91 protein-coding genes and 1 pseudogene (2 of these 92 cut by a window edge) are annotated in these 115,343 nt (G+C 60.9%); 58 read left to right on the top strand and 34 right to left on the bottom strand.

The genetic code is table 11. From position 1 onward, the window contains the following. Nucleotides 1–113, top strand: the 3' end of a protein-coding gene (locus GVL04_RS06315) for a metal ABC transporter ATP-binding protein (RefSeq protein ID WP_159701199.1). It extends 622 nt beyond the left edge of the window; 113 of the gene's 735 nt are visible here — the last part of the coding sequence; its start codon lies beyond the left edge, outside the window; it ends in the stop codon at nt 111–113. Nucleotides 114–116: 3 nt separating this feature from the next. Then, on the top strand, nt 117–980 hold the full coding sequence (locus GVL04_RS06310; RefSeq protein ID WP_159701197.1) for a metal ABC transporter permease: 864 nt from the start codon (nt 117–119) through the stop codon (nt 978–980). 5 nt (nt 981–985) lie between these two features. On the opposite strand, the gene GVL04_RS06305 is transcribed toward GVL04_RS06310, so the two are convergent. Next, the gene (locus GVL04_RS06305) at nt 986–1,843 is read right to left on the bottom strand and encodes a DUF4097 family beta strand repeat-containing protein (RefSeq protein WP_159701194.1); all 858 of its coding nucleotides are present in this window, start codon (nt 1,841–1,843) and stop codon (nt 986–988) included. Then, nucleotides 1,843–2,343 (bottom strand): histidine kinase, encoded by a 501-nt coding sequence (locus GVL04_RS06300; protein WP_159701191.1) that lies wholly within the window; start codon nt 2,341–2,343, stop codon nt 1,843–1,845. The genes GVL04_RS06305 and GVL04_RS06300 overlap by 1 nt, the downstream gene beginning before the upstream one ends. Nucleotides 2,344–2,544: 201 nt before the next feature. Between GVL04_RS06300 and GVL04_RS06295 the strand changes: the two genes are divergently transcribed. From GVL04_RS06295 to paaZ, 14 genes and pseudogenes are all read left to right on the top strand, one after another. Then, nucleotides 2,545–4,206: an ABC-F family ATP-binding cassette domain-containing protein gene (locus tag GVL04_RS06295; protein WP_159701188.1), complete on the top strand. Its 1,662-nt coding sequence runs from the start codon at nt 2,545–2,547 to the stop codon at nt 4,204–4,206. Nucleotides 4,207–4,346: 140 nt separating this feature from the next. Then, nucleotides 4,347–4,694: a molybdopterin oxidoreductase gene (locus tag GVL04_RS06290; RefSeq protein ID WP_159701185.1), complete on the top strand. Its 348-nt coding sequence runs from the start codon at nt 4,347–4,349 to the stop codon at nt 4,692–4,694. After that, nucleotides 4,694–5,671: pseudogene (locus GVL04_RS06285) on the top strand (NAD(P)/FAD-dependent oxidoreductase); the annotation flags it as partial. The gene GVL04_RS06290 and the pseudogene GVL04_RS06285, both read left to right, overlap by 1 nt. A 275-nt stretch (nt 5,672–5,946) precedes the next feature. Next, on the top strand, nt 5,947–7,410 hold the full coding sequence (locus tag GVL04_RS06280; protein WP_159701182.1) for an amino acid permease: 1,464 nt from the start codon (nt 5,947–5,949) through the stop codon (nt 7,408–7,410). 95 nt (nt 7,411–7,505) lie between these two features. Then, on the top strand, nt 7,506–7,964 hold the full coding sequence (locus GVL04_RS06275) for an SRPBCC family protein (protein ID WP_159701179.1): 459 nt from the start codon (nt 7,506–7,508) through the stop codon (nt 7,962–7,964). After that, nucleotides 7,964–8,620 (top strand): pentapeptide repeat-containing protein, encoded by a 657-nt coding sequence (locus GVL04_RS06270; protein ID WP_159701176.1) that lies wholly within the window; start codon nt 7,964–7,966, stop codon nt 8,618–8,620. The genes GVL04_RS06275 and GVL04_RS06270 overlap by 1 nt, the downstream gene beginning before the upstream one ends. Nucleotides 8,621–8,752: 132 nt before the next feature. Further along, nucleotides 8,753–9,979, top strand: coding sequence for an acetyl-CoA C-acyltransferase (locus tag GVL04_RS06265; RefSeq protein ID WP_159701173.1), 1,227 nt, complete (start codon nt 8,753–8,755; stop codon nt 9,977–9,979). Then, nucleotides 9,979–10,782, top strand: coding sequence for an enoyl-CoA hydratase/isomerase family protein (locus tag GVL04_RS06260; RefSeq protein WP_159701170.1), 804 nt, complete (start codon nt 9,979–9,981; stop codon nt 10,780–10,782). Before GVL04_RS06265 ends, GVL04_RS06260 begins: the two co-directional genes overlap by 1 nt. Further along, the gene (locus GVL04_RS06255; RefSeq protein ID WP_159701167.1) at nt 10,779–11,642 is read left to right on the top strand and encodes a 3-hydroxyacyl-CoA dehydrogenase family protein; all 864 of its coding nucleotides are present in this window, start codon (nt 10,779–10,781) and stop codon (nt 11,640–11,642) included. Before GVL04_RS06260 ends, GVL04_RS06255 begins: the two co-directional genes overlap by 4 nt. A gap of 26 nt (nt 11,643–11,668) precedes the next feature. Then, on the top strand, nt 11,669–12,274 hold the full coding sequence (locus GVL04_RS06250) for a GNAT family N-acetyltransferase (RefSeq protein ID WP_159701164.1): 606 nt from the start codon (nt 11,669–11,671) through the stop codon (nt 12,272–12,274). Between the two features lie 91 nt (nt 12,275–12,365). Continuing rightward, a complete protein-coding gene (locus GVL04_RS06245) occupies nt 12,366–13,106 on the top strand; it encodes a tyrosine-protein phosphatase (RefSeq protein ID WP_159701161.1) in 741 nt (246 codons plus the stop codon). Nucleotides 13,107–13,135: 29 nt separating this feature from the next. Then, nucleotides 13,136–14,119 (top strand): glycosyltransferase family A protein, encoded by a 984-nt coding sequence (locus tag GVL04_RS06240; RefSeq protein ID WP_159701158.1) that lies wholly within the window; start codon nt 13,136–13,138, stop codon nt 14,117–14,119. Nucleotides 14,120–14,246: 127 nt separating this feature from the next. After that, entirely contained in the window at nt 14,247–16,436 is a 2,190-nt protein-coding gene (locus GVL04_RS06235) for a collagen binding domain-containing protein (protein WP_159701155.1), read from the top strand. A gap of 198 nt (nt 16,437–16,634) precedes the next feature. Next, a complete protein-coding gene (paaZ, locus tag GVL04_RS06230) occupies nt 16,635–18,734 on the top strand; it encodes a phenylacetic acid degradation bifunctional protein PaaZ (protein ID WP_159701152.1) in 2,100 nt (699 codons plus the stop codon). 283 nt (nt 18,735–19,017) lie between these two features. On the opposite strand, the gene GVL04_RS06225 is transcribed toward paaZ, so the two are convergent. Genes GVL04_RS06225 through GVL04_RS06215 form a run of 3 tightly spaced genes read right to left on the bottom strand, consistent with a single transcriptional unit; the run spans nt 19,018 to nt 21,478 of the window. Continuing rightward, nucleotides 19,018–19,620 (bottom strand): TetR/AcrR family transcriptional regulator, encoded by a 603-nt coding sequence (locus GVL04_RS06225; RefSeq protein ID WP_159701149.1) that lies wholly within the window; start codon nt 19,618–19,620, stop codon nt 19,018–19,020. Between the two features lie 36 nt (nt 19,621–19,656). Then, nucleotides 19,657–21,006 (bottom strand): phenylacetate--CoA ligase PaaK, encoded by a 1,350-nt coding sequence (gene paaK, locus GVL04_RS06220; RefSeq protein ID WP_159701146.1) that lies wholly within the window; start codon nt 21,004–21,006, stop codon nt 19,657–19,659. 7 nt (nt 21,007–21,013) lie between these two features. After that, nucleotides 21,014–21,478 carry a hotdog fold thioesterase gene (locus GVL04_RS06215; protein WP_159701143.1) on the bottom strand — a complete coding sequence of 155 codons (465 nt, stop codon included), beginning with the start codon at nt 21,476–21,478 and terminating at the stop codon, nt 21,014–21,016. Between the two features lie 108 nt (nt 21,479–21,586). Between GVL04_RS06215 and GVL04_RS06210 the strand changes: the two genes are divergently transcribed. Beyond that, a complete protein-coding gene (locus tag GVL04_RS06210; RefSeq protein ID WP_159701140.1) occupies nt 21,587–22,165 on the top strand; it encodes a GNAT family N-acetyltransferase in 579 nt (192 codons plus the stop codon). Here GVL04_RS06210 and GVL04_RS06205 read toward each other — a convergent pair. Further along, nucleotides 22,158–23,711, bottom strand: a complete 1,554-nt coding sequence (locus GVL04_RS06205) for a bifunctional diguanylate cyclase/phosphodiesterase (protein ID WP_159701137.1) — start codon at nt 23,709–23,711, stop codon at nt 22,158–22,160. The two genes, GVL04_RS06210 and GVL04_RS06205, sit on opposite strands and share 8 nt — an antisense overlap. Nucleotides 23,712–23,713: 2 nt before the next feature. After that, nucleotides 23,714–24,766 (bottom strand): hypothetical protein, encoded by a 1,053-nt coding sequence (locus GVL04_RS06200; RefSeq protein ID WP_159701134.1) that lies wholly within the window; start codon nt 24,764–24,766, stop codon nt 23,714–23,716. Between the two features lie 107 nt (nt 24,767–24,873). On the opposite strand from GVL04_RS06200, the gene GVL04_RS24495 reads away from it, so the two are divergent. After that, nucleotides 24,874–25,044 carry a hypothetical protein gene (locus GVL04_RS24495; RefSeq protein WP_200846764.1) on the top strand — a complete coding sequence of 57 codons (171 nt, stop codon included), beginning with the start codon at nt 24,874–24,876 and terminating at the stop codon, nt 25,042–25,044. A gap of 527 nt (nt 25,045–25,571) precedes the next feature. Here GVL04_RS24495 and GVL04_RS06195 read toward each other — a convergent pair. Further along, nucleotides 25,572–27,209 carry an ATP-binding protein gene (locus GVL04_RS06195; protein ID WP_159701132.1) on the bottom strand — a complete coding sequence of 546 codons (1,638 nt, stop codon included), beginning with the start codon at nt 27,207–27,209 and terminating at the stop codon, nt 25,572–25,574. A 217-nt stretch (nt 27,210–27,426) separates the two neighbouring features. Here GVL04_RS06195 and GVL04_RS06190 point away from each other — a divergent pair, with 217 nt between their 5' ends. Further along, nucleotides 27,427–27,810 (top strand): STAS/SEC14 domain-containing protein, encoded by a 384-nt coding sequence (locus GVL04_RS06190; RefSeq protein ID WP_159701129.1) that lies wholly within the window; start codon nt 27,427–27,429, stop codon nt 27,808–27,810. A gap of 19 nt (nt 27,811–27,829) precedes the next feature. Continuing rightward, on the top strand, nt 27,830–28,639 hold the full coding sequence (locus GVL04_RS06185; protein WP_159701126.1) for a class I SAM-dependent methyltransferase: 810 nt from the start codon (nt 27,830–27,832) through the stop codon (nt 28,637–28,639). Nucleotides 28,640–28,646: 7 nt separating this feature from the next. Here the strand turns inward: GVL04_RS06185 and GVL04_RS06180 are convergent, their stop codons facing one another. Beyond that, entirely contained in the window at nt 28,647–30,866 is a 2,220-nt protein-coding gene (locus GVL04_RS06180) for a S9 family peptidase (protein ID WP_159701123.1), read from the bottom strand. Between the two features lie 268 nt (nt 30,867–31,134). On the opposite strand from GVL04_RS06180, the gene GVL04_RS06175 reads away from it, so the two are divergent. From GVL04_RS06175 to GVL04_RS06145, 7 genes are all read left to right on the top strand, one after another. Beyond that, nucleotides 31,135–31,857 carry a glycosyltransferase gene (locus tag GVL04_RS06175; protein ID WP_235036193.1) on the top strand — a complete coding sequence of 241 codons (723 nt, stop codon included), beginning with the start codon at nt 31,135–31,137 and terminating at the stop codon, nt 31,855–31,857. Next, complete coding sequence (locus GVL04_RS06170) at nt 31,854–33,296, top strand: glycosyltransferase family 4 protein (RefSeq protein ID WP_159701117.1); 1,443 nt, start codon at nt 31,854–31,856, stop codon at nt 33,294–33,296. The genes GVL04_RS06175 and GVL04_RS06170 overlap by 4 nt, the downstream gene beginning before the upstream one ends. Further along, nucleotides 33,259–34,827, top strand: coding sequence for an oligosaccharide flippase family protein (locus GVL04_RS06165; protein ID WP_327785612.1), 1,569 nt, complete (start codon nt 33,259–33,261; stop codon nt 34,825–34,827). Before GVL04_RS06170 ends, GVL04_RS06165 begins: the two co-directional genes overlap by 38 nt. A gap of 59 nt (nt 34,828–34,886) precedes the next feature. Beyond that, a complete protein-coding gene (locus GVL04_RS06160) occupies nt 34,887–35,969 on the top strand; it encodes a glycosyltransferase family 4 protein (RefSeq protein WP_235036192.1) in 1,083 nt (360 codons plus the stop codon). Further along, on the top strand, nt 35,970–36,782 hold the full coding sequence (locus tag GVL04_RS06155) for a PIG-L deacetylase family protein (RefSeq protein ID WP_200846763.1): 813 nt from the start codon (nt 35,970–35,972) through the stop codon (nt 36,780–36,782). It abuts the gene before it with no gap. Next, the gene (locus GVL04_RS06150) at nt 36,779–38,359 is read left to right on the top strand and encodes a glycosyltransferase family 39 protein (RefSeq protein ID WP_235036191.1); all 1,581 of its coding nucleotides are present in this window, start codon (nt 36,779–36,781) and stop codon (nt 38,357–38,359) included. Before GVL04_RS06155 ends, GVL04_RS06150 begins: the two co-directional genes overlap by 4 nt. Nucleotides 38,360–38,448: 89 nt before the next feature. Continuing rightward, entirely contained in the window at nt 38,449–39,690 is a 1,242-nt protein-coding gene (locus GVL04_RS06145) for a hypothetical protein (protein ID WP_159701108.1), read from the top strand. On the opposite strand, the gene GVL04_RS06140 is transcribed toward GVL04_RS06145, so the two are convergent. From GVL04_RS06140 to GVL04_RS06130, 3 genes are all read right to left on the bottom strand, one after another. Then, on the bottom strand, nt 39,682–40,596 hold the full coding sequence (locus GVL04_RS06140) for a diguanylate cyclase (protein ID WP_159701105.1): 915 nt from the start codon (nt 40,594–40,596) through the stop codon (nt 39,682–39,684). The two genes, GVL04_RS06145 and GVL04_RS06140, sit on opposite strands and share 9 nt — an antisense overlap. Beyond that, complete coding sequence (locus tag GVL04_RS06135) at nt 40,593–43,967, bottom strand: PAS domain-containing hybrid sensor histidine kinase/response regulator (protein ID WP_235036190.1); 3,375 nt, start codon at nt 43,965–43,967, stop codon at nt 40,593–40,595. The genes GVL04_RS06140 and GVL04_RS06135 overlap by 4 nt, the downstream gene beginning before the upstream one ends. Nucleotides 43,968–44,184: 217 nt before the next feature. Beyond that, a complete protein-coding gene (locus GVL04_RS06130) occupies nt 44,185–45,864 on the bottom strand; it encodes an alkaline phosphatase (protein WP_159701099.1) in 1,680 nt (559 codons plus the stop codon). Between the two features lie 125 nt (nt 45,865–45,989). On the opposite strand from GVL04_RS06130, the gene paaA reads away from it, so the two are divergent. From paaA to GVL04_RS06100, 6 genes are read left to right on the top strand one after another with little or no spacing between them, the layout of a single operon-like run. After that, nucleotides 45,990–46,985: a 1,2-phenylacetyl-CoA epoxidase subunit PaaA gene (paaA, locus tag GVL04_RS06125; RefSeq protein ID WP_159701096.1), complete on the top strand. Its 996-nt coding sequence runs from the start codon at nt 45,990–45,992 to the stop codon at nt 46,983–46,985. Further along, complete coding sequence (gene paaB, locus GVL04_RS06120; RefSeq protein WP_159701093.1) at nt 46,982–47,359, top strand: 1,2-phenylacetyl-CoA epoxidase subunit PaaB; 378 nt, start codon at nt 46,982–46,984, stop codon at nt 47,357–47,359. Before paaA ends, paaB begins: the two co-directional genes overlap by 4 nt. Next, nucleotides 47,356–48,273, top strand: coding sequence for a 1,2-phenylacetyl-CoA epoxidase subunit PaaC (gene paaC / locus GVL04_RS06115; RefSeq protein WP_159701090.1), 918 nt, complete (start codon nt 47,356–47,358; stop codon nt 48,271–48,273). The genes paaB and paaC overlap by 4 nt, the downstream gene beginning before the upstream one ends. 5 nt (nt 48,274–48,278) lie before the next feature. Then, nucleotides 48,279–48,836, top strand: coding sequence for a 1,2-phenylacetyl-CoA epoxidase subunit PaaD (paaD, locus tag GVL04_RS06110; RefSeq protein WP_200846762.1), 558 nt, complete (start codon nt 48,279–48,281; stop codon nt 48,834–48,836). An 8-nt stretch (nt 48,837–48,844) separates the two neighbouring features. After that, nucleotides 48,845–50,050 (top strand): 1,2-phenylacetyl-CoA epoxidase subunit PaaE, encoded by a 1,206-nt coding sequence (paaE, locus tag GVL04_RS06105; RefSeq protein WP_159701084.1) that lies wholly within the window; start codon nt 48,845–48,847, stop codon nt 50,048–50,050. A gap of 8 nt (nt 50,051–50,058) precedes the next feature. After that, nucleotides 50,059–50,838, top strand: a complete 780-nt coding sequence (locus GVL04_RS06100; RefSeq protein ID WP_159701081.1) for an enoyl-CoA hydratase/isomerase family protein — start codon at nt 50,059–50,061, stop codon at nt 50,836–50,838. Nucleotides 50,839–50,882: 44 nt separating this feature from the next. On the opposite strand, the gene GVL04_RS06095 is transcribed toward GVL04_RS06100, so the two are convergent. Both GVL04_RS06095 and GVL04_RS06090 read right to left on the bottom strand, forming a co-directional pair. Next, nucleotides 50,883–52,421: a hypothetical protein gene (locus tag GVL04_RS06095; protein ID WP_159701078.1), complete on the bottom strand. Its 1,539-nt coding sequence runs from the start codon at nt 52,419–52,421 to the stop codon at nt 50,883–50,885. A 118-nt stretch (nt 52,422–52,539) separates the two neighbouring features. Then, a complete protein-coding gene (locus tag GVL04_RS06090; RefSeq protein WP_159701075.1) occupies nt 52,540–54,105 on the bottom strand; it encodes a chitinase in 1,566 nt (521 codons plus the stop codon). Between the two features lie 219 nt (nt 54,106–54,324). Here GVL04_RS06090 and GVL04_RS06085 point away from each other — a divergent pair, with 219 nt between their 5' ends. Beyond that, on the top strand, nt 54,325–56,664 hold the full coding sequence (locus GVL04_RS06085; protein WP_235036189.1) for a glycosyltransferase family 2 protein: 2,340 nt from the start codon (nt 54,325–54,327) through the stop codon (nt 56,662–56,664). A gap of 51 nt (nt 56,665–56,715) precedes the next feature. Continuing rightward, nucleotides 56,716–58,179, top strand: coding sequence for a YdiU family protein (locus GVL04_RS06080; protein ID WP_159701072.1), 1,464 nt, complete (start codon nt 56,716–56,718; stop codon nt 58,177–58,179). A gap of 37 nt (nt 58,180–58,216) precedes the next feature. On the opposite strand, the gene GVL04_RS06075 is transcribed toward GVL04_RS06080, so the two are convergent. From GVL04_RS06075 to GVL04_RS06065, 3 genes are all read right to left on the bottom strand, one after another. Then, nucleotides 58,217–58,627 (bottom strand): MarR family winged helix-turn-helix transcriptional regulator, encoded by a 411-nt coding sequence (locus GVL04_RS06075; RefSeq protein ID WP_159701069.1) that lies wholly within the window; start codon nt 58,625–58,627, stop codon nt 58,217–58,219. A gap of 108 nt (nt 58,628–58,735) precedes the next feature. Continuing rightward, nucleotides 58,736–59,317 (bottom strand): DUF1349 domain-containing protein, encoded by a 582-nt coding sequence (locus GVL04_RS06070; RefSeq protein WP_159701066.1) that lies wholly within the window; start codon nt 59,315–59,317, stop codon nt 58,736–58,738. A gap of 9 nt (nt 59,318–59,326) precedes the next feature. After that, nucleotides 59,327–59,992, bottom strand: a complete 666-nt coding sequence (locus GVL04_RS06065) for a TetR/AcrR family transcriptional regulator (RefSeq protein WP_159701063.1) — start codon at nt 59,990–59,992, stop codon at nt 59,327–59,329. Nucleotides 59,993–60,050: 58 nt separating this feature from the next. Between GVL04_RS06065 and GVL04_RS06060 the strand changes: the two genes are divergently transcribed. Next, entirely contained in the window at nt 60,051–60,887 is an 837-nt protein-coding gene (locus GVL04_RS06060) for an alpha/beta fold hydrolase (RefSeq protein WP_159701060.1), read from the top strand. Nucleotides 60,888–60,907: 20 nt separating this feature from the next. On the opposite strand, the gene GVL04_RS06055 is transcribed toward GVL04_RS06060, so the two are convergent. Continuing rightward, nucleotides 60,908–61,573, bottom strand: a complete 666-nt coding sequence (locus GVL04_RS06055) for a response regulator transcription factor (protein WP_159701057.1) — start codon at nt 61,571–61,573, stop codon at nt 60,908–60,910. Further along, nucleotides 61,570–62,754 (bottom strand): sensor histidine kinase, encoded by a 1,185-nt coding sequence (locus tag GVL04_RS06050; RefSeq protein WP_235036188.1) that lies wholly within the window; start codon nt 62,752–62,754, stop codon nt 61,570–61,572. Before GVL04_RS06050 ends, GVL04_RS06055 begins: the two co-directional genes overlap by 4 nt. 138 nt (nt 62,755–62,892) lie before the next feature. Here GVL04_RS06050 and GVL04_RS06045 point away from each other — a divergent pair, with 138 nt between their 5' ends. Further along, nucleotides 62,893–63,825 (top strand): alpha/beta fold hydrolase, encoded by a 933-nt coding sequence (locus tag GVL04_RS06045; protein WP_235036187.1) that lies wholly within the window; start codon nt 62,893–62,895, stop codon nt 63,823–63,825. 151 nt (nt 63,826–63,976) lie between these two features. Then, on the top strand, nt 63,977–64,474 hold the full coding sequence (locus GVL04_RS06040) for a TM2 domain-containing protein (protein ID WP_200846761.1): 498 nt from the start codon (nt 63,977–63,979) through the stop codon (nt 64,472–64,474). 177 nt (nt 64,475–64,651) lie between these two features. Here the strand turns inward: GVL04_RS06040 and GVL04_RS06035 are convergent, their stop codons facing one another. Then, complete coding sequence (locus GVL04_RS06035; protein WP_159701051.1) at nt 64,652–66,166, bottom strand: S-layer homology domain-containing protein; 1,515 nt, start codon at nt 66,164–66,166, stop codon at nt 64,652–64,654. 86 nt (nt 66,167–66,252) lie between these two features. On the opposite strand from GVL04_RS06035, the gene GVL04_RS06030 reads away from it, so the two are divergent. Next, nucleotides 66,253–67,104, top strand: a complete 852-nt coding sequence (locus GVL04_RS06030) for an alpha/beta fold hydrolase (RefSeq protein ID WP_235036186.1) — start codon at nt 66,253–66,255, stop codon at nt 67,102–67,104. A 48-nt stretch (nt 67,105–67,152) separates the two neighbouring features. Here GVL04_RS06030 and GVL04_RS06025 read toward each other — a convergent pair whose 3' ends face one another. Further along, nucleotides 67,153–69,060 carry an FG-GAP-like repeat-containing protein gene (locus GVL04_RS06025; RefSeq protein WP_159701048.1) on the bottom strand — a complete coding sequence of 636 codons (1,908 nt, stop codon included), beginning with the start codon at nt 69,058–69,060 and terminating at the stop codon, nt 67,153–67,155. A 125-nt stretch (nt 69,061–69,185) separates the two neighbouring features. Then, the gene (locus tag GVL04_RS06020) at nt 69,186–71,057 is read right to left on the bottom strand and encodes an FG-GAP-like repeat-containing protein (RefSeq protein ID WP_159701045.1); all 1,872 of its coding nucleotides are present in this window, start codon (nt 71,055–71,057) and stop codon (nt 69,186–69,188) included. Nucleotides 71,058–71,140: 83 nt separating this feature from the next. Between GVL04_RS06020 and GVL04_RS06015 the strand changes: the two genes are divergently transcribed. Together GVL04_RS06015 and GVL04_RS06010 are read left to right on the top strand one after the other, a co-directional pair. Then, nucleotides 71,141–72,649, top strand: coding sequence for a choice-of-anchor P family protein (locus GVL04_RS06015; RefSeq protein WP_159701042.1), 1,509 nt, complete (start codon nt 71,141–71,143; stop codon nt 72,647–72,649). A gap of 255 nt (nt 72,650–72,904) precedes the next feature. Continuing rightward, nucleotides 72,905–73,273, top strand: coding sequence for a lipoprotein (locus GVL04_RS06010; RefSeq protein WP_159701039.1), 369 nt, complete (start codon nt 72,905–72,907; stop codon nt 73,271–73,273). 438 nt (nt 73,274–73,711) lie between these two features. On the opposite strand, the gene GVL04_RS06005 is transcribed toward GVL04_RS06010, so the two are convergent. Both GVL04_RS06005 and GVL04_RS06000 read right to left on the bottom strand, forming a co-directional pair. Further along, nucleotides 73,712–74,788 carry an LCP family protein gene (locus tag GVL04_RS06005; RefSeq protein WP_159701036.1) on the bottom strand — a complete coding sequence of 359 codons (1,077 nt, stop codon included), beginning with the start codon at nt 74,786–74,788 and terminating at the stop codon, nt 73,712–73,714. A gap of 37 nt (nt 74,789–74,825) precedes the next feature. Beyond that, nucleotides 74,826–76,571 (bottom strand): hypothetical protein, encoded by a 1,746-nt coding sequence (locus GVL04_RS06000; RefSeq protein ID WP_159701033.1) that lies wholly within the window; start codon nt 76,569–76,571, stop codon nt 74,826–74,828. 858 nt (nt 76,572–77,429) lie between these two features. Here GVL04_RS06000 and GVL04_RS05995 point away from each other — a divergent pair. From GVL04_RS05995 to GVL04_RS05960, 8 genes are all read left to right on the top strand, one after another. Then, the gene (locus GVL04_RS05995; RefSeq protein ID WP_159701030.1) at nt 77,430–78,707 is read left to right on the top strand and encodes a glycosyltransferase family 4 protein; all 1,278 of its coding nucleotides are present in this window, start codon (nt 77,430–77,432) and stop codon (nt 78,705–78,707) included. Further along, complete coding sequence (locus GVL04_RS05990) at nt 78,704–80,437, top strand: glycosyltransferase family 4 protein (RefSeq protein WP_159701027.1); 1,734 nt, start codon at nt 78,704–78,706, stop codon at nt 80,435–80,437. The genes GVL04_RS05995 and GVL04_RS05990 overlap by 4 nt, the downstream gene beginning before the upstream one ends. A gap of 118 nt (nt 80,438–80,555) precedes the next feature. Further along, complete coding sequence (locus GVL04_RS05985; RefSeq protein ID WP_235036185.1) at nt 80,556–81,443, top strand: ABC transporter permease; 888 nt, start codon at nt 80,556–80,558, stop codon at nt 81,441–81,443. Then, complete coding sequence (locus GVL04_RS05980) at nt 81,430–82,323, top strand: ABC transporter ATP-binding protein (RefSeq protein WP_159701024.1); 894 nt, start codon at nt 81,430–81,432, stop codon at nt 82,321–82,323. The genes GVL04_RS05985 and GVL04_RS05980 overlap by 14 nt, the downstream gene beginning before the upstream one ends. Before the next feature lies 1 nt (nt 82,324). Next, entirely contained in the window at nt 82,325–84,229 is a 1,905-nt protein-coding gene (locus GVL04_RS05975; protein ID WP_159701021.1) for a glycosyltransferase, read from the top strand. Nucleotides 84,230–84,246: 17 nt separating this feature from the next. After that, nucleotides 84,247–85,545 (top strand): UDP-N-acetyl-D-mannosamine dehydrogenase, encoded by a 1,299-nt coding sequence (gene wecC, locus GVL04_RS05970; RefSeq protein ID WP_159701018.1) that lies wholly within the window; start codon nt 84,247–84,249, stop codon nt 85,543–85,545. Nucleotides 85,546–85,583: 38 nt separating this feature from the next. After that, the gene (locus GVL04_RS05965) at nt 85,584–85,964 is read left to right on the top strand and encodes a hypothetical protein (RefSeq protein WP_159701015.1); all 381 of its coding nucleotides are present in this window, start codon (nt 85,584–85,586) and stop codon (nt 85,962–85,964) included. Next, the gene (locus GVL04_RS05960) at nt 85,964–88,627 is read left to right on the top strand and encodes a glycosyltransferase (RefSeq protein WP_159701012.1); all 2,664 of its coding nucleotides are present in this window, start codon (nt 85,964–85,966) and stop codon (nt 88,625–88,627) included. The genes GVL04_RS05965 and GVL04_RS05960 overlap by 1 nt, the downstream gene beginning before the upstream one ends. Nucleotides 88,628–88,672: 45 nt before the next feature. On the opposite strand, the gene GVL04_RS24925 is transcribed toward GVL04_RS05960, so the two are convergent. The 10 genes from GVL04_RS24925 to GVL04_RS05910 all read right to left on the bottom strand — a co-directional run bounded on the left by GVL04_RS24925 (nt 88,673) and on the right by GVL04_RS05910 (nt 103,382). Further along, nucleotides 88,673–88,789, bottom strand: coding sequence for a hypothetical protein (locus GVL04_RS24925; protein WP_159701009.1), 117 nt, complete (start codon nt 88,787–88,789; stop codon nt 88,673–88,675). 474 nt (nt 88,790–89,263) lie between these two features. After that, complete coding sequence (locus GVL04_RS05950; protein ID WP_159701006.1) at nt 89,264–89,746, bottom strand: hypothetical protein; 483 nt, start codon at nt 89,744–89,746, stop codon at nt 89,264–89,266. Between the two features lie 244 nt (nt 89,747–89,990). Next, on the bottom strand, nt 89,991–91,316 hold the full coding sequence (locus GVL04_RS05945; RefSeq protein ID WP_159701003.1) for a D-glucuronyl C5-epimerase family protein: 1,326 nt from the start codon (nt 91,314–91,316) through the stop codon (nt 89,991–89,993). Between the two features lie 328 nt (nt 91,317–91,644). Continuing rightward, the gene (locus tag GVL04_RS05940) at nt 91,645–93,393 is read right to left on the bottom strand and encodes a heparinase II/III family protein (protein ID WP_159701000.1); all 1,749 of its coding nucleotides are present in this window, start codon (nt 93,391–93,393) and stop codon (nt 91,645–91,647) included. After that, complete coding sequence (locus tag GVL04_RS05935) at nt 93,377–95,404, bottom strand: glycosyltransferase (RefSeq protein ID WP_159700997.1); 2,028 nt, start codon at nt 95,402–95,404, stop codon at nt 93,377–93,379. The genes GVL04_RS05940 and GVL04_RS05935 overlap by 17 nt, the downstream gene beginning before the upstream one ends. Before the next feature lie 133 nt (nt 95,405–95,537). After that, entirely contained in the window at nt 95,538–98,429 is a 2,892-nt protein-coding gene (locus GVL04_RS05930) for a heparinase II/III family protein (RefSeq protein ID WP_235036196.1), read from the bottom strand. Nucleotides 98,430–98,679: 250 nt separating this feature from the next. Further along, nucleotides 98,680–99,822, bottom strand: a complete 1,143-nt coding sequence (gene wecB, locus GVL04_RS05925; RefSeq protein ID WP_159700991.1) for a non-hydrolyzing UDP-N-acetylglucosamine 2-epimerase — start codon at nt 99,820–99,822, stop codon at nt 98,680–98,682. 606 nt (nt 99,823–100,428) lie between these two features. After that, nucleotides 100,429–102,075 carry a hypothetical protein gene (locus GVL04_RS05920; RefSeq protein WP_159700988.1) on the bottom strand — a complete coding sequence of 549 codons (1,647 nt, stop codon included), beginning with the start codon at nt 102,073–102,075 and terminating at the stop codon, nt 100,429–100,431. 209 nt (nt 102,076–102,284) lie between these two features. Then, nucleotides 102,285–102,797 carry a YdcF family protein gene (locus GVL04_RS05915; protein ID WP_235036184.1) on the bottom strand — a complete coding sequence of 171 codons (513 nt, stop codon included), beginning with the start codon at nt 102,795–102,797 and terminating at the stop codon, nt 102,285–102,287. A gap of 120 nt (nt 102,798–102,917) precedes the next feature. Then, the gene (locus GVL04_RS05910) at nt 102,918–103,382 is read right to left on the bottom strand and encodes an Lrp/AsnC family transcriptional regulator (RefSeq protein ID WP_159700985.1); all 465 of its coding nucleotides are present in this window, start codon (nt 103,380–103,382) and stop codon (nt 102,918–102,920) included. A 170-nt stretch (nt 103,383–103,552) separates the two neighbouring features. Between GVL04_RS05910 and pdhA the strand changes: the two genes are divergently transcribed. From pdhA to GVL04_RS05850, 9 genes are all read left to right on the top strand, one after another. Then, nucleotides 103,553–104,788, top strand: coding sequence for a pyruvate dehydrogenase (acetyl-transferring) E1 component subunit alpha (gene pdhA / locus GVL04_RS05905; RefSeq protein WP_159700982.1), 1,236 nt, complete (start codon nt 103,553–103,555; stop codon nt 104,786–104,788). Further along, entirely contained in the window at nt 104,785–105,873 is a 1,089-nt protein-coding gene (locus GVL04_RS05900) for an alpha-ketoacid dehydrogenase subunit beta (RefSeq protein ID WP_159700979.1), read from the top strand. The genes pdhA and GVL04_RS05900 overlap by 4 nt, the downstream gene beginning before the upstream one ends. 2 nt (nt 105,874–105,875) lie before the next feature. Next, complete coding sequence (locus GVL04_RS05895) at nt 105,876–107,333, top strand: dihydrolipoamide acetyltransferase family protein (protein ID WP_235036183.1); 1,458 nt, start codon at nt 105,876–105,878, stop codon at nt 107,331–107,333. A gap of 196 nt (nt 107,334–107,529) precedes the next feature. Then, entirely contained in the window at nt 107,530–109,083 is a 1,554-nt protein-coding gene (locus GVL04_RS05890; protein ID WP_235036182.1) for a polysaccharide pyruvyl transferase family protein, read from the top strand. Between the two features lie 87 nt (nt 109,084–109,170). Continuing rightward, nucleotides 109,171–110,043, top strand: coding sequence for an MBL fold metallo-hydrolase (locus GVL04_RS05885; RefSeq protein WP_235036181.1), 873 nt, complete (start codon nt 109,171–109,173; stop codon nt 110,041–110,043). Nucleotides 110,044–110,156: 113 nt separating this feature from the next. Beyond that, the gene (locus GVL04_RS05880; RefSeq protein WP_159700973.1) at nt 110,157–111,272 is read left to right on the top strand and encodes a hypothetical protein; all 1,116 of its coding nucleotides are present in this window, start codon (nt 110,157–110,159) and stop codon (nt 111,270–111,272) included. A 98-nt stretch (nt 111,273–111,370) separates the two neighbouring features. Further along, nucleotides 111,371–113,056, top strand: coding sequence for a cell wall anchor protein (locus GVL04_RS24490; protein WP_200846760.1), 1,686 nt, complete (start codon nt 111,371–111,373; stop codon nt 113,054–113,056). A gap of 150 nt (nt 113,057–113,206) precedes the next feature. After that, on the top strand, nt 113,207–114,424 hold the full coding sequence (locus GVL04_RS05855; protein WP_159700961.1) for an MFS transporter: 1,218 nt from the start codon (nt 113,207–113,209) through the stop codon (nt 114,422–114,424). 58 nt (nt 114,425–114,482) lie between these two features. Beyond that, nucleotides 114,483–115,343 carry the 5' portion of a hypothetical protein gene (locus tag GVL04_RS05850; RefSeq protein ID WP_159700958.1) on the top strand. The gene runs 63 nt beyond the window's last position, so 861 of the gene's 924 nt are visible here — the first part of the coding sequence; it begins with the start codon at nt 114,483–114,485; the stop codon falls past the right edge of the window.

Here is a 115,343-nt window from a genome sequence, read left to right as displayed (position 1 = left end):
ACGAAGCAGTGTTGTTGATGCGCAAGGTGCTCATGCATGGAAGCCCGGACACTGTGCTTCAGCCGGAGAACCTGGCCATGGCTTTCGGCCTCGACGTCATGAACAGGGGCTAAGCCATGGAATTCCTGCTGGAACCCCTGACGTACGACTTCATGGTCCGGGCCCTCGCCACCACGGCCATCGCCGCGGTGGTCTGTGCTGTGCTGAGCTGCTGGCTCGTCCTGATCGGCTGGTCCCTCATGGGCGACGCCGTCTCGCACGCGGTGCTTCCCGGCGTCGTCCTGGCCTATATCGTGGGTGCGCCGTTCGCGCTCGGCGCGCTGGTGTTCGCGCTCATCGCGGTGACGTTGATTGGGGTGGTCCGCAATACCAGCAGGGTGAAGGAAGATGCTGCGATCGGCATTGTGTTCACCTCGTTGTTCGCGCTGGGCTTGGTGCTGATCTCCGTGACCCCGAGCCAGACCGACCTGAACCACATCATCTTCGGCAACCTGCTGGGCGTCAGCATCCCGGACCTCATCCAGGTGGTGGTCCTGGGCGTGGTCGCCTTCGCCATCCTGATCCTCAAACGCCGCGACCTCACCCTCTACGCCTTCGACCCCACGCACGCCCATGCCATCGGGCTGTCCCCCAAAAGGCTCGGCGCCCTGCTCCTGGGCTTGCTCGCATTGACCTCCGTGGTGGCGTTGCAGACTGTGGGTGTGGTGCTGGTGGTGGCCATGCTGATCATCCCGGGCGCCACGGCCTACCTGCTGACCGACCGCTTCTCCCGGATGCTGGTTATAGCGCCCGTCATCTCCGTAGTGTGTTCCGTGGCCGGTATCTACCTCAGCTACTACCTGGACACCGCGTCCGGGGCCATGGTGGTCCTCACCCAAGGTGTGGTGTTCGCCGGCGTGTACTTGTTCAGTCCGCGGCAGGGACTGATCGGCACACGGCTGGCGAAGGCACGGCGGAAGCGGTCTGTGGCTACGGTGTAGCGGTCCTAGCGGACGGGGGAACGCGTTACCGTGATGTCTCCATAGGCGCTGCGAGCCCGGATCTCGACCCGATCCGGGGTGTCGCCGGGGCCATTGATGGCATCGAGCGAGTTGCGTACCCGTCCGTACTTGGTGTTGAGGTCCAGCCAGGCGGCGGTGCCCTCGCGGACGCCGATGGCGAGTTTGCCCGCCGCGGTCTGGACAGTGAGGCTACCGGCGGCCACTTCGCCCACGGTGATGTCACCGCTGGAGGTTTTGACGGTAGTGGACAGGCCGGCCCGCTTGAGGGAGACGTCGCCATTGGCTGCGCTGACGCTGAGCTCACCGGCAGCGTGCGAGATGTAGGTGCTGCCGTTGCCGTTCTTTATCGTCGCAACTCCGTCGATGTCCCGAATACGGATCTTGCCTGAGCCGGTTTTGATCCTTGACCTGCCTGAGGCGCGCTCCACGGTGACGTCGCCCATGTCCGTATGGGCCCGGAGCTCGCCGCAGTGGTCAATACGGATCTGGCCCAAGTCGGTCTTCAGGTCGGCAGAGCTGAACTCGCCGTCGCAGCGGAGATCTCCCATGGCTGACTTCAGCTCCAGGCTGCTGCCTGTGGGCACCTCCACGGTGATCTCCACGGCCCCGCCGTCGCTGAACCAGGTGTGCCGGATCGCGGGCCGAAGCCTGACCTGCAAAGTCCCATCGGAGTAGTCCGCGGTGGTCTGCTCGGCCATCTTGACGTCCAGGCCCCGGCCCGGCTTGCGGGGTTGGACGTTGACCACGGTGTCCATCCTGTCGCTGGCGACGAGCCAGATATCGGCGCGGACGGATACATCAACCACGACGGCGATTGGCTGGGGAGTCTGGAAGGTTGCCATCAGCGTGCCCATCCTGTGAAGTTTTGCTCGCCGCGTTCACGGTTTGTTGCCCGGGGCGTGGAGTGGCGGCCGTTGAGGGCGTCGGCAACCGCCCGGACCAGCCATGAGTTCACGGACAGGCCGTCTTTGCCCGCGGCGTCCTCAACCTGCTGCTTCAGGTGATCGGGTAGTCGGAGCGTCGTCCGCGAGGTGCTGGCTCCGTCGAGGTCTTCCGGCGCCATAGGCTGCCCTTCGTTGACTGCCTCGAAGTCCCCGCCGTGCGGGTTGTTCACCACAAATTCCGGGTCGCGGTCGCGAAGCCTGACATCCACGGAACCCGGCGCGAGCTCAAGCGTGATCTCGCTGGCGGCATCTGAGAGGGCCTCCAGGAGGACCAACCGGACCGTGGATTCGAGGCCCGCGGTGAGGCGTTCGCTCAGTGCCCGAGCTTCCGGCCCACCGGCTTCGGCGGCGGTGTCCAGCTGTTGCTGGACGGCTGTGACGTAGTGATTCAGCTGCATGACACCATTATGACGCCACAATGGTGTCAACGCAAGGTCATGCGGCGCAAATGGTGACATCCGTGGTGTCTCGGTTGACGGTGACCCCTTGTGCCGGGCAGGCTGGAGCAATGAAGTCTTGAGCGCAGCCCCTTCCTGCGGCTGCATCCCCAGTACCCACACGGCTTTCTGCCATCCACTGCGGACTTGCGAGGACACCTCTTGACTGACCACCTTCACCTTTCCGGCGTTTCCCACGGCTACGGGGACCGCGAACTCCTGCACAATGTCGACCTCGTCATCCACCACGGTGAACACGTGGCAATCGTCGGCGAAAACGGCGCGGGTAAATCCACATTGCTCCGGCTCATGGCCGGCGTCGAAACGCCCGACGACGGCACTGCGGGTCTGTCCGGGAACGCCGGCTACCGCGTCGGTTACCTGGCGCAAACCCACGGGCTCTCCGAGTCATTGGCGGTGGGGGACGCCATTGACTCCTCCCTGGCATCCCTGCGTTCCCTGGAGGCGCGCATCCTGGACCTCGAATCAGGCCTGGCGGATGCCGACACCGAAGAACTCGAGCTCTACGGCAGCCTGCAGACGGAGTACCAACTCCGCGAGGGCTACGCTGCCGAATCCCGGGTGGAAGCGGCGCTCGACAAGCTGGGGCTGGGTGGCTTGGACCGGCGTCGAACGCTTGGGTCTTTGTCCGGCGGCGAGCAGGAGCGTGTGGCGCTCGCATGCTTGTTGGCCGATCCGGCCGAAGCGCTGCTCCTGGACGAGCCCACCAACCACCTCGACGCGAATGGCACCGCGTGGCTCGAGTCCCGCTTGGCGGCGCATCGCGGCACCGTCGTGGTGGTCTCGCACGACCGTGTCCTGCTGCGTAAGGTAGCCACCACCATCATCGAAGTGGACGCTGACCGGCGATCCGTGAACCGCTACGGGAATGGCTATGAGGGCTACCTCCGGGAGAAAGCTGCCGAACGCGCCCGATGGATCCAGCAGTACGACGAATGGCTCGACGCCATGGCTGCCGAACGCCTCCAAGCCGCCACGGTGGCCGACCGCATGGGTTACGGGCGCAAGCGCGACAACGACAAGATGGCTTTCGGGTTCAAGACCGGAACATGGCAGAGTGCGGCATCCAGCAAAGTCCGCAACGCCCAAGAGCGGCTTCGCAGGCTCGAAGAAAATCCCGTTGACCGGCCACCAGTGCCGCTGAAGCTGGCGGCGCCGCTGGGTTCCGTTGCTGAAACGGACTCCGAACCCGCCCTGGAAGCCCACGGAGTCAGTGTGCCGGGACGGCTCCACACCACCGACCTCAGGGTGGAAACCGGACAAAAGGTGCTCATCACGGGCCCCAACGGTGCCGGCAAGTCAACCCTGTTGTCTGTGCTGACGGGCAACCTGGAACCCGCGGCGGGATCCGTGATCGTCAACGGCAGAGTTGGCTACCTGCAGCAGGAGTTGGAGGTCCCGTCCCGCCCAGCTCTCCGGCTGCTCCCTGCGTTCGCCGCCGGATTGGGTGGAAACATTGACGAACATGCCGAAGGCTTGCTCCGCCTGGGTCTTTTCCGGCCGGCTGAATTCCACGTCCCCGTGGGTGGCCTCTCCGCGGGTCAGCAACGACGGCTCGCCCTCGCACGACTCCTATTGGGTGGCTGTGAAACCATGATCGTGGACGAACCCACCAACCATCTGGCACCCGTGCTGGTGGAACAGTTGGAGGCCGCGCTGGCGTCGTTTGCCGGGACGCTGGTGATCGTGAGCCACGACCGTGCCCTGGGGGAGTGGTTCGATCAGTGTGCCTCCGGCCCTGGCCGGGAGGCGTCTACGGGGACGTGGGTCCGGTATGGGATGCAGGACGGCGAAATGCTGTAGTCCTCACTCGGTTTCCACCCTGGTGAGCTGTTCGCAAAGCGATCGTTACGCCCTGTCCCGCAGGCGGAAACACGGCATCGCGCGTACGGAAACAACGGCAGAGCACCATGGGAAGGGAACCGGCCGAAAGGACTTGTCCCGTGATCATCCAGAATCTCTTCCTGCAGGGCATCTACCACTTCGAGGGCACCGGGCTGGATAAACCGGTTCCCATCCATGCCGAGCTCTCGCACTTCGTCCCGGACGGCGTCGTGAACCAGACGCTGTACTTCCGCGGCGGCAATTCGAGCCCGGAACTGATCACCGTTGTCCTCATGCGGGACCGAATTCCCATGCGCTATTTCCCTATCGGTGCCAAGGGCGATGTCCACATCCCGCTGAGGGTAGTGGAAGACACCGATGGCGGGTCGGTGATCGAGCTGTTCCTGGTGGCGCCCGCGGGGGTTCGGGGATCAGTGGTGGTGGATCTCGGCATGGTGGAGCACTGATGAAGAGGCGGCTGGTGGTGATTGGCAACGGTATGGCCGGTGCCCGGGCTGTGGAGGAGATCCTGGCCCGGGGTGGCGGCGACCTCTTCGACATCACCATGTTCGGTGACGAGCCCTACGGAAACTACAACCGGATCATGCTCAGCCATGTCCTCTCGGGCGAGGAAAGCGATGCGGACATCTTCCTCAACGCCCTCCCCTGGTACCACGAGAACAACATCACGCTCCACGCCGGGGTCCGGGTGGACCGCATCGACAAGTTCAGCCGGCACGTCTTCGCCTCCGACGGCCGCGTGGCCCAGTACGACCAGCTGATTATCGCCACCGGCAGCCGCTCCTTCCTGCCACCGATGGACGGGCTCCATACGCCCAGTGGAACTGTCCGGCACGGCGTCTTCACGTTCAGGACCATGGACGATACGCGGAAGATGATCGAGTTCGCCCAGCACGAGCACCACAGGCGGGCCGTGGTGATTGGCGGCGGATTGCTCGGGTTGGAGGCCGCCCGGGGGTTGCAGGCCTACGGCCTGGACGTCGCGGTGGTCCACTCGGGCGGGCACCTGATGAGCGCCCAAATGGGGCCCGACGGCAGTGCAATACTGCGGCGGAGCGTCGAGGGGCTGGGCATCGAAGTGCACACCGGAAGCCGGACCACGGCGATCCTGGGATCGGACCGTATCACCGGGGTGGGCCTCCGCGACCAACCCGACCTGGACTGCGACATGGTAGTAGTGACCGCAGGCATCAGGCCCAACGTGGATGTCGCCGTCGTGAGTGGTTTGGCAGTGGAGCGCGGCATCGTGGTGGACGACCACCTCCGGGTGATGGACGAAGAGGAGATCTACGCCGTAGGGGAGTGTGTCCAGCACCGCGGCGAGGTGTACGAGCTGGTGGCACCCTTGTGGGAGCAGGCCGCCGTATTGGCCGATCACGTCACGGGAGTGGACCGCAACTCGATGTATTTGGGGTCCAGGAGCATTCCTCAAAGCAACGCGGGGTCACTTATGGCCCCTTCCGGCGGCAAATAAGGGCCGTAAGTGACCCCGCGTTGTTCTGCGCTGTTGCCTGCGTCACGGGCATTGGGGTTAATCCCGTAAGATAGACGGGTTGCGCGAAGCTTCGGCGTTCTGCGTTCTTTGTCACACTTCGGGTCCTCCAAAGAGGAAAAGCTCGAATTTTGTGTGCCAAAGCCGCCCGTGTTCCGGCACTGGCGTAACACCTACAGCAAGACCCCAACCCACAAGGAACAGCTGTGCCGCAAAGTACTCCCACAGATCTCCAGAGCTCCAAGGCCTCATCTGCAGCCTCGGACTCCAACCTCAGCGCCGAGGGATATCAGAAGACCCTGAGCCGCCGCCACGTCACCATGATCGCCATGGGTGGCGCCATCGGCGTCGGCCTCTTCATGGGTGCCGGCGGCCGCCTGGCCTCCACGGGCCCGGCCCTGATCTTCTCCTACGCCATCGCCGGCGTCATCGCTTACCTGCTGATGCGCGCGCTCGGTGAACTCATCATGTACCGCCAGACGTCCGGCTCCTTCGTGAGCTACGCCGGCGAAATGTTCGGCAAGAAGGGCGCGTTCCTTTCCGGCTGGATGTACTTCATCAACTGGGCCATGACGGGTATCGCCGAACTGATCGCGATCGGCCTGTACTTCCAGTTCTTCTTCCCGAACGTGCCCATTGAACTGTCCGCCATCGCCGCGCTGGTGCTGCTGGTGGCCGTGAACCTGTTCAGCGTCAAGGCATTCGGCGAGTTCGAATTCTGGGCCTCCTGCCTCAAAGTTGCGGCGATCGTCATCTTCCTGGCCGTTGGCACATTCATGGTTGTCACCAACGCCAAGGTGGGCGAAGGCAATGCGTCCGTCGCCAACCTCTTCCACGAAGACGGCGGCATGTTCCCCAAGGGCGGCCTGGTGATGATCCTGGTCCTCAACGCCGTGATCTTCGCCTACAACGCCATCGAACTCGTCGGCATTACCGCTGGTGAGATGGAGAACCCGGAACGCGAAGTTCCCAAGGCGATCCGCGCCGTCGTGATCCGTATTGTTGTCTTCTACGTTGGTTCGGTGACGCTGCTGGCAATGCTGCTGCCGTCCGACCAGTACGTGGCCGGCACCTCGCCGTTCGTTACCGTGTTCGGCCAGATGGGCCTCGGCTGGATGGGCGACGTCATGAACATGATCGTCATCACCGCCGCGCTGTCCTCCTGCAACTCGGGCCTGTACTCGATCGGCCGCATCTTCCGCACTATGGCCAACAACGGCCACGCACCGCAGTGGCTCACCAAGATGTCCACCCGTCACGTGCCGTACGCGGCCATCCTGGCGATCGGTGGTGTCTACCTCGTGGGCATTCTCCTGAACATCTGGCTGGGTGGCTCGCACGCATTCGACCTCGCGCTGAACACGGCCTCCATCGGCGTCATCTTCACGTGGGGGTCCATCTTCGCGAGCCAGATTGCCCTGCGGAAGAAGCGAGGCAACGTCTCCAGCCTGCCGATGCCCGGTTCGCCGTGGACCAGCTGGCTGGGCCTCATCGCTCTGCTGGCCATCACTGTGCTCATCGGCTTCGACACGATGACGGACAAGGCAACCGGCGAGGTCTTCCTGCTGGGCCTGTGGACCTTGGCCACCATTCCGTTCTTCGCCCTGGTCCTGTGGCTCGGGTGGCAGAAGGTCAAGAACAACGAACCCAAGAGCGAGCTGTTCAGCTAGCTCTCCGGTCCTTAGCGCTCGACGGCGGGTGCCTCCTTGTGGAGGCATCCGCCGTTCGCGTTGGGACTGTCAGGGGTCGGGTCTAGGCTCGATGTATGGAACACACCACCACCCTCACGCAGCACATTAAGGCCAGTCCGGACAAGGTCTGGGCCGTCATCTCGGACATTCCAGGCTCGGCTGGCACGCTCTCGGGCATCAACGCCATCCAGATGCTCAGCGAGGGCCCCTACGGCGAGGGCACCCGCTGGAAAGAGACCCGCACCATGATGGGCAGGCAGGAAACGGTCGAGATGTGGGTCTCCCATACCGACCCGCCCCGCAGTACCACCATCAAGGCGCTCCAAGGGGGCGCGGACTACACCACCCGCTTCAGCCTGAACGAGCGCGACGGCGGCACGGACCTGTCGCTCACCTTCGGCGCTGAGGTCATCAACCCGACGCTGCTCAGCAAGATCACCATGGCGCTGTTCGGGAAGATCGGAATGAGCATGACGCGCAAGGCCCTCGCCAAGGACCTGACGGAGATCGCAGCGAAGGCGGAATCCCTCTGATGGCGGCTGCGAAGGTTGCGGCCCCTAAGATCTCACCGGTCCGTTTGGAAGAACTGCGCGACGACGACGCCCCGGACTTCCAGCGTGGCGAACGGTACGACGGCCTCAGGTTCACCAAGGTCTCCGCTGATGGGGAGGAGCTGAGCGGCTCCGACTTTATCGAATGCGAGTTGAACGGTGTCTCCTTCAACGAGGCCCAATTGCGAGGCGCCACGTTCCGCGAGTGCATCCTCGCCGAGCCGTATGCGCCGGTCTTCACTGCTGCGCGAAGTTCCTGGCAGGACGTGGAAATCAGCAATCCGCGGTGGGGCTCGGCAGAACTGTATGAGGGAAATTGGCGTTCCGTTCGAATCGATGGCGGCAAGCTGGACTACGTGAATCTGCGCGGCTCCAAGCTCATGGATGTCCAGATCTCCGACTGCATCATCAACGAGCTCGATCTCGGCGGTTGCGCCGGGACCAGGATCGCCTTGAAGAACTGCACCATCGGCACGCTGGACGTCACGGGAGCGAAGCTGAAGGACGTGGATCTGCGAACCTCCGAGTTCCGCGGCATCAACGGTTTGGCCGGGCTGGCGGGCGTGATCATCGATGACTATCAGCTGAGCCTCATGGCGCCGCTGCTGGCCGGTCACTTGGGGATCCGGGTAGTGTGATGCGGCGGTTGGGCCGGCTTAACGGAAGGCTTCTCCTGTTGACCGGCCCGCCGGGCCGTGTAATCTTTATAGAACGAACGGTCGGTATATTATTCCAAGGCCGGTCCCTTTCACTTCGCGAAGGATGTTCTCATGGTCGAGGCTTTTCTTGTTGGCGGCGCACGTACGCCTGTAGGTCGCTACGGTGGGGCACTGTCCTCCGTCCGCCCGGACGATCTCGCAGCGTTGGTGGTCAGGGAAGCGGTGGCGCGTGCCGGCGTCGACCCTGACTCAATTGACGAGGTGATCCTCGGCAACGCCAACGGGGCAGGCGAGGAGAACCGCAACGTCGCACGCATGGCCACCATTCTGGCGGGACTTCCCCTCCACATCCCTGGCATCACGGTGAACCGCCTGTGCGCCTCGGGCCTCAGCGCGATCATCATGGCCAGCCACATGATCAAGTCCGGTGCTGCGGACATCGTGGTGGCCGGCGGCGTCGAGTCCATGAGCCGCGCTCCGTGGGTCCAGGAGAAGCCGGCCACGGCGTTCGCCAAGCCGGGCCAGATCTTCGACACGTCCATCGGCTGGCGCTTTGCCAACCCGCTCTTCACCAAAGGCGAGCTCTCCCGCGACGGCAAGATGACCTACTCGATGCCGGAAACGGCCGAGGAAGTGGGCCGTGTGGATAACATCTCCCGCGAGGATGCTGACGCCTTCGCTGTTCGCTCGCACGAGCGCGCCCTGGCAGCCATTGCCGGCGGTCGCTTCAAGGACGAAATCGTTCCTGTGACGGTCAAGACACGTAAATCCGAGACCGTGGTGGACACCGATGAAGGTCCCCGCGAGGGCACCACCATGGACGTCCTGGCCAAGCTGCGGCCTGTTGTCCCCGGCGGATCCGTGGTGACGGCAGGCAACTCTTCCACCCTGAACGATGGCGCGTCGGCCATCATCGTCGCGTCGGAAGCAGCCATTAAGAAGTTCGGCCTCATCCCACGTGCCCGCATCATCGACGGTGCTTCGGCGGGTTGTGAGCCGGAAATCATGGGCATCGGTCCTGTTCCGGCCACTCAGAAAATCCTTGCGCGTACGGGCCTCAGCGCGGATCAGCTTGGCGCCGTGGAGCTCAACGAGGCTTTCGCCACTCAGTCACTCGCGAGCATGCGTCGCCTTGGTTTGAACCCTGACATTGTGAACAACGACGGCGGGGCCATCAGCTTGGGGCACCCGCTCGGTTCCAGCGGCTCGCGTATCGCGATTACGCTGCTGGGCCGGATGGAGCGCGAACTCGCCTCCTCGAATGGACCCAAGCTTGGTTTGGCGACGATGTGCATCGGCGTCGGGCAAGGCACCGCGATGCTGCTGGAAGGCGTGTAATGGCACTGAACCCGGAAGACTTCAGCACGCTCCTCATCGAGGAGCGCGAAGACCGCCTCACCGTTCTCCTGAACCGCCCCGAGGTCCGCAATGCGATTGACCAGAAAATGGTGGACGAGCTCCACCTGGTCTGCGCTGAACTGGAGCGGAGCCCCAAGGTACTCATCATCGCCGGAACGGAGGGGGTGTTTGCCTCCGGTGCCGATATCGGCCAGTTGCGGGAACGCCGTCGGGATGACGCATTGCAGGGGATTAACTCCACCATCTTCGTCCGTATCGCCAAGCTGCCTATGCCCGTCATCGCGGCCTTGGATGGTTACTGCCTGGGCGGGGGTGCTGAACTGGCATATGCAGCCGACTTCCGTATCGGCACGCCAAGTGTCCGGATCGGCAACCCGGAAACCGGCTTGGGGATCCTGGCCGCGGCGGGTGCCAGCTGGCGACTCAAGGAGCTTGTGGGCGAGCCGAAGGCCAAGGAGATTCTCTTGGCCGGCGCTGTGCTGTGGGCTGAGGAAGCACTGCGGATCAGCCTCATCACGGAAATCCATGAGGCCCCGGAATTGATGGATGCCGCCCACAAGCTGGCGGACCGGATCGGACGTCAGGACCCGTTGGCGGTCCGCATCACCAAGTCGGTGTTCCACGCCCCGGCTGAAGCCCACCCGCTGATTGACACACTTGCCCAGGGAATTCTGTTTGAATCCCAGGCCAAGTTTGATCGCATGCAGGCTTTCCTCGATAAGAAATCGGCTAAAGCTTCGCGAGACACTGACGCTCCCACGCATGACAGGACCCAGAAATGACAGCAGTTCCCGCCATCCCGCACGTCGTCGGAGTCTTGGGCGGTGGCCGGATGGGTGCCGGCATCGCACACGCCTTCCTCACCAAGGGTGCCACCGTGATCGTGGTGGAGCGCGACCACGAGGCAGCCGCCGGAGCGCAAGGCCGCGTGGCCGAGGCGGTTGCCAAGTCCGCAGCCCGTGGAACCTTGAGCGAGACCCCCGAAGAGGCCATGTCCCGCTTCAGCACCTCCACTGACTACGAATCGTTCATCCACTGCGGCCTTGTGGTGGAGGCTGTGCCAGAGGACTATGCCCTGAAGGTCACCGCCCTCAAGGCTGTGGAGGAGCACTTGTCCGCTGACGCTTTCCTGGCGTCGAACACGTCATCGCTCTCGGTCACCGGACTCGCCAACGAACTTCGCCGGCCCGCCAACTTTGTGGGTCTGCACTTCTTCAACCCGGTGCCTGCCTCTACCCTGATTGAGGTGGTGCTGGCTGAGGAAACGTCTCCCGAACTCGCTGCCGCGGCGAAAAGCTGGACCGAGGCACTTGGCAAGACCGCCGTCGTCGTCAATGACGCGCCCGGGTTCGCGTCCTCCCGCCTGGGTGTGGCGATTGCCCTCGAGGCCATGCGCATGGTGGAGGAAGGTGTGGCGTCCGCAGAAGACATCGATGCCGCCATGGTTCTCGGCTACAAGCACCCTACTGGCCCGCTGAAGACCACCGACATTGTTGGCTTGGATGTCCGGCTGGGCATCGCCGAATACCTGCACTCCACGCTGGGCGACCGTTTCGCTCCGCCGCAGATCCTGCGGGACAAAGTGGCGCGCGGCGAGCTCGGACGCAAGACAGGCAAGGGCTTCTTCGACTGGAACGACTGACGCCCACGGGCGGTTAGGCTAACCGGGTGACTTCAATCGAACCCATCACCCTGACCGGAAAATTCGTGACGCTGGAACCGTTGAGCCAGGAACACCATGACGGCCTCGTGGATGCAGCGCGCGACGGCGACCTCTGGAAGCTTTGGTACACCTCGGTCCCTACGCCCGAGGGCATGGCCGCTGAGATCGACAGGCGCTTGGACCTGCAAGCCAAGGGTTCCATGCTGCCGTTTGCCACGCGGTCCACGGCGACGGGCAAGCTCATCGGCATGACCACGTACATGAATATCGACGCCGTAACGCCGCGGGTGGAGATCGGTTCGACGTGGAATGCTGCTTCGGCGCACGGCAGTGGAACCAACCCGGATTCCAAGCTGTTGCTCCTGCAGCACGCCTTCGAAACACTGGGTTGCCCGGCCGTGGAATTCCGCACGCACTGGTTGAACCAGCAGTCCCGTGACGCGATTGCCCGGCTCGGCGCGAAGCAGGACGGCGTGCTCCGGAATCACTCGCGCAGCGCGGACGGTGCCCTCCGCGACACCGTGGTGTTCTCCATCCTGGAGCACGAATGGCCGGCTGTCCGGAACGGCCTCGAGTTCCGGCTGGCGAAGTACCAGCCCGCCGAGGGGTGAGTTTTCGGCAGTAAGCCTGCGTGATTGTCCCGAGAGCTAACCCCCGGTGACAAGCTCTCACCGCCACGCTCAATGTGCTTAGCTGGCTCCTATGGATGGGACAACTTCACCTGACCAAGCTGTTCGATGGGAAGGCGCCGTCAACGCCTGGCAAATTGCGGGAGACGTTTACCGGATGGGTCGGCACGAATGGGTTACCGGGACCGGTTGGCAGCAGATGTACGACGACGGCGTCCGCACCGTGATCGATCTTCGCGCCTCCCGCGAGCGTCGCCAACGCGATACCGATCCCGAGGTGCCGGACCACGTTAAGGCGCGTATCGACGTCGTCCATTGCCCAACGGAGGATCCGGACCATAGCGATTTCAGCGAGCTGTTCGGCCCCTATCTGAAGGACCCGGCGCAGTACGGTGATTATTTGCAGCTTTTCGGGGAGAAGATTGCCGCCGTGTTCACAGCCATTGCGGCGTCCCCGGGGAAAGTAGTGGTTCATTGCTCGGCGGGCAGGGACCGCAGCGGGGTGATCGCCCTGATCCTCCAGCGGCTGGCAGGCATCGGCGAAGAGGAGATCGTTCGTGGGTATGAGCTCGCTGCCCGCGGGATCAACGAGCGGCACCGGACACATGGGGCGCCTCACGCCCATGATCCGTACCTTTCCGGCGACGACCTTGAAGCAATGCTGGTGCAGCGGCGGGCGAGCCTACGGGACTTCCTTGGTTCGATTGACGCGGTCGCTTTCCTGACGAGCAACGGCGTCACTGAGGTTGAGATCGCGGCGGTTCGGGCAAAGCTGGGCTCCGGGCTTCCGGGCGCTGCTAACATGCAGGATTGATCACACTTCCCGAACGGAATGGACCAGCCATGAATGCCGGTGCCCGCGTCACCATTGTGACCCGTACCAAGAACCGCCCGATTTTCCTGGCCCGGGCCCTGGACGACATTTTCGCGCAGACTTTCCGGGACTTCGAGTTGGTGATCGTGAACGACGGCGGCGACCCGGCCGACGTCGATCGCCTCACCTCCCAGCGGCCTGAAGCCGAGCGGGAACGCATCATCACGCTCCACCATGGTGAATCCGTGGGAATGGAGGCCGCCTCCAACGCAGGGATCAAAGCCGGCTCAGGCGACTTCATCGTGATCCACGACGACGATGACTTTTGGGCGCCGAACTTCCTGGAGAGCACTGTCGCCTACCTGGATGATCCTGCCCACGGAGCCGAGAGCGGCGTCATGGTCCGCACCGAGATCGTCATCGAAGAGCTCGTGGCGGACCGGATTGAACCGATCCGGCGCGAGATCTTTTGGGCGGACATGCAGCAGATCACCCTTGCCGACATGCTGAAGATCAACAGGGCTGTCCCTATTTCCTTCCTGTACCGTCGCAGCCTCCACGATGCCGTGGGCTACTACAACGAGGACCTCCCTGTGGTGGGCGACTGGGAGTTCCACCTGCGGGTCCTCAGCCACTCACGCGTTGGATTCCTCGACGGCGAACCCCTCGCCTTCTGGTCGCAGCGGCCTGAGTCCGAGGGCCATGACGGCAACAGCATCTTCGCCAAGGCCGCCGACCACGCCCGCTACGATGCCCTGGTCCGCGATGAACACCTCCGGGAGGGCGTTGCACAGGGCGGGCTCGGCGGCATGTTGTACCTGACGCAAGTCCTGGCCGAGCAGGAGGAGCTGATCCGTGCCCAGCAGCGTCGCCTCGACGAAGCCGCCGCCAAGCTCGACCACGTGCTGGAGCGGCTCGACGCCCTAAACCAGACCATTGTTGTCCGGACCAGCGTAGGGGAGTTCCTCAAAAAGCCGCTCCTGTTGGTGAAGAAGCTCGGTGGTCGGGGCTAAGACCTCACCGAAGTGCTCTATCACTTCATAAAAATCCGGCGTTTCGAATAACCCTTTTTCATGCACTAGGATCGCGACGGGTCGCCAACCCAGCGACCCCTTCATTCGCATGAAAATTGGGGGACCCATGAGGGGTATTTCTCGCGGCCGTTTTCGGCTCGCTCTCACACTGTTAGCAGCACTTATTCTGGGCGCACTGCCCGCTGGGTTTGCGTCCCCGGCGTTTGCAGCGGCCACGGGAAGTATTTCAGGAACGGTCACTGTTCCCGCGGGCTTTGACGTAACGAAAATTACGGTACAAACCTTCAGCCCGTCGTACAGTTATGCCCAAGTGCAAGCCAACGGCACCTTCGCTCTCACCGGGCTCGAAGCCGGGCAGTACAAAGTCAGCTTTAGTACCTTTGCCGAGCCCGGACTCACCTCCACTTGGTATGGAGGTTATAAGGAAAGCCAAGCGACGGTCGTTCCCGTTGCGGCCGGTGCGGCGGTGACCGGGATCAACCAGACTTTGACCATCGGCGGCAAAATCTCAGGAAAGGTCACCGTACCTGCCGGCGTGGACGTGACCAAGGTCAGCGTTAACGCCAATGCTGGATTGCCCGCCAATCCAGCAGCAGACGGCACATACACAGTGATCGGGTTGCCTACCGGCGCACATGAAGTGGGCTTCAGCTACTCTCCTGAGCCCTCGCCCGTGTTGCGCGCCTCTTATTCGACGTCTCCGGGCGGGGCGGCGACACCGGTGAAAGTTACAGAGGGTGCCACCACCAGCGGCATCGATCAAACGCTGAAACCGGCCGCAATGATCTCTGGAAAGCTCTCGGTTCCGGCTGGTGCTGTTGCCTACAACGGCCAGGTCATGGTGGAGGCCGGCCCGGACTTCGCCCTGAACGATTTCGCAGGATCAGCCTTCCTCAGCTCGGACAACTTGGGAAACTTCACGATTGGTGGTCTCAAGGCTGGCACGTACAAGCTCCATTACCGCGCCTTTAACGACACGTGGGCCAACATGTGGCACAAGGGGGTTGCTGACCCTGCCAAGTCGCCCTGGATCACCGTGACCGACGGTCAAAAGCTCACTGGAATCCAAGACTCCGCAGTTGCCGCTGCCACTATCTCTGGTTCCGTCGCCGGGTCACCCGCGCCGGGCCCGTCGATGAGTGGCCCGGGGATGGGCATAACAGCGGTGACTGCGAACGGTACAGTGGCTTCTTCCACAGTCATGGAAACGTCGCAGACCACCTACTCCCTAAAGAACCTGCTGCCCGGTTCCTACAAGGTCGAGTTCAACCGCACCAAGGGGTACTGGACCACCTACGAGGGCCAGCTGTACAAGGACCTTCCTGAATCCGGGGGCGCAGCCAATGCCACGCCCGTGGCGGTTGCTGCCGGACAGACCGCCTCGAACATCAATGCAACCGTTCGCGTGGGCGGAACCCTTACGGGCAAGGTCCTCGGTGCTAATGGAGCTCCGTTGAGCGAGGTGCCGATCCGTGTCTACACCAAGGATGGGTCCTTCACTACTCGTCCGGGAAGGACAGCAGCTGATGGGACGTTCAAGGTTACCGGCCTGACCTCGGGGTTCTACTTCGTAGTTGCTGAGCCCGAGGGACAGGGGGGCCCGATTTTCTCGGGGAACGTCCTTGCTGAGGCCAATGCCAGGTCGGTTGCTACCGCGGTGGGCAGGAACACGGATATTGGGACGTTGAGTTATGCCACGGCGAGCCAGGGTACTCGTGGTTTTGATGACGTTCCGTTGGGGGCGCAGTTCCAGGATGAGATCCAGTGGTTGGCGGATAAGGGTATTTCCACGGGGTGGGAGGCGAATGGGTCCCGGACGTATCAGCCGTTGTCTCCGGTGAATCGTGATGCGATGGCTGCGTTCATGTATCGGTTGGCGGGCAAGCCTGCTTTTACGGCTCCTGTGGTGACTCCGTTCAAGGATCTTCCTGTTGGTACGCAGTTCTACAAGGAGATCACGTGGCTGGCGGATAAGGGTGTTTCCACGGGGTGGGTTGAGGCTGATAAGTCCACGACGTATCGGCCGTTGCAGCCGGTGAACCGTGATGCGATGGCTGCGTTCATGTACCGGTTGGCGGGGGAGCCGGAGTTCACGGCGCCTAAGGTTTCGCCGTTTGTTGATGTTCCGGTGGGTGCGCAGTTCTATAAGGAGATCACCTGGCTTGCTGCGCAGGGGATTTCCACGGGCTGGGCTGAGGCGGGAAACACTAAGTCGTTCCGTCCGTTGCAGCCGGTGAATCGTGACGCGATGGCAGCGTTCATGTTCCGCTACAACACCAAATTCGGCGCCATCTAGCTTCGGCGTCCAAACAAGCGAAACGAAGGGTCGGCTCCCCACAAAGGGGCCGGCCCTTCGGCGTCCCTGGAAATTACTGCTGTACTCCTCCGGGCATTCATGTACCCTGTATATATTACCGAACGGCCGGTCAGTAATGTTGGCTCCAGTCAGCATTGACCGTGCCGATTTCACGTGCCTTGGAAGGACCCGTCGACGATGACCACTACCGCAGTCGCCCCGGAAACCACAGCCGTTGCAACCGTCCCCAGTTACGTTCAGGATGCCTGGTGGACCCCGGCGCCAGACGCCAAGAAGGTCCTGGTTCGCGATGCCAGCACCGGAGAAGTCCTGGCCAACGTGAGCACCGACGGACTGGACCTTGCCGCCGTCGTAAATTACGCCCGCACCACAGGCCAGGCTGAACTCGGGAGGCTGACGTTCCATCAGCGCGCCCTCAAGCTCAAGGAGCTTGCCCAGTACCTCAACGGCCGGCGCGAGGAGCTGTACGAGTCTTCTTCGCAGAGCGGTGCCACCAAGATCGACAACATGATCGACATCGACGGCGGTATCGGCGTGCTGTTCACCTTCGGCTCCAAAGGACGCCGCGAGCTGCCCAATTCGCAGGTCGTGGTGGACGGTCCCATGGAGGTGCTGTCCAAGGATGGCTCCTTCGCCGGTGAGCACATCTACACCCGCATTCCCGGCGTCGCGGTGCAGATCAACGCCTTCAACTTCCCGGTCTGGGGCATGTTGGAGAAGTTTGCTCCCGCATTCCTGGCCGGCGTTCCCACCATCGTGAAACCCGCTACGCCCACGGGCTACGTCGCTGCCGCGGCCGTCAAGGCAATCGTTGAGTCGGGCATCCTCCCGGCCGGGTCGCTGCAGCTCATCTCCGGTTCGGCCCGGACCATCCTGGACGAGCTCGACTACCGCGACCTCGTATCCTTCACGGGCTCGGCATCCACCGCCAACTCGTTGAAGAGCCACAGCAATGTTGTTCAGGGCGGGGTCCGCTTCACGTCTGAAACCGACTCCCTGAACGCGGCAATCCTCGGCCCTGACGCCGTTCCTGGCACGCCCGAGTTCGACGCCTTCGTCAAGGCAGTGGTCACCGAGATGACCGTCAAAGCCGGCCAGAAGTGCACCGCCATCCGCCGCATCATCGTGCCGCAGCAGCTCACCGCTGAGGTTGCTGCCGCCGTCGGCGCCCGCATCAAAGAGCGCGTCGTCGTCGGTGACCCCCGCGCAGAGGGCGTCACCATGGGCGCCTTGGCGTCGCTGGAACAGCTCGCCGACGTCCGCGCGGCTGTTCAATCAATGCTCGACGCCGGCGGTGAGCTTGCGTACGGATCTCTCGATACGCCGTCGGTCACCTCTGTTGGCGGCACCGTGGGTGTGGTGGAGGACGGCGCTTTCATGTCCCCGGTCCTCCTGAGCTGGGCTGACGCCGAAACCGAAGAAGTCCACTCGCTTGAAGCGTTCGGACCCGTATCTTCCGTCATCGGCTATTCGGACCTTGCTGACGCCATCCGACTGGCGGCCCGTGGCTCCGGTTCCCTGGTAGCTTCCGTGTGCACCAACGATCCCGCCGTGGCCCGCGAACTCGTCACCGGTATCGCTGCCCACCACGGCCGCGTCCATATGCTCAACCGGGAAGACGCCCGCTCGTCCACCGGTCACGGCTCGCCAGTCCCGCACCTGGTCCACGGCGGTCCCGGCCGCGCTGGCGGTGGCGAGGAACTGGGTGGCATCCGCTCCGTCATGCACCACATGCAGCGCACGGCCATCCAGGGCTCCCCAAATATGCTCACTGCTGTTACCGGCCAGTGGCACACAGGAGCCGACCGCAACTTCACGGTGGAAACCGAGGGGGAGCACCCGTTCCGGAAGCACCTCTCAACCTTGCGCATCGGCGACGCCGTCCGCTCGGAACTCCGTGAGGTCAAGCTCGAGGACATCACTGCCTTCGCGAACTCCACGGGCGACACCTTCTACGCGCACACCAACCAGGAAGCCGCCGAAGCCAACCCGTTCTTCCCCGGCATCGTGGCCCATGGCTACCTGCTGTTGAGCTGGGCTGCCGGGCTGTTTGTCGAGCCTGCACCGGGTCCGGTCCTGGCCAACTACGGCCTGGAGAACCTGCGCTTCATCACGCCCGTTGCGGCCGGCGACTCCATCCGTGTCACCCTGACGGCCAAGAAGATCACCCCGCGCGAGACTGATGAATACGGTGAGGTGGCCTGGGACGCCGTCCTGACCAACCAGAACGACGAAATCGTAGCCACCTACGACGTTCTGACCCTTGTGGAGAAGTAACCCTCTCTCACCTAATTGGGTGTTTGGGCGGATGCTCTCTCACCTAATTGGGTGTTTGGGGCGGATGCTCTCTCACTAACGCCGAAGCGCTTCCCTACTCCAGTGGGGAAGCGCTTCGGCGTTACGGCTTATGACGGCGGCAACTGGCTACCACAAAGGGTGAGAGAGGCTCGCCAAAAGGTCGACGAGAGGTGAGAGAGGGATCCGCCCAAGGGCGTGGATGGTGAGAGAGGGTCGCCAAAAAGCCGACGGGAGGTGAGCGGGCGTTGGGCCGCGGAGGTGGTCAGGCGGCCGTGTGGAGCCCGTCGAAGGCCATGGTGATAACGTCGTCCGCGAGCTTCTCCGGGGACAGCGAGCCGCCTGGCTTGTACCACTCCACGATCGAGTTGATGGTGCCGAACAGCAGGCGGGTAACGGTGCGGGGATCGATATCCTGGCGCAGCGAACCGTCCTCGCGGGCTGCGGAAATCAGGGCAGCAACTTTATGGTCGAACGCGCGGCGGCGTTCCAGTGCGTCCCGTTCAATCTCTGTGTTGCCACGCAAACGCAGGAGCAGGGTCACGAAGGGCAGCCTGTCCACCAGCACGGCAATGGTCTGCCGAAGTACGAACTCAAGCCTGGCGTCGGCCGGCCCGCTGGTCGCAGACGGCTCCTCGAGGATTGCCTCCAAACCACCCAACGCGTGGTCCAGGGCGAGCTTCAGGAGATCGCCCTTGGACGGCACGTGATGGTAGATGGCTGACTTCGAGATCCCAAGGTTCTCGGCCAGGATGCCCATGGACGTAGCATCGTACCCGTGGCGGTTGAAGACGTCGACGGCGATGCGGAGCACCGACTGCTGGTCATAACCGGGCCGTCCGCGCTTGGTGGTGGTCTCAGTAGGCATGCTGGCATTTTCTCACGATCTCAACGGGGCGGGCGTTCAGCCCTTCGGACGCATGTCGTAGATCCGACGAAGCTTGCCGTTGGAGCGCTCGAGCGAACCTGGCTCCACAACATCAACCACGCAAGATGACCCCACGTGAATCTTGATCTGCTCGCGCAAGGTGTGTGCCGCCGTCGTGCCTGCCTCTGACGGAACGTTCTCACGGCGCTCGATCTTGACCGTCAGCGAATCCATGCGCTTGCCTTCGGGGCGGGTGATCTCGAGCTGGAAGTGCGGGCTGAGCTCGGGAATGCGGAGGGCGATTTCCTCGATCTGCGAAGGGAACAGGTTTACGCCGCGGAGGATGATCATGTCGTCGCTGCGGCCGGTGATGCGTCCCATGCGGCGGTGCGCGGGCCGGGCTGTGCCGGGCAGCAGACGCGTGAGGTCCTTGGTGCGGTAGCGGATGATGGGCAACGCTTCCTTGGTCAAGGATGTGAAGACGAGTTCGCCGGGTTCGCCGTCTGCCAGGACCGTGGAGTGGTCAAAGGGGTCGATGATTTCCGGGCGGAAGTGGTCTTCCCAGATGTGGCAGCCGTCCTGCGTCTCAACTGCTTCGCCGGCGACGCCCGGGCCCATGACTTCAGAGAGTCCGTAGATGTCCGAGGCCTTGATGTTCATGGTGACTTCGAGTTCGTGACGCATCTCTTCGGTCCACGGCTCTGCGCCGAGCACTGCGTACTTCAGCGAGGTCGACGTGGGGTCGATGCCCTGGTGTGCCATGGCGTCCGCGATGGTCAGCAGGTACGTGGGCGTGGCCAGGATGGCGTCCGGCTTGAAGTCCTGGATGAGCTGGATCTGGCGTTCGGTCTGGCCGCCGGAGATGGGGATGACCGTGCAGCCGAGCGCTTCAGCGCCCGCGTGTGCGCCCAGACCACCTGTGAACAGGCCGTAGCCGTAGGCGTTGTGGACTTTCATTCCGGGGCGGACGCCGGAGGCGCGGAAGGAGCGCGCGACGAGGGTTGCCCAATTGGCGAGGTCGTTCTTGGTGTAACCCACCACTGTGGGGCGCCCGGTGGTGCCTGAGCTGGCGTGGATGCGCGCTACCTGGTCCTGCGGCACGGCGAACATCCCGAACGGGTACTCCAGGCGGAGGTCCTCTTTGGTGGTGTAGGGGAACTTTCCGAGGTCGCTGAGTTCTTTGAGGTCCGACGGGTGCACGCCGGTTTCGTCGAACTTGCGCTTGTATAGCGGCACGCGATCGTAGGCATAGGCGACCGTGTGCTGGAGGCGGGTGAGCTGCAGGGCCTCGAGTTCGTCGCGGGAGATTGTTTCTTCGCGGTCCAGCACAGGGGCACTGGCCTTGGAGGTGGTAGCGGCAGGTGCGGCCACGGTGTTCTGGGTCATCGGTTTCCTACTTCTTGGAGATGGTGCGGCTGCGGCCACGGAACTCAGCGATGAGTTCGCCGGGCTCGGTGTCGGGGGCGGCGTTGTCGTCAGGGGTAGCGGCGTAGATCTGGATGTCGTACAGGCCGCTTCGGCCGGTACTCGCGCGGCGGTTTGCGACGGCGGTGATCACCTGGCCCTGGAACGCCGGCTTGATGAAGTTGATGTCGACGCCGGACGCCACCGTGATGTTGGCGGCTTGCTTGGGCGTGGGGTTGGCCGGGTTGCAGGCCAGCGCGAAGGCTGTGTCACCGAAGGCGAAGATCATTCCGCCGTGGGCCATGCCGAATCCGTTGAGCATCTCCTGGCGGAGGTGCATCCGGATGGTGGCGTGGCCGTCGTCGAGCTTGAGGACCTCAATGCCCATCCATTCGGACGCGTAGTCGTTCGTCAGGATGTGGTGCGATGCACCGGAGAGGGTTGTTTCAACCATGCGTCATTGCCTCCAGCTTTATTTACCGAATGTTCATTAGGTAATCCCAGATCGCGTCACGTGTCAAGACTGGACCAGTATTCGCCTGCACCTAGTAGCCTCGGACACATGCCCGAAATTGAGCTTCCCATCATCACTGACCGACTCATCCTGCGGCGCTTCGAGGCTGAAGACCTCGAACGTTTCCACGGTTACCAGTCACTTCCTGAAACTGCCCGGTTCCTGCTGCGCAACGAGCTGACCAAGACCAAGTCCATGGAAGTCCTGGGCCGGTACGCAAACTTCGAATTCAACCAGGAGGGAGACTGGATCTGCCTTGCCATCGAGCGTAAGGACCAGCCTGGCTTGATGGGCGAGGTGGTCCTGAAATGGCTGGAAGGCACCGGACAAGGGGAGCTGGGCTGGATACTGCATCCCGAGGCGCGAGGCCATGGGATTGCCACGGAGGCGGCAGAGGCTGTCATGAAGCTGGCCTTCGAGAAACTGGCTTTCCACCGGATAGACGCAAAGCTGGACGCGCTCAACACCGGTTCGGCAGGCATCTGCAAGCGTCTGGGCATGCGGCTGGAAGCAACGTTGGTGGACAACTGGCACTACAAGGGCCAATGGGCCACTGAAAATATCTACGCGATCCTGGACTCGGAGTGGCGCACGCGGCACCATCCCTGGACGCGGACCATCAGCTGACTGGCCAGGTCTTGTGGTGCTTCAACTGGTCGGTCAACTGCGCTTCAGGCAACGGCCTGCTGAAGTAGTAGCCCTGGCCACTGGTGCAACCGATGCTCAGGAGGTAATCGGCCTGATCGGCGGTTTCCACGCCCTCCCACACGGCAGCCAATCCGCAGGCACGGATCAGTTGCAGCACTGCCGCAAGGAGGGCCGGTTGCGACGGGTCGCTGCCCAGGGCTGACAGCAGGGTCCGGTCCACTTTGACCGTGTCCACAGGCAGCTGGCGAAGGTAGCTGATGGAGGAATAACCGGTGCCGAAGTCGTCGATTTCCAGCCCCACTCCCAAACGGCGCAGGCTGTTGAGCGTGTAGCGGTCCAGGTCGTTGCCCTGAATGACTGCGCTCTCGGTCAGCTCCAGGACCAGGAGCGAGGGGTCCAACTCCGCCGAGGCTAAAGCCTCCCGGACGTCCTCGATGAACTCCAGCCGTTGCAGGTCGGCCGCCGAAACGTTGATGCGCATGCTGAAGTCGTGGCCCGACGTGAGGGGGTCGGTGCGCCATTGCTTCAGTTGTTCGACGGCGGTGCGGAGCACCCAGCCACCCAGGTCTGAGATCATCCCGGTTTCCTCGGCAATGGGAATGAACTCGTCCGGCATGATGAGGCCGCGGGTGGGATGGTTCCAGCGGACCAAGGCCTCCGCCCCTTCGATTTCGCGGGTATCCAGCCTGATGATCGGCTGGTAGTAGAGCACCAGCTGCGAACCAGCGATTGCCTCTTTGAGTTCGCCCACCAATTGGTTCCGCATCTGGCGGGCATGCAGCATTGCCGGCTCAAAGACCTTGAGCTTGCCACGTCCATCAGCCTTGGACTCGTACATGGCGATGTCCGCTTCCATCATCAGTTCCTCCGCGCGATGGCCGGGGTCAGCCATCCGAAGGCCCATGCTGGCACCGCAGCGGAGGTGATGGCCCTCAATCTCCATGGGGCTCACAACCGCAGCGAGAATCCGGTTGCCGATGGAGGCGGATATCGCAGGGGTCACGTCGGGAATCAGCACCGCGAATTCGTCGCCGCCCATGCGGGCAACCATGTCCTGGTCGCGGACGGCACCTGTGATCCTATTGGCCACCGTTTCCAGGACCTTGTCCCCAATGGTGTGTCCCAGGGAGTCGTTGATTGCTTTGAACCCGTCCATGTCCAGCAGGAGGATGGCTGCCCTTCGGCCGCTTTCGGCCCCGCTGGCCTGGGCTTCGCTGAGGGCGGTGGCAAAAGCTGAGCGGTTGTTCAGCCCTGTCAGGGGGTCGGTCATGGCCATGTGCTGCATTGCCAGATGGGCCTCGTTGAGCTGCTGCGTCCGGGCCTGCACCCTTTGCTCCAGTTCTTCATAAACGATCTGGAGGTCTTCAGCAAGGAGGTTGGTACCCATGATCACGGCATCGATTTCATCGCGCGCGTCCGAGACTTCGATCCTGGTGTTGAGGTCCCCGGCGGCCAGCCTGACGATGCCTTCCAGAAGCAGTCCCAAACGAGGGTCGTTGCCGGAGTACATTTTTCCTTCGGACATGCTCACCCCTTGTGTGGCTCGCCTCGTTGCTCATCGCTATGGCGAAGATACTCCCTGACCGCAGCGCTGCGTTCGGGCAACGCTGCTTGTTCGAACAGTGCTGCGGCCTCATCGAACATAGTCAGGGCATCTTCACGCATACCGGATTCCAGAAAGGTCCGGGCCAAGAGGAAATGAGCCTCGGCGGAGGTTTGCGTGGCCAGAATGGATGATCGGGCGCAAAGCGGCACAAGGATTGCCGTGGCTTGGTGCAAATCGCCGCTGAGGAAATACCAGTGGGCGCGCACCAGGGACATTTCCAAGTGGTCCCGTTCGGAGCCGCCAACAATGTCTGTGGCCAGCTCAGCCCTTTCAATGCAACGCAGGGTTGCTGCGTCACTGAGCTTTGCCTGAAGCCGCATTTCCGCCGAAGCCCTGTTGAAACGGGCCCACAAGTCAACGTCCTTTGACGGTGATAGCCGTTCGGCCGCAAGATCGTGATAGCGCCCGCCATCAGCAACGCGGTCGGCAAGGAAAGCGACGTTGCCGATAACCCAATAACCCTTTCCGGCGGTGTCTTCGTCCACGTCGTCGGTCAGTAGTGTTTCCAGCACCAAGCATTCCCGCCAGGCATCGTCCAACAAGCGGCTTTCCGCCAAAGCAGCGATCAATGCGCGCTGGGCAAGGATCTGGACGTACACCAATTCGGCGTCCCCGGCTGCCAGTTTGGCCGCATCGGCGGCCATGGCCGCGGCTTCGGGAAGCCGGCCCAAACCTTGGAATGCCACGGCAACCATGGTGCCTGCCTTGGCACCGAGTTCCGGTGAAGCCGAGGTCAGGTTGTGGCCATTGAGTTCCATGGCCATGGTGAGGAATTCCTCAATGCGCCCTTGGTCCCGGAGGCACTCGGCCTGAAGGTACCGCATGTCCCACCAGGATTCGTCATCTCCGGCGATGATGGAGAGTCCGGCAGCGTCGCCTGCCAGCCGATAGGCCTCATCGAAGTCCCGTTCCTTCCACTTGGCGCGTGCCGTTAGACCGGCAACGAGGTGGGAGGCGAGGTGCGGACTTTGCATGTGCCCATTATCCATGTCATTGCGGAAGAAAAGCTCGTATAGTTTGCACCGTGACTTTATTCAAGTCACAGACAACAAATTCGCATCAGTACGAAAGGGCATAGCGGATGAAAAAATTTGCGGCAACCCTGCTCATGGCGGCGGTTCTGGCAGTAACGGGATTCGCTGCCCCGGCTAATGCCGAGCCTACGCAGGACAGCACGGCAATCGGCTGGTGGCCTAACAGCATCACCACGCCTAAGACGAACACCACCAGCATCGGTTGGTGGCCGAACTAAACATTGGGGGAGCGCCTCTCAAGGCCATATGACATAAATTGATGCCCTGGGCTGCTGCCCGGGGCATCAGTTTTTGTTTCGCAGTATGTCGAGCATTAGTGACCATCGGGCGCATGTTCGAAGCCCACGTTGACACGGCTGTCACATCGGGATTCGGACGGACCACTGTTCCTGACCAAGTGCGCAGATCCGGAATGAGGGGCGTAGGGCTAGTGTTGGCGCATGAACGAAGCGAAGCCAGAGCCTCCTCAGGTCTGTGTGGCCTGTACAGCGGATTCAATGTTCGGTCCGCTGTATCTGTACCCGGAGACGGGCATGGGAAAAGGCGAGGTCTTGGTGGCTACGGCGGAGTCTGCCCGAGTATTCGGAAAGGTCCGGGCCGTGTCGCTCAGAGTATTCGTGTGCCGGCACTGCGGTCACCTTCAGCTCATCGCTGCAGACCCCGAAGCCCTGTATCAACACTGGTCAGCCGAGCAGGGCGGGGAGTAGTCGCTACCGTCCCAAGGTGAATTGGGGCGGAAGATCCACTAAGGCCCACCAACCGGCAACTCCACGGACACCGTGGTCCCGGAGCCCAGAGTGGAATCCAGGAGGAGGCGTCCCATATGGCGGCTGATGATGTCGTGGGCGATTGCCAAACCGAGCCCGCTGCCTGGGACAGCCGCGGACGTGGCGTTGGAGGCCCGGTAGAAGCGGGTGAAGATGTGCGGGAGATCGTGTTCCGGGATGCCCAAACCGTTGTCTGCGATCCGGACCAGCGCGAGTCCGCCGTTCTCGGAAGTCGAGACTGAACTGGTGATGCCCACCCGGCCACCCTCGGGAGTGAACTTGATGGCGTTGGCCACGATGTTGGTGAACACCTGTTCCAGCTTTGCTTCGTCGGCCGTGACTTCGATGTCCTCAGTCCCTTCGGTAAAGGACACTGAGACGTGCCGGGACTCTGCCAGGGGCCGCAGCGTTGCCACCACGACTTGGAGGAGCTTTGCGATATCCACCGGTTTGAGGTCCAGGTTGCTGCCGTCCTGCATGGACACCGTGAGCATGTCCTCGATGAGCCTGCGGAGGCGGTTGGAGTTCCGGGCAATGACATCCAGCATCTTGCTGATGCCTTCAGGAACAGGCCCGCCGGTCCCGTCCTGGATCATGTCCAGATATGCGGTGATGGAGGTCAGGGGTGTCCGGAGCTCGTGGTTTACTGTGGCCAGGAAATCGGTCTTGGCCTTATCCAACTGCCTCAGCTGGTGGAGGACGCGTTGCTGGGCGCTGATGAGATGGCCCTGGATGAGGCCGTGGGCCACATTTCCAGCCACATGCTGCATCAACGCAATCTCGGGTCGGGTCCAATCGTGCCGTTCCTCCACGGTGGACAGCAGGATGATACCCATTGCAGAGGCGCCTTCACCCACTGGGAGAAGGACAGTGGACACGGGGTTGAGGTCACCGGACCATTCCCGCAGCGCCTTGGCAATCTTTGAGTCGGGGTCCTCCCGGTGGTCCGTGACGGCGAGGACGTCCGCCTCCGCCCAAAGCTTGTTGGCCGTCTCGATAATGGCGTTCTCGCTGTCGCCCAGCCGGGCGGGCAGCAACGGAAGGCCGGGACGGTTCCACTGCGCCCGGATGCTGGGGACGCGTTCGTCCCGGAACGTAGCGAACCAGACGTGGTCGACTCCCAGCGCCTCGCCGAAGCCGCGGACCACGTGGTCTGCGATCAGTTGGGGATCGTTGGTCTCCCGTATTGCCGAGGAGACATTGCGGAGGCTTTCCCGCAGCGCTTCGATTTCGCCGCGGGAGCGTGAGCGTTCGGTGGCCCGGCCGATCAGGGTTTCAACCCGGTGGACAACTTCCCCTGCCCGCACCGGGCTGATGACGTAGTCCGCTACCCGCCAGGACTCCACTTCCTCAAGGTCCACAATTTCCTGTGCGGCGACGATCAGCAGCATCGGAACTCCGGGGTTGCGCAATCCATGCGCAAGGGCGCTCTGGGCCACGACCACCGAGGGGTTGTGCTTCTGGATTTGCGAGGCCAAAGACTCAGCATCCGGGGCAGGGAAGACCGTGAAACCCGCTGAGGAAAGTGCGGCCGTGGTCGCGGCCAAACGGTCACTTTCTGAATCCGCCACTACGGCAGACCGGGCATGCTGTACGTCGGCAACGGTCTCGCCCACTGAGCCCCTTCCGTTCCAACGTTTCACTCACGGTATTTCATGATTTGGCAACACCCTATCAGCGGCCTTGAGGACAAAGGTGGCCGTGCGTCAAATGGGCGGGATGAGTCGCAGGCCACATCTTTACTTTGTCTCCCGGATTCGTCAGCCTTGAGGGTGTCAGCTCGGGAGCCACGTCCGCCTCCCCTGCAGCACCACCAATCGCGCAAGGAGCACTGTGGACCACCCAGCAACACCGCAGGATCATCAACAGGTGTCGTTTCAATTGGAGCTCGAGGAACAGGGCATCCTTCGCTTGACCTGGCCGCGCGGGGCCAGGATCCAGGAAGCGGACGCCCAACGGGCCATGGACCGGGTCAATGAGCTCTGCGGCCAGGAGCGCCACCCGATGATTGTGGACATGGCAACCACGGACGATGTCACCCGCGGTGCCCGCTCTGTGTTTGCCAAGCCTTGCCAGGCCAACCGCATCGCGCTCTGGGGCTCGTCACCGGTGGACAGGGTCATTGCCAATTTTTTCCTGGGCATCATGAAACCCCCGTGCCCTACCAAGTTCTTCACATCCGAAACAGAGGCGTTGGAGTGGCTGGTGGAGGCCTAGCGCCACTTATATTTGGAGAATGTTCTCCGCCCTCAGGAAGTACCTGCTGATTCCACGCCTCATCAGGCTCTCTTCCGCCGCACCCAAGGACGCCCGAACGGCCTGGGACCAGTTCTGGGGTGACATCCGCTCAACCGGCGCCACTGGCGATGTGCTGTGGGACTCGGGCAGCGACCACGAACTCCTGGGCTACCTCCCCAAGTTGGCGGAGTTGGACCCGGCATTGCCTGTGGTGGACGTTGGCTGCGGCAATGGCAGCTTCACCCGGCTGCTGGCGCAGCACTTCCCGCACGCGCTGGGGCTCGACTACTCCGCAAATGCCGTCGACCGCGCACGGCTGGAGTCAGCGGGGATAACGACGGCGTCATTTGCCGTGTGCGACATGACGGCACCTGACGCTGCGCATACAGTCGCAACGGCACTTGAAGCAGTGGGCTGGACCGGGGACGCCAATGTCTTCATTCGCGGCGTCCTGCACGTACTGGACCGGAACGGCCGGTCAGAGTTGGCGGCGAACCTGTTGCCCGTCGTCGGGACCCGCGGAGGAGTGTTCCTGGCCGAAACCAATTTTCCCGGAACGCCGGTGGACTACGTCAGCCACCTCGGCGCCACCCGCGATTCCATCCCGGCGCCTCTTGAGTGGGCCATTCGCGGGCTGCCGATGCCGGGCCGCTTCGGGGCCGCGCAACGCGCGAAGGCCTTCCCGACGGCGGACTGGAACCTTGTGGAGGAAGGCTCGGCGAGCATCGAGACGCGCCCGCTCAGCAACCCGTCTGCCCCGGACGTGATCCCGGGTTACTTCGCACTGCTGCGGGCGCGCCGGAACTGACCAACTCCTACTTCAGACCGGCTCCGGGCAGCAACTTGGTGGCGCCCACGGAGTCGGCAACAAATGCGTAGTCCCATGCGCGCTCACGCCACTGGACATACCTGCCCGATGCGCCGCCGTGCCCACCGTCCATCTCGATCTTCATGACGATTGGCTCGGAACCTGTGGAAACGGAGCGCAGCGCCTGAACCCACTTGGCTGGTTCGACGTACAGCACACGGGTGTCGTTGAAAGACGTTACCGCGGCGATTTTGGGGTAGGCCACCGCCCCCACATTCTCGTAGGGAGTGTAGGACTTCATGTAGGCGTAGGCCTCGGGGTCCGTGATCGGGTTGCCCCATTCCTCCCATTCCAGGGCGGACAATGGAAGCTCCGGATCCAAGATGGTGGTCAATGCGTCCACGAATGGCACCTGGGCCACCACGGCAACATACTTTTCCGGGGCCATGTTGGCGATGGCACCCATGAGCAAGCCGCCGGCGGATCCGCCCATGGCAGCGATGCGCGCAGGGTCCGCCCAGCCCGACCCTGCCAGCCAGTCGGTGGCCGCGATGAAGTCAGTGAAAGTGTTCTTCTTGGTGAGCTTCTTGCCATCCTCGTACCACTGCCGGCCGAGTTCACCGCCGCCCCGGATATGGGCAATCACCATGACGATTCCGCGGTCCAGAAGCGACAAGCGGGCTATGCCGAAGCCGGGATCCATGCTCATCTCGTACGAGCCGTAGCCGTACACCAGTCCAGCGGCCGTGCCGTCCTGCTGAACCGAAGCGTGACGAAGCACTGACAACGGGACGCGTGTGCCGTCGTCGGCCGTTGCCCATTCACGGGTGGCGACGTAATCCTGCGCGGAGTAACCGCCCAGGACCGGGCTCTCCTTGCGGAGCAGCAGCTGGCCGGCCGGAAGATCGGCAGTGGGCAACACGAAGTCGTAGACGCGCGACGGCGTGAAATAGGAGGTGTAGCCCATGCGGATGACGGGAGCGTCGTAGTCGGACCCTGAGACCCCGGCGGTGTAGAGCTCTTCATCAAAGGCAGGCTCAACCGGTGCGCCCTGGGTCGCGGTGCCAAGGCCGGCCAGGGGGAGCACCTGAACGCGCTCGATGGTGTCCTTGCGGACGGACAACACCAAATGCGTGGACGTGACGCCCGCGCCGTTCACGCGTACGTCGTCCGAATGTTCGACGACGGTACGCCAGTTCTGCTCTGCCAGCGGCCTGGCGAGTTCGGCCGGGTCCACCAGGCTCACCATCGAGTTGATGGCGTCCTTGTTATGGGTCAGGAGCAGGGTCTCTTTGCCGTCCAGGAGGAAGGGCTCGGCCTCGTAAAGAAGGTGGTGGTCGCGGGAGATGACGGTGCTCAGGCCGTCAGCGTACTGGTCGAAGCGGAGGAGTTGGGTCTCGCTGAACTCGGAACAGCCGATGCTGAGCACCAGATGGCGGCGGTCGGAGGAAAGATCGAAGCCAAGCCACATGGCGACGTCGTCCTCCTGGTAGAGAACCTCATCCTCGCTGACCGGAGTGCCCAGGACGTGTGCCTTTACCTGGTAGGGGCGCCACGAATCATCCACCACGGTGTAGAACAGGCGGCTGCCATCGGGGGAAAAGGCCACCCCGTAGAAAATGTCCTCGATGACGTCCGGGAGGAGTTCGCCGGTGCGCAGATCCTTGATCCGGAGGGTGAACCGTTCGTCGCCTGAGTTGTCCACGGCGTAGGCGTAGAGCTTCCCGTCCACCGTGACGGCAGCGCCGCCGACGCTGAAGAACGGTTGGCCCTCGGCTTCAATGTTGCCGTCCAGAAGCACCTGCTCACCGTCGATTTCGACGCCGGGCTCCACCGACGGAGGAGTCCAATCGGCTACTGGATCCCCGGTATTCGACGCCAGGACGCGGCACTGGATGCTGTACTCCTTGCCCTCCACCGATCGGCTGTAGTACCACCAGCCGTCCTTGCGGCTGGGTACGGACAGGTCCGTCTCCTGGGTACGGCCCTTGATCTCCTGGAACATCGCCTCGCGCAACGGTTCCTGGTGCGCCGTGACCGCTTCCTGGTATGTGTTCTCGGCCTTCAAATGGTCCACGACTTCGGCGGACTCCTTTTCCCTGAGCCACTCGTAGTTGTCCACGAAGATGTCGCCGTGGTGTTCGCGGCGGGTGGGGATGCGCTTTGCGACAGGGGGCGCGACCGCTGTTTCCGGGGCGCTGGCAGGGACCGAAGATACGTGGCTCATGTGGCCACTCTATAGACGGGCTCCGACATGGAACCAGCAATTTCGCTCAGAGCGCCGGGAGGCTGTCCACGGTACTGATAGGGAGCCATGACTTGGGCCACAACGTGGGATTCGCGTCATGACTTGCCGGGTTCCGCCACTCCATATATTGCGGGCACGTTTTCGTCCCGTTCCCGGATATTTGGAGGCTCAGATGGTACTGCTGCAACCCCACAGTGTGCACATTGGCAGGAGAGGGGGACTTCAGGCGCGCCGACATTCAGACTCCTTGCGCCGCTCCCAGGTTGATCTTGAGGTCATCATCCCGGCCTATAACGAGGCTTCCAGAATCCCCAGCACTTTGAACCAGACAGTGGATTTCCTGGCCAAGCAGCCGTGGTCCTCGCGCATTGTGGTGGTGGACAACGGCAGTGTTGACGAAACAGCCGCAGTTGTCCGCCGGATCTCGCGGGAAAAGGGAGATGTGGTTCCCATTTCGGTGGTGGGCTGCTCCAGGAAGGGGAAAGGAGCGGCAGTCCGCCGCGGCCTGCTCAGCGGAACGTCCAGGTTCACGGGCTTCTTTGACGCTGACCTGGCCACTCCTCTGGACACCCTCACCGAAGCCATGTCCCATCTGTCCGGTGGCGCATCAGCTGTCATCGCATCCCGGCATGCCCCTGGTTCAACTTTCGTCCGACCCCAACACATCGGGAGAAGAGTGGGCGGAACGGCTTTTAGGGTCCTGACAAGGTCCAAGGTCAAAGGCATCCAGGACACGCAATGCGGTTTCAAGTTTTTTGAACGGGACGCACTCACTGCAGCCATGGTGCAGTGTCGCAGCACGGGTTTCGCCTTCGACGTTGAGCTTCTGCTTCGGCTCCAGGACAACAACGCCAGCATTATCGAACTGCCTGTGGCCTGGACTGACGGAGCAGAGTCAACGTTCCGCCCCTTCCAGGACGGGGTCGCCAGCTTCGCCTCGGTGATCCAACTTCAGAAAGCTACCCCATGACGTATGCCCTGCCTGACTTGAACTCCCCAACCCGACTCGCAGGAAAGCACGTGCTGGTGCTCAACTGGCGCGACGTAAGGCACTCACAGGCCGGCGGCGCCGAGCAGTATATGCACGAAATTTCCAAGAGATGGGTGCAGAACGGAGTTCAGGTCACATGGTTCACAGGGCGCGATGCCGGCCAGGCTGCAGAGGATGTCATTGACGGCATCCGCATTCTGCGCGGCGGCGGAGCCTTGTCCATCTATGGACACGCGGCCCTTCGCCTTCTGCGGAGCAATGGCCAGTTCGATGCCGTGGTGGATTGCCAAAATGGGATTCCGTTCTTTTCCCCTTTGTTCTTGTCACGGGACATTCCGATAGTCCAACTGATCCACCACGTCCACCAGGAGCAGTTCCGGACCAGGTTCTCGCCGCCCATGGCCGCTGTGGGCCGATTCCTGGAAAGCTCGGGAGCCAAAACGGTCTACGGGCAGCGGTCCATTGTGGCGGTGTCACCCTCAACACGCCTGGAACTTCGAAAGCTGGGTTTCGCGGGTCCTGTCCACGTGGTGCCAAACGGCACCATCGACATTCCTCAGGTTGTTGCCGCTCGTGCTCTCAACCCAACCATCGCCGTCGTGAGCCGCCTGGTGCCCCATAAACGACTGGACCTGCTCCTGGGGCAGTTCGCCGTGGCGGCGCGCAGTGTTCCGAAACTAAGGATGGACATCATTGGGGACGGGCCGGAGCGGGCGCGACTCCAGCAGTTGGCCATGGATCTGGGCCTGGACCACGCTGTAACGTTCCACGGCTACCAGCCCAACAAGGTCCGTGACGAGCTGCTGAGCCGTGCCTGGCTCACGGCATCCACCTCGGCTTCCGAAGGCTGGGGCTGCTCGGTGATCGAGGCCGCGGCGTGGGGCGTCCCCTGCCTGGCCCTGCGTGTACCCGGTATCCGCGACTCCGTCGTGGATGGCAGAACAGGTTGGCTGGTGGACACCCCCAAGGAATTCGGGACCGCCATGGTTGAGGCTCTCACAGCCATGAGTGAACCGGACGCGGCCAAGGACGTCTCAGCGGATTGCCGGGAATGGGCCAGCTGCTTCACTTGGGATCGCAGCACCAAGCTGCTCACTGGTGTGCTTTTGGAAGAGGAAAAGATGCGCCGAGAGGGCGGGGACCCGCGCTCATGCCACTCTGACCTGTCCACACTGGTGCGCTTCGAACTGCCGGAAGGCGCCGATTTCCGCTCCATCCTGCGGCCCACCGACGAAGTTACCTTGATGGACGATGGACATGTCTCGGTCCTGATGAAGGGCCGCGACGAATTCGAGGCATTCGCGGCCATGCAGAAGATTGGCGTGCCCGCGGCGGAGCTCCGTCACGCCGGCCGCAATACGTTGCTTGCTGGCCCCGGGAATGCTTTCGCTCCGGCTGATGCCTTTGACGGTCAGTAGCGGTAGTTGGCCCGTGGATGTATCCGACTCGACCATGACCACAGCAATGAGCTTGAGGCCCAGAGCCGAAAGCAAGGAAAGGACTCCAGATCAAGATGTCAACATAGCCCAAAACAGTGGCTTCCTGGCCGTGTCCGCAGGAGTAGTAGGCGTGGTGAGCTATGCCTGCACGCTGCTCATGGCCAACATGCTGGGAACAGCGGACTACACACAATTCGCCGCTGCCGCGATGATTCTTGGGGTTGTGGGAATCGTAGCCAACGCGCTGGTTCCGCTTCCCTTGTCACATGTTGTTGCAGTGCACCCGGAAGGATCCGAAGAGCGTCGGAACGGTGTGGCTTTCTCGGTCTTCGTATCATGCCTGGCGGGAATCGCTGCGGCGGTCGTCACCGGCAGCGTGACTGTCGCGCTGGCTACTCCGGCCTTGGCGATGGTGGTGGCGTTGGCGGCCTTTGTCATCTTCATCGTTAATGCGCCCGCAGGATGGTTGCAGGGAGAGCTCCGCTTCACCTGGTACGCAGTGTCCACCATCGGAGAAGTAGTCCTCAGGTTGATCTTCAGCCTGCTGGTGATTGCCATGGCGTGGGGGGCCGGGGGCGCCGTGCTGGGCTTCGTTGCGGGGTGCATGGCGCCGTTGTTTGTCCCATGGTCGTTCTACCGGGATCTTCGCTGGCGTCCGCGGGTTTTGCTGGAGAAATGGCGTTGGGCAGAAACCAGCGATATCGCGTCGGTTCTGTGTGTGGTTTCCGTGCTGGTGGGCATCGACGTCGTGTTGGTCGGCTTCCTTGATAACGGCTCGGCCGCCGCGGCAGGATTCCAGGCGCTGGCCACGATTGCCAAGGGACCGGTGTACGTGGCAGCCGGAACTGCGTTGGTGGCATTTCCCCTGCTTCGCACCCCCGGCGTAAAGGTCGGCGAGGTGCTTAGCGCTTCCTTTGCTTCCTTCGGCCAGCTAGTGGTGGTGGCTTTCGCCATTATCGCTACCGCGCCGCCCATGATGTCCGGCCTGATTGTTCCACCGAAGTACCACGGTTCCCTGGATCTCCTGCCGTGGTTGGCAGCCTCGGGTCTCGGCTATGCCGTCCTGATGGTGCTTTCCACTGTCCTTCTCGCCATGCGCGCTTACCGTCGCTGCCAAATCGGCCTCGCCTGTGCATGCCTTCTGGTGGTTGGCGGGCTTTGGACGGGTTGGCAGCTGAACGCTGTCGCGGGCATGGCTGTGGGTTCCGCGTTCGGGGCACTGACGGCTGGGTTGGTCCTGGCAGTCCTGGCGCGGCCGGTCCTGATGGCAGCCCGCCCGGGAAGGGGAGCCGGGAGGTTCCTCATTGTTGCGTTCGCCTTGATCGTGGTCCTCGCAATCGCCGCGCTGCTTCAGCCCGTGGTCTGGTTGGTTATCGCCACCATCAGCGGCATCACCGTTCTTGCCCACCAGCGCGGCCTGCTGCCGTACAGGAACGACTTCAGGATCTCCCGACGACGCCGGGCCCGCCGAAGTGTGACCTCCAGAGATATTGAGACGGAGAGAAAGTGATGAGAGTTTTGCATTTGGGTTTTGAAGATCCGCGTATGCCTGGGGCAGGCGGTGGATCTGTGAGGACTCATGAAATCAACCGCCGTTTAGCAGCAAAGGGCTTTCGCATCACCGTGCTAACCACCCGGTATCCGGGCTGGCAGGAACGTGTGGAGGACGGTGTGCACTACGTGCCGATCGGCTTCGGAACTGGCAGTAACAGCCTGACCAGGCTGGTGGCCTATGTTGCCCGGCTGCCTTTCGAGGTCCGCAAACGCCGGTCAGCGGCAGATCTGGTGGTGGAGGATTTCTTCGCCCCGTTCTCCACTATGGCCGCACCGCTCTGGACCAAGCGCCCCACCGTCGGTGTAGTGCAGTGGCTGCATGCCGAGGATAAGGCGCGCCAATACAAACTGCCCCTTCACTGGATGGAGCGGTTTGGTGTCCGCAAGCATCGCCGGCTGATCTCTGTCTCGCAGGGCATCGCGGACCGGCTGACCGGCATGAATCCAGGCATCCACGTGGACGTGATCGGAAACGGCGTTGATCCCGAGGGCTGGACACCGCAACCCCACCTCGGCAAGGACGTTCTCTTTATCGGACGGCTGGAATACGGCCATAAAGGCCTGGACCTGCTGGTGGAAGCTTGGGCACGGTGCTGCAGCCGGATTGACGGCAACCTGCTCATCGCCGGCACCGGAACGGACGAAGCAAGGTTACGCGCCGCCATCCGTGCAGCCGGACTTTCTGAGCGCGTGAAAATGCTCGGATGGCTCTCCGGAGCGGAGAAGTTCCAGGCGTTGAGCAACGCCCGGCTGGTGGTGGTTCCATCCCGACACGAAACCTTTGGCTTGGTAGCGATCGATGCTTTGGCAACGGGAACCCCGGTGATTACGTTCAACATTCCCTGCCTCAGGGAGATCGTCCCACCGGGTGCAGGCTGGATGGTTGAAGCCTTTGACGTGGATGCTCTGGCAGATGAGGTGGCCCGCAGATACGTCCAGCCCGGTTTGGAAGCGGCGGGCGCCCTCGGCCGGAAATTCGCCGCAGCCTACAACTGGGATGCGCTCGCCGATCTGCAGGCTGCGTCCTACCAGGAATCACTCACCGCACTGAGTGGTACCAGAACCCTGCTGCAGGCCAGCTACCTGGAAAGGTCTTGAATGCCGCACCAATCACGAATCGAACGTTCCCTGGCCGGCGACGCTCCGTGGCTGTTCTTGTCACCCCACCTTGACGACGCCGTACTGTCCTGTGGTGGTCTGATGGAAGCACAAGCCACAGGGCGCGAGATTTTCGTCGCCACCCTGTTCACGGAGGCAATGCCGCCGCCCCACACGCGCGCAGCGCGATCTTTCATGCGCCAATGCACCATTGCGGACGCAGGAGAACTCTTTGAGGCAAGGCAGTCGGAGGACCGTGTTGTGCTGCAAGACATGGGAGTTCAGACAATTCACCTGGGAGAAGTGGACGCGCTTTTTCGATGCCGGCGCAGGCCCCCAGTGCTGGGTAGCAGTGCCTGGGACAGGCTACTCCCGGAGCTCACGCATCGGTACCCCACCTATCGGTTCGACATCGCACTGGGCAGGATTTCCAAGGGTGATCAGGAGCTTATCCGCAAACTCCGGAGCGATATTGCCGGGCTTATGTCTCAGACCAAAGCCGAGCTCCTCTTCTGCCCCGCGGGAGTGGGAAAACATGTGGACCACCTCATTACCCGCGAGGTAGGCAAGGGCCATCCGGAAAACCTGGTGATGTACTCAGACTTTCCTTACGACCTAGTGGCTGGACCGGATGAAATACACATGTCAAGGTTGGGATTTGTTCCGTGGACCTGGGACGCGGGACTGGACGCCAAGCGTGGGCGGATCAGACAGTACGCTTCGCAAGCTGACGCGCTTTTCCCTACAGGAGTGATTCCCCAGCAACCTGAAACTTACTTTGTGCCCGGATCCTTCGGGGGTGGCGAATCATGACTTCGCTTTACCGTGATGTATCTCTGCCAGGGGGGCGAGCGCGGAGGGCTGCCCGCAGGCCCCAAGCGGCGATGCGGGGATACCTGTGGGTTGCAGCGATGGTTGGACTGCTGGCCGCGGCATTTCGAGTGTTCGGTGTTCAACGGGCTAATGACGTCTTTATCGACGAAGTGACCTACGCGGACATTGCCAGGCAAATAGCAGATGGTCACATGCCGACAATTCTTGGTACCCCTTTTTTCCTGCATCCTCCAGGGTCATACGCCCTCAACGCAGTGGTTATTCGGGTGCTGGGTCTGGGAGGGCACTCCACGGATCTCGCATTGCAGCTGCGCTGGGTCAACAGTGTCCTCGGAACGGTAACAGTCGTGGTTTGCTTTCTGTTGGTTCGCCGATTGGTAGGTGTAGTACCTGCCGCGGTGGCGGGCGTCATACTCGCAAGTGATCCGTTTGTCCTCCGCATGGATGGGCGCCTGATGATGGAGACTCCAGCGGGGCTGGCGGTTTTGTCGGGATGGCTGTTGTTCCTGCTTGTACTGGAGCGTAACCAAGGACGCTCGCGCTTGTGGTTGGAAATCAGCACCGGGTTGGTCTTCGGATTGGCCATTGCCATGAAGGATATGACCGCCGTCTTCACCGTTGTCCCACTACTGGCCGCAGTGGTCTGGCGGAGAACTGTTCCACTGCAAACAGCTCTGCGTATCCTCGCCTGTTCAATCGTTCCGTATCTGATCTATCTGGGCTTGATTGCGGCCAGCGGGCTGTTTCCGGAATTCATGAACCAAAAGTCGGTGGGCGTCCTAAGAATGGTGGGGGCCGTTCAGATGACCGGGTTTAATTCAGTCCACAGCGTGAGCCTTACCGACCGGCTCATCGACCTGGCCGGTCGGTTCGGCACCAGCTATCTGCTTCTGGGACTGTCCGTCGTGGCCGGTGTTGTGGCCGCGATGTCTCCGCTGGTGGAACGGCGGGTCATGGGTTTGTTCTCGATCCTTACCGGTTTCGTTGGGGTCTACTCCGTTTTCTTCGGGGCCGCAGAAGAACAGTTTGGCTATTGCGTCGTGCTGGCCGCAGTGGTTTCAACGCCCGTAGCCGCTGTGATGGTGGTGAAATGGCGGCCCCGTCTTCGTGGGGTGGTGGGAGCTTTCGCGGCAGTCATGGCCGTCCTTAGCCTGTTTCTTGGTATTCAGGCAAGGTCAGTGGTGGATGACGGGCTTGTGCGTGCCCGTGATTGGATGACCGCCGAGCTGCCTCCGTCCTCGAAGGTGGCTTTGACGTCCGTAACGGGAGAATTCGCCTTGCAGCCACATGAGGGCTGGGCAGTCCTGCCCTCGCTACAGTCCCTGCGGGATGGAGGCGCCGAATACGTCCTGACTCAGGGCAGGCCGTTGAGTGAGGGGTACGGTTTTGCTTCGCCTGAATTCTTGGGCTGGCTGCAGGAGAACGCTCAGCCGGTTTTCACTTTCACTGGACCAACGTCAGGTGACACCGTTGTGTGGATGTTGGACCGCGCAAAGTTGGAGGCGGCTGTTGACGGAGGGCTGGTACTGCCTCCTGTAACGGGCGGGTACCCATGAGACGCCTGCTTCCTGCACTCTTGCTTTCCATCGTCTTGATCTCTGTGAGCGTCGGATGCAGCGTGAAAACCGAGGGCGCGCCTGAGCGTATGACTTTCGGAGTATTGGGGTCCACCTGTACTCCAGAACGTCTGGCAGCGCTCCATGAGGCTGGCGTTTCCGTGGTGGAACTGCCGATTGCCTGGGATCGGTACCAGCCTGAAGCAGGACAGGTGGATCGTGACTACGTTGCGGAAGTGCGGGAGCGGCTGAATAATTGCCGCCAAGCCGACATGGGAATGGTCCTGTCCCCAGGCCTGCACTACCCGCCCGACTGGGTCAGGGACCTCCCCGACGGGCAACTGAGAGGAAACGCCGGGGGCGTGCCACGAAACGCCGGAGCCGAACTGATATTCAGCGCCGACGTCCGCAACGCCGCCCAAAAATACCTGGCCCGCGTCGTGTCTGATCTCGGGTTCGAGGGCATCACAGCGATACGCGTGGGAACGAACGCCAGCGGCGAACTCGGGTACCCCGGGCCCGGCGACGGCGGAAACGAACGAGAGTTCTGGGCGTTTGGTGACGCTCCCCAGTACGGCATCGGATTACCTGAGGGCGTAGCACCCTCGCCCATGCCCGGATGGGTTCCTGGCACCCGTTCCTGGAACGGCAAACCCGTCACCGACGAACAAGTCCAACGCTGGTGGGACTGGTACACCGGATCCGCCGTGGACGCAGTGACGTGGCAGATCAGCGAGCTACGGACACTCGGGTACCAGGGCAGCGTGCACGTCCCAGTAGCGGGCCGCGGAGTCCTGCCAACCGACAAATCAGAAGCCATCAAAGGGCGCCTGGACGGGCGGGCTAACCCGGACGGCGCCCAGGAACGCGGCCTGGACTACAGCGAACAATTCACCGCCCTGGCAACCATGCCAGGAGTGGACGTGGACTTCACCGGCCTGGACGACGTATCGGACGTCAAAGCACGGGCCGCCGAACCGCGCCAGGACCAATGCCTCTCCACCGACGACGAGAACGTACTGCAACAAGACGTCTCGGCATGGTCCTCCCACAGGTACACGACCGCCTTGGCTCGACGCGCCGGACTCGGGCTGGTCGGTGAAAACCCCGGCCCACCCGACGCACCATTCACCGGCGGCTCACCCCTCTCACACAACCTCGCGGAACAACTGCAAACAGCACCCAGATACGCCAAAGAATGTGGCATGACAATGTTCCTGTTCGGCTTCGAAGAGAACCTCTTTGAAGAAAAGGGCCGTACCGGCAAAGGCGCCACCGTTGAGGACTACAAAGAAGTCATCCGGCAGCTCCAAGCGGCAACGTCATTCTGAGCGGAGGGCGCTGGCCAGGGTCACCCGGTTACGGCCGGAGGCCTTCGCCGCGTACAGGGCGAGGTCGGCTTCGCGCAGAAGTTGCTCGCTGCCCGCCCGGTGCCCTTCGGTGAAGGCCGAGACGCCGGCGCTGATGGTCAGGACGCCGTCGGGGTCCCCGGAATGCTCGATGCGCAGGTCATGCACCGCGGACCGGACGCGTTCCATGACGGTCCGTGCACCCGAGACCGATTCGTCGCGGAGGACCAGCAGGAACTCTTCGCCACCAAAGCGATACACGGCGTCGGCCTTCCGTACTTCGCGGGCGAGGGTTGTTGCGATCGCCAGCAGCGCGGCATCCCCGGCCTGGTGACCGTAGATGTCGTTGTAGCTCTTGAAGTTATCCACATCCACCATGGCCAGGCAGTAGTCGTGGTCTTCGTGGCTGTGCAACTGGCCCAGGTCTTCCGTGAGCTTCAGCCGGTTGTGCAGCTTCGTCAGCGGATCCGTGCGCGCTTGCTCAGTCAGCGCGGTGCGGTAGCGGGCCAGGTCTGCGTGCAGCGACGTGATGCGTTGGGCAGCGAGGAGGCGGATATGCAGGCTGAAGGGGTCCAGCGGCTTGGTGACGTAGTCGTCAGCACCGGCTTCCATGCCGGCCAGGACGTCTTTCCGGGATCCGTGGGACGTCACAAGAATGATGTAGGTGTAGCTGTCCTGCTCGGAGGCACGAATGGCCCGGCAAAGGTCCAGTCCGTTGAGGCCGGGCATCATCAGGTCCGTCACCACAGCTTCCGGGCTGTGGTCCTGGTACATCTGCCATGCCGAGTCACCGTCCACTGCCACGATGCATTCGTGGCCTGACTGCTCGACGGCGGCCTTGGTGATCATCCGGGAGATCTGGTCGTCGTCGGCGATCAGGACTTTCATGAAGCTCCTTGGAGAGTGCGTTCGAGGGCAAGGTCCACGCGCGCGAGTTCCGCCTGCAACTGCGCCAGCACCGGTGTGCCTTGGGCTGCCAGGTCCGGGCCTGCTTCACGGCCGGACCGTTCCAAATCCTTACACAGGACGGCCGCGCCGTTCGCTCCGATGTTGGACGCCGCGCCGGCGAGTTTATGGGCGGCCGCTTCCACGGACGCTGCTTGCCCGGCGTCCAGCGCAGACCGCAGGGCTTCCAAGGTCGCCTCTGCATCCTGCCGGAAAGCCCTGATCGCCTCGGGGAGCAGGCCCAAACCGTCAGCGGGACCCAGTTCGCGCAGGATCTGCAGCCGCCCGGCATCCAGGACACCGCTATCCGGAACAACAGCGCTCGACGCCGGTGCTTCCGCCGGCTCTTGCACGACGCCCACCGCAGCCTGCGCTGCCGACCCGCCAACCGCCGTCGACGTTTCATCAACCTCCGGGACCCAACGGGTGAGAACTTCCCCGAGTTTGGCCAGGTCCACGGGCTTGCTGATGTAGTCGTCCATGCCGGCAGCGAAGCAGCGCTCGCGGTCCTCGTTCAGTGCCCCTGCCGTCATGGCGATGATGGGAATCCGGGCCGAGTGCCCGTTGCGGGCCCGGATGGCCCGGGTCGCGTCGAAGCCGTCCATGACGGGCATGTGGCAGTCCATGAGCACCGCTGCGTATGTCCCGGACAGCGCTGCTGTAACGGCCTTGGCGCCGTCATCCACAATGTCCACGTCGTAGCCCAGCCTGTTTGCCATGCCACGGGCTACCAACTGGTTGACCTCGTTGTCTTCGGCAACCAGCAGTTTTCCCAGCCGCCGTACGGGTTCGGCCGTCGCAAATATCTCCGAGGAAGCAGTCGGGGCAGCGGAGCCCACCGTCCTGGTGGCCATGAGGCGCAGGAGACGGTTGTAGAACTCTGAGCTTCGGACGGGTTTGGTGAGGTATTCCCGGATGCCTGCGCTGACGAGGTCGCCCCTTTCAACCTGCATTGTGGAGGTCAGCAGGATGATCCCAGGCGTCCCGGAACCTTCGTTTTCACTCTTGATTTGGCGCGCCAGTTCAAGACCGTCGGTATCGGGCATGCACATGTCCACCACGGCGATGTCGTAGGGGTGGCTTGTCAGCACGGCTGTGCGGTATTCATCCATTGCTGAGGCGGCGTCGGCAACGGCCACTGGCTGCATGCCCCAACTGGCCAGTTGCTTTTCCAGCACCAATCGGTTGGTTGCATTGTCGTCCACCACCAGCACCCTGCGGCCGGCGAGCGTGGCAGGCAAGGTGCCTGAGTCGGACGCTGCCGGGCCAACGGGAAGTTCCAGGACGAACCAGAATTTGCTGCCGGTTCCCGGCTCGCTCTCAAGTCCGATCCTGCCGCCCATGACTTCGGTGAGGCGGCGTGAGATGGCCAAACCCAGGCCCGTGCCGCCATACCGCCGCGTTGTGGAAGCATCGGCCTGGGCGAAGGATTCGAACAACCGGTGATGGTCTTCGGCGCTGATGCCGATGCCTGTGTCCCGGACTTCAAATCGCAGTGCGGCGTTCTCTGTGTCCCTACTGACCACGGAGACCTGGATTTCGACTTCGCCGGCCGGGGTGAACTTCACTGCGTTGGAGGAAAGGTTCAGAAGGATCTGGCGGATTCGTCCGGAATCGCCCATCAGGCGTTCCGGAACGTCGGGGTGGCAGTAGGAGATGAGTTCCAGGTTTTTGCCCTGCGCGGCTTCTGCAACCAGCCCGGCCACCTCATCCACCAAGGCCCGGGGATCGAAGGAGTTTACGTCCAGGTCCACTTTGCCGGCTTCCAGTTTGGAGAAGTCCAGGATGTCGTTGATCAGCGTCAATAGAACCTCGCCGGCGCCCTTGACGCCTTGGGCGTATTGCCGCTGGCCCTCGCTCAGGGGAGTGTCCATCATGAGCGACGTCAGGCCGATTACCGCGTTGAGCGGAGTCCGGATTTCGTGGCTCATGGTGGCCAGGAATTCGGATTTGAGCCTGCTCGCTTCCAACGCTGCTTCACGTGCGGCGAGGAGTTCCTTCTCGGCCGCCCTGCGTTCGGTAATGTCCCGGGAGATGGTGGCGACGCCGCGGATGCCGGATTCGCCCCGGACGGGGGACAGCGTCACTGACACCGGAATAACGTCACCGTCTCCGCGCTTACGCAGTGTCTCGTAATTCTGAACATCACCACTTTGGGCAGTGGCTTCCAACGCTCCTCGTTCCTTCTCCATCAACTCGGCGGGGACGAAGAAGTCGCCCTTCCTGCCGATTGCCTCCGCCGCCGGGTACCCGAAGATGCGCTCCGCCCCTGGGTTCCAACTGGTGATCACGCCGTTGGGTGTTTCGCCGATGATGGCGTCGCCGGAGGAGTTGACTATTGCCCCGAGCCCCTCCAGCTCGGCAGTGCGTTCGGCCACTTTGGACTCGAGGTCGCGGGTCAGCGTCACATTCTCGACGACGATCAACACCTGCCGGACGATGACGAAGACAATCACCACCAGTCCGGTGACCAGCAGGATGCGGTCCTCCCCGATGGGACGGCTGCGCGAGAAGAACACGGCGCTGAACACAGGGAGGTAAGGGAGCAGTTCAAGGGCGGCAGCGTAGGCCCGTCCATCATTGCGCGTGCTGTCCGCTTCCGGGAGCAACGGGCTGAGTCCCACCAGCAGGAAGGCGAACACCCACCCCAGCGCCAGCGGGGAGCCCGTGACACCCGTGATGCCCTGGAGCGTGAAGCTCATATAGGCCAGGTCTGTAATGGCAAGGACCCAGAAGCCAATTCCCAGGCTCAGCCAGGGAAGCCGGCGGCCGCGGGCCGCGCGCATTGTCAGGACGATCACCACGGAGACCATGAACACATCAGCAATGGGATAGGCCATCTGCGTTGCCTGGGCAAAAGCGTCTTGGTCGGTGGTTGCTGCCAAGGATCCGAGGACGGAGCTCCATGCGATGAAGAACATGGAGCTTGCCACCACGCCGGCGTCCAGTATGGTGCGGCGCAGTGAAATGCGCAGCCCCTGGCCCCTCAACAGCAGCAGCAGGCCAATGGAAGTGGGCAGCGCGTACCAAACAAAGCCGATGTCCGCGAAGGAAGGGAACGGGTACTGATGGTCAAGCGTGATGCCGTTGATGGTCCACACGGTTTGCCCGGCGCACCATACGGCCAAGCCTGCCACGATGAACCATCGGCCGGCCGTGTTGTCCTGTCGTTTCCGGGCAGCGAGGGTGTGGGTGGTCAGCGCGGTGAGTGCAGCGAGAAGGATCGCCAAGTCACCGGCGAGTTGCGCCGTCGTCGTTCCTGTTCCGCTTGCCAGCCCGAAGACCAGCAAGACCAGACAAACCCCAACAGGCACTAAAAAGATCGGCCATCCATGTCGTGCCGACAAGCGCACTGGAAGAACCTCGTGCTTCACTCCTGCCACTGAACCCCTGCCTTCAAAAGTGGCCCCACCAAAAGCGAACAACGCGTCGTGCCTGCGCTGAGGAGAGCATACGCCGAAATCCCCGCCTGAGTAGCAGATCAGGGCCGTTTTGACGATTCATAACGGCCTGATCTGCTACTTAGTTGGGTCAGAGCTCAGGAATGAGGGCCTTTGAGTAAATCACGGAGCCCAAAGCGTTGCGCAGGCTCACCGTAAACACGCCGTCGGAGGCAAGGTCCACGTGCCCGAAGTACTGGTTTTCACCATCGCGCGGTGACTCACCCGCGAAACGCCCCGCCTTGGCGAACAGAACCTCGGGGCCGAACGTCCCATCCATCTCGCTGGGCCCGAAGGAACCCGCGTTGATGGGCCCGGCCACGAACTCCCAGAAGGGGTCGAAGTCGGTGAAGGTGGCGCGTTCGGGGGAGTAGTGGTGCGCGGCGCAGTAGTGGACATCGGCAGTCAGCCACACCGTGTTCTTCACACCAAATTTCTTGAACGCGCTCAGCACGCCCGCGATCTCCAGTTCGCGGCCCAAAGGAGCTCCGTGGTCCCGGTTGGCCAGGCTTTCCTGGTTAACGGCGCCGTCAGGAACGATGATGCCGAGTGGCAGGTCGGCAGCGATCACCTTCCATGTCGCTTTGGACTTCCGGACTTCCTTGATCAACCAGTCCACTTGCTCCTGGCCAAGGATGTTGGTGGCGTACGGTTCCTTGCCGTCGGTGTTCGGCGACTTGAACGTCCGCATGTCCAGGCAGAAGATGTCCAGTTGGGGGCCGCGCGAAATCTTCCGGTAGATGCGCGCCGGCTGATACTGACCGGCGTCGTACGATCCCGGGCGCCACAGCGCCGCGGCGTCGGCAATCGGCATGTTTTCCTGCCACGCCTGTCGTCCGCGGGCTGCCAGGACGTTGACGTTCCGTTCGGTATAGCGGGGGTCGTCCAGGATTTCGCCGGGGTACCAGTTGTTGGTGGTCTCGTGGTCATCCCACTGCGCGATGACAGGGACGTCGGCGAACATGGCCCGCATGTTGGCGTCCAGCGAGTTGTAACGGTGCCGGCCCCGGTACTCCTTGAGGGTTTCGGCCACTTTGGAGACTTCCTCGGTGACGATGTTCCGCCACACCTGGCCGTCTTTTTCGGTCACAGTGGCGGCGATGGGGCCGTCGGCGTAGATGGTGTCGCCGGAGTGGATGAAGAAGTCCGGCTTGGTGGCATGCATGGCCTTGTAGCCGCGCATGCCGCCCAGGTCCTCGTTGATGCCCCAGCCCTGGCCGGCGGTATCGCCGGTCCAGACGAAGGACTGGGAGTACGACGACGACCTGCCGCCTCCGCGCGGGTCTTCAGTGCCGCCGTCGTGCTCTCCCTTGGAAGAGCCGGGTGCCGTGCGGAAGGTGCCGTGAACTGCTTCGCCATGGCCGTTCTCGTCCTCGAAGTTCAGTTCCATTGCGAAGCGGGTGCCGGCGGGGAGGCCTTTGGCCTGGATCTTGGCGGTGAAGTCGCTCGCTTCGTTGGCCAAAGGGCCGCGGATGGTGCGGCTGAAACCGTAGCGGCCGCGCAGGATTTCGCCCGAGTCGTCCACTGCCTGCAACAAAGCCGTGAGCCGGCCGGGCCCGGAAGCGCGGGACCAAAGGACGGCGGAGTCGGTGGTGACGTCGCCGGTTGCGATCCCGGTGGGAAGCGTAAGCCGCTTGCGGACCAGGGGGATGGCGGACGGGGCCGCGGATCCAGAGGTTGCGGAGGCGGGGGCTGCGCTGGTGGCGAGGCCGGTCAGGGCCAGGCCTGCGAGGGACGTCTTGACGAGGGTGCGGCGCGTGAGGTCGGTCATGTCGTCCACTGTTGCGAGCGCCCATGAACGGAAAGTGAGGCTGAGGTAAAGGAACCCGGACCTTGACTGAAAACACCCCCTCCGCATATTCTGAACGAACGGTCGGTAATTTATTAGGAGCAACCATGGCATCGCAGAATCTGCAGTCAGTGCCCGCTGAGCTGTCCCCGGAGGAGCAGGAGCGGGAGGCAGCCGGTCAGGCGTATTTTGATCGCATCATTTCGGAGGACTCGCGCATCGAACCGCGCGACTGGATGCCCGCGGCTTACCGCAAGACTTTGCTGCGCCAGATCTCGCAGCACGCGCACTCGGAAATCATCGGCATGCAGCCGGAAGCCAACTGGATCACCAGGGCGCCGAGCCTGAAGCGCAAGTCCATCCTCATGGCCAAGGTCCAGGATGAGGCCGGCCATGGTCTCTACCTGTACTCGGCAGCCGAGACCCTGGGCCAGTCCCGGGACCAGATGATGGAAGACCTGATTGCCGGCAAGGCCCGGTATTCGTCCATCTTCAACTACCCCACGATTTCCTGGGCAGACATGGGAGCCATTGGCTGGCTTGTTGATGGCGCCGCCATCTGCAACCAAGTGCCCCTGTGCCGTGCCTCGTACGGTCCCTACGGTCGCGCAATGGTGCGCATCTGCAAGGAAGAATCGTTCCACCAGCGCCAGGGCTTTGAGATCCTGCTGGAACTTGCCAACGGGACGCCTGCGCAGAAGCAGATGGCCCAGGACGCAGTGAACCGCTGGTACGCGCCGTCGCTGATGATGTTCGGCCCGCCGGATGACGATTCACCCAACTCCAAGCAGTCCATGGCCTGGAACATCAAGCGCTTCAGCAACGACGAGCTGCGCAGCCGGTTCGTCGGAATGATGGTGGAGCAGGTCCGGGTCCTCGGCTTGACCCTGCCTGACAAAGACGTCCGTTTCAACGAAGAAACCAAGAAATGGGAGCACGGACCCCTGGACTGGAACGAGTTCAAGGAAGTCCTTGCCGGCCGCGGTCCCTGCAACTCGCAGCGCGTTGAGCGCCGCCGTGAGGCACACGAAAACGGTGCCTGGGTTCGCGAAGCCGCAGTGGCCTACGCCCGTAAGCAAGCACAGAAGGAACACGCAGCATGAGCCCTCACGGTAACCCGGAAGCACCGGGCAGCGCCGCCAGCGAAATCAACCGCGAAGCACCCAAGGTTGCGGCCACCACGGAAGAGCACCAGGAATCCCCATGGTCCCTGTGGGAGGTCTTCGTGCGCTCCAGCCGAGGCCTGTCCCACGTGCACGCCGGTTCTTTGCACGCACCGGACGCCGCCATGGCCCTCCGGAACGCCCGCGACCTCTACACCCGCCGCAACGAGGGCGTTTCCATCTGGGTTGTCCCGGCCGAGGCGATTTCCTCCAGCGATCCCGACTCCAAGGGTTCCTTCTTTGAGTCCCCGCAGGGCAAGGATTACCGCCACGCAACGTACTACACCAAGAGCGAAGGCGTGAAGCACCTGTGACTACCAAAGACACTGACTTCGCCATCGAAGGCCACGGGGACATTTCCGTGGGCGTCCACGGAGCCGGCGCTTCGGGCGACGGTTCCGCCAGCGCCACCCGCATCACGCCGGGCAACGCGCTGCGGCCCGAAGACATCGCCCTCGAAATCAGCCGCGGGCAGGTCAAGCCCAGCGAGGATGTTGCAGAGTTTGCGCTGCGCATCGGCGACGACGGACTGATCCTCGCCCAGCGCCTGGGCCACTGGATTTCCCGTGCGCCCGAGCTGGAGGAAGACATCGCGCTGGGCAACATTGCCCTGGACCAGTTGGGCCACGCAAGGTCGTTCCTGACCTACGCCGGCGCCGCTTGGGGCAAGTCGGAGGACGACCTGGCCTACTTCCGCCGCGAGCACGAGTTCCGTTCCGCGCACCTCTTTGAGCAGCCCAACGGCGACTTCGCAGTCACCATTGCCCGGCAGTTCATCGTGAGCTTCTACCAGTACGAGCTCTACACAAAGCTCATGGAGTCCACCGACGCCACCCTCGCTGCCATCTCCGCGAAGGCCGTCAAGGAAGTGGATTACCACCGCGACCACAGCGCCCAGTGGGTACTTCGCCTGGCCGGCGGCACGGAGGAGTCCCGCGAGCGCATCATCCAGGGCTTCAAGCTTGTGTGGCCGTATGTGGACGAACTCTTCGAAGACGACGAGCTCACCACCCGCCTGGCGGAGGCCAGCGTCGCGGTGCAGCCCTCCAGCCTGCGTGCTGAGTTCGACCGACTCACCGGCGAGATCATGGCCGAGGCCGAGCTGGAAATCCCCGGCGTCCCGCAGTCCCTGGGCGGTGGCCGCCGTGGCAAGCACTCCGAATTCCTGGGCTACATCCTCGCTGAAATGCAGGTACTGGCCCGCGAACACCCCGGCGCGAGCTGGTGACCACCATGACGACGCAGTCACGGACGCAGCTACGTACAGCTGAGCAGCGGGCATGGGACATTGCGTCCACGGTCTGCGATCCGGAGATCCCGGTCCTCACCATCGAGGACCTGGGGATCCTGCGTGGCGTGCGGGTAGTCCCGAGCGAAGCGGCAGGCGAGCACGACGGCGGCCCCTCAAGTACCGCCGTCGAGGTCACCATCACGCCCACGTACTCCGGCTGCCCGGCGATGGACGCCATTGGTGACGATCTGCGGACAGCTTTCGGGAAGGAGGGCTACGCGAGCGTGCACATCAACCTGGTGTTGTCGCCGGCGTGGACCACTGACTGGATGACGGATTCCGGCAAAGCCAAGCTGGAGGAGTACGGGATTGCCCCGCCCACCGGCATGGCTGCCGCCGGTGGCCACTCCGGTCCTGTCCGCTTGAGCCTTGCCGTGAAATGCCCGCAGTGTTCGTCGTTGAACACCAAGGAACTCACCCGCTTTGGTTCCACCTCCTGCAAGGCGTTGTTCGTCTGCCAGGACTGTAAGGAACCGTTCGACTACTTCAAAGTCCTCTAAGGAATTCCATGACCACCGAAACCCAGACGGCCAGCCGCCGTCGTGCGTCTTTCCATAACCTGACCGTCGCGGAAGTCCGGCGCCTCACGGACGATGCCATCGAGGTCACGTTCGGTGTTCCCGCCGAGCTGGCCGGCCAGTACGACTACCTTCCGGGCCAGTACGTGGCACTGCGCACCTCGCTTCCTGATGACAACGGCGAGCCGCACGAGGTCCGCCGCAGCTACTCGATTTGCGCTGAGCCGCGCAGCTTCGAGGACGGCAGCAGCGAGATCCGGGTGGCCATCAAGAAGGACCTTGGCGGCATCTTCTCCACGTGGGCCAACGCCGAATTGAAGGCCGGCGACGTCCTGGATGTCATGAGCCCGCAGGGCGCGTTCATTTCCCGGCACGGCAAGGACGGCTCGTCGGTCCAGCACAACGTCATGAACTCCATGAACCACCCGGAGGAACTGGCGGGGGAGCCGGGCAGCTTCGTGGCTATTGCTGCGGGCTCGGGCATCACCCCGGTGATCGCGATTGCACGGACACTGCTGGCCGCGAATCCGGAAACCAAGTTTGACCTCGTTTATGCCAACAAGGCCGCCATGGATGTCATGTTCCTGGAGGAGTTGGCGGACCTGAAGGACAAATACCCGTCGCGCCTGGCTTTGCACCACGTACTGTCCCGTGAACAGCGCATCGCGCCGCTGATGACCGGCCGCATTGATTCGGAGAAGCTCCAGTCCCTGCTGAGCAGCGCAATCCATGCCGAAGACGTGGATGAGTGGTTCCTGTGCGGGCCGTTCGAACTGGTCCAGCTGTGCCGCGATACCCTGGCAGCCCGCGGCGTAGAGCCTGAGCACGTCCGTTTTGAGTTGTTCACCACCGGCCGCCCGGACCGTCCCGAAGGAAATGCCGGCCGCCCGGTTGTGGAGGACGAGTCGCAGGACACCTTCAAGATCACGTTCACGCTGGATGGCCTCACCGGCGACGTCGCCAGCCCCACCCATGCCCGCGAATCCATCCTCAACGCGGCCCTGCGCGTTCGCCCGGATGTTCCGTTCGCTTGTGCAGGCGGCGTCTGCGGCACCTGCCGCGCCAAATTGATCACCGGTACGGTGACCATGGATGAGAACTACGCCCTTGAACAGGACGAGCTGGACAAGGGCTACGTCCTCACCTGCCAGTCCCACCCCACCAGCGAAGAAGTTACCGTCGACTTCGACGTCTAAGGAGTCCCATGATCGAGCTCTCCATTGCCAACGGCATTGCCGAAATTGTCCTCAATGCCCCCGAAAAGCTGAACTCGCTCAACGAGGACGCGCTTGCCGAACTGGATAAGGCGTACGACGACGCTGCTGCCGCCGTCTCACGTGGTGAGGTGCGGGCGCTGCTGCTGCGCGGAGAGGGACGCGCCTTCTGCGCCGGCCGCGACATTGCCGCTGTGACTCCGGAAACCGACGACGCACAGGCCTACCTCGGCGGACTCGTGGAGCCGCTGCTGAAGAAAATGGCAGCCTTCCCGACGCCGACATTCGCTGCCGCACACGGCGCTTGCCTGGGAGTCGGGCTGGGGCTGTTGCTGGCCACCGATGTGGTCTACGTGGCGGAGAACGCCAAGTTCGGTTCTCCCTTTGCGAAGCTGGGGGCCACCCTGGACTCGGGCGGCCACTGGTACTTTACGGAGCGGCTCGGAATGCACCGCACCCTGGACCTGATCTACACGGCCGACCTCATCTCCGGGGCCGAAGCAGTGGCCCAGGGGATGTTCAGCAGGGCGATGCCTGCCGATGTCTTGCTTGACGAGACGCGGGAGATCGTTTCGCGGGTAGCTGTCGGGGCGACCGAAGCCTTCAATGCATCCAAGGAACTCGTGGCCCACATCCGTGACCAGCGCCTGGGCCTGTGGGCATCCATGGCCGAGGAGAACGCCGAGCAGGCCCGGCTGTGCAAGACCGACGACTACGCCGAGGGCTTCCGGGCTTTCCAGGAGAAGCGTGCGCCGGTTTTCAAGGGCTAGCGCTGGCCGGTCCCGCCCACGCCGAGGGGCTGCCTGGGGAATTTCTAGACGAAGCCGTTCAGGAGCTTGTAGCCAGCCACTTTTCCTTCCAAGGAGATGACGGCCATGCCTTTGTCCGTTGTATTCACGTCGGTGAGGGCACCGTAAGTGAGGGTTGGGACGGCCGTGCCGCCCTTTATGCACGGGAAGGCTGAGAAAGATCCTGCGCCGGGAGCATCCTGGTAAGGGCCATGAGGGGGCATGGTGTAAGTCGTCTCCTTCAAACACACGAAGACGTCCTCGAACGATGTTCCTCGGTATTTCCCGCTGGCGGTGTCCCATAGGTTTGCATTCCAAAAAGTGCCTGCAATAACCCGGTCTCCAGGGCTCAACGACGGCAACAGGCCGTAGTCGCCCCAGCTCCGGACCTCTACCGCCTTGGTTTCCCAAGCGGCGTCGCCGGTGAGTGGATCGTAGCCGACCAGCTTCGATAGACCACCGCGGTATTTCCCGGCGGGGAACTCAATGTGGCCCTCGGTGTACTCGCACCGAACAGGGAATGCCTCGCCGCCTTCCAACTTGGTGGCTTTGGTTCCAATTGTCTTGGCGCACTCCACCTGCGATCCTTCAGCTGCCCAGAGAACCCGGGCGCTTGAAGCCCGGAACCCCACGGTTTTAGTGGATTCGCGCAGGTTCAGTGAGAAGGTTTGCTCGGAGAATTTTTCGGGCGAGATATCCGTGGGGTTGATTCCAACGGAGCCGACGTAGAGGTCCAGCTTCTCGGAGTAGATGAAGTGCCAGCCCCTGCCGGTGCTGGCCCCTTTGCCAAAGATTTCTTCTATCCCGACTTCCCAGAGCACCTCGCCGTAGGAGACATGCGCCAGCTTTTCAACGCCGTCCGTCACCACCGAGTAGAGTTCTTTGCCCACAGGTCGGAAGTTCCCGATGAGGGGGTTGATGTCGGGACCACCCGATTCCTCGCCGGATTCCAAGTCCACCCAGTGCTCCACGGTGTGGGATTCTTCATCGAAGGCGATGAAGCACATGTCTTGGACGTCGTCGCAGGCAAAGGGACGAGTGCTGACCAGTTCTTCCCTCCCGCGATAGATTTCCCTTCCGGTTGTCAGGTCAAAGGCGACTGGGGCAGTCCACCATGCCACGCCGCCGTCATTGGCTGGTGGTGTTGCCGCCTGCAGGAAGATCGCCGCACTCTTGCCAGTGGCAGTCCTGGCCACGACAGGTTCAAGCGGGACACCAGGTGCGTCGTATCCGGGATGAACTGGCTGCGTCCACAGCTCTCTGCCGTCGTCAACAGAAATGGCATGGGCGGCGACGCCTGCCGCGCTCTTGGCGTAAACCAAGGCAACACCGTCGGCCACCACAGGCTGTCCGAGGGGTTCGAGCGCAACTTCCCATGCCGCTGTCGTGATTTCCGTGTTTCGCTCCGGTGGAGCGTTGCTCGGCGCTGGCGTGCTTGGAGCAGGCGAAGCTTGCTGAGGGAGGAAGCTGCAGGATGCAAGCAGCATCGCGAGGCCGACGGCTGCGATGCCGAGCCCCGCAGACTTCAGGCGGGCGGTGGGCAGCGCCGATGGAGCGTGATTCATGGTTCCCCCAGGGACATTAAAAAGGTCAGCCAGGCGTGGCTCAGATAGAGAATACAGCGCACGGACCCACCTGAACGCGCCGAAAGCAGCAGCGCAGCCCGTCTGGTGTTAGCCCGGCCTATTTCGGAGCCGTGGTCGAGAGTAACTTGGTCAGCTCTTCGTTGGTCAGTTTCGTCCAGGCTGAGTCCGAGGAGCCCTGCAGTGCCGCCTCAGGGCTCTGGGTTTGGACCCACCATTTGGCTTCGAAGACGTGCTGGTCCAGCATCACCCGGTCGCCCTTGTGGTAGACGGTGGTGGCGGACCAGGCGGGGTAGGTTCCTGCTGGGACAGTGATTTCGGGTGCGGGGCGGTCACCGGGAAGAACGGGGCCGATCAGCTTCCATGGCGCCGCGGCGCCGTCGTGGACCGGGTCGTTGGGCACGTCGTCCTTTGTCCACCACTTGGCCTCGTAAACGTTGCCCTGCCAGACGATCCTGTCTGATTGCACGTAGGTGGCCACGGGGGACCAGATCGGATAGGGGCTGGTGGCGGGGTCGTCCACTACCGCCGTGGCCGTGGTTTTGCCCGTCGGCAACGTGGAGCTGGGGGCGTCAGTGACCTTGGAGTCGATGTCGGCTCCCAGGACGTCCGAGAACCTGGTGCTGCCTTGCGCCACACCACTGCAAGCGTCGGACACCACGGTGAGGGTGGGATAGTTCGGCCCGCATTCGGCATCCCGGTTCAAGGACCACATGGACATCCTGCCGATGCCTTTGCCCTGCGCGAAGTCGTGAAGGCCCTGCGCATCGGCCAGGGTGAACACGTCGGCCACAATGTCGTTCTGGCCGATCATGGGGGTGAGACCGATCCTGCGCCACAGCGTCTGTGCACCGAGGTTCTGTTGCGCGGCAGAGTAGATGTCTCCCAATTGGGCATGGGTGGCTTCTGCGGCCGCGATGGAGGCCTGCAGCATGGACTGCCCGGCAACCCGGCTTTCGCCGTAGTCCATGGTCATGATGTTGACGCCGGCAAGTTCCACTCCGGCGGCAAGCATTTGTGCGACGGCGGCAGTACCGTCAGCGGTCAGCCCGGCTGGGGCCACGGGGAGCGTCAGCCAGACGGACAGGTTCTTGTCCTCCGCCTGCCGGTCTTTCTGCAGAGCTGTAATGGCTTTGGCCTGCCGTGCAATGGCAGCCTTGTCAGCCAGTGCGGTGCCTTCGATATCCAGGTCAATGGTGGCCAGGTCGTAGCGGTCCACTACGGCCGAATAAGCCTGCTGCAAACGTCCTACATCAGTGCAGGCGGTGGAAAGTTCCCGGTTTGATAGCCCGCCGAAGGAGACTGCGATGTCTCCGCCGGTTTGCCGTAGCCGGGCGATCCGCCGGTCGAGGTCCAATTCCGAGGCGGCCGCATCAAGGCTGTAGAACGACCCCCAGGAAGGTGTGCACCCGTCTTTCGCATCGGCCACGATGAAAGCCAACGCTACTGACTTGGTGTTTTCTGTTGCTGGTTGCTCGAATGCGTACCGTGGGGTCGCGGTTACATCAACGTATCCGGTGAAGACCGATGGTGAGGCTGCGGCGGCACGGGTATCTGTGTAGGTCCGCCAGGAAACGACGCCGGCGCCCACCAGTACCGCTATAACAGCGACCAGAACGGAGAGCCGAATCCAGGACAACTTTCGCCCAGGAAAGTGTTTCGACATAAATCCCCCAACGTTGACACTGGAAATTCGAGCGACTGGATGTTATTAGCCTCTTGACAAGACCTAAAAATGTCCAAGTGATTTCCGTCGATTACGCGGGAATCATAAGGCACCTGTTATCGATTACTATAAGGGCAATCGGCGACGCTTTTGCTACGAAAAGGCGGACGTTCAACCGGACATCGGGCTTTTGGCCCGGTCACAGTCTGATGGGGAACTATGACGGACCAGTTGGTTGTTTCACCTGAACTTGCGCGGGATTCCGGTTTGCTTCCCCCCGAGCGCCTGGAAAGCGCCGTACGAAAGCGTCAGTGGGGATCCGAGCGTCGCTCCGAGCCCTTGGCAATTGTTCATCCAACGCCCTCTTCACGAAAGATCGTGCTCGGCAGGCTGGCTATTTTGGTGACGGTGGGAGCGTGGATTTATTACGTTGTCTCCACCATCATTCGACAGTTCGTTGACAACCCAAACTCCGGGTTTCGATTCGGGTTCGAATCGATTTCCTACCTCATTGTGGTCACTTTCCTGACGTTCTCAGCCCTCATGTACCTCATGGCGCGGCAAGGAGCTCTCTATCGGTTTAAGGAACACCGGCGGGTACCCCGTGGGGAGTTGGATAACCATTTTGCCCATTACAGCGAGGCCGTGACCGTTTTGGTGCCGTCCTATGCCGAAGAACCACAGGTAGTGAGGGGAACGCTGTGGTCGGCCGCTCTTCAGGAATTCCCGGATCTGCGAGTGGTGTTGTTGCTCGATGACCCTCCCCACCCCACTGAGCCCGAGAAGATTCAACGACTTGACCAAACCCGTGCGTTGGCAGGGCAAATTGAAGACGCGATGTCAGCCCCGGCAGGGCGTGCCAACGATGCCCTTGCAGCTTTTAGGGAGAGGCAAGGTTCAGCTGCCAATGAGACCGGGGAGCTCCAACTCCTGATCGGCGAGTATGAGGCAGCCGTTGAATGGTTGGAGGCGATGGCTGAGGCCGAGACCGTTGAGGACCACGTGGATGAATTCTTCGTGGACCTGGTCATCATGGGACTGGCGCGCGAACTTCGCCTTGTGTTGTTGGCACTCAAAGCAGCCACAGCCCAGAATGCTGCGCCCAGCCCGGAGCGCATGGAGCAGCTTTACCTCCGCCTCACTTGGATTTTCAACGTCCGCACGGAGACGTTTGAGCGCAAGAAGTACGCCAGCCTCTCCCATGAGGCCAACAAAGCCATGAACCTCAATGCCTACATCTCCCTCATGGGCAAAAGGTGGCGCCGGGAAGAAACTGCCGGAAGCGTGGTGCTGCGGCCTTCGCTGGTTCCGCGTGAGGACGACCTGCTGGTTCCGGACAGCACATATTTGCTGACTTTGGACGCGGACTCCCTGCTCCTGCGGGACTATTGCCTGCGGCTGGTCTATTTCCTTGAGTCTGCCGGCAATGAACGCGTGGCGGTGACGCAAACGCCGTATTCATCGTTCCGCGGCGCCCCCACCAGGATCGAGAGAATCGCAGGCGCCACAACCGACATCCAGCACATTCTCCACCAAGGCATGACGTACTACGGTGCTACGTTCTGGGTGGGTGCCAACGCGATCATCCGCAAATGCGCGCTTGAAGACATCGTGGAAGTGGAGACAGTGGGCGGGTTCGAAATCCGTACCTACATTCAGGACCGCACGGTCATTGAGGACACCGAGTCCAGCATCGACCTGGGCACCCATGGCTGGAAGCTCGTCAATTATCCGGAGCGCCTGAGTTACAGCGCCACACCACCTGACTTCGGCTCACTCGTGGTTCAACGGCGGCGCTGGGCCAATGGCGGGTTGCTGATCCTTCCCAAACTGTGGAACCAACTGTCCCATAGGCGCAGCCAACGGCAACGGATACTCCTCCGCGAAGTGCTGCTGCGAGTGAACTATATGGCGTCTATTACGTGGGCCAGCTTTGGACTTCTCTTCCTGTTGGCCTACCCCTATGACAGCAGGCTGCTCAGTCCTGCAGTCTTCATCGCCGCCCTCCCGTACTTCCTGTGCATGGGTTCGGACCTTCGCGACTGCGGGCACCGGTTCAGCGACATTTTCCGGATCTACGGCTTCAACCTCATCCTGCTCCCGGTCAACCTGGCCGGTGTTTTGAAGTCTCTGCAACAGGGCCTGACGGGGGACAAGATCCCCTTTGTCCGTACACCCAAAGTGAAGAACAGGACAGCTGCGCCGGCCATTTATGTGTTGATTCCCTATGCAATCGTCGCGTTCTCAGTCCTGACGATCTGGAGGGACGCCCAGCAAGGTAACTGGGGAAACGTAGCCTTCGCTTCGTTGAATGCCGTCCTGGCCATGACCTGCATCCAGGCATACATCGGCATCTGGAATTCTGCCGTGGATGTCTTCCTCGGTGCCGTCAACTGGCTTTACGTGACTCCCAAGTCCAAGGCCAAGCCCGAGTCCCTGGTAGTGCCAAAGACCGCGGAGGAAGTGGACTGGGAATCGATTCTCTACCACGGTGACCGCAGGCTTAACCGGGACCTCCGCGGCGGAACCGACCGCCGTCGTCGTATCTCATTGCGGTGATGCCCGTAACTCCGCCCAGGCAATCCAGGACCGCATCGGTATCCTTAAGCGATGAGTGACGTAGCGCGTTCCACCATCGCCTTCGAGGGGTTTTTCGCCCGGGACTTCCCGGAGTTGGCCATTCCATGGCGGGCGGAGGAGGCCGCCGACCCGCAGCTTCTGGCCCTCAACCAGCCACTCGCCGTCGAGCTTGGTTTTGATCCTCATTTCCTCCGGAGCCCCGAGGGCATTCGGCTGCTGATCGGTAATGCCCTACCGGAAGAAGCAACTCCCGTGGCCCAGGCATACTCAGGTCACCAGTTCGGCTGGTACTCACCCCGGTTGGGGGATGGGCGTGCCCTGCTGCTGGGCGAGGTCGCCGGCGACGACGGGAAGCTCCGCGATATCCACCTCAAAGGCTCGGGGCGCACGCCGTTTGCCCGGAATGGTGATGGCCTGGCAGCGGTTGGCCCGATGCTGCGCGAGTACATCGTGAGTGAATCGATGCATGCCCTGAACATTCCTACCACCAGAAGCCTTGCCGTTGTCGGGACAGGGCGTCAGGTTCAGCGTGAGACTCTCCTGCCGGGGGCCGTCCTGACCCGGGTGGCCAGCAGCCACTTGCGCGTGGGTAGTTTCCAATACGCCCGGGCCACCAACGACGTGGATCTGCTCCGCCGCCTCGCTGATCACGCCATCGAGCGACACCACCCGTCGTCGGCCGGGGAAAGCAACCCTTACCTCGGACTCCTCAAGAGCGTCATATCGGTCCAAGCGAAACTTGTGGCCCAGTGGATGCTGGTCGGATTCGTTCACGGCGTCATGAACACCGACAACATGACGGTGTCCGGCGAAACAATCGACTACGGCCCGTGCGCCTTCATGGATGGCTTTGATCCCGGGGCCGTTTACAGCTCCATTGATGAACAGGGACGCTATGCCTACCGCAACCAGCCCTTGGTTGCGGAGTGGAATCTTGCCCGATTTGCTGAATCACTTGCGTCGCTTATCCACGAGGACGAGGAGCAGGCGGTGGCCCTTGCCGTTGAGGCGCTGAATGCGTACCGCCAGCAGTACAGCGCCACATGGTTCAGCGGCATGCAAGCCAAACTTGGGCTGCCTGAGGGAATTGACGACGGCGTTGCCTCACCTCTGGTGGATGACCTGCTTGAGCTGGTTCAGGAGTCGCGCGCGGATTACACCTCGTTCTTCCGCAGCCTTGGTAAGGCGGCCCGCGGGCAGGTTGAGCCCGCCCGCGGCATGATTCTGGACTTGGCAGCGTTCGATGCATGGCTGGAACGTTGGCACGCCCTGGCGCCTGATGCCGACGCCATGGACAGGGTCAACCCGATCTATATCCCGCGCAACCACCTGATGGAGGAGGCCCTGTCCGCCGCAACAGAGGGGGACACGGGCCCGGCGGAGCGGTTGCTGGCAGCAGTGTCCGATCCGTTCAGCGAACGCCCGGGATTGGAAAAGTATGCTGAGCCAGCGCCGGAGAGCTTCGGTCCCTACCGGACCTTCTGCGGCACTTAACGGGGCCTGGCTACAGACGGGTCGAAACCCAGCAGCCCTAAGGGGCGTGACGCACGATTGCCAGGAGCTCTTCGCGCAGACCGTCGGAGTCCAATTTTACGGCTGACAGCACAATGCTCTCCAAGCGGTGGGACTGTTCGAGCAGCGCCAGCCCCACTTCGGTAATCGACACCAGTTGGCTGCGGCGGTCGAAGCGGTTGGGCTGACGGAGAATGTAGCCTCGGGATTCAAGCCTGGACAGCAGCGGTCCCATGGTTTGGGCTTGGACGCGTACGCTCTGGGCAAGCTTCCCCGGCGTGATGGGCCCTGCGGTTGCCACCGTATCAAGGGTGAGTACTGCCGGATACGTCAGCCCCAGGGGTCGCAGCTTCTCATTCCATGCCAGCTCCACGAGCCGCGCCGCAGTGGACAGCAACCGGCTGGTTGGCCATCGGTCCATGTCAGGCATTGAGGCACCCCAGCTTTCCCAAAGTAGTCAGCTTGCTTACTAGGTTACATGAGTGCCATTGGGGCAGACTGTGCGGGTTGGGACGGAACGCTTGGCCCGCATCCCAAGTCAGTGCAGTTGGCTGTCCGGGGGCGTAGTGCGCCACGAGTGGAAGGGTACGGTCAACCCTGCGCGTGTTGGTGCGCAGGTGAACGGTCCGGCGTGCGCCGGAAGGTCGGGCTCCAACGGGACGACCCGCACTAGTTGGAGTTCGTTGCGGCCTGAAGCGGCCCGGATGGTGAGGGCGTCGCCTTGGCGACTGATCCGGATGCGGGCCCGTTCGCCGTTCCACTTTGGAACAGGTGCCAAGGACCAGTCCGAGAAGCCGTCCGTAACCACCGCGCCCAATTGAGCGGCGCCGTCGGCAAATTCCACGCCCGCCTTGACCCAGTGCTCGGCGCTGATCCGGACGAAGATGCCTGCTTGGTCGAACTGTTGGGAAAACGCAGCGGTGAACTCAACCTCCATGGCGCTGTCCTGTGGGAACGGAGCGAGCAGCGCGTGTTCGGTGTCGTGAATGAAACCGTAGGACGTGATGCGCCAGGCGTCACTGCTTTCGGCTGCAGTCACCAGAAGGTCACCTTCCTGCTCGACGACGGCGGCCGGCTGGTTGGTCCACTCGCCGCGGCTCCAAGGAATGTCAGAAATCACAAGGGTTCCTTAATTTACTAGTCCAGTGCAGAGGGCAAGGACGGCACGGTTGAAGGGGCCTTCCGGATCGGGCTGGCCACTGTGCTGGGTAAGCGTTGCTGCCAAATTTGGGTGACTTTCAACGGAGAGCAGCTCAAACGCGAACGCGGAACCGGCAGCTTGATTCTGTTGGGCGAAGAGTGAGACGAGCCCCGTGACGACAGCGATGAGCTCCATTTTCTTCTCAGCAGCTACATCCGCATCCTTCATCGCCTTCAGATAGGCCTCGAACCAGGCAAGGGTATGGGGGCCAAAACTCCTGCTCCCGAGGGACGCCTGCATAAGCCATGGATGGCTTTGATGATGAAGGAGTTGACTGTTTGCCAGGTTGAGCATGGCGTCCGTCCATGCGGATCCCGGTTCGACTGCAGGCGGCGCACCGATGGCGGCATCCACCATGAGCTCAACAATCTCGTCGCGTGAGTTCACGTAGCGGTACAGGGCCGGAGCGACCATCCCAAGCGCCCGTGCGATGGCCCGCATTGTTACGTTGTGGAAGCCCTCTTCGTCCGCGATCTTGATTCCTGCGGCAGCAATGCTGTCCCGGGAGTGAAGGGGAACTGGTCCGCGGGCCTTTCGAATGGGCCGGGACCACACGCTCTCGTTTACCGGGTTGTTCACTTCTTCGGCCGCCATGCCTCAATCCTATATACTGTGAACGTTGTTAGCAGTTAATCGGTGATGAGAGGAAAAGATGGCCAAGCAAAACCCTGAGGCAAAGAAGTGGCACCTGCCAGGAGCCAATGGCGTTCTGGTGCCGGTGCTCACGGTCGGCGAAGGCCCCGGTCTCATCCTGCTTCACGGAGGAGGTACTTCGTCCGCGGAGTACATGAGGCTTGCGGGGAAGCTCTCCTGCGCGTTCACCGTCCATGTCTACAACCGCCGCGGCAGGCCGGATGCCGGGTCCATGCAGGACAGTGACACGGTGGCCACCGATATCGAGGATCTCTCGGCCGTCATGCAAGCAACTGACTCCACCCGCGTGTTCGCGCACAGCGGTGGAGGATTCATCGCCTTTCAGGCGGCGCGTACTTTACCCATCAGCCACCTTGGGACGTACGATGCCGCGATTGCCATCGAAGGCACGGACCTGCCAAAGGGCTACTTGGGCGACTTCCAGCAGGCTCTCGACGACGGCGATCTCATCACTGCGATGACCATAGTCGCCACAGCCGCCAATCCTGACGAGGTGCCAAAGAATGTGCCCGCCTGGCTTCAGCGCTCACTGACTGGGCTGTTCCTGAAGAGTACCTACGGAAAAAGGATGAAAGACCTCATCCACACCTTCAGGCCTGAGATCAGTCGGATCCTTGACAACGAGGAGCCGGCGTCCTTCTACTCAAGCATCGAAGCAAAGGTTCTCTTGGGCACCGGCTCCCACAGTTCGACGTACTTCGGGCAGACGTGCGATGCCTTGATGGATGTTCTCCCGTTCGGGCAAAGCCTCGTCATTCCCAACGCCCGCCACAACACAGCAAACAGTGCGCCGGAGCGGCTGGTTCAGCCCTACATCGATTTCTACTCAGAATAGGGGCCGGGTGGATCGGTCATTCACTGCCCCGCGTTAACCAGCCCCGATTCGTAGGCCAAAACCACCAGATGTGCCCGGTCCCGGGCGTGCACTTTCGTCATGATCCGGTTGACGTGCGTCTTCGCCGTGTGCGGAGAAATCACAAGGCGGGCGGCGATCTCCTGATTCGTCATTCCCCGGGCAACGAGGAGGAGCACCTCACGTTCCCGTTCGGTGAGGCGGGCCAGGACCTTGTCTTCCCACACGGATGCCGTGGGAGGGGTCGCCACGAAACGCTCGATCAGTGCCCGCGTCGCAATCGGGGACAGCAGCGCTTCTCCGAGGTGGACGGTGCGCACTGCCCGCACGATGTCGTCGGGCTCCGCTCCTTTTCCGATGAATCCGCTGGCTCCGGCACGAAGGGCAGCCACCAGGTACTCGTCTTCCTCGAAGGTGGTGAGGATCAGGACGCGCGTAGTACTGCCGAAGGGGCCTGCAATGATCTCCGATGCAGCCGCTATCCCGTCCAGCACAGGCATCCGAATGTCCATCACCACTACGTCCGGAGCCAATGCTGCAGTGGCGTTTACTGCCTCCCGCCCGTTCGCCGCTTCGCCGACCACGTTGATGCCGTCGCTATCAGACAAGATGTCACGGACCGCCTGCCTCACCAGCGGTTGATCGTCAACCACAAGAACGTCGATCATCGGAGCGGCATTTCGCTGCCGGGCAACGTGACCACGAGTTGGAATTCGCCGTCGAGGCTCGCAGTTTCGACCCTGCCCCGTACGGCAGCAACCCGTTCGCGCAGACCCCGCAGGCCGTGCCCGCTGGGCACCGTTGGGGCATCGTCCGCGCGTAGGGGATTGGTGACAGTCAGGATCAAGTCACCGTCATGGGCGCGGATGCCGACGGCGGATTGGTCGCCTGCTCCGTGCTTGTGGGCGTTGGTGAGTCCCTCCTGCAAAGCTAGAAAGGCGACGTGGTCGCTGGCAGGTGAGAGCGCCGCGATGCCTGGCGCCTGCTGCAGCTCGACATCCAGGCCCGCGTCCTTGAAGCGATCAACGAGCTCACCAAGCCGTGCCAGTCCCGCCTGAGGATGGAGGTCACGTTGTTCATCCGTATTCTCGGCACGCAGCAGGGCCATCAATGCGCCGATGTCTGCGAGGACAGTTCTCGAGGCGCTGCGGATGCTTGTCAGTGCTTCCTGCGCCCGTTCGGGGCGGCCCGCCAGCGACGAGGATGCGACGCCGGCGCTGAGGCTGATCACCGAGATCTGGTGCGCCACAAGGTCGTGGAGATCCCGGGCGATGCGGACGCGTTCTTCAGCCACCCGCCGTCGTGCTTCTTCATCCTTGCCCCGCTCGGCGCGTTCCGCCCGTTCAGTCATTGCGGCGATGTATTCACGCCGCGACCTGGCGGCGTCGCCCATGGCGCCGGCAAGCACGATGAACGCGACGAACTGCAGGGCCCGTGAGTCAAAGAAGTCCCCTCCGAGCGGCACTGCGCTCACCAAGAAGACCACCATCGCAGCGACTGCCACGGACACGATTCCAAGGACGCGCCGTGTCCTGTCTGCAACTGAGAATGCTGCGATCACGGCGGCAACCAGTGTGCTCGGGGCAAGCACGCCTGCGAAAGCGATGATGACGCTGCAGCCGAGACTCAGCCCCAGCGCTGCTGCTGGCCAGCGGCGGCGGCAAGGCATGGCCGCGACGGGCAGAAGCGCAACGAGGAGCAACGGGCCGCGGGCTCGGAAGACCTCGTCCGGAAACGGCAGGACGGCGAAGAGAACCACCACAGCTATGGCGATGACATCGCTCAGGCGTGTCTTGATTCCTGGAGGGCGAAGTGACGGCACCCTGCCAGTATTGCGGTCTTGCCACATGGGCCGTCGCATCCTGAGGACGATATGCGCATACCACCAACGCAGTATCCAAGTGACCACGAAGGGATGACGCGTGTGGCTGTGCGAAGGACGAGGCTGGAGGCATGGGCGCACGGTGCGCCCTGGGGGAGGCGCGCAGTGAAGAAGTCCGTTAGGAAAATGCTCGTTGGGGTCGCGGCAGTTGGTGCCGTTCTTGCGGTCGGACTGGCCACAACAACCGTGGTCAATGCAGTGGCGAGCGGGTCTGAGAGCCATCGGATCGAGTCGTACGGGCAGCGAGTGGCAGTCGACGGCGGCATGATGAACGTCGTTGTATCGGGCGCGGGGGAGAACGTTGTGCTCCTGCCGGGGTTCGGTACCTCATCGCCCTTCCTGGATTTTCAGCCGCTGGTCACGGATTTGGCCAAGGATCATCGCGTGATTGTGGTGGAACCGTTTGGGTATGGTCTGAGCGATGGCACGAATCGGGAGCGGACCACGGAGAACATCGTGCAGGAGGTCCATGGGGCGCTTGAGGCACTGCGCATTGACCGGTACACACTGATGGGGCACTCCATCGCCGGCATCTATGGCATCGAGTACGCAGCCCGGTATCCGGAGGAGGTGACGGCGTTCGTGGGCGTTGACTCAAGCGTTCCCGGACAACCCGGCATGGACACCCTGTTCCCCACCGGACTCCTGTCTGCGGCCAAAGGCCTGGGCCTCCTCCGCCTCGCGGCCGTTGGCGGTGACGGCTACAGCGACGCGTACTCCGATCACGCACGGGAACAGATGAAGATGCTGACCAACCGGAACTCCATCACGCCCACCTATCTGAACGAGATGACCCACATCCGGAGCAACTTCGAGCGCGCGCTCGGGACAGGTTTCGCCGAGGACCTGCCCTTGCTTCTCTTTGTGGTCTCCGAGAATGCGAAGAATCCTGAGTGGCTGGGGCTGCACGAACGTCAAGCAGCGAACGTTACGGACGGTACGGTAGTCCCCCTTCCGGGCGAGCACTACCTCCATCACACCCACGCCGCCGATATCGCGGGCAAGTTCCGGGAGTGGCAGGCCACCCGCTTCCCGTAAGCCAGCGAGCGAAATGTTGCGCACAATCACGGGGATCAACGGGTGAATCCGGCAAACTGAAGTTGGCACATTGAATTGTTGGGGATGCCGGTGCTGACTGTCGTCGCCCTACCACCGTGGGCTGCAACATCATTCTCCGAAAGGCATCACCGTGACACAGCAACAGCCCGACAACAATCCGGCTATTCCGGAAGGCGGCGAGCCGTTTGCGCAGCAGCCGCCTTACGCCCAGCAGCCCCCCTACGGCCAGCAGCCGCTGCCGCAGCAGCCCTACGGATACCAGTCGCAGTATCCTGCGCAGCCCCCGGCCCCGCAGCAACCGCCCTATGGCCAGCCCCAGTACTATGCGCAGCCGCAGCAGCCCCAGTACTATGCGCAGCCGCAGCCCAACGTGCCCTACGGTTACTACCCGCAGCAAAAGTCGAAAATCGCCGCTGGCCTGCTGGGCATTTTCCTTGGCGGCCTCGGAATCCATCGCTTCTACCTGGGCTACACCACCATCGGCGTCGTCCAGTTGGTCCTCACCATCGTGGTGGGCGTGTTTACGTTCGGGTTGATCGGACTGTGGGGCCTCATCGAGGGCATCATGATCCTCGCCGGAGCGGAGTACTTCCGTAGGGATGCTCAGGGCGTTCCCCTGCGCGACTGACGTGCCGACCATTTGACTGGAAACGAAAGTGTCCCGCCTGATGGGGGATCAGGCGGGACACTTCAACTCTAATGGTGCTAGCTGGTAATTGACCGGGTGCCGATACTTTTGCTCGTGTCGGGCCCCTGCAACGGCGGACCCTGCTCTCAAAGCCAGGGGCCGCCGTCGTGCTTTCCGCTAGGGGTGACCGGGGCGGGTCTCGCAGGCGATGCGGTCGTCGTCGCTGTCAAGACCGGCCACATCGCCGTACCACGGGAAGTAGTAGTCGAACCAGTCCTGTGCCTGGCGCCACGTAGCAAAGTCCGTGCAGTTCTTGCTGTTGCCCGGGTTCGCCGGCGGCTGCGGCGTAACTGGCGGCGTCACCGGTGGCTGCGGCGTCGGCGGCTCGGGCGTCACGGGCGGCGGGGGAGGCGAGCACGTGTTGCCAGTGATGCCGCCGGTGCCGCCGTTGACGAACCTGTACATGAACGCTGCCATGGCATCACGTGCCACGGGCTGGAGCGGGTTGTACGCGCGGCAGCCGTAGCCGATGTCCCAACCGGTGGAGATGCCCTGCGCTGCAAGCCAAGTGATCTGCTTGTAGAACTGGGTTCCCACCGCGACGTCCTCGAACGGGGAAGTGCCCGGCTCGGAGAAGTCCGGGTTGCCGCCGAAGCGGTACAGGAACGCTGCCATGGCGTCACGGTTGACGGGTGTGAGCGGACGGAAGGTCTTGGAACCGTTCGCTTCGGTCCAACCTGTTGAGATGCCACTCGTGGCCAGCCAGGTGATTTCCTTGTAGAACTGGCTCGACGGCGTCACATCAGTAAACGGCGACGTCGCCGGGGGAGTGAATGCAGGTTTGCCGGCCAGACGGTAGAGGAAGGCTGCCATGGCGTCACGGTTTACGGGGCTGAGCGGGCGGTAGGTGCGCGTCCCGTTCGCTTCCACCCAACCTGTTGAGATCCCTTGCGATGCGAGCCAGGAGATCTCTGCGTTGAATTGGGTGGAGCTGTTGACGTCACTGAACGTGATGGGTTCTGTGGGCGGAGCGTCCACGGCGATCGTTGGAACGGTGACCTGCGTGGTTGCACAGGAGCCTTGGATGGCCGATGAGATGGCCGCCGACTCGGCCTGGTCGATTGCCAGTTGCCACCGGTATTTCACCAGTACCCAGTCTGTTGCGTACCGGCAGGCTGTTCCTGCCAGCGGCGGCATCCACTCTGCCGGGTCTCGGTCGCTCTTGGACTGGTTCACGTTGTCGGTCACAGCTTCGAGGGCCACGTCCAAGGTGAGGTCGTTGGCGTAGTCGCGGCGTTGTTCGGCCGTCCAGGCGCTTGCGCCGGAACCCCAGGCTTCGGCGAGGGGGACGAGGTGGTCGATGTCGACGTCGGACGCATTTGTCCACGTTGCGCCGTCGTACCAGGAGGTCCACTTACCTGTGGCCACTGTGCAGCCGGAGCTGAACGTCACGGGTGTCAACGATTCCTGTTGAAGGACCTCGGACCGGGTATCGCAGTTGTCGTTGTCGGCGTCCACCCAATGCTGGAACAGGTCGCGGTTGTAGCCGGTGTTTGATTCAGTGGCGACGGTCAAGGATGAGAGAAGAGCAGCGACGCTTGCTTTGTCCGAAGCGGTCGCGGTTTGCGGCAAAAAGACAGCCGCCGACGCGGCCAGCGATAGTATCGCCAACCACGAAAGAGCCTTGGGCATCTGGGTTCCCCATATTCGATTAGAGCGCTCTGAGCAGCGCATACATCATGGGATGCTACGGGTTCCGTCAGGAACCTTGTTGCCTCGTGACTCCGGCGTGGCGGGCGTACTCTGGGTCCATGGAGTCCGAGGTCAGGACTGTCGCGCTGCGAACCGGCATCAGCGTTCCCTGCTTTGTCCAAGGTCACCTTGAACAAACAGTCGACGACGGCGGCACACCGTTGGTCCTGTTGCACGCCTGGGGTGAGTCCTGGCGGAGTTTTGAGCGGCTGATTGCCGCCCTTCCGGATTGGGTTGTTGTGGCACCGGACCTGCGTGGGCACGGTCTTGCCGAGAAGCCTTCCGGCGGGTATTCGCTGCTGGAAGTGGCCGAGGATGTCGTGGCCCTGTTTGCTGCCCTGGGTCTTGTCCGTGCCAACGTGCTGGGTTCTTCCAGCGGTGGATATGTGGCGCAGCAACTGGCGGTGACGCGGCCCGATCTGGTGGCATCTCTGATTCTGGTGGGTGCGCCTTTGAGCCTCCATGGGAAGCCGGCGTTCGCGAGTGAGATGGATTCCCTGGCTGATCCGATTTCAGAGGATTGGGTGCGGGATTCACTGTCCTGGTACCGGCTGCTGCACACCGTTCCCGCGTCTTATATCGAGGACCGTGTGCAGGACGGTATGGCCATGCCGGCTGCCGTTTGGAAATCGTCGCTGCGAGGCTATTACGAAGCCGTTCCACCCACGGAATTGGGCGCTATTTCAGCCCCCACTCTGATTCTCTGGGGAGCCCACGACCACCTGGTGCCTCGGCACCATGAAGAGACGCTGGCGCGACGCATACCGGGATCCCGCCTCAAGGTTTATGAGGAGACCGGGCACCTGGTGTTGTGGGAATGCCCGGAGCGGGTGGCGGGGGATGTGGAGGGGTTTTTGGGTGAGGTGCTGGGCGGCTAGCCCTTGATGGTTCACGAGTTAGCCGCCCACCTCCGTGGAGCAAATCAATCAGAGAATGGCCGTCATGCCGTTCCATCCGATGCCCACTTTTGTAGCCGTAGGCCAAGCTGCACCCCCGCTGCCAGCGTAGAGCCACAGCTCGCCGGCCGCGTTGCGCGCCAGGATGTCGGCCTTACCGTCGCCGTTGAAATCGCCGGGTCCAACCAGGGAATTCATGGAGTTCCATCCCTGGCCAATCTGTTGCTTAGGGAGCCAGCTGCCGTACCCACTAGCGGGATACAACCAAAGTGCCCCGGCGCCGTCGCGGGCAATCAGATCTCCGAGACCGTCAGAGTTGAAGTCGTCTGTCCCCGTGATTTCCGAGAGTCCCACCGAACTGGTGAAGTTGCCACCGATCCACGAGGGATGAAGGAACCTGGCCTTCCCATCGGCAATGTACTGGTACAAACTTCCACCGCGGTTGCTCGCAATAAGGTCTATGAAGCCATCGCCGTAGAAGTCGACGCCCTCTATAGCGGCCATAGCCTCCCAGCCGTGGCCGACCTGTACACGTTGCCTCCAACCTCCAGCCCCGTTGCCAGGGTAGAACCAAAGGAGCCCTGCCGCGTCACGCGCCAATACGTCAGCATGGCCATCGTCGTCGAAATCGCCGGGGGCGACGAGGGCTGTCATGACGTTCCAGCCCTGTCCAACCTGGACACGCGAAAGCCATCCGCCTGAGCCGTTGCCTGGGTAAAGCCAGAGCAGTCCCGCCGTGTCCCTGGCCAGGATGTCGGTCTTACGGTCTCCGTTGAAGTCGTTCTTGACGGATCTGGCCGCATCCCCATCAATGACAGCCACCGAGTACTGTTTGTATTGGTTGCCAGAGCTGGCTGTGTTGACGACGTACACCTTGTTGTTATTTGGGTTCACAGCCGCCTGTCCAGGGTCCCACCCGGTGTATGCAACACTGCTGCGGTTGTTGGCTCCCTCAATGATGGTGACACCCCGAACGAGCATGGTGGCGTAGATCTTATTGTTCGAAGGGTTGACTACGATGCTTTGCACCTGGCTTGCGGTGGGTATGGTCGCAGTCTCCGTCAGGGTGCCGCCATCCATCACCTTCACAGAGGTATTTGCGGTAGTGCCCGAGCCCACGTAGATTTTGTCGGTAACCGGATTCACAGCAAGGTCTCCGAGCGGAGCGTTTGACGCCATGGAACCCTTGATCGCATTGCTTGCGCCATCGATTACTTTTACGCTGGATCCGTATTTTGGCGCGCTGGTGACGTAGATCTTGTTCTTCGTCGGATTCACTGCTATGGCGAGAAAGCCGTCGGCTCCAATGGATACCGTGGAAATGATCTTGCCACCCGCATCAATGACCTTGATGGTTCCCCCGGAGAGCGCGTAAGCCCTATTCGTGGATGAATTAATGACGATGTCCTGGGCGGAGGCTGAATCAAGAACTGGCTTTATAGCGTTGGTAGCACCGTCGAGGATTTTTAGGCCGCTGTCTGTGCTTACGTAAACTTGGTTGGTTTTCTCATTCACGGCCAGAACGCCGGGAGCCGAGTCGACCGGGACCTCAGTGGCCGCGAGCGTTGCCCCGTCAAGCACAGCGATGTGACCGGACGACATACTGACATAAATTTTGTTCGTTGCGGAGTTAACAGCAACGTGTTCAGCGGGGCTCCCATAGCGGCTGAGGCCTTTCACGCCGCCCGCCCCAACGCTGTGCACACCATCGTATGAGGCCACATACGCTGTGTCTGTCACGGTGTTCACGGCAATAGCCGTGGGCCACTGTCCGACGGTGTAGCGATCCGTAATTGCGTCGGCGTTGGCTGGCGCAGCAGTGTTACCTAGCGACAACGCCAGCGCCAAGCTCACGGCGACGGACGCGCCCGCTGCCTGGCGCCGGCGTCGTGAGTTCTCTTTCCCGAGCGCGCGCGCTCCATCCAAAGCATCAGACATAGTGTCCCCCAAAAGTAGTGACGCTCGACTGCGTCGATAGTCGGATTCTATAGGGGACAGACCAACGGCCAGCCCTGATCTTCCATCAGGGCTGGCCGTTGTTTTCGTTCTGGAGGGGGGACGGGCTAAAGGATCGCGGTCATACCGTTCCAGCCTGAGCCGACTTTGCTCGCGGTAGGCCAGGATGCTCCGCCGGTACCTGCGTATAGCCACAGCTCACCGGCTGCGTTGCGCGCCAGGATGTCGGCCTTACCGTCGCCGTTGAAGTCGCCGGGGCCAACCAAGGAGTTCATGACGTTCCAGCCTTGCCCGATGGTCTGCTTTGAGAGCCAGCTGCCGTAGCCGTTGGGCGGGTAGAGGAACAGAGTTCCAGCGCCGTCTCGGGCTACGAGATCAGAGACACCGTCACCGTTGAAGTCACCTACGCCCGTAATCTCGGACATTCCGGTCCAGCCGGAACCGGCCCACATACGGGACAACCAACCGCCCTTGCCATCTCCGCGATATACCCAAAGGGCACCATCGCGGGCCCGAGCTACGACATCGGCGAATCCGTCACCGTGGAAGTCAATTGCCTCAATTGCGCTCATGCCTTCCCAGCCGCTGCCGACCTGCACACGCGTCAGCCAGCCGCCGGAGCCGTTGCCTGGGTAGAGCCAAAGGACACCAGCTCCATCCCGGGCGAGAACATCGGCATTGCCGTCACCATTGAAGTCACCAGGAGCGACTAGCGCTGTCATCACGTTCCAGCCCTGGCCAACCTGTACGCGAGGCAGCCAGCCGCCCGTACCGTCGCCCGGATAGAGCCACAGCACACCAGCGTTGTCCCTGGCCAGGACGTCGGCCTTGCGGTCCCCATTGAAATCGTTCTTGACGGGTTGTTCCGCGTTCCCGTCAATGACACCCACCGAATCGCTCTCGGAGTTGACGACGTAAACCTTGTTGTTGGACGAGTTAACGACGGCGGCGTTGGGCTCCTGGCCCGTGTAAACCGCTGTGCTGGTGTCGTTCCTGCCATCAATGATGGTGGTTCCACGACCTGTCATGGTCGCGTAGATCTTGTTGTTGGACGGGTTCACCACGATGCTCCGAACCCGCGTTGCCGTGGCTATGTGCGCGGTCTCCGTCAGGGTGGCGCCGTCGATGACCTTTATGGATCCGTCGCTGTTCCAAGTACCAGACTCGACATAGATTTTGTCGGTGGCGGGGTTCACAGCCAAAGTTCCCAGTGGGCCTTCGGACGCCATAGATCTTGTGATCGTGTCAGTGGCACCGTCGATGACCTTGACGCTGGATCCGTATTTCGGAGTAGTCGTGAGATAGATCTTGTTTTTTGAAGGATTGACCGAGATCGCGCCGATACCGTCTGCACCCACAGACACTGTTGATGAGATCTTGCCGCTGGCGTCGATGACTTTCACAGTTCCACCTGAAAGGGCGTAGACCTTGTTGTTAGCCGTGTTGATTGCAATGTCTACTGCGCCGGTGGAGTTCGGGATCGGAGTGGCTATGTTTGTAGCGCCATCAATAATCTTGATGCCAGCTGGTGTGCTGACGTAGATCTTGTTGGTGTTCTCGTTTACCGCGATGATGCCTGCACTAGCCCCAACTGAGACAGATGTGGCGGCGTGCGTTACTCCGTCTATCACCGTGACCGAGCTTGATTCGCTGACGTAGATCTTGTTGGTCGCGGAGTTTACGGCAACATCCGCGGGCAAGTCGGCTGGCTGGTAAACGGTTCCGCTTCCGCCGATGCTGGAAATGCCCTCCCATGTGGCCACGTAAGCTGTATCGGTTGCGGTGTTCACAGCGATCGACGTAGGCCGGTCACCGACCGGGATAACATCTTGTACCGCGTCCGCGTTTGCGGGCAACGCAGAGGTTCCCAATGACAGTGCCAAGCCCAGACCGACCGAAATGGCCCCTACCTCTGCCCTGCGCCGTCGGCTTACCTTCACCGTCCCGAAGGCGCGCGAACCACCCAAATAAGTACTCATAGAATCCCCCAGTAGTCGTGACGCGGAAGCGCGTCTTCAGGGGCATTCTATAGTCTGTCTGCCACTGCGGATGAATGCTACTGATGACGGTGGAGTGGTTCAGGGGGCGGCGTGAAGCCTTCGGTACTCAAAGGTTTGAGCGACCAAAATGCAAGGCTGTGACCAGTGGAGATTTAGAGAAATATCGCGAAAGACATGCGGGAATCAGCAAGCTTATTGCGGGAAAGCCTGAGCCTTTTCGCTCTATTGCCAGTGGAGATTTTGGGCGTTACCGTGTGATCATCATCTCGAAAATCGTGTACTACTACTGGGGGCATTACATGAAACGTTCTATGGTCGCCTTAGCGGGCGCACTAGCGCTTGCTCTTACGGGTGCTACCTCTCCGGCCTTCGCAACCACAACTTCTACACCGGCTCAAATCACCACAGGGTTTTCTGGCTCGGCTTATGGGTCCTATATTTTCAACACGGACAAAACGCTAACGTCCGGCCCGACAGCAAGCGCGAGCGTTGCTTGCACTGGGGCTACGGGTAAGACAGCTTCCAACAACGTTACCGGGCTTAATGTCCCTGCTGTTGGAACCGTCGGCAACGCGACCACGACTGTCAAGACATTGCTGACCACAACAAGTAAACGGATTGAGGGTAAGTCAACCGTTGCCGGCGCGAACCTGCTGGGTGGCCTCATCACTGCAGGCGCAATCACGTCCGAAAGCACCGCGGAGAAGAACACCGCCGGTGCATTTGCCGGGACGAATCAAACAACCATCGCAGACCTTAAAGTCCTTGGGATTGCGGTGAACGCCAACCCGGCGGCCAACACCGTTATTGATCTTAAAGTGCCGCTTTTGGGATCGGTAGGAAAAGTCACACTTAACGGTCAAGAGAAGCGGCTGGTCGGCGGCACCACGTACACAGTCTCCACTACAGCACTGCGCGTGGAGATCCTGAAAGCTGGGCTGCTTGGTCTGAAAGTTGGTACGGACATCCGCCTCGGCGTAAGTAACGTCAAGTTGACGCCTCCGCAGACTGGTTACCTTGCCGGTACAGGCTACGGGACACGGGCTACGCTGGCATCCGGTCTTGTCGGTTCCGGCCCGACTGCAGTTGCCTCTGTCAAATGCGGCGGAGGAACGTCGACGGCTAACGTGGCTGCAGTTAACATCCCTGGTGTCGCCTTGGCTGGAGCTTCGGTAACTACGGCTACGGGCGTCCTGACGCCTGAAGCCAAGAGCTCCGTGGTCAACACCATAGGAGGAGTCAATGTGCTAAATGGCGTCATACAGGTTGACGCTATCAAGGCTGAAACCAGCGCTAGCCGGCCACCGAGTGGCGGCGCAGTCAAGCTAACGGACACGTCCACATTCACGAATCTCAGGATTGCTGGATTGCCTGCGATCAACGCATCGGTTGCGCCGAACACAGTCATTCAGGTCCCTGGACTGGGTCAAGTCACCTTGCATAAGGTCAGCAAATCATCTACCACAATAATTGTCACAATGATCGAGATCGTCCTTAGCCAAGCGCTTGGCACTCTTCCGACAGGATCGAAAATCCAAATAGGTTACTCAAACTCAAGCGTCGGAGCATAGCTCCGCCTATTGAAAGTAAATCAGTATCGCCCACACAACCCGTAGAGTCCCGCCAACATCGTGTTGGCGGGACTCTACGGTGGAACCCGCGGCCACAGGGACTGTCCTTTGAAGCTCCTGGGGCATCACACAGGGGCTGTCCGACGTTCATGCACCAGGGCCACGGCTGGGCGCGTGCGGCAGCATCGGATAGTGTCGTCTGCGGGCCAAATGCCCACGACCTGTTCTGCTACCTCTCAGGAGAATCCCACTGTTATGAGACGCGCACTCTCAGCTGCACTGATCGCCCTCGCCCTTGCTGGATGTTCCGCCCCGAGCCAGTCCGAGCCGCAGCCTACGACTACGCAGTCGAAACCGGCAGTCCCCAAGGTGACAGACGAGCAGAGCGCGGACCTCATGAAGCGGATCTCTCCAGTGGCTCCGAAGTTCACGCAGGAAGAGATTGCGACCAACTCCCGCTATGTCTGCGCCGCAATCCTGCAGGGCGGCAGCGACAAAGCGCTGGTCGCTACCGTCGTCAAGCACTTCAACCGTGCAGACGATCCAATCGCGGATGCCGAGGCGGCCGGAGTCGTGGAAGCAATCCGAGCTACCGGTTTCTGCCAAGAGAATGCCGCGCCATAAAGACAAGAATGTGAACAGACTCCTGGTTGTAGCAAAAGTCGGTACCTGTTCTTTGGCTGTCTGCCTAACTTTTGTTAACTCTTGCTAAAACAACGAAGAATGGATTCAAGCTGCTGAGAGTAAGGTTTGCGCGGTTCACGTATTGTGGAGCCTTGGCAAACAGGCCCTGAGAATGGGATCGCATGGCTGACGCCGTCGTAGCTAACGAGCACGAAGTAGCGCTGCCTCCGCTGAGCGTGGAGGCAAAGCAGTTTGGGAATGCCGTGGCACGATCTGCCCCCATTAGGACAACCGCTCCGAATGCTCGAGGTGGCAGCCTGCCTTCAACTGGCCCCAAAACCACCTGCCCAGAAGTCTGGACTAAGAGGAAACCCCTGTACACGACTATTGGCGTGTACAGGGGCAGGAGCTCGAGAAGTTAAAGCACTGGCCTTGGTGCTAGTTGCCCTTTTCGAGGGCATGCGCAGTGACATAAGCACCTAACTGGTCCTGGGAAAGGGCTGCAGCAATTTCTGAGATTGCTGTTGTGTCTGCGACAACAATCGACTGGCCGTCTGTTGAAGTACCGGTGCCGAGAGTGGGAAGTGTGAACATCACCGTGTCATTTGCTCGAAGGTCCTTCATCCCGAGGGCAAGGCTACCGATGGCGGCAGCGTCGAAGCTCTTATCGACGCTGATGAAAGGAGAAACTGCACTGACCATGCTATTGACGGTTACAGGGTTGGTCAGCGTTTCACGTGCGATCGTCTTACTGATGACCGCCTTCATGTACGCCTGCTGGTTCCGTACGCGTTGGTAGTCGCCGTCGCTGAAGGACATACGTTCACGGACAAAGGCAAGCGCCTCGTCGCCGTTTAGCGTCTGCTTTCCGGCTTCGTAATAGTGGCCCTTCATAGGACCCTTTGCCGGTGCAAAGGGGATCTTTACGTCCACTTCGACTCCACCCAGGGCATCGGTGAGGCCCTTGAAGCCCTCAAAGTCGACCATGGCAACGTGATCAATACGCTGTTGGAAAAGGGACTCCACAGTCTGGACCATCAGCGGGACGCCGCCCAGAGCCAAAGCGGAGTTGATTTTCGACTCGCCTTTTCCGGGGATGTTGACCCAGAGGTCACGCATGAGCGACACCGCGTAAACATTCTTACGGTCTGCCGGAATGTGGACCAGCATCAAAGTGTCAGCGCGCTGGTCGGTTGATGCCGCAGTATCGACATCGAGCTCAGCAGATCCGCGGGTGTCGCTGCCCATCACGAGAATGTTCATCGCCGCAGTGCCATTGACGGGCTCGGTCTTCTGCGGTCGAGTCGACTCTTCCGGGAAAGCAGTCTCAATCTTGGTAGTGCCCGAGTTGAACGTCTGTGCCAGGTTGAAGATGTAGGCGCCGCCGATAAGGCCAGCCACGAGGACCGCCGCGGCGAAGCCCAGAAGCACGTTTCGTGCAGTCTTTTTGCCGCTTCTCTGACGTCTGGGACGGGCCTCTGCGGAGGGAGTTTCGGTATCTGTCGGGAGCGTCATGAGTTCCTTGGTGTCGGCATCAGCAGTGATGATTCTATCAAGGTGTGAATACGCCGCCAGCAAACTCCGTGCTCCGGTCCGCGTTCTGCCGGTTGCTTATATTCACGATGTAGGGGGTTCCAGGGGCCAAAGGTGAGTCACCGAGACTAATAGCGATCGACTCCAGTCTCGGATTGAGGCCGATTTCGGCGCCATATCTTTCCGCTATGGACGAGGGTTCCGAATTCCGCTCGTGAGCCTTACCGTCCTGTGATGTCCATTTCAACGTCGCCTTAACGCCAGAGAGGTTGAATCCGATGACGTTAACTATGCCGGTGCCTGGATCCACGATGGCGTCAGTCACGATGGGCGCGGTATGTCCTGATTGCAGTTGCTCTTTTAGAGGTGTGCCTGCGCCTTTGCAGGTGAAGTAGGGGTCCCACATGAAAGAAATCACCTTGGTAGCCTCAGCCATCTGTTGAAGCTGACGATCCATTCGTTCCAAGGTGGTTTGGCCGCGAAGGCTGTTGCCACATGTATTGGACTCTATGGCGGGTGCCATACCCTCCAAGTTGGCCCAGAGCACGGCGCCTGTCCCAGAAATTCCCTCGGCTGCTGCCCGGAAATAGTCCTTGTTAGGTGCCAGATACTTTTCGCTCCACGTTCCCTTCCCCACGATGCTTTCTGCGAAGGCATCCACGGGTGCGTTGGCTTCGCTCGCTAGGTAGGCCGCACCCTTGCCAGTTCCCATACCATCTTGGATTGCGATCTTCAGTGCAAGGCCGCCGGAGGTCTGGGCGATCCGGCGGATTCCGAGCCGCGCATCTTTAGGGTTGATGTTCGACGCTGTCAATCTGGACTCGATGTATGGACTAATGATTGCCGAACGTGTCGGCAGGACGCGGTGTATTGCCTGGTTTTGCATTTTATAAAGGGACAGGACGGGGTCAAAGAACGAACTGGAGCTGACAGGCATCTCAAAGTGGTGGTAAAAACCCGCAAGACCGAGTACATCATTATTGGCGGCTTGATACTCCAGAAATCGCTCTGTGAAGAGGTCAAGGGTATCCACGTAGGAAAGGTCGGGCAGGTAGTCCACATCGAGGCGCTTAACAGGTGCCGGGAGACCCGCGTAGAACTTCATATTTAGTTCTGTTGCCGCCGAGGCTAAAGCGCGGGCTGGGTCTTCGGCGGATGCCTTGCTTCCTCCCACTATGACCACGTCATAGGTTTCATCAGGTGAGTTGCAGCCGCGGCCCTCGGTGGGTAGAACCAAGACGGTGTAGGACTTTCCGTTGGATGAGACACTCCGATCTCTGGGACATTTCAGCGTTGAGTCACCCCAGTGGCTTCCGTCTGAATATGTGAAGAATCGATGAACTCTCAAGGAAGCGTTCACGAATTTGTCACAAGTAACTCCTTGGATCAGGCAGTCGGTTGGAAGGGACTCCTCCGTGGCGGGTCTCAACAGGGTGCCAAATGTGATAGCCGTGTCGCCGCCGAGCGCCTTGATGTCAGCCATCTTCTCCCTATTGGCGGAGGCGTCGGTGTTGGCCGTGATGAAGTAACCGCTGATGGGATAGGTCCGCGCGGCGGGTGAGGTGTCTGGAGTAGAGGATTCATCGTCGTAGGGGATGAAGGTCACGCACGCGATCATCAGGAGGGTCGCGAGCAAGACTGCAGACCACCGTCCAGCACCTCTGAAGGCCGGCCTCTGCGACCAAGATTGTCCGGAGAGGTTTCGGGGTGTCATGTAGTCCTCTGAATCGACATCAGCAGAGACGACTCTATCAAGGGAGTCCATAGTCCAGATTCTGGAGGCACGGACCCTCGACGGGTTGTCTGTAGCTGCAGCAGGGCTGTCTCTAATCCATACGATAAACTAATGCGGGTCGCTCCTCCTCGGAGGGGGATGTCCGCGTGCCGCCATGTCTCGGGCGGCTGCGTTAGTTGGATCGTAGATAGCGTTCTGAAATATATACAACGGGGGGGAAGTTGAGCACTGTAATCAAACGTGTTCAAGCCGCGCTGGTGGTCCTAATTCTGGCTACTCTCGGGTTCATTGGAATTCAGCCCGCTATCGCCAGCGAACTGGAACCCGGGCCCGGGAGTGAAACTGGGCAACCAACAGACCCGGGAACACCTACGAAGCCAGTGGTTCCCCCGGTGGTTGTTCCTCCGATTTTGGAGCCGACTCCAGCCCCCACCCCGTTGGAACCAGAGATCAGTCCAGAGCCTGTTCCGCCGGTAATAGAGCCCGCACCGGTTGTCCCGCCTGTCACGCAGCCCGTTATTCCGCCGGCTGTTGAGCCAGCCGCTCCCGCCGTTCCCACGCAAGAAACGCTTTTGCCGCTTCCGCCTACGGACGCTGGGATTCAGGGCTACTTTGAAGAGCCCCTGGTTCCTGTGGAAACGACGACCGCCCCGCCGGAGCCCAGTCCGTCTCCGACGCCGACGCCGTTGGCAACCAAGTCAGCGGCACCACCAGTTGCCAGCGCCGACATTGCTGGTCCGCTGAAGGTTGCCTTGGCACCCGTTGCTGAAAATAACCCCATAGTCCAAGGGGTGACCGTCCTCGTGCTGCTTCTGCTAGGTGTTGCGTACTTCCGGGCTCTGCGTTCCAAGGGGAGCCCTCGCCCCCGCCTCAACGGCAAGTAGGCCCATGGGTAACTCCCTCACCGGGGATAAGGCTGCCGAAAGTCCTGCATCACCGATGCGCCTCATGCTCCTCACGCACTCTTACTGGCCCGAACATAGCCCACCTCAACGTCGATGGGCATCCCTCGCCCGAGAATTTCGTAGGGCTGGCTGGGACGTTGACGTTGTTGCACCTGTGGCGCATTATCCGAACGGTCGGCGCAATCTGCCCCGCAGGCAAGCCGGAATCGCCTTTTCTCACCAGCGGGGTCTTCATGGGGAGACGATCCGGCGGGTCCCTTATCTGCGACACATGGGCACTTCGTCCTTGGCTCGATTCGTGGATCAGCTTTTTTCTGCCATTATGTCTGTCCCCGTGGGCTTGGGAGGCAAGAAGCCCGACGCAATCCTTGCCACGGCTCCGAGTCTTCCTACCTTGGCTACTGGATACGTTCTATCCAAGCTCCGTAGAGTCCCGTTCATTGTGGAGATGCGTGATGCTTGGCCGGATTTGGCACGCGATGCTCGTATCGTTCAGGGCAGCGTGAAGAGCGTGGTGGAGCACGCTGTGGAGTTTTTGCAGCAACGTGCCGACTTGGTCGTGACAGTGACAGAAGGGTTCGCCGACACGCTTCGAGCGAGGGGTCTCAAGCACGTTGCGACTGTCAGTAATGGCCTGGACCTCCACACTGTCCCATTCCTGGAGCCTCCTGCTCTCGATCGCAAGGAGTTTCGCGCTCTTTACCTTGGGAATCACGGCAAAAGTCAGAAGTTGGACATCCTAATCCGGGCCAGCGCATTGTTGGGTGATGGCTACCATCTAACGCTGGTTGGCACGGGAACAACCAGGCCTCAACTGGTTAAGCTGGCCAGGGAGCTGAATGCGCCGGTGACGTTTTACCCGTCCCTTCACGGACCAGCTGTTCTCGAAAAGTATCGCGAAACGGACACATGCATCGTCTCTCTGCGCGATGACTGGAAGTCGTTTGAAACAACCGTTCCTTCGAAGACCTACGAGGTTCTGGCCATCGGCCGGCACGTGACCGCCATCGTTCGAGGTGAGGCTGAACGAATCATTCGTGAGGCCAAGGCGGGCGATGTGGTTCAGGCTAGTCCTGAAGCTGTTGCTCAACTCTGGCGCGAGCTTGCACACGATCGCCAACGACTCGCAGCAGGCAATAGTGGGCGGGACTGGGTAAGTGAGCATGCAGACTATGCACATCTAGCCCTCCAATACATGCAGGAGATTGCCGCAGTTGTAGATATGAATTCCCCTGCATCAGGACGGCGGGAATCCAAATGATCCAAGTTATCAACAACTTCAAGTTGGCCGCCGGCACAGTTATTGAACACATGACGGAGGCGCCGTTCATGCTGGTGCTCCTAATGCTTAGGCGGCTGCCTTCATCCGTGATTGGACCTGCTGCGACCACAGTCGCCAGGGTGGCGCCGGGATCCGCCAAACCGCTGTTTTTGCTGGCAAGCCACGCATCCGGTGACACTGGCGGATTGGTGAAGCGGTTCGAGAACGCCGTGGCTCAGACGATAACACCCAGCCAGGCGCGGAGGGCAAGCGAGGTCGCCTTGGCCGCGGACCAGCCCAAATGGGCGGATATATTCTTGCGGCACGCTGCGGGCACACGGCAAGCTCCGGCGACGCGGGCGCGACGCAAGTGGTACGACGGTGACATGACTGGAGCCGTAGAGGCACTGACCGGTCAGTCTGCCGGCATGGCTAGGCAGCGAAAACGCCTGGAATCTGAGCTAAGGGTCTTCCAAGGTTGGCGTCCCGTTCTGCCGAAAATGATCTCCGTGCCACAGCCTCGCCGCGTCATGCACCTGTTGACAAATTCCGTGCCCCACACGGGCAGCGGATACGCCCGCCGCACGCACTCGATCCTCACATCACAACAGAAATCCGGGTGGGAGGCCTTAGCCGTCACACGCTTGGGGTATCCGGTACAGATTGGCGCGCTCACGGCGCGCAATTCTGACGTGGTGGACGGAGTCCACTACCAGCGATTACTACCAAGTACCATGGCCAAGTCCATGGATGGGCGTCTGCAGCAGCAAGCCGATGAGCTCCTCAAAGTGGCTCTGAGTTTCAAACCTGCGGTGCTTCACACAACAACACACTTTGTAAACGGCCTAGTCGCGCGCGAAGTGGCAAGCTCTTTGGACATTCCCTGGGTATACGAAGTTCGCGGACAACTGGCCGACACGTGGGCCTCCACTCGTGGGGATGAGGCACGTCGCAGCGAACGATATCGATTGTTCATGGAACGCGAGGCTGAAGTCATGCGCAGCGCTGACCTGGTGGTAACTCTTGGCGAAGCTATGAAGCGCAACATCGTGGCATCAGGGGTATCAGCCAGCAAGATTCTTATCTGTCCGAACGCTATTGGCGGTTCCTACTTGAACGAACCCTTGCAGCGTAGTGCGGCGCGGTTAGCTCTGGGCTTAGACCCAGAAGGACTCTACATCGGAACTGTGAGTAGCCTGGTCGACTACGAGGGGATTGATGATCTCGTCACAGCATTTGCACTGCTAGCACCTCGGCTGTCAAAGTTGAAGCTGGTCGTGGTGGGAGATGGCGCGGCTGCTCCTGCACTTCAGGATCAGGTTCGGCGCCTGGGGTTGTTGGAACGGACTCATTTCGCAGGACGAGTACCGCCCCAGCAAGCGCATCTCTACCACCAAGCACTGGATATATTCGTCGTGCCGCGTAAGGACCTGGCGGTCACGAGGGCAGTCACGCCGTTGAAACCTGTCGAAGCGCTGGCGTCAGGAAGGCCTGTGGTGGCAAGCGATCTTGATGCCCTGCGGGAGATTGTTCATGACGGGGTTAACGGCCGCCTAGTGGCAGCGCAGGATCCTCAAGCGTTAGCTGAAAGTTTGTTCGAACTGCTAGACGACGAAGGTTTACGCCTGCGACTAGGAGCCGCCGGCCGCCGGGAAGTCCTGGCTACACGGACGTGGAAGGCAAACGCCGATTTATGCGGCAAGGCTTACGAGACATTGAGGGGCAACTGATGTCAGGGGAGAACACGCCAACGTTAGGGGCGTTTGCGGGCACCCGCCACAACGGTCTGGGCCAGCCAGCCGGAGCCCGCGACACAGTGTGTTTGAAACGATCAAGGAGACCCATTTAGTGTCGGCAAAGAAGGCTAAACTTCCACCGCCGGCGGCTATACAGCCGTTGTCTGTGGACATCAGGAAACTCTCTCGGGTAGGGTCTCGTCCGGGGTTTCTGGATTACCTGGTTCAGTTGTGGGACTATCGGCAGTTTATTTTCTATGACGCGCGAGCCCGCGTGCAAAGCGGAACCCGGAAAGACCGGCTGGGCAGCGCTTGGCTGCTGCTGAACCCTGTCTTTAACGGGCTGACCTACTACTTTGTGTTTGGCCTGCTGCTGCAGACCAGCCATGGCATCGATAATTTTGTCGGTTACCTGGTGGTTGGAATTTTCCTTTTCCAGTTCAGTGCTGGCGCGATCACATCCGGTGCTCGTTCGATACGCAACGGTAAGTCCGTCGTCCAAGCTTTCAATTTCCCACGGGCAGCCCTGCCTTTGGGTGCCAACATGCGTGAGATGCTCTCAGCAGTCCCCCTGATCTTGGGCATGCTTCTTCTGATAGTCATTGTGCCACCCGCCGAGAAGGTCAGTCTGTTGTGGCTTCTCACCATTCCCGCTGTGATTCTGCAAGGAATCTTTAATCTGGGGATTGGATTGATACTCGCACGTGTCATCTCAAAAGTTCATGACGTCACACACCTCCTTCCGTTTGCTATTCGGGCTTGGATGTACGGCTCCGCTGTTTTCTACTCTTACGAACGGTTCGTTTCAGATCCAACGATTCTCGCAGTGATGAAGTTTAACCCGCTTTTCAATGTCATTGACATAGTTCGCAGCTGCGTCCTTTATGACCGGGTACCCGCATGGGAATCGTGGGCCACCCTGGGCGTCGTAGCCTTGGGTGCGCTCCTGGTTGGCTTCGTGTTTTTCTGGCAAGGGGAGGAAACCTATGGGCGTGATTGATGCATCTGCATTCTTGGACGGCCCCCCGTGCGTGGTCATCGACAAGGTCCGGATGACTTATCGGGTACCGTCTTCTGACGGACGAAGCTCGTCAAGTAGACGGGGCCTCAGAGGCAGGATTACAACCCTCCTTGAACGGCCGAACCTGGTTACCGTCTCCGCGCTCAAAGAAATCTCTTTGGTCGTGGAAAGGGGTGAATCCGTAGGCATCATAGGCCGTAATGGTTCCGGTAAAAGCACAATGATGAAGCTGATAAGCGGTCAGGTAGCACCCACTCACGGAGCCATCTACGCTTCGAGTACCCCCGTTTTGCTCGGCGTGAATGCCGCCCTCGTCCCTGAATTATCTGGTGACCAGAACGTTGTATTGGGCTGTCTCGCTATGGGTATGACAAGGGAGCAAATAGACGCGCGTTTTGACAGCATCGTCGAAGTTTCCGGATTGGATTCCGCTATTTTCCTGCCGATGAAGACGTACTCCTCAGGCATGGCTTCCCGTCTGCGTTTTGCCATCGCCGCTTCGGTCAATCCGGAAATCCTCTTGGTCGATGAAGCACTGAACACTGGAGACGCGCAATTCAACAACCGCAGTAAAGCGCGCATGGATGAGCTACGCGCGCAAGCGGGTTGTGTCTTCATCGTTAGTCACGGCCTAGACACCATCAGGGACATGTGCAGCAGAGTGATTTGGCTGGACAAGGGAGAGCTCATCATGGACGGGCCCGCTGAAGATACGACTGCTACTTACAAAGACTTTTCATCCAACCTATCCCGTGGGAACAATCTCACGGCCGCGGGTATCAAGGATGAAGCCCGTGCAAATCTTGTCGCTACACGTGTGCTCGAGCGAGCCAGCGGGCGCCGGATGGAAGGACGCTGACATGCTGCTCATCGAGGATATTCGCAAGGCTGCCTGGCATCTTCGGCAAGGAGGCCTGAACCAGCTCCTGGAGTGGCGGAGGAGACAAAAAGTCGAGAAGCGAATCGACAGTGCACGGGGCAAAAGCAAGACGCGGACTGGTTCGGGCTCAGAACAGGGTAACTTGGCGGCGTTTGGGCCGTATCGCGTCCCAGATCGTGATCCCCGGCGCCGGGACCTCACAGTCGGCGTGATTCTGGATGACTTTTCGAGTGCGGCCTATTCCTTCGAGTGGAACCTGTTGCATCTTCGAAAAGACTCGTGGCGAGAGCAGTTGGCGGCAACATCGATCGATTTCTTGTTCGTCGAATCTGCATGGAACGGCAACCAAGGCTCCTGGAAGTACCAGCTCATGGGCACATCCGGACCAAAGCCCGAGTTCTTGGAACTGATGGCCTGGTGTCGGGAGCAGCAGATCCCAACGGTCTTTTGGAACAAGGAAGATCCGCCTCACTACGATGACTTCCTCCCTGCTGCTCGTGAGTTCGATATGGTCTTCACGAGTGATTCAGGCCGTGTTCCGTCCTATCGAAGGGATCTGGGCCATGACCGCATAGCAGTTCTGGCTTTTGCTGCACAGCCGGCGATCCATAATCCGGTTAGAATCGGGCAAGGGCGCCACTCAAGAGGAGTAGCCTTCGCCGGAATGTATTTTGCACATAAGTACCCTGAACGCCGGCAGCAGATGGATCTACTCCTGAATGCAGCAAGGGATGCATCGTCTAAGTCAGGGCCAAGGCTGGACATCTTTTCGCGTCAACTCGGTGGCGATTCCAGCTACCAGTTCCCAGTGCCGTTCAACGAACATGTTGTCGGGAGCCTGGATTACGCAAAGATGCTCACTGCTTACCGAGCGTACAAAGTATTTCTTAACGTCAATTCCGTTGTCGGGTCGCCCAGCATGTGCGCGAGACGGATTTTCGAGATTACCGCTTCGGGGACCCCAATCGTCTCAACACCGAGCGCGGCCATTGCTCACTTCTTTGAACCGGATGAGGTTTTCGTAGCGGGCTCGCAAGAGCAGGGCGAACATCAGATCAGAATGTTGGCGCGCAGCTCCGAACTCAATGATCGAGTGGTTCACAGGGGACAACGACGAATCTGGAACGAGCACACATATGCCCACAGGGCGGAAACAATAGTCGCATCAGTTCTCCCAGAGCTGCTGCGACCGCTGGAGCTGCCAACTGTCAGCGCACTTGTGCCGACCATTCGGCCCCATCAGCTGGAACATGTGTTCGCAACCATCGGTAGCCAATCGGACGTTGACGTTGAGTTAATTCTCCTCACTCACGGTTTCGAAGTGCCGCTGGACCATGCCGAGGATCTGGCCGCAAAGTACGGGGTTCAGCGATTCAAGCTACTGACCGCGACTAGGGACATAACGCTGGGTGAATGCCTGAACCGCTGTGTCGCCGCGGCTTCGAGTGAAGTACTCACAAAGATGGATGACGATGACTACTACGGTCCTCAATATCTCGTGGACCTCCTGCATGCACTCGACTACTCGAAGGCGGACGTGGTCGGTAAGCAGGCGCATTACATGCACTTTGTATCAACAAAGGCGACTGTGCTCCGCATAGCTCACATGGAACACCGGTCAACCCGTTTCGTGGTGGGGCCAACAATCACGGCGAGACGTGAGGTCTTCGAGGCCCATCCTTTTGAAGCTGTTAATCGTGGAGAAGATACTGGCTTCCTTAAGGCCGTCACTACGGCGGGTGGCTCCATCTATTCTGCGGACAGGTTCAATTTCTGCCAGATCCGGCAGGGCGACGGTCACACTTGGGACGTCTCAGATGAAGAACTGGCCGCGTCCGGCGAAATCAGATTCTTTGGAGATCCCAAAGAACACATCACTGTTTAACAAAAAAGGGGAAGTAAATGACGAACATTAAGACTGTAGCTGTTATCGGCCTTGGATATATCGGGCTTCCGACGGCCGCCATTCTCGCGACCAATGGGATCAACGTCGTGGGCGTTGACGTAAACCAAAACACGGTGGATGCCGTAAATCGAGGAGAAGTTCCATTTGTGGAACCCGATCTGGGTGTACACGTAGCCGGCGCTGTGAGCCAGGGCCACCTCAAGGCGACGAGGGAGACTCCGTCTGCCGAGGCGTACATCGTGGCCGTTCCCACGCCGTTCCGTGACGACCACTCTGCTGACTTGAGCTACATTGAGGCAGCTGCCCGCGGAATTGCGCCCCAGCTCAAGGGCGACGAACTGGTTATCTTGGAGTCGACCTCACCGCCCCGCGCGACGCGGCACATGGCCGATTACATTCTCGCGCTTAGGCCCGATCTGTCGATTGACGGCGCTAATGGTGCGCCGGTTATTCACTTTGCACATTGCCCTGAGCGGGTTCTGCCCGGCCGAGTCATGATCGAGCTGGTAACCAATGACCGCATTGTTGGCGGCATTACTCCGGTTGCAGCCGAGCTGGCAAAGGAGCTCTATGGAGTCTTCTGCCAGGGCGAAATCCTGGTTACCGACGACGTCACGGCTGAGATGGCCAAGCTCGTTGAAAACTCCTACCGTGACGTCAACATCGCGTTCGCCAACGAGCTGTCGATCATTAGCGACAAGCTCGGAATTGACGTGTGGGAGCTCATCCGGCTCGCCAACCACCACCCGCGTGTCAACATCCTGCAGCCCGGCCCTGGTGTTGGCGGTCACTGCATCGCCGTGGACCCGTGGTTCATTGTGGCTGCGGCTCCGGAGGAAGCTCAGCTCATCCGCCAAGCCCGCATTACCAACGACTCCAAGCCAGAATGGGTCGTGGCGAAGGCGCGCAAGGCTGCTGAAGCAGTTGGAGCCGCACCTGTTATCGCAACGCTCGGCCTGGCGTTCAAGGCAAACATCGATGACCTGCGCGAGTCGCCGTCTATCGGTATCGCAGCTGAACTGGCTGAACAGCTTCCGACGGCTAAGCTCCTGGTCGTGGAACCGCACGTCGAGGCCCTTCCCGCTGCCCTTCGCGACCGCGCCAACGTGGAGCTCGTGGCCACTGAAGAAGCTATTTCCAAAGCCGACGTCATTGTCGTCTTGGTGGACCACGACGAATTCAAGTCCATCTCTCCTGCGGCTTACGCGGGCAAGACGGTTATTGACTCCCGCGGCATCTGGGGACCGGATTCCCATGCAGAAGCAGCCGCCACCGCAGGGCTCGCCGTCAACTAACGGCACTTTGGCTACCACAGAGGAAGACTCACTACTTCATGGACCGCAACAACGGGGACGTCGAGCAGATTCGGCAGGGCATTAGCCGTGCGGCACTTGCCCACAATGTCCAGATCGAAAAACTGCAGGCTGAACTGCGCGACGCATACCAGCGAGAAGTAGGAATGGCCTCTGTGGTAGCCGAAAGGCGGCAGTTCAGCCAAGAGCTGTTTACGGCGCGCCTTAAACTGGACATGTACCGTGAGAAACTTGCTGCCAGCCAGAAAGAACTGACCAAGCGCGACAATCAATTGAACGAACTGTCACGGGCGTTCGCGGATACGCAAAGCAAACTCACAGCATTGTCCAAATCAACGCTCGGCGCGCTGCAGCTGAAATACTGGCGCCTGCGCAGGCGCCCGGGACGGGGGAAAGCCTGATGGTTGACTCGGATAAGCGCCTATGGCGTGCCAAGAAACGTTTGGAAGAACTCGAATACTGCCAAACGATGTCGGACTCGCGGCAGGGTTTTTACACCTCAAAGCTTTATTTGGATTCTGTACTCGCCGGCGAGCCTGTTTTACCTTCGACCACGCAACGGAAATATCTGACTCGACGTAACGTGTCCTGCGTCCAGGGCTACATCGAGGACCTCCGTCCAATCTTGGAAGATATTCCCGAAACCCTGGGTTCGAGAAGCCTCCGGCCCCATTCGGTTGACGTCGCCATTATTGCAGATGAGTTTCTTTACAAGAGTTTCGACTCAACCGCCCGCCTGAGTTACGTCACTCCGGAAAACTATCAGGACATCGCCAGCAATGCCGGGCTGTTGCTCATAGCGAGTACTTGGCGGGGACTTAAAGGTGAATGGAAAGGGCTTGCGACCCCTGAGTCAAAGAAGCGGAAATTTCTTCTCGATGAGGTTGTTCCCTACTTCAGGACCAAAGGGACGCCAGTTGCTTTCTATTCAAAAGAGGATCCGCCAAACTACAGCCAATTCCTCAGCATTGCCAGGGCAGCCGACCATGTTTTCACTTGTGCAGAAGAAAGCGTCCCGGACTACACTCGGGATTGCCCTGATGCGACTTCCATTGGCGTGTTGAGCTTTGGAGTAAATCCCTATCACCACTCTCCGGTGTTCTCACGCAGACACCGTCTCCCGGATGTGTTGTTCGCTGGCTCATGGCATACACAGCGGTATCCCGCACGCCGGTCCGGGGCGAAAGCCATCTTTGACGGTGTCCTCGAATCGTCACGGAACCTCGTGATCATAGATCGCAACTGGTCACTGGAAAACAGCCGGTACTTTTTCCCGGAAGAATACCTCCAGCATGTCGTACCCACCGTGGACCACAGTCTGCTTCTGAAGCTCCAGCGGATCTCCGACTTCAATATCAACCTGAACTCCGTGATTTCCAGTGCCTCGATGTACGCGAACCGGGTGGTTGAACTCCAAGCCATGGGATCGATGGTGTTGTCGAACTACAATGTGGGCGTCAACAACAGATTCCCTAACGTGCTGACGGCGCAGACTACAACAGATGTTCGCGAGCTCTTGGACGGTATGTCCAAGACCAGCCTTTACGAGGTCCAAATGGAAGGCCTCAGACGGGCGTACACAGACCACCTTGCTCACGATCGCATGGCAGAGATTTTGGAGACCTCAGGCCTATCGGCCGGGGCTTCACGGGCGAGGGTGTGCGCTGTCCTAGAGACACCCTCCGAGGAACTTCATCGGGCTGTACAGGACCAAACTGTCAGGGGGATCGAAATCCTGACCCCCGAGCAGTTGCGGCAACGGCACAACGAGTTCGAAGTCGCCGTACCCGTATCGGATCGGTTCAGATACGCACCAACGCACGTTGAGGATCTGGTCAACGCGTTCAAGTACGCCGATGTTGACTTCGTCATGAAGTCAGTGCCGAATGCCGGTACGGACACAGACCTGATGCCAGAGCATGAGTCCTTTTCCTCCTTGCCCGAACCTTCAGCGGGTGCCCTGTGGCTCGACTCTGATGCCGGCGAAGCTTATCGCCACGGTGGCCGTGTTCAAGGCAACGGTTACGTACTCGATCCGCTGGGTATCGCTGAACGCACAGATTCCTTATCGCTATTTGATTTGGCTCCGGCTCCCGCCGAAGTGACTCTTTCCGTTATCGTGCCTGTTCACAACAATGGCCCGTTCCTCCTCCATAAATGCATCAGATCCCTCGAACGGTCGTCAATTTTCGCCAACATGGAGATCATCCTGGTTGACGATGGATCAACCGATCTGCGTACGCATCAAATACTCGACGAACTGGCGGAGCGGCACAGCCAAGTTACCCTCTTCAAGTTCGGGGATACTGGCTCGGGTAGCGCTTCCAGGCCACGGAATAAGGGGCTGGAGCTGGCAACAGCGCCCTGGGTGACTTATCTGGATCCAGATAATGAAGCGATCTACGACGGTTATGCAAAGTTAGTGCAGTTAGCTGTTGATGAATCGCTGGATCTGGCCTTGGGTGACATGCTCAGATACTCGGACGGCATCAGAACTTTCCACAACTCCCGAAAATTGGGCAGCAATTTGGACGTCTCGCCCACGGACGGAGACGGTGTCCCAGATAGCCTCCTCAGTCGCCTTGACTTCTATCCGATGAGTATCCAAGCCGCCGTGCTCAACACGGGTTGGTTGAAGAATCTGCACCTGGAGCAGCCCGTGGGAGCTCTTGGTCAAGACTCATTCTTTTTCCAGCAACTGGTTCATTACGCCCGCAGGATCGACGTCCTCGAAGTGCCGATCCACATCTATTACGGTGCAGTGGCGAATTCCGTGGTGAACACGATCGGCCCCGGGTTCTTCCGAAAGTATTTGCCGCTGGAGACGGCGCGAGCCGCATGGCTTGAGCAAGTCGGACTGATGCCGGACTACAAGGCAGGGCGCGCGCAGACCTTCATGAAGCACTGGTTTATCCACAAACTCAAACGCGTCCCAGAGGCTGATGTCCCTGAATGTGTTGAGCTGATCCAGCAGCTGGGGAAGATTTACGCACCCATAACCTGGGAGGATCCCGAGGTGTCGGCGATTATGGAGGGAGACACCACTGCGTTCCACCCTGTCTAAGCGGCTCTTCGCGGTTCGTGGTGAATGTTCTGCCGTGAGGGATGTTCATGCCGCTGTTCTGGCGGCACTGCGCAACAGGTTAGGCGTTTTGTAGTTCCGGGCGTTGGTGAATCCCCGGCTGGTCCTTTTGATGTGCTTGATTGCGCTGTTATTGTCTTCCACTGTCGCGTCGCGCCAGTGGAAGGAGTACTTCGATTTCCCTCCGTCACCGGCTTATTGTGTGCCAGAGCCGGTTGTTTTCCGGTGATGAGGCTCGTTCGACCAGGACCTGCAGGCGGTCTTTCCCGGCTGCTGCGTCGGTTAGTGAACCGGCGGCCGCCAAGGGCCGGAGCTGTTCTTCTACCAGCCCGGCAGCCTGCAGTTTCCGGTGACGTCGTCGGTGGTGAAACTCGGTGCAGAGCCTCGTTCGGGCCCGGTCTGGGACGTGTCCACGGCCCGCAGAAGCAATCTCCGGTTGGCCCAGATCGGGTCGAGGGAACGTCCACGCCGGCCATCGACCTACTGGGTGAGCCGTTGCTGGACTTCATGAGCATGTCGTTGCCGAGCTTGACCAGGTGGAACGCGTCGACCGAGACCACGGTGCGTGGGAACGACATCTGTAATGCCCTGCGGAACCCAGCTGCGGGGCGATCGTGACTACCTGCACGCCCTGCGCCATTGCAGCGAACAGGCGAAAAGCCACTCCCCGATGCCCGTATTGTGGCGGCCATCCACGAACTCGAGGACCTGACCTGTGTCCAGATCAACGATGGTGGTCATCCACGGTTCGTAACGTTTCAAGGCCTTGGTGGCCGTGTCGCGTAAAAACCGCACGGACCGGTAGCGGTGCTCATCGATGCCGAGCATCCATGCGGCGGGGGTATCGACATCGGTAGCATCAGGGCCGCGGAATTCAACCTGCTGGACCAACCACCGTGAGACACCGATTGAAGCGGCGGACTCGGCGGCGGCCCTTCCCGATCCGATGCCGGAGGCGACCAAGGCGGCGCGGAGCCTGCGGGTGGACCGTGCCCGGCGCGGGACCTGGCTTCCCACCACCGGACGGGAGCCGGACGCGGCAGTGGCTCCGACTGTGACGCATGGCTGCCCGAAGGAAAGGAACCTCAGTATCGATGACACGGTAGTTAGGCGAACCGAAAATGGCGGTGGCAGCATCGTGTCGTTGGGAGATGGGTTCGATCAAGGCTCGTAGCTCCTGACTCAGGATGAATGCGTATAGAACATCCATCACAGCAACGCTACGAGCCGTTTACCCTTCAGGACAGGGAATCCTTTTCACCACGAACCAGGGAGAGCCGCCTAATCGCCGCATGACAAATGCCCCCAACCGCTCTAATGGTGGGGGCATTTGTGTCGGTCGTGGTTACTTGTGTTTGTGCATGTCGAAGCGTTCCAGCATTAGGCGCTCATCCTGATACGCCGGATGGTCGGCCCACAACGACGGAGCGTGCTTCCATTTGTCGAGGTAATATCGCAGGATCTCGCTGCCAGACTGCTCCACAATCTTCGTGAGCGTGTCGATGTGAATGTAGTGGTAGACGTTGAACTGCCGCCCGGTAAGTTTCTTGGAGAAATTGGTGGGGTGCGCGACCATCTCGGCAGCAATCCAGGGCACCGTAATCTCGAGAAGATTTTCGCCGGGCAGCAGATCGAACTCTTGAAGGTGCTTCTGGCCGGTCACCTTCGGCACACTCCCGAACGGGTTGTACGTCGTCTCCCCGATAGCCACCTTGACTAGCGCTGCACGTTCAGCCGTAACCTTCATCAAAAGCTTGTTAGGCGAAGGCCACGAGAATCTACTCAAACGAACCTTGACGCGTCCCAACTTGCCGTCCCGAATGGCCAAAGGGCCAGCCTTGAGAGCTTCTCCTGCCTGGTCGCCCTCCACGTTCGCAGGAAAAACACCGGCCGATGGTACGACTACCTGGCAGTCCGTAACTTCCAGGGCTGAGCCTGCAGGTGAGAGCTGGAACGTTGCGTCGCCTTCGAGTTTGTAGCGGGAGTTGGCGAGCTCTGGCACGTCGTAGAGCCCGATGATGCTTTCCAGTCCACGAACGGACTTGTTGAACACGTCCCAATCGCTGTCATCATTCGTGGCTTTCGCGACGTCCAACAGGATGCACGTCGCGGTGGTCCAGCCGTTCAGGGTGCAGTTCGGGAAGGTCGCCGGGTACTCTTCGATAATCAGTCCGCCGTCGCTGGTGTAGCGCGCCACGCCGCCGTCCTCTACAGGGATGGTCAAGCTAGTCAGGACAGCCTTCAACGGCCCGCGGAACCGTTTCGTATCTGGGTAGGCGAGGAGCTTACTGAGAACGTCCACGTATCGGGACTGCGTGAGGCCGCTGTACCAGGTGCCCTTCTTGCTGGAGACCTTTGCCCGTTCCTCGTCGTAGTTAAAGACCAGGCCGTCATGCAAAGGCTCCATCATGGCAACTGAGACGTCGGCGACCCGAATGGCAGCTTCCAGGAATATGGGGTCCTTGGTGAGCCCATATTGGATCAGGTAGTCAGTGATGACATAAGGACCATAGATCGGGTGCGCCATGAGCACGCCGTCAGTCCTGCGGCCAGGATATCCGTTGGGCAGGAACTCGATCCTGTAGTAATCCCAAATCGCCTTACGCTCCATACGAAGCGCGGGCAAACTAACCTCGTATTCATTGGTCACATAGTCGGTGGCTGAGCCCATGAGTTCCCCAATTGCTAAGTCGAAAATTACTAAGGACCAACGTTACCTGTTGGAATAGACCTGCCCAGTTTTCAGTCGGGAATCACCGTCATATTGTCGCTGCCTGTTGTTGATGTCGCCTGGCGAGTTGTATCTGGCCCTGTCAATTCGCACGGCCGTTGTGGGGGATGGGGCGAAGTCGGAGACGTGTTGGTGATGAATCTGTTGCCGCGAAGGTTGACTTCAGATCCACCGAAGCAGGGCCCCGACCCTCTCATGCCACTTACTGACAGCCACTGGTGAACCGGCGGCCCGCTTTTCCGACTCAAGATGCATCCTGCGGGCACACCTAGGCGTCGTTATTAAAGGTGAATCTGCTCATGAATACGTGGTGACGGGTTTTCTTGGCTTCCAAACAGACGGACCAGACACCCTCGCGGGTTCCGTCCTCGACAGATCGCCAGCCTCGTAGGGGGGCGTCGGATTCTCGTACGGGACCTTGGACTGAGGTGCTGGGTTCCGTCTGCAGTGTCAGACGCCACTCGTTGCTGGGTGGGGACCAAGACAGCCCTGCGGAAGGGGAAGTTTGAAGTTCCAGTGCCCCAGAGAAATTGAACCAGACCTGGAAGTCCCGCTTAACGGCGTCCGTGGACTGCACGTCATCCGTGACGGTGAGACCAATGCCAGGCGTCAACTCAACCATCCTCCGGTGGGTCCACCCTGCATGTTCCATGTGGCCACGCAGGACGAATGTGTTATCCAATTGCTCACACAGTCCAAGGCCGGAGCCTACAGGGGGTCGACGCCGGTCGTGGTTCCTGCCATTTGCAGTCACCGTATTATGCGCCATCGTAGATTCGACAAACTGTCGGAAGGGATCCGCATAGTAGAACCCGTCTGCGCGAAGGGGCGAGTCAACGGGCAGTTGTGCCCCGTACCCGTAACGGCCCCCTTCGACCAATATCTCCTGTCCGCGGTCATACCAGATGAAGTTGAGATCGTCCGCGTGTTTGTGGGCCCTGCCGTGAAAGGCCGCTGTAAAAGCGAGGTATGACGAAGTCAGCTGTCCTGCTTCCCCTTGCGGCTGGGGTGAACGGACAAAGGCGTAGCCTGACTCGGGGAATACCCCCAACTCTGTTGAGCAAGCTTGACCGAACGAACCTCCCGACATCAGGAAGTTGGTTTGGGGACTCAGAGTTAGAGGATGACTCCCGTCTATCATGTTGACGAATGGTGTATCACCCAGCGGGACCAGCGAGCCATTGGGCTGGATCATCCAGCCCAGCAAGTCGGCAGCCTTCCGCAGACGGCCCGTCAGCTCGGAATCTTCGATGAGACCGTTGTCCACGGCCATCTGGAAGGATTGCATGAGCATCCGATGATATTCGGGGGAGTGCTCGCTGTGGCCGCCGTCCGGAAGAAACTGTGTTCGGATCATGACGGCCAGTCGTGAGCGGCCTTCCTCAGCCAGCCCGCTCATTTCGGGCACAGCTTCGAGAGCTGTGCCTAGTACTGTTTGACCAATAGCCACAAAATAGCCGTGGTTGGTGCGTGGATTGAACGAGCTTTCCAGGGCGAACTCGAGCCTGTGCCGGTCTACGCCGCTGAGCAGTGATCGCAGTTCCTGGATAGCTATACCGTTTTTTGCGCCCAGATAGATGAGGCCGGCGAGGCGAAGGGCTCGCTGTCCGAGCGCCATGTTGTACCAGACAATTGCGTTGTCTGTCTCCTGGTCAGAATATCTTTCAGACCAGGAGACAGCACGATCCAGGCACCATTGAAGGTATGCCTTTTCGCCAGTACGGATAAACTCCTGAATTGGCCTGTCCATGAACTTCCAGCCGTGCAGCTGGGAACCCCAGCTTCTGTCGTCCGCGCAGAGAGTATCCCAAGCAAGTGGCAGTGAGAGATCCAGCCGATCATAGTCTCCGGCCTTCCAGCCGTTGTTAATGACCTCCGAATCGGAATCACTGGGCAAGCTGTCGAACCAGACTGCGTTCGACAAATCGGGGCGGTGGCTTGAAGCGACCCATTGCCGAAGCGCTTCAATATCAGCGTCCGTTAATTGCTGGAACAGCAATTCAGACGCGGATTGCATTCGCCGCCAGATTCGCATACTGGTTGTTATAGACAGCCGCGTTGGCTTCCCACGAGCGACTTTCCCTTACCCAAGCCGCGCCGGTTGCCGCCATCTGGCTCCGCGTCTCAGGGCTTGAAACAAGGTCGGCGAGTACGTCCGCGAGAGCCCCACTGTTTCCAGCCTGGAACAGAGCAGCCGAGCCGCTTGCTTCCGCAATTTCCTTGAGCGCATCGACGTCAGACATGACAATCGTTCGTCCCGTTGCAAACGCCTCGAAGGGCTTAAGGGGCGTGACGAGTTGGCATACAGCCGCCGCTGTGCGTGGGACAACGAAGATGTCAATGAGCCCGTAGTAGTCCAGGATGTCCTCGTGGGGCACGCGTCCTGTGAAGAGCGCATCGTGAAGTCCCAGCGAAGCAGCTGTGGCCTTGAGGGAGTCGAGGACTGGTCCATCGCCTACCACCAGGAGGCGTACCGGAACGTTGAGGCGTTCACGCAACTGGCTGAACGCATCGATAAGGACAGGTACGCCCTCATACTCGACCAGCGATGAAATGTAGCCAATGACGATCTCGCCGCTCTGGATACCTAGCTTGCCAGCCAACTCGATATTTCGCGTCTGCACCGGGAATTGGTCGCCGCTGACTGCGTTCGGCACTACCGAGGTCTTGTCCTCCGGGCAACCTTCAGCCGTAATTCGGCGCTTCATGACCTCTGCGAGGGTGAACACGTGGTCCGCTGCCTCTCTGCAATCACGTTCGCGTTCCCGACGCCATGCGTAGGTGTCAGGGGTGCCCCACCGAGTGCTGAAGGCCTCGATGTCTTCGATACCGCTGGCTTGGGCCATGCGGGAAAGCCAAGACTCTTCCCAGAAGCCGCGGCTTTCATAGATCACAGGAATCCCGAAATAGTCACCAACGGCCCTTGCGGAAAGGGCATTGAAGAAGTCCGAGTGGGCGTGGAGAACAGCAGGACGTACCTCTGCCACCACTCGCGCGAGTTCCTCGACGTTGGCGCTCAGCCAAGTAGTCAGAGGACTGTTAAGGCGGATCGGGCCCGTCGGGAGATGGTAAGTGACACCGTCAAGTTCCACCTGTGCGGCTGCGTCGGCGTTTACTGCGTCGCCTACCTGATTGCACACGTGTACTTCCAACCCGGACTGGATCTGGGCTAAGGCCGTGTAGTGTGTACGCAGCGTATAACCCGACTGCGTAGTCGGGAGGACTTTGCCCACTACGTGAAGGATGCAGTTAGGCCTTGGAGCAAAGAGCTCGTAAGGTCCTTGCGGCTCAGGTTTGAAGGCACCGGAGAAGATTTTGACCTCTTCTTCGCGTAACGCGATTGCACTGGCCAATTTTGCATTGGGTTTCCGGTCAAGTACTACCCGCAGGACCTGCTGGCTCTTGGCTGTGTAGCCAAGCTTGCGCAGTTCACTTGCCAGGCCGCGCAGCGACGTCATGTTGATTTTCTCGAAGATCGAATGGGTTTCGAGCATCTCGTAGACCGCCAACGGCTTTACGTTGAACTGGGTTTCGGCAAGTTTCTTGACCTCGGAATCAGAGAAGGACTGCCAGTTGCTGCCGTCAAGCGCCACAAGATCAAACTGCCGTTCGAGATGGCTTTCTTCGACTTTCTGGACCCTTTCTTCCTGTTCGGATTTAAGGTCTTGGACTAGTTGCAGCAAGCGATCACGCTCTGCCTCAAGGACACTGTCGGGGTCGGGCACTGTCCTTGTTGCGCTTTGGACCTGATCGGACAATTTGGCTGTGGATGCGCTTTGGGCTTCACTCAGGTCGATTAACTGGGCTGTGGATGCGCTCTGGGCTTCACTCAGATCAGTTACCTGTCGTTGCAGAGTCAGCAAGTACTTCTTAATCGAAGCCTGGGACTCGCGCTGCAAGCGACGGTTTTCCTTCAGCCTCGCAATCAGGCCGGTGCTGGCAAGGCTGAAGGCGACAATAGCCACAACAAACAAAGCGATGATGGCCACCGCGCTTGCGGTCGAAACCACCTGCGGGAGGAGTGCCAACAACGTGCCAACAAATATGAAGCCAAAACCCGCAACCGCGGAAAGGCCGATGGTTCTGTCAGAACTGAGTCTTCTGTTAATGTGCAACGTGTTTCCTAAGTCAACGAAATCTGGTCGGTGCAAAAGTGTTGCATCAGTTGATTAATGAATTGGCACTGGTCGGGAAACGCTCCTGGGCGGCGGAGCGGAAATGGGCATAAAGCTCAGCGTTTGCGGCCACGTGTCCGGGGCCCCACTCAACATCAACGAATTCGATTCGGTCTTCGTGGTTGCTGTGTTCAGATTCCAGCATTAAACGGAATGGATCACGGTGTTTTGTGACGTGGTGTGTATCTCCAGTGTTCTGGATATAGAGGATGCGGGGGAGGTGTTCCAACATCGCATAGGTTTCGACCACCGACGTGGAAAGCCTGAAGGCGCGTGCTTCTTCCACATCGACATCAGACTTCAAGCAGGTGGAGAGGGCGACATCGGCGCTTGTCCGGAAATATTCTCTTACGTCTGTTTGGGGGTTGAAGACCAACGCCACGGAATCAGGTAGGTACGCGGCAACCTGAAGGGCGGTAAATCCGCCGCCCGAGCTGCCAGACAGGAGAACACGCGCGGCATTCGTTTCGAGCTGAAGCTTGCGGATGCACTCAGCCATGAACCGATGGACATTGACACTGCCATCTCCGAGGTACCAGGAGAGCGTCATGTTCTTGTTGAGGTCCAGCGAGGGATCCTGGAAGACGGCATGGTTCCCCCCTTCCATGAGCTCGGAAGTTAGCCCTTGGAAGAAGGGCAACGTTGTCTTGGTTCTATTTATCGCGCCATGGAACCTGACCGACAAGAGGTCAGACGGACCACGTCCTACCGCGAAAGGCAGAACCAACCCTCCAAGGTTGGCGGAGTAAATCTTGGACTTCTCGCCGTCCTCGAAACGGATTTCATTCGGAGAGCTGACGGTCTGGATCGGGCGGCCATAAGTCTTTGAGCGAAGATCAGCCCCGGGCCAGGCAATCAGCGGTTCACGTACAACGCCCAAGGCGCTGTTATTCAGCCCGATTTCCTCGGTGAGGTCATTCCCCAGGAGATCCACGATGCCCGGACGCAGGCCTTGATCGTCGCTCGAGTTGTCGGTGGCGTCGAGAAGGAGGTTGAGAAGAATACTCAAAGCTTCAAGCCGCGCACTTCGGGTGTTGTGTTGCTGGGTAACCCATGTCTTCAATTGGCCCCAGTACCTCGTGGTGAACTGGCCGTCATCTGGTTTGGGTGCCGCCCATAGGACCGATGCGTCCCGGCAAAGGTCCATAGTCTTTAGCCAAGCTGACCTCACGTCGTCCAGTTCGGAAGAAATGGTTCCTTCCTCTCCGAGGGTTACCGAAACGCGATCCTCTTCCACAGTCAGGTTGAACTGGTAGCGTCCGGACAGCGCACTCAAGGCTACTCGTCCGCCGGTGGCGTCCATTTTCTTGACAGAGAAGTTGCCGGATTGCGGTGCAGCGATGATGGTGATGAACCGGAAGCGGCGCCCGCTCTGTTTAGCGGACACGACCTGGGTTGGCAGTTTCTCCATCCACTTCCTGGACATCCAGCCGTCAAAGGGTTCTTCAGAACCCTTCACGGTTGAGATGGCAGGCGCGTTGCCCTTCCAAAGGAGGAAGGAGGACTTGCTGTCTCGATCCAAACGGAGGCCGCCCGGAATATCTTCCACGGCAGTGTCGGTGTCAAGGTGCCAGCGCTGCCTGGCGGAGACCTCATCGGCACTGAATACGTTGTCTATGACGAGGAAAAATTCGCCGCCACGGCAGTAGACGACACGCCTCTTCAATTCGACGCCTTTATAGCCTGAATCCGCGAAGGTAAAGTCGTCAACTTCATCGCTGGTGAAAGACCGGATTAGGGCAACTTCGGTCTTGGGATTGTATGCCCTGTCCTCGACTTCCACCACGTTGTGTCCAAGCCGGGACAAGCAGTACTCACGCATTGCATCTTTTTTGTATGCGTACTTACCGGAGTCAACCAGCCAGGGTTGCCCGTTCGAATGAAGGGTCAGGGAACCGCCGTCTTGGTGGCCGTGAACGCGGTTGGCCTTGCCGTATGACAGGGAATAAAAGGTTTCCTTCTTGAAATCGCGTTCGTGATCGCCCCAGCCACTGCGTCCGAAGACATATCCCTTCTGATAGATCTTCGTGAGCTCGGCCGGTGGTTGTCCCGTAGCTCCTTCCGACTTCACGTAGTCCAATTCGGGGGACGACAACGCGCCAGGAGTGGTGGCTTCAGTGTCACCAATCAATTCGAAAGTGCCGTCGGGTTTCGTGGCATGGGCAAGTTCCAAGTAGGCGAGATTCAGCCTGTCGGCCGAGGCTGGGCGGGGTACGCCTTCAACATCCAGACGTTTGAAGGCCTCTTCCCACCACACAAGGTTATTCTTGTGATAGCCAATCGCACCTTCGATGTTTACGCCTTGTTCGTCATAGTTTTCCTCGAACAAGCTCGTAAGGCGCTGAATTGCCAGTTTGGTCCATTCCTCATTGCCCAGGGCTGAGCCGATGACAAAAAGAGCCTGATGCTGGTGAAGTGCATGATTTGAATGACCGAGATGTTTGGAGTCCGCAAGCCACGAGCCGTGCGCATGGATAGACTCCGCCAGCCATTGATCTTCGCCCTCTCGAACCAGCGGGAGGCCAAATGTCAGGACCATGGCACGCAGGGCTTCTACCATGTCAGCCCATGCATAGCTGACAAGATTGCCCTGCTGGTCTTTCTCCTTCGGGTCCGTCTGTGGATTGGCTTCAATCCACGACTTGCACGTTTGGAGCCAAAACGCCTGTGCTTCCCGGTCTCCGTCCATGGCTACCCTGCGGACCGGCTCCAACCAGCGCAGCATGTGAAGTTGCGCCTGCCAGTTCCGTTGCCCGAACGGATCTGCCTTCCAGTCGATGCCGTCCTGGAAGTTCCACGTTGGGTGCGGACGCATGTTCAGCTTGCCGACGAGGAGTTCGTCAGCGAGTGCGCGGTCCGTTGACCTCTTCCTGAACATCTCTCCGAACGTCTGGCGACGAACGACGTCGAGATCTAATGTGTGGGTGGTCATGCGATTCCTTACGCCGTAGTCGGGCTATCTGCCCCTGAACGGCCACATTCGAGCACTATCTTAGGTGAGTGTCGCCAAGAGCATCTGTCATGCGCAGGGCGGGGACAACGCGCAACAGCCGTCCGGAGGCAAGAGTTCCTACCCGCAACGGATAGGCAGCTGCCCTGGCTGGACGTCCAGCCAGGGCAGCTTCAAATCAGCTTACGAATTCTGGAATACGTGAACCGGTACCGAGGAGCTGGGCCACAGCTGCAACCGTTCGCGCGGCAGCCTTGCCGTCACCGTAGGGATTCACGGCGTTCGCCATGGCGTCGAATGCATCCTGCTGATTCAAGAGGCGGTCGACTTCCTTGACGATTTTCTCTTCATCCGTGCCGATAAGCGTTACGGTTCCGGCGTCGACTGCTTCCGGCCGCTCCGTGTTATCGCGCATGACGAGAACCGGTTTGCCGAGACTGGGTGCCTCTTCCTGGACTCCGCCGGAGTCCGTGAGAACGATGTGAGCCAATGACAGCATCCGGGTAAATTCGCCGTAGGCCAAGGGCTCGGTGACGATGACGTTCTGTTTGCCTTCGAGGGCAGGCAGAACCGCTTCGCGAACGACCGGGTTCTTGTGGGCCGGCAACACGATCACGAGTTCCGGCTCTGCTTCCGCAATGCGAGCCAAAGCGCGTCCAACTCCACGCATGGCATCGCCCTGGTTTTCCCGGCGGTGCGTCGTGACCAGAAGGATCCGCCGGCCGCTGGCAGCGAGCTCCTCCAGCTGCGGATCGGAGAACGGGATGTGCTTGTCCACGGTGGTCAGGAGCGCATCAATGACCGAGTTGCCGGTGACGACGATATCGCTTTCAGCAATGCCCTCGGCCAGGAGGTTGGCCCGGCTTACGCTGGTCGGGGCCAAGTGAAGGCTGGAGATCTGGCTCGTGATTTTGCGGTTTGCTTCTTCAGGGAACGGAGAGAACAGATCACCGCTCCGGAGTCCGGCCTCTACGTGCACCACGGGGATGCCATGGTAGAAGGCAGCGATTGCACCGGCCGTGGACGTCGTCGTGTCACCCTGAACGATGACTGCATCGGGCTTGTTGGCGGCAAACAGCTTGTCCAAGCCGTCAATCGTGCGGGTCATGATGGCGGACAACGATTGACGTTGCTGCAGGATGTTCAGGTCGTGGTCCGGGACGATTCCGAACAATTCGTTGACTTGGTCCAGCATCTCACGGTGCTGACCAGTGACGGTCACCACGCACTCGAAGTCTGCAGACTCTTGAAAGGCGGTGACGATCGGAGCCATTTTGATGGCTTCCGGACGTGTACCGAAAATTGGCATGACGATGGGCATGGATTCCCCCGAGAAAGGCAGTGGCTGACCAGCCGATGCTATCGCACCGTCCCTAGAGGTCCTCAATTACGTATGACGCAATAAAAGGCTTAGCGGCCAAACATCAAGGTCAGAGCCAGAATCGGAATACTCAAAGAGACAAGCGTCACAACTGCGAGGGCAACCAGGCGTTTGCGTCGAAGGCCAGTGTCTTTGGATGTGCCCTTGGGAAGTTCCGGAGCCGTGACCGGAGGTGCCATTACCACTGGTCGGGACGGAGGTGATGTTCGGTTGGCAGGCGCTGGCCGAGCGCGGCCGGCCTCCATTTCGCTGGGCTGATGCCAAGGCAGGAGCGCAGATGGAACGTCGCCCCTGAAACGACGCCTTCGCATGTGGCGCGGAGCAGGCGAAGGGGGCGCTGTTCGGGTAACAGGGTTCGTCACTTCATCACTCCTCGGGTGCGTTGGAACGAAACGGGGTCACGTCCAATTCTTGCATCCAGGGACTCCAGTGACACATCCACTCACTCGAGAAGTGCTTCTCTGCTGTGGGTCGGAGGTTGAGAGGAATGACTTAGCGACGGCGGCCGACCCACCTTAGTGGGCCGGCCGCCGCCGTCAGCGTGTGTCAACCACGATCGGAATAGAGGGCGTCGTTTTTTACTCCCGAACCGTTAGTCACATTGACGAAGTAGTTCTTGCCCGAGCCCAGCGAAGTGCTGCCAAGCTTGGCAGTCACAGACTCAACAAGGGGGTTGATCCCTAGCTGCTTCCCATAGGTTGAGTTGTAGCCGGTGGCTGCGACGGTCTTGTCGGACACCTTCCCGTAAGCATCGGTCCATTTGACCTGTACCGTTCCACCGCTCAGGTTTTGACCAGTGACAAGGACGTCACCATTTCCGTAGAATATGGAGTCGGTAATGACGGGGGTCGTGCTGGTGGACTTGAGGCGGTCCAGCATCGGTGCATACGTTCCGGCACATGTGTAGTAGGGGTCCCACATAAAGGAAATGACTTTGCCTGGAGCGTTTCCCAGCTGCTGCAGCTGCTTATTCATTCTTGCCTTGGTTGTCTGACCCCGCAGGCTGTTGTCACATGGATTCTGCGTAGTTGCTGGGGCCATGCCTTCCAAGTTTGCCCACAACTCCGCTCCGGTCCCCTCCACTCCTTCAGCGAGAGCTGCGAAGTAGTCGCGCGTGGGAGCCAAGTATTTGCTTCCCCATGATCCGTTTCCCACTATCGCGGCTGCGTACTGATCCACGCTGTTGCCGGATTCGCTTCCGAAAAATGAGGCGCCCTTGCCGGTTCCCATGCCGTCTTGGACCGCGATTGCCAGGTCTACTCCGTTAGCAGTGTTGGCAATGTTCTCTACAGCTTCGCGCGCTTGGCTCACTGTTACTTTGCCAGAGAAGGCGCTTCGTGAGTCGATGTAAGGGCTGACGATCGCCGAGCGAGTCGGTTGGTATTGGGCAATCCTTGAATTCTGAATCTCGTAAACAGTCAATACGGCATCCCAGACGGAGCCGTTGCTGAGGGGCATTTCTGTGTGATGGTAGAAGCCTGCTAGACCGGGGACGTCATTGACTGCCGCCTGGTAAAGCAAGAATCGCGCTGTGAAAAGGGAGAATGTGGCCTGGTATGAGAGATCGGGGAGGTAGGTAAGGTCCGTTCTCTTCACCGGTGCGGGGAGCCCCGCGTAGTACTTCATGCCGAGGCTGGTGGCGGTCTTACCGAGAGAGATTGAAATAGAAGACAGGCCGCCCGTTATCACCACCACGTCGTAGGTGTTTGTGGAGGAAGTGCAACCGCTTCCCTGAATGGGCAGCAGCAGTATGGTGTATTTGGTGGTGCCGTTGGTGACGGTCTTATCGCGTGCACACAGCAGGGCCGGTGATCCCCATGAACTGTTGTCTGAGTAGGTGAAGTAGCGGTTCACGCTGACGCCGGAAGAAGCGGCATTTGCGCAGTTGACCCCTGATATTGTGCACCCCGTCGGGATGGTGGAAAGCGTTGCAGGCTTGAGTAGCGACCCGAAGGTGATCACGGTGTCACCACCTACTGACTTTATGTCTGTCAGTTTCTTCAAATTGTTTGCATCGCTGGTGCTGCCGTATATGAAATAACCACTGATGGGATAAACGGGAGAATTCGCAGCTTGGGCTGGGGCCCCGTGAAGGATACCGAGCACCAGAACCATAGCTGCCATAAGGCCTGCTATAAGGTGACGGGACCTGTAGGGAGGAAAGGTTGTCGGCTCTGCTCTGAAAGTGGCCACGGAGGATCCTTGGGCTCGTAGGGTGAGACCTTGGACCTATGGCAAAAGGATGGCGCGCTGCATCCCCAAAACTCAATAGCTTGACCAGAATCTTCAAGTGGCCAAGAAGATAGCAAAACCCTTGAAGGGCTTCGACAACGATACGACTGCCACCTGCATGGGTTAACCAGTTTTGTCATATACCGCCAGCGATTGACCGTGTGTCACATCTAGTTGGATGAACACTCCGGTCGAATCCACGTGTCCATCAACCCGCCGGTCTCCACCACAAAGCGGTCCAGCCACGCACCCGCGGAAAGATCGGGCTGTGATCCAACCATTTGTACCTCCGCGGAAGTGCATTGCTCAATCAGGGTGCCTGCGCGCATCACGTGATACTCGGACGTCACTACAGTCACGGACTTCCAGCCATGGTCGGCAATCAGGGTGCGGAGGGCGTCCGCCTCACCCCGCGTATTCAGTGGCGAAGGACGGAAGCATACGAGGTCAGGATCGCTGTCGTCCCCATCGCACAGGGCATCACCCTCAGCATTGCCTGCCAAGCCGGTCGTTGAGACCACAAGAACCGGGATGTCCAAGTCTTGCTGCAATTCCTGGGCCACCGGCAGCCGCTCCCTGCTCATGCCGCCCAGGACAACGATCGCGTCCGTGCGGTGAGGGGTCGCTTGCGGAGGGTCATAGAAGAATTGAAAGGCTGCGATCAGCCAAAGCAATCCCGCCAAAAAACATGCCCCTACAACAACGCCAATGACACGCGTGGCGGGGGCAATTTTGAGGGGCACGGAGACAGTCTAAGGTTCGGAAATGGGTGCTCCCTCCCAGCCAGGAGCCGCCGGGAGCGCCTAGCGCGTATCAACGTCCTCAAATACAAGGAAAGTCTGGGTATCCAGCACTCCATCCATGGACTGCAACTGGTCGAAGATCACACGGCGGAGGTGGATGTTGTCTGTGGCCCGGACCAGCAGAATAACGTCAAAGTCTCCGCCCACCAGTGCGATGTGGTGAACCTCCGGAATCGCGCGGAGTTGTTCCTTGAGCTCGCGCCAAGAGTGCTGCTGAACCTTCAACGTCACATAGGCAGATGACCGCAGGCCTGCCTTGATGGGGTCCACCAAGGCAGTGAACTTCGTCAGCACCCCCTCGCCGGTGAGCCGGGCAATCCGCGAGTAGGCGTGAGCGCGGCTGATATGCACGTTCTCAGCCACCTGGGTGATGGACATGCGTCCGTCGGTGGTCAGCTCGCGGATGATGTCCCGGTCCACGCTGTCCAGGGGAACGGCGGTCTGTTCCGCCTCGGTCTCGCTCATGGCACTCCAAATCGTCTACAGCACGGGCACGTTACCCAGCTCACAATTACAATTTGTCTTTCAGAATAGCCACATCTCGCAAGCCCTTCCATGATTCGGCGGAAAGCTGGATACGAAACATCGCCGGGGAACATACTGGAAGCACATAGTGGCTAGAGAAGGACGGACCAATGACGATCCATGCAGACCACTCTGCGCCGGAAACGGCTGTAGAGGACCATGCTGCTGACGTTCGGACAAAATTCGGCATCAGCGTTGAGGACTACATGCTCCCCGCCCGGCACCAGATCCAGATGGTGAATCCGGACGGCACCCTCCGCTCCCATGACGAGCAAGGCACCGAACCCGGCCACGAGTACCCCACACCCAGCGATGCTGAACTGATGGCCGCTTACGAGAAGCTCGTCGTCGGACGTCGCGTCAACGACCAGAACTCTGCGCTGGTCCGGCAGGGCCGCATGGCCGTCTACCCCTCAAGCCATGGCCAGGAAGCCTGCCAGGTTGCAGCTGCCATGTGCCTCAGCGAAGGCGACTGGCTGTTCCCTACCTACCGTGACGCCGTCGCCGTCATGACCCGCGGGGTAGACCCCGTAGAGGTGATGACCATCTTCCGCGGTGACTGGCACGGAGGGTACGACCCCAAAGAGCACAACGTCGGCATCCAGTGCACCCCGCTCACCACCCAGCTGCTGCACGCCGTCGGTGTCGCGCATGCTGCCAAGCTGCGCGGCGAAGACACTGTAGTGATGGCCATGTGTGGAGACGGCGCCACCAGCGAAGGTGACTTCCACGAGGCACTGAACTTCGCCGCCGTTTTCCACCTGCCCGTCATCTTCTTCGTGCAGAACAACAAGTACGCCATCTCCGTCCCGCTCAGCCACCAGTCCGTGGCGCCGTCGCTGGCCCACAAGGCCGTTGGCTACGGCATGGCCGGTGAGCGTGTGGACGGCAACGACCTCGTCGCGCTGCTCGCCGTGATGGACCGGGCCGTGAAGCTGGCCCGCGACGGCTCCGGGCCGCTGCTGATTGAGGCCCACACGTACCGCATGCAGGCCCACACCAACGCCGACGACGCCACCCGCTACCGTCCGGACAGCGAAGTCGCCGAATGGCAGGCCAAGGATCCGCTGGCGCGCATGAAGTCTTACCTCACGGACAAAGGTCTCCTCGACGATGAGGCCAGCAAGAAGATCGCCGAGCACGCCGAATCCGTCGCCACTCAGCTCCGTGATGGCCTGGGTGAGGATGTTCCGGTCCAGCCGCTGGACCTGTTCAAGTACGTCTTTGCCAAGCCCACCCCGCAGCTGAAGGAGCAGTCCGAACTGCTCGCCAGCGAACTCGCCCGCGCCGAAAGCGCCGACAACACCGGTAACACCTATAACGCCGGAACGGAGAGCGCAAAATGACCGTCACCACCACCGTCAACGGCAATGTCAGCGCAGCCACCGCCAGCGCCGCTGCTTCCGCTGCGGCCACCGCAGAGGCAACCGGCCCGCAGAGCCTCACCATGGCCAAGGCACTCAACACCGCCATGGCCGATGCCATGCGCAATGACCCGTCGGTCCTGGTCTTCGGCGAGGACGTCGGCATGCTGGGCGGCGTCTTCCGAATCACCGACGGACTCATGGCCGAGTTCGGTGAACAGCGCTGCTTCGACACTCCGCTGGCGGAATCCGGCATCGTCGGCATGGCAGTGGGCATGGCCATCAACGGCATGCGTCCCGTCATCGAAATGCAGTTCGACGCTTTCGCCTACCCGGCCTTCGAGCAGATCGTCAGCCACGTTGCCAAGATGCACAACCGCACCAAGGGCAAGCTCAAAATGCCCATGGTCATCCGTGTTCCGTACGCCGGCGGCATTGGGGGAGTGGAGCACCACTGCGACTCTTCTGAGTCGTACTACGCCCACACGGCCGGCCTGAAGGTCTACACCCCGGCGACAGTGGCCGACGGCTACCGCATGTTGCGCGAAGCCATCGACTCCGATGACCCTGTCATGTTCATGGAGCCCAAGAAGCTCTACTGGTCCAAGGACCAGGTGGATTTGGGCGCCTTGCGGGCAGAGCACGACGCCGGCACCTCCACAGAGGGCCGCGCCGCTGTTGCCCGTCCCGGCACGGACGCGACGCTCATCGCCTACGGCCCGTCCGTCCCCACCGCACTCGCGGCAGCAGCAGCTGCTGCCGAAGAGGGACGCTCTCTCGAGGTCATCGACGTCCGAACCCTCGTCCCCTTCGACGATGAGACCGTCTGTGCGTCCGTGCGCAAGACGGGACGCGCCGTCGTGATCGCTGAAGCACATGGATTCGCGTCTGTGTCCTCCGAGATCGTTGCTCGTGTCCAGGAACGTGCGTTCCACTACCTGGCCGCGCCGATTCTCCGCGTGACCGGCTTCGACGTTCCGTTCCCGTCTCCCAAGTTGGAGCACTACTACCTGCCGAGCGTCGACCGTATCCTCGACGCCGTCGACGACCTTCAATGGGAGGACTGACCATGAGCTCAGATATGCAGGTCTTCAAACTGCCCGACCTGGGAGAGGGCCTCACCGAGGCTGAACTGGTGAACTGGCTTGTCGCCGTGGGCGACGAGGTCAGGGTTGACCAGCCCGTCGCCGAGGTCGAAACCGCCAAGTCCATGGTTGAGGTTCCCTCGCCCTACGCCGGCACTGTCGCCGAGCTTCACGGCCAGGCCGGTGAAACTCTCGACGTCGGCAAGCCGCTGATCTCGATTGCTCGCATTGGTTCTGCGGCGGCTGCGCCCGCTGTCACCGCCGAGTCTGCCGCTCCCACTGCCGTTTCCTCGGGAATCGAGGCCTCACCCGCCGTTGATGCTGCCGCGGAGACGTATCGGACTGAGGAGAAGGCCGGTTCCGGCAATGTTCTGATCGGCTATGGCACCCCTGGTGGAGTAACCGGTGGACGAACCCGGCCGCGCAAGGCGAGCGTCGCCGTCGTTGATCGTGTTGCCGAGCCCGCTGCTGAACCGGTCATGGAACCGGCGGTTGCCGGGACCCGTATCCCCGGCAAGTTGAGTGCTGTCATCTCGCCCCTGGTCCGGAAGATGGCCCGCGACCACGGTGTTTCCCTCGACGCGATCGAGGGCTCGGGCGCCAGCGGTCTGATCATGCGCAAGGACGTGGAGGCAGCCATTTCTGTGCCGGAGGCTCCTGCCGCTCCTGCCGTTGCTCCGTCCAAGGCAGAGGTGCCGGCCGCTGCCGAAGGTTCCGCTGACAGCCGGACGGGCTTGGCCGTATCTGCCCGGACGCCGGTTCGTGGAGTCCGCAAGGCCGTTGCCGCGAACATGACCCGCAGCCGTTCGGAAATTCCCGAAGCGACCGTATGGGTGGATGTCGACGCCACGGCTTTGCTGGACATGCGGGCAGAACTCAAGAAGCGCAGTCCGCACGATACCCCTGGTCTTTTGGCCTTCATCGCTCGTTTTGTCACGGCTGGGTTAAAAAAGTACCCGGCCCTGAACACCCGCTTTGAAACAGCTTCCGACGGTTCCCAGGAGATCGTCGGCTTCGACGGAATCAACCTTGGCTTCGCCGCCCAGACCGATCGCGGGCTCGTAGTCCCGTCCGTTCGGAACGCGCATGGGCTGAGCGCCCGTGAGTTGGATGCGGAGATCCGCCGACTGACCGCCGTCGCTCGTGACGGCAAGGCAACCCCGACCGAACTGGGCTCCGGCACCTTCACAGTCAACAACTACGGTGTGTTCGGCGTGGACGGCTCGGCCGCGATCATCAACTACCCCGAGGTTGCGATGCTCGGCGTTGGCCGCATCATCGACAAGCCTTGGGTGGTAAACGGCGAATTGGCCGTTCGAAAGGTCACCGAACTTACCCTCGCTTTCGACCACCGAGTGTGCGACGGCGAGACGGCCGCAGGCTTCCTGCGGTACGTGGCTGACGCAATCGAGAACCCGGGCGGGGCGCTCGCGGATATGTAGGTTGACCGCGCCTTTGCGCTGCAGATAGGGACTCCGATTTTGGAAATCGGGGTCCCTATCTCGTCCTGGGTTCCGGGTCGCCCAAACCCGACCACCGGCGTCGTACTTTTCCACAGCCAAAAAGCCGCCGTCCGGTCCCCACAGCCCGACCCGGTAGGCTGGAAGCTGCTTTTTGACGTTCTAAAACCGAGGTACCGTGCGAGTTGTAGTTCTTGGAGACATTGGTCAATCCATTTATCACGTGGGTGACGAAGCGATGACCCATGCCGTAGTGGACGAACTCCAGGCCCGCGGAATCACGGACATTGTGCTCCTGTCCCGGAACCCTGAACAGAGCAGCAAATTGTATGGCACGGCCGCAGTGAAGACTTTGAAGTTCCCTTGGCCTCCCAACCGCCGCGAGACGTATCTGAAGGAAATCCAAGCCATTCTCGCGGGTGACATGGACGCCCTTCCTGCCGCTGATCAGGTCCACGCGCTTATCGAGACAATCAAGTCTTCTGATGGTGTTGTCATTGCAGGCGGCGGCAACATGAACTCCCCGTATGGCTGGCTGCTGTACGAACGGGCAGCCGTGGGTGCCATTGCGAACGCACTCGACAAGCCGCTGGTCATTTCCGGACAGACCGTGGGTCCTGTACTTACAGGACCCGACTACGACGCCGCTGTGGAGCTCTTCCGCTCGGCAGCGCTTTCCAGTGTCCGCGAGCAAACCTCCTTCGAGCTGATGCGGGAGGCAGGCGTCCCGGTGGGAATGACCTTGGACGACGCGAGCTTCCTCAAAGAAGGCCCTGCCGACGCGAGCTATTCGTCGGCCGTTCCTACGTACCAGCCGAGCCCTGACCGACCCTACGTTGTGGCGAGTTTCGCACCCGGCACCGGAGCGATGGACAGGGACGACTTCAACCAGGGTGTAGCTGACCTGCTGGACAGAATTGCCGACGCCGGCCAGATGGACGTCGTGATGGTTCCGCACATGTCCCGTCCGGGAAACCGTGACATGGATATGGAGACGCACGAGGATATCCGACGCCGCATGCGTTCCCAGAACGTCACTGTCTGCGGTCAGTTCACTGCGGAAGAGGCTGCATCCCTGACGATGGGGGCCGAATTAGTGGTTGCCAGCAGGTACCACCCCATTGTCTTCGCTCTGGCGGCTGGCGTTCCGTGCCTTGGCATCGCCGTGGACTACTACGGAGAGGTCCGGCTGGGCGGTGCCCTTGCCAACTGGGGCCTCGGCCACACCCTGCGGTCATTGCGGCATGTGGTGACCCCCGGGTTTGACAATTATGTTGACCTTCTCTGGAACCGTCGTAATGATATTCGGGCTTACCTGCAGAAGTTGAGCCCCTCCCAAAGTTCCTTCCAAAGCTCGTGGTGGGACGCCGTCGTCGAGACCCTCAAAGGCGCTACCCCGGACGCGCCGGTCCTCAGCACTCCAGAACCGGTATTCCTTGAATTGCATTCGGGGGAGCATCCGGCGGCTGCCAAACTTACGGCCAACAACGAATCGCACATTGGTCACCAGTCCGTGGAGCTTTATCGGCTGACCCATGCCTTGGAGGACACCACCGGAACTCTCGCCGCGGTGGAAGCTGAGCACGAGCAGCTGCGTGTTGCATTGGAGGAGTCGGCCGGGAAATTGTCGGCAGCGGCGGCCGAATCCAACGAGCTCCAGAACCAGCTCCGCGCACTCGACGCCTCCCTCGTTGTACGGGTGGCGCGACGCCTGAAGTTACTCCGGGCCTGACCCGCCAGCCTTCCAGCTTCCCCTCGGATTTGGTAGGTAGAGTAGAGGCCTGAACATCGCCGGATTGCACTGGATACGGAGAACTCATTGTCAGCTTGGCTCGAACTCGGACCGGACAACTACGTCTTGGAAACCGAGGGATCTTTACTGAACACCGGGCTCGTGGTGGGCTCTGAGCTTGCCATGGTCATCGACACCGGCTGCGGCCCCCGCCAAGGCCGGGAGATCCTCGCTGCAGTCCGCGAAAAGACCCAGCTGCCGCTGGTAGTGGTGAACACGCACGCACACTATGACCACTTCTTCGGCAACGCAGTCTTTGCCGACGACGGCGTCACAGAGTTCTGGGCGCACGCCAACTGTGCGGCGGCCATCGAAAGGGACGCCGATATCCAGCGCCGTTTCGTTGCCACCATCGAACCGGAGATGGCAGCAGGGGAGGGGGACGCCGTCGACATCGTTGTTCCCAACGCGCTGGTCCACGACCAGCCAGTCCTTGTGGACCTCGGCGGAATCACAGCAACGCTCTTCTACCTTGGACGTGCACACACTGACGGCGACCTCCTGGTTGGCACCAGCTCCACGCTGTATGTAGGCGACTTGGTGGAGCAGGGCGCGCATCCGTCGTTCGAGGACTCGTACCCCGAGGAGTGGGCCGATGCCTTGCGGCATATCTCCGCTCTCCGGCACCGTTACGAGTTCCTGGTCCCCGGTCACGGAAAGCCGGCAAGCGACGAGTTCGTAAAAACCATGGCCGACACCATGAGCACGGCTGTCCGCCAGGCCACCCAGAGCATCCGGGACATGCCTTCCGACGCAACCAAGGCGATTCCGGTGCTGCCCTACGGCCCGGAGCAGTCCCGCTGGTTCATCAAGAGACTCCAGGAAACCAACGCGCAAGGCCGTGCCTCGCTTGCGACGCCGGACGTCGGACCAGCGAAGACAGGTTTTTACCCGTCGTAGCAAGGGTCCTTACAAATTTGTCATCTTGTTTACTCCCAGCCATGGACTAATGGGTAGCTCCAGTCCTAGGATGAAGGCGACCATTCGGTTCGCGACTACCTGGGGGTGTCGAGATGAAGGGCACACGCGTATTCCCGCGTGCTACCAACATTCTCCGCTCTGTCGTGATCGCTGGAGCCGGTACGGCAATCTGGATGGCACTCTCCGCAACAGCTGCGAGTGCCGACAGCGGAGTTGCGGACAACCACACACTTCTTGGTGGAGCATCGTCCAACGTTTCCGCTGCTGTTTCCTCGGCAACAGGCGCCATCGGGTCCGTTGCAAAAGCTGCTGTTCCACCTGCGACGGCTCCCACCATCAGCATCCCTGTCCCGAACGTGCCTCTGCCCGCACCTGTCAAAGCGGTAGTGCCCACGAAGCCGATAATTGTCCACGTTCCGGTGGTGACGCCCATAGTGGAGCACGTTGGGGGATCGGTCGACACAATTGTCGGGACGGTCCCGGTCGCTAACCACGTGGTTCCGGCTGACACGGCCGAAACCGTTGTGGGCACGGTGGTGGTTCCGGTAACCGGAACCGTAGACCAAACGGTGGAGGCTGTAGTTCCTCCCGTCAACGAAGCCTTGGTCCCCGTTGCCCTGGAACCCGTCACCGATGTGACCACCCCCATTCTTCAGCCGATCGTCGACGGGGTTGATACGGTCCTTCCGCCGGTTCCCTCCGTTATTCCACCCGTTGTATCAGGGTTTCCGCCGCTGGTCGGTGGGGGCTCCGAACCTCCCGCCACGCCGGCTGGAGATACGGCCCCGGGCGTCGGCACGCTCCCAAGTTCCGGCGTCGTAAGTTCACCGGAACGTGACGCTGCTGCCGTAACTCCACCCCAAGAATCAGTTCCCGCGCAAGTCGAACAGCCAGCACTCGCTACCAATGCACAGGTGCTTTCCATAACCCGCGTGCTCGGCTCTTCAGGCAAGGTACCGGCAGTTGGCGCAGCGTCGACGGGCAACCCGAGGGCGCCGGCGGAGTTGCCAGCGGACCCCAAAGCTGTACCGGCTGGCTTGGCTGGTGCTGGGTCTGGTAACTCCCAAAACGGTCCACCCAGCCCGGCGGCAGCCTTTCTGCACGGCGCCCTGATCATTCCCGCGGATTCCCTTACTGACCTTGTGACGGTCAGCGATGAACAACATCCAAAGCCGGTCTGTTTTGATCCCGGCTCCTCTCCTGACTAGTTCCCCAGCCCAGCTGCCCATTAGCCCGCAGCAGACGGTAATTCGGGCGATCCGTCAACGGACGCCTCTGGGAACAAGACCTTCAGGAGAAGATCACAATGAACACGACCCTACGCAAGTGCCTCATCGGCACATGCTTTGCCGGGGGCATGATTGTCCTCAGCGCAACCGCGGCAAATGCCGCGGATACCGCCAGCGGCAAGGACGGGCTCCTTTCCGGAACGCAGGTGGTTGCGCCTGTAACAGCGCCTATCACCACCGGCGCCACATCACTGGGACTGTTGGGGGATTCAGCAGCTACGACGTCCGCGCCGGCAACTGCTGGAAGTTCGGGCACAGCGCCTGCTGCCACAACCAGCGGCTCCGACAGCATCGGTTCCGGGACGCAAGTAGTCGCCCCGGTTTCGGTGCCCATAAACCTGGGCTCGTCGTCAGTGGGTCTGCTGGGGGGCTCCACTGTGGCGAGCCCAGCCACACCTGCCGCACCAGCAGCGGCAACAAGTTCGACGCCGGGAGCCGGGACCAGCGGTTCCGGCGGCATCGCCTCGGGAACCCAAGTGGTCGCTCCGGTGACGGTTCCCATCACGGTGGGGTCGACGTCGGCGGGCGTTCTGGGTGACTCATCTGCCACCTCAACGCCGGCAACATCAGCTCCCGCACCGGCTCAAGCGCCGGCGCAGGCAACAACGTCGGGGGGAGAGTCAATCGCATCCGGCGCTCAGGTAGTGGCTCCGATATCGGTCCCTGTTAACATCGGGGCCACTGCCGTGGGTGTGGCTGGGGATTCCTCGGCTACGTCCGGTACTGGTGGTACTGCCGGTGGGTCTGCTCCTGCTGGCTCGACTTCGGGGGCTACGACGAGCGGTTCTGACGGTGTTGGTTCGGGCACGCAGGTTGTTGCTCCGATCACGGCTCCGGTGAACCTGGGCGCTACGTCGGCTGGTGTGTTGGGTGATTCCTCCGCCACCTCCGGTACTGCCGGTTCAACGGGTGGGACGGCTCCTACCGGCACCACATCAGGTGCTTCGACCAGTGGTTCCGATGGTGTTGGTTCGGGCACGCAGGTTGTTGCTCCGATCACGGCTCCGGTGAACCTGGGCTCGACCTCTGCTGGTGTGCTGGGGGATTCTTCCGCCACGAACACCGGTACTGCCGGCTCAACGGGTGGGCCTGCTCCGGCCGGAAATACAGGTGGCAGCACCACTTCCGGCAACGACGGACTGCTCTCAGGCACTCAGTTGATCATTCCGATTACCGCTCCCGTCACCGTTGGTTCCAGATCAGTGGGCGTCGGAGGTGGCTCGGTCGGCACGGTTACGCCGCCGGTCGTGAATCCTCCGGTTGTTACGCCTCCCGTGGTGAACCCTCCGGTTGTGAACCCGCCCGTTGTTACGCCTCCCGTGGTGAACCCTCCGGTTGTTACGCCTCCCGTGGTGAACCCTCCGGTTGTTACGCCTCCCGTGGTGAACCCTCCGGTTGTCACGCCTCCCGTAGTGAACCCGCCTGCTGGTGGCGGCCTTGATGCTGGCGGCAACACCCCCGCTACTGGCATCAGCACGGACGTCATCACGGCTGGTCTCGGTACCCAAGCCGGCACCGTTGTGACCCTTGCTTCCACAAAGGGTGCGATGACCACGGCGGCCTCCACCGCCGTCGGGACCTCAAGCGCACTGGCCAATACGGGGCTGAACGGCAGCTTCATTATCTGGGCAGGAGCCATGCTTTTGATGGGCCTGCTCCTGGCCGCGGGTAGCCGCCGGAAGGCAGCAGCCAACCGCCGGTAGTCCGCGGCAAGCAATCCCGCTTCGCATGCAGTTGTTGCGGCTCCGGATCCCGGAGCCGCTACAACTGCGGACCCCACTAGTGCGCCGGGGCGCATTGCACAACGTAATGCAGGACCCGACCCCAACTGCTGCAGTCCTAGGATGAAAGGGATGACCAGGACCCAGACGAATCAAGCGTTCAGCCTTCGCAGTGTTGCATTGCCGGCCTTCGGGCCTGCACTTCTGTTTTGTATAGGTGAAGGGGCGGTCCTTCCCGTCATTGCGCTCTCGGCACGTGACCTCGGGGCGTCTGTAGCAGTTTCAGCGTTGATCGTGACCCTGATCGGACTGGGATCCTGGATCTTCAACATTCCGGCGTCGATCATCACGGAGAAGTTCGGCGAACGATGGTCGATCGTAGGGGCCGGCGCCCTGGGCGCAATCGCGCTAGGTGCCGCGGCCTTCGCACCACAAATGGAACACGGGCTCTGGTTACTTGCGGCCTCCATGACTTTGGTGGGCATGTCAGCCAGCGTCTTCAACCTTGCCCGGCAGAAGTTCCTGACGGAAGCGGTCCCGGTTCTGTACCGCGCACGGGCATTGTCCACGCTGGGCGGCGTGACAAGGATCGGCATCTTCATTGGGCCTTTCGTTGGGGCCGGCGTGATGCAGTTCGCCGGAATCAGCGGGGCCTACTGGGTGGGCTTTGCGGGCATGATGGCGGCTGCGGCTTTGTCGCTCACCATCCCGGACCTGGTGGCCCCAGACGCGTCCGACGGCGGTCCTCGCCCCCCGGCGTCCACGTTGCGGAGCGTCGCGGTCTCCCACGCGGGGGTGTTCCTGTCCGTCGGTTTCGGCATCCTGCTGCTCAGTGCTTTGCGGGCTTCGCGACAGGTGGTTATCCCGTTGTGGGCGGATCACCTGGGCCTCGACGCCACGCATGCTTCCCTGCTCTTCGGCCTGTCCGGAGCGATCGACATGCTGGTGTTCTACCCTGCCGGAAAGCTCATGGACAGGAAGGGGCGGCAGTGGGTGGCCATCCCGTCCACGGTGATTATGGGAAGTGCCCTGATCCTGATCCCGTTCACTGGAGGGTTTGTGCCTTTGCTGCTGGTTGCCCTGCTGATCGGGTTTGGCAATGGCATCAGCTCCGGACTCATCATGACGCTCGGCGCCGACTTCTCACCGGACAACGGTCGGAGCCACTTCCTGGGCATTTGGCGCTTCATCGCCGATTCGGGTGCCACCGGGGGACCGGTACTCCTTTCCGGGCTGACGGCCGCCATTTCACTGTCCGCTGGTATCTGGGCCACAGGCGTACTGGGCTTCGCAGCGGCGGTGGTGTTCGCCGTCGCAATTCCGAGGTTAAAGCACCGGCGTAATTATTAGGTGGGAGTCTCGCGGAACAAATTAAGGGGTCGTTGACCGCCGCAGCTAGACTACCGTGGTGCCAGAAAACCAATCCGCTGATATCCCCACGCCATCCACCTTTGAAGATCTTGGGGAGTTCCTGTCCGCAGAAGAGGTTCCCGCCGGGCTTATTGAGATCCAGTATCAAGGCTTGCCGCTCGAGATACTGAACATCCCCTCCGACTCGGATATCACGCTCGTGTGCTTCCACGGTGCGGCCGAGAAGGACGTCCGACTCCCTTGGTTCCTCGGGCAAGGTGTGACGGCTGGACTGCCAGTCAACCGGATCTTTATCTCCGATCCAAGTCTCCGTAAATCCTCGGAATTCAACCTCGCTTGGTACGCGGGGTCCAGAGAGCAGCCTGACCTGCAAGCGACGCTGGCTGACGTTGTTCGACGTATCGTCCGGGAAACCGGGGGGTACAACGTAATGTTCTTCGGCAGCTCCGCCGGCGGATACGCCAGCCTCGCTTTGTCGCGCTTTTTCCCTACTTCGCTGGCGCTTGCGGTCAATCCTCAGACCTCGATATCCCGTTTCTACCCTGGTGCGGTTGAGCGTTACATGACTTACGCGTGGGATATGGAGGGCAAAGACATGTCCGAGCTGCCTGCGAGTGTTGCACATGACCTGGTCCCGGCTTACTCGGCCGGCTTCAGCCACACGGTTGCACTTATTCAGAACGCCAAGGACTGGTTCCATGTCCAGAAGCACCAGCTTCCCTTTGTGGACGCAGTAGGTGGTTCTGAGAACTTGTACATGCTGATGGACCGCTGGGGACCTGACACTGGGGACGGCCATATCCCACCGCCAAAGGAGCTGATAAGGGCGTGCTTTGAAGTCCTGGCGGCGTGCGGGGGAGACTGGCCCAAAGGGCTCGCGGAATGTGGCTTCCAATCC

This window comes from Arthrobacter sp. 18067 (assembly GCF_902706295.1).
Taxonomy (GTDB): Bacteria; Actinomycetota; Actinomycetes; order Actinomycetales; family Micrococcaceae; genus Arthrobacter.
The sequence above is the reverse complement of the archived record's forward strand: the minus strand, read 5'-3'. Positions and strand labels throughout refer to the sequence as shown.

Bases quoted from the DNA above. Each gene is read 5' to 3' on its own strand.
- GVL04_RS24495 (WP_200846764.1), top strand. From the start codon at position 24,874: ATGAAAAAATTTGCGGCAACCCTGCTCATGGCGGCGGTTCTGGCAGTA.
- GVL04_RS05910 (WP_159700985.1), bottom strand. From the start codon at position 103,382: ATGAGCGAGACCGAGGCGGAACAGACCGCCGTTCCCCTGGACAGCGTG.
- GVL04_RS06185 (WP_159701126.1), top strand. From the start codon at position 27,830: ATGTTCTCCGCCCTCAGGAAGTACCTGCTGATTCCACGCCTCATCAGG.
- GVL04_RS05895 (WP_235036183.1), top strand. From the start codon at position 105,876: ATGAGCTCAGATATGCAGGTCTTCAAACTGCCCGACCTGGGAGAGGGC.
- GVL04_RS06305 (WP_159701194.1), bottom strand. From the start codon at position 1,843: ATGGCAACCTTCCAGACTCCCCAGCCAATCGCCGTCGTGGTTGATGTA.
- GVL04_RS05930 (WP_235036196.1), bottom strand. From the start codon at position 98,429: ATGTTCAGGAAGAGGTCAACGGACCGCGCACTCGCTGACGAACTCCTC.
- GVL04_RS06245 (WP_159701161.1), top strand. From the start codon at position 12,366: ATGGATGGGACAACTTCACCTGACCAAGCTGTTCGATGGGAAGGCGCC.
- GVL04_RS05990 (WP_159701027.1), top strand. From the start codon at position 78,704: ATGATCCAAGTTATCAACAACTTCAAGTTGGCCGCCGGCACAGTTATT.
- GVL04_RS06225 (WP_159701149.1), bottom strand. From the start codon at position 19,620: ATGCCTACTGAGACCACCACCAAGCGCGGACGGCCCGGTTATGACCAG.
- GVL04_RS06015 (WP_159701042.1), top strand. From the start codon at position 71,141: ATGACGGTGGAGTGGTTCAGGGGGCGGCGTGAAGCCTTCGGTACTCAA.
- GVL04_RS06235 (WP_159701155.1), top strand. From the start codon at position 14,247: ATGAGGGGTATTTCTCGCGGCCGTTTTCGGCTCGCTCTCACACTGTTA.
- GVL04_RS06130 (WP_159701099.1), bottom strand. From the start codon at position 45,864: ATGACCGACCTCACGCGCCGCACCCTCGTCAAGACGTCCCTCGCAGGC.
- GVL04_RS05965 (WP_159701015.1), top strand. From the start codon at position 85,584: ATGGACCGCAACAACGGGGACGTCGAGCAGATTCGGCAGGGCATTAGC.
- GVL04_RS24490 (WP_200846760.1), top strand. From the start codon at position 111,371: ATGAACACGACCCTACGCAAGTGCCTCATCGGCACATGCTTTGCCGGG.
- GVL04_RS06080 (WP_159701072.1), top strand. From the start codon at position 56,716: ATGAGTGACGTAGCGCGTTCCACCATCGCCTTCGAGGGGTTTTTCGCC.
- pdhA (WP_159700982.1), top strand. From the start codon at position 103,553: ATGACGATCCATGCAGACCACTCTGCGCCGGAAACGGCTGTAGAGGAC.
- GVL04_RS06275 (WP_159701179.1), top strand. From the start codon at position 7,506: ATGGAACACACCACCACCCTCACGCAGCACATTAAGGCCAGTCCGGAC.
- paaD (WP_200846762.1), top strand. From the start codon at position 48,279: ATGACGACGCAGTCACGGACGCAGCTACGTACAGCTGAGCAGCGGGCA.
- GVL04_RS06260 (WP_159701170.1), top strand. From the start codon at position 9,979: ATGGCACTGAACCCGGAAGACTTCAGCACGCTCCTCATCGAGGAGCGC.
- GVL04_RS05980 (WP_159701024.1), top strand. From the start codon at position 81,430: ATGGGCGTGATTGATGCATCTGCATTCTTGGACGGCCCCCCGTGCGTG.
- GVL04_RS05960 (WP_159701012.1), top strand. From the start codon at position 85,964: ATGGTTGACTCGGATAAGCGCCTATGGCGTGCCAAGAAACGTTTGGAA.
- GVL04_RS05855 (WP_159700961.1), top strand. From the start codon at position 113,207: ATGACCAGGACCCAGACGAATCAAGCGTTCAGCCTTCGCAGTGTTGCA.
- GVL04_RS06300 (WP_159701191.1), bottom strand. From the start codon at position 2,343: ATGCAGCTGAATCACTACGTCACAGCCGTCCAGCAACAGCTGGACACC.
- GVL04_RS06055 (WP_159701057.1), bottom strand. From the start codon at position 61,573: ATGATCGACGTTCTTGTGGTTGACGATCAACCGCTGGTGAGGCAGGCG.
- GVL04_RS06145 (WP_159701108.1), top strand. From the start codon at position 38,449: ATGACTTTCGGAGTATTGGGGTCCACCTGTACTCCAGAACGTCTGGCA.
- wecB (WP_159700991.1), bottom strand. From the start codon at position 99,822: ATGCCCATCGTCATGCCAATTTTCGGTACACGTCCGGAAGCCATCAAA.
- GVL04_RS05945 (WP_159701003.1), bottom strand. From the start codon at position 91,316: ATGGGCTCAGCCACCGACTATGTGACCAATGAATACGAGGTTAGTTTG.
- GVL04_RS06035 (WP_159701051.1), bottom strand. From the start codon at position 66,166: ATGCCCAAGGCTCTTTCGTGGTTGGCGATACTATCGCTGGCCGCGTCG.
- paaA (WP_159701096.1), top strand. From the start codon at position 45,990: ATGGCATCGCAGAATCTGCAGTCAGTGCCCGCTGAGCTGTCCCCGGAG.
- GVL04_RS06170 (WP_159701117.1), top strand. From the start codon at position 31,854: ATGACGTATGCCCTGCCTGACTTGAACTCCCCAACCCGACTCGCAGGA.
- GVL04_RS06180 (WP_159701123.1), bottom strand. From the start codon at position 30,866: ATGAGCCACGTATCTTCGGTCCCTGCCAGCGCCCCGGAAACAGCGGTC.
- GVL04_RS05995 (WP_159701030.1), top strand. From the start codon at position 77,430: ATGGGTAACTCCCTCACCGGGGATAAGGCTGCCGAAAGTCCTGCATCA.
- GVL04_RS05880 (WP_159700973.1), top strand. From the start codon at position 110,157: ATGAAGGGCACACGCGTATTCCCGCGTGCTACCAACATTCTCCGCTCT.
- GVL04_RS06255 (WP_159701167.1), top strand. From the start codon at position 10,779: ATGACAGCAGTTCCCGCCATCCCGCACGTCGTCGGAGTCTTGGGCGGT.
- GVL04_RS05900 (WP_159700979.1), top strand. From the start codon at position 104,785: ATGACCGTCACCACCACCGTCAACGGCAATGTCAGCGCAGCCACCGCC.
- GVL04_RS06060 (WP_159701060.1), top strand. From the start codon at position 60,051: ATGGCCAAGCAAAACCCTGAGGCAAAGAAGTGGCACCTGCCAGGAGCC.
- GVL04_RS06265 (WP_159701173.1), top strand. From the start codon at position 8,753: ATGGTCGAGGCTTTTCTTGTTGGCGGCGCACGTACGCCTGTAGGTCGC.
- GVL04_RS06155 (WP_200846763.1), top strand. From the start codon at position 35,970: ATGCCGCACCAATCACGAATCGAACGTTCCCTGGCCGGCGACGCTCCG.
- wecC (WP_159701018.1), top strand. From the start codon at position 84,247: ATGACGAACATTAAGACTGTAGCTGTTATCGGCCTTGGATATATCGGG.
- GVL04_RS06165 (WP_327785612.1), top strand. From the start codon at position 33,259: ATGCTTTCGCTCCGGCTGATGCCTTTGACGGTCAGTAGCGGTAGTTGG.
- GVL04_RS06025 (WP_159701048.1), bottom strand. From the start codon at position 69,060: ATGTCTGATGCTTTGGATGGAGCGCGCGCGCTCGGGAAAGAGAACTCA.
- GVL04_RS06270 (WP_159701176.1), top strand. From the start codon at position 7,964: ATGGCGGCTGCGAAGGTTGCGGCCCCTAAGATCTCACCGGTCCGTTTG.
- GVL04_RS06085 (WP_235036189.1), top strand. From the start codon at position 54,325: ATGACGGACCAGTTGGTTGTTTCACCTGAACTTGCGCGGGATTCCGGT.
- GVL04_RS06200 (WP_159701134.1), bottom strand. From the start codon at position 24,766: ATGCAAAGTCCGCACCTCGCCTCCCACCTCGTTGCCGGTCTAACGGCA.
- paaZ (WP_159701152.1), top strand. From the start codon at position 16,635: ATGACCACTACCGCAGTCGCCCCGGAAACCACAGCCGTTGCAACCGTC.
- GVL04_RS06205 (WP_159701137.1), bottom strand. From the start codon at position 23,711: ATGTCCGAAGGAAAAATGTACTCCGGCAACGACCCTCGTTTGGGACTG.
- GVL04_RS06140 (WP_159701105.1), bottom strand. From the start codon at position 40,596: ATGAAAGTCCTGATCGCCGACGACGACCAGATCTCCCGGATGATCACC.
- paaK (WP_159701146.1), bottom strand. From the start codon at position 21,006: ATGACCCAGAACACCGTGGCCGCACCTGCCGCTACCACCTCCAAGGCC.
- GVL04_RS06215 (WP_159701143.1), bottom strand. From the start codon at position 21,478: ATGGTTGAAACAACCCTCTCCGGTGCATCGCACCACATCCTGACGAAC.
- paaB (WP_159701093.1), top strand. From the start codon at position 46,982: ATGAGCCCTCACGGTAACCCGGAAGCACCGGGCAGCGCCGCCAGCGAA.
- GVL04_RS06240 (WP_159701158.1), top strand. From the start codon at position 13,136: ATGAATGCCGGTGCCCGCGTCACCATTGTGACCCGTACCAAGAACCGC.
- paaE (WP_159701084.1), top strand. From the start codon at position 48,845: ATGACCACCGAAACCCAGACGGCCAGCCGCCGTCGTGCGTCTTTCCAT.
- GVL04_RS06310 (WP_159701197.1), top strand. From the start codon at position 117: ATGGAATTCCTGCTGGAACCCCTGACGTACGACTTCATGGTCCGGGCC.
- GVL04_RS06005 (WP_159701036.1), bottom strand. From the start codon at position 74,788: ATGACGCTCCCGACAGATACCGAAACTCCCTCCGCAGAGGCCCGTCCC.
- GVL04_RS06100 (WP_159701081.1), top strand. From the start codon at position 50,059: ATGATCGAGCTCTCCATTGCCAACGGCATTGCCGAAATTGTCCTCAAT.
- GVL04_RS06090 (WP_159701075.1), bottom strand. From the start codon at position 54,105: ATGTCGAAACACTTTCCTGGGCGAAAGTTGTCCTGGATTCGGCTCTCC.
- GVL04_RS05940 (WP_159701000.1), bottom strand. From the start codon at position 93,393: ATGCAATCCGCGTCTGAATTGCTGTTCCAGCAATTAACGGACGCTGAT.
- GVL04_RS06020 (WP_159701045.1), bottom strand. From the start codon at position 71,057: ATGAGTACTTATTTGGGTGGTTCGCGCGCCTTCGGGACGGTGAAGGTA.
- GVL04_RS06095 (WP_159701078.1), bottom strand. From the start codon at position 52,421: ATGAATCACGCTCCATCGGCGCTGCCCACCGCCCGCCTGAAGTCTGCG.
- GVL04_RS06210 (WP_159701140.1), top strand. From the start codon at position 21,587: ATGCCCGAAATTGAGCTTCCCATCATCACTGACCGACTCATCCTGCGG.
- GVL04_RS05975 (WP_159701021.1), top strand. From the start codon at position 82,325: ATGCTGCTCATCGAGGATATTCGCAAGGCTGCCTGGCATCTTCGGCAA.
- GVL04_RS06150 (WP_235036191.1), top strand. From the start codon at position 36,779: ATGACTTCGCTTTACCGTGATGTATCTCTGCCAGGGGGGCGAGCGCGG.
- GVL04_RS06050 (WP_235036188.1), bottom strand. From the start codon at position 62,754: ATGTGGCAAGACCGCAATACTGGCAGGGTGCCGTCACTTCGCCCTCCA.
- GVL04_RS06065 (WP_159701063.1), bottom strand. From the start codon at position 59,992: ATGGCGGCCGAAGAAGTGAACAACCCGGTAAACGAGAGCGTGTGGTCC.
- GVL04_RS06000 (WP_159701033.1), bottom strand. From the start codon at position 76,571: ATGGACTCCCTTGATAGAGTCGTCTCTGCTGATGTCGATTCAGAGGAC.
- GVL04_RS06075 (WP_159701069.1), bottom strand. From the start codon at position 58,627: ATGCCTGACATGGACCGATGGCCAACCAGCCGGTTGCTGTCCACTGCG.
- GVL04_RS06010 (WP_159701039.1), top strand. From the start codon at position 72,905: ATGAGACGCGCACTCTCAGCTGCACTGATCGCCCTCGCCCTTGCTGGA.